Below are 108196 nucleotides of genomic sequence, written 5' to 3'. Positions count from 1 at the left end.
TATGCGATCGTCGGCAGCGTCAGATGTGTATAAGAGACAGCTCGAGCACGCCGACTGTGCGCTTCTGAGCGCCCAGTGGGTACCCGCGCTCAGCGGCGCCGCGGGATGATCACCGGTTGGCCGGTCTCGGGGTGGTCCCAGATCTCGACGGGGTGGTCGTAGGTCTCCGATAGTCGGTCCGCGGTCATCACCTCGCGCACCGAGCCGACGGCCAGCAGGTGGCCTTCCTTCATCAGGGCCACGCGGTCGGCGTAGGCGGCGGCGAGTGAAAGGTCGTGGACCACAAGCAGAATGGCGGCGCCGTTGTCGCGGTGGCTGCGCAAGATGTCGAGGACGCCCTCTTGATGGTGGATGTCGAGGGCCGCGGTCGGTTCGTCGAGGAGCATGATCGGGGTCGATTGTGCGAGTGCACGACCCAGCGAGACGCGCGCCTGCTGGCCTCCGGAGAGCTGTCCGAATGGGCGCTCGGCGATGTCGTCGAGATGGCACAGGCGCATCGACTCGGCGATGATCCGCGGTGAGTCGGCGGCCTGCGGAGTACGCAGCCACGGGTACCGACCCATTTCGACGACCTCCGCGACCGTGAACGGAGTATCCGGACGATTCTGCTGGGTCACCAGCGAGCGTGCCCGCGCCAGATCCCGTGCGTGCATTCCGGCGATGTCGACGCCGCCGACCGTCACACGGCCCGCCTGTGGAGTTCGCAGACCCGCCATCACCGACAGCAGCGTCGACTTACCGCATCCGTTGGGTCCGACCAGTACGACGAGCTCGCCCGGTGCGACCTCCAGCGTGACGTCGCGGACCACGGTTCGCCCGCCGAGTTCGACGTCGATGTGCTCGCCGCGCAGCCCGGCCGGTGTCGGGGTGTCAGCGCTCACCAGCCGGCTCCGGCATTTCGACTGCGCCGCAGAAGCAGGAAGAAGACGGGCCCGCCGACGATCGAGGTGAACAGGCCGAGCGGCAGGCTCGCGGGAGGCATGACGGTCCGGGCCGCGAGGTCGGCGGCGGCGAGGACCAGTGCGCCGCCGATGACGCTGGTGGGCAACAGGATCGAATGTCGGGGTCCGACGATCAGCCGCATGAGGTGCGGCACGATCAGTCCGACGAACATCACGATGCCGGTGAACGCGACGGCGGCCGCCGTGAGGATGGCAACCAGGACGATGACCTGCCGACGCACCACCTCGACGTTCACGCCGAGCGACGCGGCCTGCACCTCGCCGAGAGCGAGTAGATCGAGCTTGTGCACCAACAGAAACGACGCCGCAACGGCCGCCACGACGAGTGGCAGCGCGACCCACACCGGCCCCCAACCGATGCCCTCGAGTGAGCCGAGTTGCCAGAACACGATCTGCTCGCGGGCCGTCGTCGACGCGATGAACGTGAGGTAGGCGATGATGCCCAGGGCGAAAGCGTTGACGGCGATCCCGGTGAGCACCAACATGATCGGCGACGACGAGCCGTCGCGCAGCGAGAGTACGTACACCGCTGCGGAGGTGGCGAGCGCGAAGACGAACGCGACAGCGGCGAGTGCCCACCCGTTCACGCCGACGCCTCCGACGACGATCATCAGTGCCGCGCCGACGGCGGCTCCCGACGACACTCCGACGACGCCGGGTTCGGCGAGTGGGTTTGCCAGGACGCCCTGCATGAGGCACCCGCCTGCACCGAGCGCGGCACCGACGATGAGGCCCATGACAATTCGGGGGAAGCGAACGTTCCACAGTGTGTACTCACCGATGTCGGCCGGAAGCGGTCCGATCGACAGGTGAAGGTGGTGTGCGAGGCTGCCGAGGACTTCGACGGGTGACACGCTGACCTGCCCGACGGCCGCCGAGGTGATCACCACCAGAACGGTCAACACCAGGAGCGCCACGATGACGACGACGCCGGATGCGCGGCCGCCGTGGGTGGTGAGATGTCGCGATCGCGATGGTGAGCGCTGCACGGTCATACGTAGATGGCCCGGGCTAGTGCGCCGAGCACCTTCCCGGTGTCGGGTCCGAACGAGAGCATCTCGGTTTCGTCCATCTGCACCACACGACGCGCTTTGCCCGCGCTGGTCTGCGAGACACCGGGGAGCGCGAGGACGCCGTCGAGCCCGCCGACCGACTCGGCGCCCTGGGTCATCACGAGGATCACATCGGGGTTCGCGGTGAGCAGGGCCTCGGTGGTGACCTGGGTGAACCCGGGCTTGAGCCCCGACGCGGTTCCGGCGTCGGTGCCGCCGAGCGCTGCGATCAGATCATCGGCCCCCGATCGCGGTCCGGACATCAGCACCAGCCGTGGGCCGCGGATGTAGAGGAACGCCATGCGCGGATTGCCCGACGGATTGGGCACGGCTGCTCGGGCGTCGGCGATCTCCTTCTCGGTCTGCGCGACGAGTTGCTCACCGGCCTGCCGAACACCGAGGGCGGCGGCGACGTCGCGGATGAGGGCGGGAGTGGTGGCAATCGTTCGGGTGGAGGTGAACGCGACAACCGGGATACCGGAGTTACGAATCTGATCGACGGCGCCGGGCGGTGTCGTGTCCTCGTCGACGAGCACCACCGTGGGGTTCAGCGCGAGAACCGCCTCGGCGCTGAGCGTGTGTCCGTTGGTCGTGACGAGGGGGAGTTTCGACGCTGACGGGAACGTCGTCGACGTGTCGCGGCCGACCACCCGCGATCCGAGACCGAGCGAGAACACGGTGTTGGCAAGCGTTCCGTTGCGATCGATCGCGATGATGCGGCTGGTGTCGGCGACCGTAACCGTGCCGTGTCCGACGGAGTCGACAGTCGTCGGCAGCGTGATCGCCGGGGTCGTGGTGACCGGCACGACGTCGGGGTCGGGAAGCGTCGCCGTCGACGGTCCGTTGCGCAGATGTGCGGTCGCGGCAACCGAACTGCTCGTCGACTGTTGGATGGGTGCGGTGCTACATCCCGCGACAAGCGCGACCAGCGCTCCCAGCAACACCGCGAGCACCCGTGAAGACCTCAATCGCCCGCGACCTCCCGCTTTCCCCGACATGTCATTCGTGCCACCTGGGGCAATGCGTCGGCTTAGTCTCACCTTAGTCGTCGCATCGACTGGGGCGTCCGACGGATCTGGCTCTCGACCAGCTCTGGCCGTAGCAGATTGCTACACTGGGTAGAGGTTCGTGGTCAGGACGAGACTTCGAGGTCAGGAGGAGACATGGCGAACGTCGCCGACAAGGTAACTCGTTTCTCGTCGGAGCTCGTCGACGCCGCGGCGTCGGAGGGTCGACGCGAACAGCGCTCTGCGCGACAGCAACTCGAGCACTGGGTGCGGGTCGGTCGTGAGGTGTCCGACCAGCGGCAGGTCGCCCGCCGTCGAGTCGAGGCCGCACTCGCCGGACGGCTCCCGCTCGGCGATCTGTCGATCGAGGAGGGGGCGGTGTTCAACGCGGAGATCGCCGCATCGCTCGAGGAGTCGCTCGCCACCGGCAATCACGTCGCCGATCGTGCGGCTCGCGGTCTCGCGACGGTCGCACTCGACGACCAGGGCCGCGTCGTGAAGCATCTGCCTGACGGTACGCAGATCGTTCTGTGAAGCGGCTCGACCTCGTCGTCGGGCCGAACGGTGCTGGTAAGACGACGTTCGTCGAGCAGCGCCTCGCGCCGCTCCTACCGGGCAGCGTGTTCGTCAATGCCGACGTGATCGCCCGCGAGCGCTGGCCCGACGCCCCCGAGGCGCACTCCTATGAGGCAGCCCGGATCGCCTCGACGATCCGCGAGACGCTGATCGAGCAGGGCGAGTCGTTCGTCGCCGAGACCGTCTTCTCTCATCCGTCGAAGCTGCACCTGATCACCCGTGCGCGACGATCGGGCTACGTCGTGGTCCTCCACGTCGTACTCGTTCCCGTCGATCTGTCGGTGGCACGTGTCGCCGAACGGGTCGTCGAAGGCGGGCATTTCGTGCCGGAGGACAAGATCCGCGGCAGGTATACGCGGCTGTGGGCTCTGGTGTCTGCCGCGATCGGCATGGTCGATCACGCGACCGTGTACGACAACTCGGCTCCCGACATCACGCGGATCGTCGCGCGCTTCGTCGACGGCGACCACGCGGGCACCGCGCAGTGGCCGTCGTGGGCGCCCCACGAACTGGTCGAGATCACGGAGCCTAGTCTGGAGGTATGACCGTGCGCACTGCTCTTCGACCAGGAAAGCCGACACCCCTCCGTCAGGTGCCCGACTCCATCGAGCGTCCCGAATATGTGTGGAAGCCGACCGTCAACGAGGGCCACGAGCCGTGGGTGCAGAGCCACGAGGTCATCGAGAAGGTTCGTGTGGCGTCGAAGATCGCCGCCAACGCGCTCGCCGAGGCGGGCAAGGCTGTGGCCCCCGGTGTCACGACCGACGAACTCGACCGAATTGCACACGAGTACATGATCGACCACGGTGCATACCCATCGACGTTGGGCTACAAAGACTTTCCCAAGTCGTGCTGCACATCTCTCAACGAGGTCATCTGTCACGGCATCCCCGATTCGACGGTCATCGAAGACGGCGACATCGTGAACATCGACGTGACCGCGTACATCGACGGCGCGCACGGCGACACCAATGCGACGTTCCTGGCGGGCGATGTCTCGCAGGAGGTGCGGGATCTGGTGGAGCGCACCAGAATCGCCACCGAGCGAGCGATCAAGGCGGTCAAGCCCGGTCGCGAGCTCAACGTCATCGGACGGGTGATCGAGGCCTACGCCAACAGGTTCGGCTACATCGTCGTTCGTGATTTCACCGGACACGGGATCGGCGAGACGTTCCACAACGGGCTCGTCGTGCTGCACTACGACCAGCCCAACGTCGACACCGTGATCGAACCCGGCATGGTGTTCACGATCGAACCGATGATCAACCTCGGCGGCCTGCCGTGGGAGATGTGGGACGACGGCTGGACCGTCGTCACCGCAGACAAGAAGTGGACCGCACAGTTCGAGCACACGCTCGTCGTCACCGACGACGGCGCCGAGGTTCTGACGATTCCCGACGCGTAGTGTTTCGCCCGGATCAGGCGATGGCGCTTGTGATGGTGTGAGGAGTCGAGACGTGGGCCAGCCCCCATGCGGTCAACCGCAATACGGTCCACCGCAGGATGGTCAACCGCAATACGGTCAACCGCAATACGGCCAAACCCCATACGGCCAGCCGCAATACGGCCATCGCCAGTTCGGTCAAACCCCGTACGGCCAGCCGCAACACAGCCAACCCCAGTTCGGTCATCCCCAGAACGCTCAAACCCCCTTCGGCGCGACCGTTGCGGGCTATCCCGGGTACCCCGGCCAGCCCGGCAATCCGTACGCCCCGCAGCAGGGCGGCACTCCGCCCGGGCCGCAGCGTCGGACGGGGAAGGGATGGTGGATCGCGGCCGGCGCGGTTGCGGTGATCGTCGTGGTGATGATCGTTGCTGTGGTTTTGGTATTCACACTCGGCGGCGAGCGCGGGAAGCCGATGCCGACGGCCACAGCCGCCGCGTTGCTCCTACCTCAGTCCGATTTCCCCGCTGCGGGAGGCACTTTCGCCGATTCGAATGGCGAGTCAGGCGAGAAGGACAAAACCGACTACTCGCTCACCGTGGACAAGCCGGAATGCAAACGATTGGCCTACGGTAGTTCCGCCAGTGGCGACGGTGCCGCGCGGATGCAGACACTCGGCGATCTCGCGTCAGGGTCGTTGGCCAGCTACTCGGCATCAGTCGAGAAGTCTGCGGATCCCCAGTTGACGTCCGACCTCGAGCAACTCATGAGCACCTGCGAGACCTTCACGGCGACGGTGACGGGCTTCGGTACCAGCACGGAAGTCCACATCAACGTCACACCACTGACGATCTCCGGCATCAACGGTTCCTACCATGCGATGACCATCACAAGCTCGGCCGACGATGTTCAGTCCACACTCAAGTTTGCTTCGGCGATGGTGATCGGCGTCGAGCGCGGTGTGGTGTTCATCGAGCAGTACGACGTGTTCGACACCTCCACCGCGTCGACAACGAGTTCGGAAACCACCGGAAACCTCGCGACGATGTTCAACAAGCAGCGCTCGATCATCGCCGACGCCCACTGACTGCGTGTGGGACGCTGGTGTGCGCCGATCAGGCGCTGCGCGCCCCGCCTTCGACGTGGATGGTCTCCCCGGAGACGAATCCTGCGGTGAGCAACCATTCGGCGGCGTCGACGATGTCGTCGACGGTGCCGACGCGCCCGGCGAGATTGCCTCCCGCGACGCCGTCGAAGAACGCGCTTCGGTCGGCGTCGGGCATCGCGTCCCAGGTTCCGGAGTCGATGATTCCGGGCGAGATCGCGTTCACGCGAATGGGTTTCAGTTCATTGGCCAGATGGCTGACCGCGAACGAGACCGCTCCGTTCGTGATGCCCATGACCGAGTAGCCCGGCGCGGGCTTCCATGCGGCAACACCGGAGAACAGGGTGATCGATCCGCTCGGCGGTATCTGCGGCGCAAAATGCTTGGCCAGTAACATCGGTCCGATCACTTTGGCGTCGAACGCCCTGGCCGTCGCATCGTGATCGAGTTCGGCGACGGGCACATTGTGATGTGCCGCTGCGGTACTCACGATGTGGTCGACGGCCCCGAGTTCGGCGGCGGCTGCGGCGATCGACTGTTCGTCGGTGACGTCCAACGCGATCCCGCGTGCGTCGCGCAGCTCTGCAGCCGCCTTCTCGGCGGAATCGATGTCACGCGCGCCGATGATCACCGACGCTCCGGCGGCGTCGGCTCGGCGTGCGATCGCCAGACCGAGGTTCTTGGCACCGCCGACGACGAGGACGGTGGTTCCGGACAGTTGTGCGCTCATGGCGTGGTCCCTTCAGATCGGTAAGCTGAACACCGACAACGGTATGGATTTGATACCGGTATCTTCAACGAAATCGTCGACGACCAGCGCAGATCGAGGCGTCTAGCGGTGCCGGGAGCGCGAACTGCGGTGAGAGGAAAGAGATGGCCAAGGCGTACGACGTGATGGCGGCGACGTGTCCGAGTCGGGTTGTGCTGCACCGGATCGGGGCGCGGTGGACGGTGTTCGTCATCACCGCGCTCTCCGACGGCCCGATGCGCTTCAGTGCGCTCAAGGCGCATATCGAGGGCATCACCCCGAAGGTGCTGACGGAGACGCTGCGGGCCCTGCACTACGACGGACTCGTCGACCGCCTCGACCTCGGTGGCCAGCCGCCGCACGTGGAGTACCAACTCACCGATCTCGGACGGTCATTGTTGGTGCCGCTGGCCGCGGTGCGGGCGTGGGCGGAGGATCACGTGCCCGACGTCGAGGACGCGCATCGACGCTTCGACGACGGCGATCTCGCTCCGACGCGTGCCGATGGAGCACCCCGATAGGGTGAGCCGGTGACGGAGTTACGCGGAGCGCTTCTCGTCGGGGGTACGAGTTCTGACGCGGGTAAGAGCCTCGTCGTCGCCGGATTGTGTCGGGCGCTCGTGCGCGAGGGTGTGCGGGTCGCGCCGTTCAAGGCGCAGAACATGTCCAACAATTCGGTCGTCACGCTCGATGGCGGTGAGATCGGTCGTGCGCAGGCGTTACAGGCCACAGCGTGCGGACTCGCACCGTCGACACGATTCAACCCGGTGCTGCTGAAGCCCGGCAGCGACCGACGTTCGCACGTCGTGGTCCGCGGCAGGCCCGCGGGCGATGTGGGTGCACGGGACTACCTCACGAGACGGGCGGAGCTGCGCGAGGTGGTCGCCGACGAACTCGCCTCTCTGCGTGCAGAATTCGACGTCGTCATCTGCGAAGGCGCAGGATCGGTCGCCGAGATCAACCTCCGCGCCTCCGACATCGCCAACATGGGTTTGGCGCGATCGGCAGACCTTCCGGTGATCCTCGTCTCCGATATCGACCGCGGTGGATCGCTCGCGCACCTGTTCGGCACCACCGCGATCCTTGATCCCGACGACCAGGCGTTGGTCGCCGGGTACGTCATCAACAAGTTCCGCGGCGACCAGACGATCCTCGACCCCGGCCTGCACACCCTCGGCGCGCTGACCGGTCGCCCGACCCTCGGCGTGCTCCCGTATGTCGACGACCTGTGGATCGACGCGGAGGACTCGCTGGCCGCGCCGGTGGGGCGCCGTGTCGGCCCGCCAGAAGCTGCCGGTGCGTTCAGAACAGGCAAGGGCGCGTCCGAGCGGCTGTCGGTGGCAGCCATCCGGTTGCCACGTATCTCGAACTCCACCGACGTCGAGGCACTCGCCTGCGAGCCGGGTGTCGATGTCACCTGGGTCGCCGACCCGGCGTCGGTACGCGCCGCAGACCTGGTCGTCGTGCCGGGAACCCGTGCAACCGTGGCCGATCTCGCGTGGCTTCGTGAACGCGGCCTCGACGTCGCGTTGACTGAACGCGCGGCGCGGCACGGCGCGATCCTCGGTATCTGCGGTGGCTTCCAGATGTTGGGCAGACGGATCGTCGACTCGGTCGAATCCTCTGGTGGGGCCGTTGTCGACGGTCTCGGTCTGCTCGACGTCGACGTGCGATTCGAGCCGGAGAAGGTGCTGCGCACGACGACCGGCGTCGTCGACGGCGTCGAGGTCACCGGGTACGAGATCCACCACGGTAGGGTCGTCGACTCGTCGGAAGCGTCGTGGATAGACGACGACGAGCAGGGTCCGGAGGGTGCCCGCCGGGACGCGATAAGGGGCACGCACTGGCACGGACTGCTGGCGTCGAACGAGTTCAGGCGCCACTACCTGCGTGAGGTCGCTGCCGTCGCGGGTAAACACTTTGAACCGGCAGGTGACACCGACATCGCCGCGATCCGGGGCAGGCAACTCGATCTGATGGCAGACCTGGTGACAGCACACCTCGACATGGCCGCGATCTGCGACATCATCGGCAGCGGCGCACCGCGACGGGCGCCGACGATAGCCCACTACCTGGGCGAGAACCGGTGAGTGGTTGCCGACGCATCGGTGAGTAGTGAGATTTGCAACCTGTGACCCGGCTCAACCCGCTGATTCAGCGGCGATCCCGCCGCTAGGGTTGGTGGAGTGGAAACTGAGCGGCGCGAGATCACAGTCGGCGACCTGACCTTCGACGTTCGCGTCGGCGGTCCTGACCGCGGCCCCTGGGTGCTGCTGTTGCACGGGTTCCCGGTGAACAGCTCCTGCTACGACGACGTCGCCGACCGCCTGCACGAGTCCGGTCTGCGCACCATCCAGGTCGACCAGCGCGGCTACAGCCCGGGGGCGCGTCCCGAGGGGGTCGAGGCCTACCGGCTCGAGGCACTCGTCGACGACGCACTCGGCGTACTCGATGCGCTCGACGTGCCGTACGCGATTCTCGTCGGTCACGACTGGGGTGGAATCGTCGCCTGGCACCTCGCAGGTAAGCACCCCGACCGGTTCACCGGCCTGGTCGTGGCGAGCACGGGCCATCCGTCGGCGATGCGTGATGCGATCAAAGACCCGGACGCCGTCGACGATCAGCGCGAGAAGTCGGCGTACATCAAGGATTTCATCGCCGAGGGTGCCGAGGAGATGCTCCTGGCGCGTGACGGGGTGCTGCTGCGTCGCGCAGGTGTGACGGCCGAAGAACTGGCACCGCTGCTCGAACCGGGGGCGCTCACGGCGGGACTCAACTGGTATCGCGCCAATTTCACCGGCGACGTCGCCGCGACGCTCTCGTGCCCGCCGATCGAGATCCCCACCACCTTGGTGTGGAGCGACGGCGACACCGCCCTCGGCCGGGCGCAGGCGCAGGGGAGTGGCCGCTACGTCTACGGCGACTACCGGTTCTGTGAACTGCCCGGCATCGACCACTGGATTCCGCAGAAGGCCGCGAAGGAGTTGGCCAGCGAGATCGCGCTGCGCTCGGCGGTGTTCTGACAAACCTCGCTGCGCTCGGTGGTGTTCTGACAAACCTCGCTGCGCTCGGTGGTGTTCTGACAAACCTCGCTGCGCTCGGTGGTGTTCTGACGAGATTTTCTCGCCTCAGAACTCCAAGCCGAGCAGCGCGTTCTCCAGAACCTCCGGCATGGCCGGGTGAATCCAGTACTGACCGCGCGCCATCTCTTCGACGCCGAGGCCGAAGCTCATCGCCTGGATCGCAGGCTGGATGAGCGTCGGCGCCTGTGGGCCGATGATGTGGACTCCGAGCAAGCGGTGGGTCGCGCGGTCGGCGATGACCTTGCATGCGCTGGTCGTGTCCTCCATCGCCCAGCCGTATGCGACGTCGCCGAACTCCTGCACCTTGACCGCGATGTTGTGGCCGCCGTCGCGTGCTTCGAACTCGGTCATGCCCACCGCCGCAACCTGCGGGTGGGTGAACACAGCCGCGGGCACCACGTCGTGCTGGAAGGTGTCGAGATCTGGTGCGTCCCAACCCTTGAGCAGATTGGTGGCCACCACGCGTTCCTCGTGATTGGCCACATGCTTGAGCTGGAACGGCGAACTCACGTCGCCGAGTGCCCACACCCCACGCGCACCGGTACGACCGTGCGAATCCACGTCGACCCGACCGTCGTCGGTCAGGTCGAGGCCGATCGTCTCGATGCCGAGTCGGTCTCCGTTGGATACTCGCCCGGTCGCCACGAGAAGGACGTCGGCTTCGACGATCTCGTCGTCGCCGAGGGTGAGTCGGACCCCGCCGTCTGCAAGATTCTCGGCCGAGACCAGGTCGCGCTCGAGCCGAACGTCCCACTTGGCGCTCGCGATGTCGGTGAACCGTGTCGACAGCTCGGCGTCGAGTTTGCGGAGCAGCCTCGGACCGCGCGCCAGGATCGTGACCTGTGTGCCGAGCGAGCCGAAGACGTGCGCGAATTCGGCTGCGATGTAACCACTTCCGAGGATGATCATGCGTCGCGGAAGGTCGGGGAGTCGCATCACGTCGTTGTTCGTGTGGTAGGTGACGCCCGACTCGGTGATGCCCGCCGGTATCACCGGACGTGAACCCGCCGCGATCACCACCTCGCGGGCGAGTACCAACGCGTCGGCGGTCACGAGTCGGTACAGCCCGTCGTCGTCGCGGCCGTCGAATTCGACGTGCGAGTCGTACACGGTGATGTTGTCGCATTCGAGTTCGCGGTACTGCAGCCCGCCGGTCGAGATGGGATCGATCCGCCCGAACACCCTGTCGCGAATCGCCGGCCAGTCGACGCCCTCGACCCGGGAATGAACGCCGAAACGGTCACCGTCGGAGGCGATGTCGGCGATCTCTGCGGGGTAGACGAACATCTTCGTCGGGATGCACCCGACATTGAGGCAGGTGCCGCCGTAGATGCCCTCCTCGAAGATGGCAATCTGCTTCTCGGCGAAGCGGTCGTCGGGAATCGAGTTACCGCTTCCGCTCCCGATGATGGCGAGATCGACTGTCTGCGTGGCTGATCGGGTGTCGTGTGATGCGGTCACGATGCGCTCCTCGCGGGAGAGGGGTCGACGATGGTGTCGAGCCACCGATCGACCTCGGTGTAGGCCTGTGTGCGCGCCGACTCGACGGACAGAAACACGTCGTGGCGTGCACCGGCGATGGGGGCGATCGTGACGTGACCGCCGAGGCTGCCGCTCCACTGCGCGATCTGCGTGACGTCGAGAACGACGTCGGCCGCATCGACGGCGGGTGAATACTTCTTGGCGAACTTCGTTGCGTCCGAGCGCAATACGAGCGTCGGCACTCCGACGTCGATGCCGTGATGAAGGTGGCGTTGACCCGAGCGGACCGCGTTGAGGAATCCGAACGTGACAGGGAAGCCGCCGAGTGGCTTCTTCGTGAGGTCGTATGCCCACTCTCCGTGGGAGTCGACATGCAGGCTCTCTCCGTACGCCGCCGAGAGTTCGCGGGTGAGTGTCTCGAACGGCCGCACGGCTGCAAGGGTTTTGATGAGCATTGTCACCGGGTAGGTGCGCAGCACGGGCTTGCCCTGCAGGTCGAGCCACGGACTGTTGAGCAGCTGCCCGGACACGCGTGCGTGGCGCTCGGGCGATGTGGCGCGGAGCCGATCGAGCCACAGCGGGGTGATCAACCCGCCTGTCGAGTGCGCGGCGACCAGGACCGGCGTGTCAGGGGTGAAGTCGTCGGCGATGGCGTCGAGTGCGAGTCCGAGCTCGAGGTCGTAGGCCGCGAGGTCGCGGACGAAATGCGGAGTCTGCCCGTCGAGCAGGGACCGTCCACATTTGCGTAGATCCAGCGCGTAGAACGCGTACCCGCGGTCGTGGAAGTGATCGGCGAGGGGCTCGTGAAAGAAGTAGTCGGTGAATCCGTGGACGTAGAGGACGGCGCCCTTGGTTGCGGCCGCCGGGGCGGTCGGCTTGCGAACCAGGGTCGCGGTGATGGAACCCTCGCCGTCCGGGTCGGGACCGAGGTCAAACGTCCGCACCTCGTAGTGGTCGAGGAAACCGTCGGGTTGCCAACCGGAATCGCGGTCAGCGGAATCGTCTTGCACCGAGGAGGTCGACTGCCGAGCGGCCGACTCTGGGGACACAGTCACGATTTCCACTGTAAAGGCGCGTGCGACGCGCGCACGCAAGTGTCATCCGGCCCACACTTGGCGGAGGCGATTCGGGCGCACACACACTCATGGGGAACAATGGTCGACGTGGACGAGGATTCGTCCTCCGCAACACAAGACAGTGTTGTCGAGTGGAGTCTGAAGTGGGGTCCGAGTTGTCTGAATCGGTGATCAAGACGGACGTTGCGCTCGTGGGCGCCGGCATCATGAGTGCCACCCTCGGTGCGCTGCTGCGGCAGGTGCAGCCTGACTGGACGATCAGCCTCTTCGAACGGCTCGATGCCGCGGCCGGAGAGAGCAGTGACCCGTGGAACAACGCGGGCACCGGCCACTCGGCGTTGTGCGAGCTCAACTACACCCCGAAGACCGCAGACGGTGGCGTCGACATCACCAAGGCGATCGCCATCAACGAGCAGTTCCAGGTCTCTCGACAGTTCTGGGCCTACGCGGTCGACAACGACATCATCTCCCGCCCTTCGGAGTTCATCAATCCGATTCCGCACGTGAGCTTCACTCACGGCGACGCGGGCGTCGACTACCTCCGCAAGCGCTACGACGCGCTCTCGAAGGAGGTTCTCTTCGAGGGCATGGAGTACATCACCGATCCGGGCGAGTTCAGCGCGCGACTCCCACTGATGTCGCAGGGTCGTGACTTCTCCGATCCGGTCGCGTTGAACTGGTTCACCGAGGGCACCGACGTCGACTTCGGTTCGCTCACCCAGAAGCTCCTCAACTTTGTGGGCAAGGGTGGCGACATCTACTTCGGTCACTCCGTGACCAACCTGAGCAAGCAGTCCGACGGAAGCTGGATCGTCAAGGTACGCAACGTCCGTACCGGCGAGAAGTGGACCGTGCACGCCAAGTTCGTGTTCGTCGGCGCGGGCGGCGGTGCGCTGCACCTGCTCCAGAAGTCCGGCATCAAGGAAGCCAAGGGCTTCGGCGGCTTCCCGGTCTCGGGCGAGTTCTTCCGCTGCAACAATCCCGAGCTCATCGAAGAGCACCACGCCAAGGTGTACGGCCAGGCTGCCGTCGGCGCGCCGCCGATGTCGGTGCCGCACCTCGACACCCGTGTCATCAACCATCGCCAGGGTCTGCTGTTCGGGCCGTACGCCGGATGGTCGCCGAAGTTCCTCAAGAGCGGCAAGATGACGGACCTGCTGAGCACCGTCAAGCCCGGCAACGTGCTGCCGATGCTCTCGATCGCACCGCAGGAATTCGGTCTGCTCAAGTACCTCATCGGCGAGCTCGCCGCGAGCTCCGCCGACCGCGTCGACACCCTGCGGGAGTTCGTGCCCCGCGCCATCGGCGACGACTGGGAGCTGATCACCGCAGGTCAGCGCGTGCAGGTTATCCGTAAGAACAAAGATGGTGTCGGCGGAAAGCTCGAGTTCGGCACGGCAGTCGTCGCTGCCGGAGACGGCACGCTCGCTGGTTTGCTCGGCGCGTCGCCCGGTGCGTCGACGGCGGTTCCGGCGATGCTCTCGGTGCTCGAGCAGTGCTTCCCGGCCGACTTCGAGCGCTGGACGCCGAAGCTCACCGAGATGATCCCGTCGTTCGGCAAGAAGCTCTCCGACAACGCCGACCTGTTCCACCAGGTCTGGGATTGGACCAGCAACAGTCTCGAACTGCGTCGCAATACCGTCGATGCTCCGGCCGACGCCGACGTCGAGCCCGCGCCGGCAGGCTGAGTTGTGACGTGCGTGCTGTCGGTGTGATAGTCACGACACCATGACCTCTGGGCAGCTTCATCGCAGTTACACGGCCGACCTCGACGTCGAGACGCTGTACAACATCCTGCGATTGCGCGTCGACGTCTTCGTCGTCGAGCAGTCCTGTCCGTACCCGGAGCTCGACGGTCGGGATCTCGAACCCGCCACCCGCCAGCTCTGGGTGTCCGACGACGAGGGGCGTGTGGTCGCGACGTTGCGGCTCCTGGAGGATTCCGGGGCGCCCGGTGACGGCGAGCTGTATCGGATCGGGCGCGTGTGCACCGACCGTTCTCGCAGAGGCGAGGGCATGACCGCGCGTCTCATCGAGACAGCGCTCGCCGAGGTCGGTGAGCATCCGTGCCGTATCGAGGCGCAGAGCTATCTCATCGACATGTACGCGAAGTTCGGTTTCGTCGTCGACAGCGAGGAGTACCTGGAGGACGGCATCCCGCACGTCTCGATGATCCGGCATGCCAGAAACGTGCGCTCATGAGCGGCAGGCACGCTGTCGCCGCTCCGGCGAGCACCGCCGCCATACCCGCCCGGTATCCGTTCAGCGCGGTCGTCGGGCAGGAGCGGCTGAAGTTGGCGTTGATCCTGTGTGCGGTGTCGCCGGGTATCGGTGGTGTGCTGATCCGCGGCGAGAAGGGGACAGCGAAATCGACCATCGTGCGCGGACTCGGACCACTGATCGCACATGAGGGCTCGGCACACGAGGGTGTCAGCGCGTCGTCGGCGGGCAGGGTCGTCGAACTCCCCATCGGTGCCACCGAGGATCGCGTCGTCGGCTCGTTGGATCTGACGGCCGTACTGCGCGACGGCGAGGCCGTGTTCACGCCTGGCCTGCTTGCCCGTGCCGACGGGGGAGTGCTCTACATCGACGAGGTCAACCTTCTGGCCGACCACCTCGTCGACGTGCTGCTCGACGCCGCGGCCAGCGGACGGGTGACCATCGAACGCGACGGCGTCTCACATACCCAGGCGGCCGACTTCGTACTCGTCGGAACGATGAATCCCGAAGAGGGAGAACTGCGTCCGCAACTGCTCGACCGATTCGGGCTGGCCGTCGACGTCACCGCGGCGCGTGAGGTCGACGAGCGTGTCGAGGTCGTTCGACGCCGGATGGACTTCGACGCCGACCCCGATCGCTTCGTCGAACGGTACGCCGACGACGAGCGGGTACTCTCCGACCGGATCGCCGCCGCGCGCGGGTCCGTGGGGAGCGTCGAGATCAGCGAACGAGAACTACGACGCATCGCAGGCATCTGCGCACACCTCGACGTCGACGGCCTACGCGGCGACATCGTCGTCGCGCGCACCGCGGCCGCACACGCGGCACTGCGCGGGGCCACGTCGGTGACCGAGGAGGATGTGCGCGTCGGCGTCGAACTCGCTCTGCCGCATCGTCGTCGACGAGATCCCTTCGACGAGTCGGGCATGTCCGAGCAGCAACTCGACGACGCGCTGTCGGCAGGCGACGACGCCGCGGGTCCACCGGACGAGCCGGAGCCCGACCCGGATGGGCCCGACGGTGCTCCCGCGCCCGAGCGGCGCGAGGAGTTCGACGGGTCCCCCGCTGACTCAGATCCCGCTGGCCCACAACAGGATTCCAGTGACGAGCCGGTCGAGCAGGAAGTGTCCGGGCAGTCGCAGCAGCCGCCGCGCGGCCAGATGTTCGGCACCGCGGCGTCGAGCTCCGGTGTGCGCATGCGTCGCCTGCGGGCCGACGGCGTCGGCGATGGCGATCCGGGTAAGCGCTCACGCGCACGGAGTCGTCGTGGACACACCGTGTCCGACACCGACTTCGCGCACGGTGGGCCCATTCATCTCTTCGGGACAGTGCTGCGCGCCGCAGGTCGCTCGGTGGCCACCTCCGAGGTATCGACGATGCCCGAGAGGTTATCGGTCGCACCGGTCGATCTTCGTGGGGCACAACGCATCGGGCAGGAGGGCAATCTGGTGGTGTTCGTCGTCGACCTGAGCGGGTCGATGACGGCACGCAGGCGACTGGCCGCCGTGAGCCGCCTATGCGTTGACCTGCTGCGCGATTCGTACACCCGGCGCGATCGGGTCGCGGTGATCGTGGCGCGCGGATCGCGTGCAGAACTTGCCGTGCCGCCGACGAAATCCGTCGATATCGCTGTGCGACGGCTCGCCGACATCAGAACCGGTGGCCGAACCCCGTTGGCGGAAGGGCTGATCGAGGCACAGCGTGTCATCGAGCGTGCCCGCCGTGCCGAGCCCCGACGTCGACCGCTGCTCGTGGTGCTGACCGACGGCAGGGCCACCGCGGGACCCGACGCTGCGGGGCGCGCATCCGTTGCGGCGCAGCGAATTCGGCGCGACGGTATCGACAGTGTCGTCGTCGATTGTGAGCAGGGCGTGGTCCGGCTCGGACTCGCCGCGGATCTTGCCGTGCGCCTCGGAGCGCAGATGATGCGGATGGACGACCTGTCGGTGGCGGCGTTGTCGGTTCCCGTGACCGACCGGCGCCCGTCGCGCGCGTCGGCCGCCTGATCCGAATCCGCGCGAGAGTAGGAGAGTTACTGTGCCCCAGGGTGTTCCGCAGACGGTCCCCGACGATGGGTTGACCACGCGGCAGCGTCGACAACAGCCGGTACTCGCCGTGCACACCGGTGACGGCAAAGGAAAGTCGACGGCGGCGTTCGGGATGGCCATGCGCGCATGGAACGCCGGCCTGCGGGTGGCGGTCTTTCAGTTCGTCAAGAGCGCCAAATGGCGTGTGGGAGAAGAGTCGGCGATGGCCGCGCTCGGCGAGATCCACAACGAACAGGGCATCGGCGGGCCCGTCGAATGGCACAAGATGGGGCAGGGCTGGTCGTGGCTGCGCGCCAATGCCGACGTCGCCGACGACCACGCCGCGGCTGCACGGTCCGGTTGGGACGAGATCGCCCGTCGTCTCGCCGAGGAGCAGCACGATTTCTACGTGCTCGACGAGTTCACCTACCCCCTCGACTGGGGATGGATCGACACCGACGAGGTGGTGCGCACACTCGTCGACCGACCCGGTCGCCAACACGTGGTGATCACCGGACGTCGTGCTCCCGCCGCGCTGGTCGACGCCGCCGACCTGGTGACCGAGATGCGCAAGGTCGCACACCCGATGGATGCTGGACGCAAGGGCCAGAAGGGAATCGAGTGGTGAGCCGCGTGGCGAGGGCGACATGACGTCGATCCCCGCAGTGGTCGTGGCCGCGCCATCGTCGGGTAGCGGTAAGACCACCGTGAGTACCGGGTTGATCGGCGCGCTACGCAGGGCGGGGCGTCGCGTCGCGCCGTTCAAGGTCGGCCCCGACTACATCGATCCCGGCTATCACGCGGTCGCCGCGGGACGTGTCGGTCGCAACCTCGATCCCAACCTGGTCGGAGCCGACCTGATCGGGCCCCTGTTCGCGGCCGGAGTTGCCGACGCCGACATCGCGGTCATCGAGGGAGTCATGGGACTCTTCGACGGCAGGATCACCGCCGACGATGCCGCCGAGATGGACCCGATCGGTATGGGATCGACCGCGCATGTCGCCACACTGCTGAACGCACCGGTCGTTCTCGTCGTAGACGCCGCGGGTCACAGTCAGTCGCTAGCCGCACTGCTCCACGGCTTCGTCGGCTACGAGCCGTCGGTGCGGATCGCAGGTGTCGTGCTCAACCGGGTGGGCTCCCCGCGACACGAGGCGGTGCTGCGACAGGCGTGTGCGCGAGTCGGGATGCCCGTCCTCGGGGTCTTGCGTCGGGACTCGCGCCTTCAGGTGCCCTCTCGCCACCTGGGGCTGATCCCCGCCGCGGAGAGGTCGGTCGAGGCCGTCGAAGCTGTCGACGCGATGTCGGAGATGGTCGGCGCAGCACTGGATCTCGAGGCGATCGTCGCGCTCGCGGAATCGGGAGGCGCCACGCTGTCGGAGCCGTGGTCGGCGGTCGACGCCATCGCAGACGCGGGAGGGGGCGCGCAATGCGCAGGTCACCACTCTGGCAATCCCGTCGTCGCGATCGCTGCGGGTGCCGCGTTCACCTTCGGGTACGCCGAGCACGCGGAGCTGTTACGCGCGGCAGGCGCCGAGGTCGTCGAGTTCGATCCGCTCATCGACCGATTGCCCGAGCGCACAGCAGGACTCGTCGTCGGAGGTGGATTCCCCGAGGAACACGCAGACAAACTGGCGGCCAATCATGAACTGCGAGAAGACATCGCGGCGCTGAACCGCGCAGGCGGACCCATTCACGGTGAGTGCGCGGGTCTGCTGTACCTCACGCGGGAACTCGACGGGTATCCGATGACCGGCGTCATCGATGCGGTCGGCCGATTCGGCCCCTCGCTCACCCTCGGATATCGCGACGCCGTGGCGGTGTCGGATTCGGCGCTCTACCGGGCGGGTGAACGGGTCACCGGTCACGAATTCCACCGCAGCGTCGTCGAACTCGACGCGGGTTCGCCTGCGTGGGCGTGGCGTGACCATCACGGCGCGCCGGGTGTGCACGGCGTGGCGACGTCGAATGTCCACGCGTCGTATCTGCACGTCCACCCGGCGGCGGTGCCGGCGTCCATCGCGCGGTTTGTGCACGCCTGCGAGTCGAAGGAGATGTGATGGCGGGGAGCAAGGTTGCGCAGGTGCTCGAGATCCTGCGCGAACACGGCGTCAACGATCCGGCGATCCTGCGTGATCTGCTCGAGGCCGTGCTCGTTGTCGGGCAAGGACTTGATCTCGACGAAGCCCTCCAGCGGATCGTCGAGGTCGCCGTCGGAGTCGTCGACGCTCGCTACGGCGCGTTGGGTGTGCGCGGTCCCGACGGAGGGTTGTCGGAGTTCGTGTACACGGGGATCACTCCGGAAGAGCGGTCGGTGATGGGGTCGCTGCCGGTCGGCAAGGGCGTGCTCGGGGTCCTGATCAACGACCCCAACATCCTGCGCATCCCGGATCTGGCGAAACACCCTGCGTCGGTGGGCTTTCCGCCGAACCATCCGCCGATGACGACGTTCCTCGGTGCTCCGATCATCATCCGCGGCTCCAACTTCGGCCGCATCTACCTGACCGAGAAGCGTGGCGCCGACGAGTTCTCGGCGCTCGACGAGGCGCTGATCGCGGTGCTCGCGGTAGCCGCCGGAATCGCCGTGGACAATGCGCAGTTGTTCGAGAGCTCACGCACGAGGCAGCGGTGGATGCAGGTGCTGGTGCGTCGTGGCTCCGAGCCGCTCTCGGGAATTGCGTTGGAGGACACGCTGTCTCGGATGTGTACAGATGTGGCGGACCTGGTCGGTGCCACGGACGTCCTCATCCTGAGCGACGAGACCGACAGCGGCGACGACATCGTGCTCAGCGGTCACACCGGCGGCCCGCTCAAGATCGATCCCGCGGACTTCTCGGCGCCGGCGGGGACGGGGATGTCGATCGTGCCGATAGCCGATCTCTCGCCCGCTCTCGGCCGACGCGGCGCCCGCTGGGCGACGGTGCAGCCGCTGGCGCGCGCCTCGGGGGCGTTCGGATGGATCGTGATCACGCATGCCGACGAGCCGGTGTGGGAGCCCGAGGAGGCGTCGGGTCTCGCCGGAGTCTCCGAAGTAGCGTCGTTGGCGATGGTGTACGCGGAGCAACAGCAGGTCGCGCGCGACCTCGAGGTGCTCTCCGACCGCCACAGAATCGCCCGCGACCTGCATGACCACGTCATCCAGCGACTGTTCGCGATCGGTATGTCGATACAGACCATGCTCGCGGCAGGTGGCACCGGTTCGGTGGGACGATTCGACGACGCCGCGCGTGCCGAGCGGCTCGAACAGGTGATGACCGACCTCGACCGCACAATCGCGCAGATCCGCACCTCGATCTTCGACCTGCAGACCGTCTCCGGACACCACGACACCGCGACGTTGCGGCGTCGTGTCCTCGACATCGTGTCCGAACTCTCGGTCCACGCGCCGATCGCGCCGAGTGTGCAATTCGACGGCCCCGTCGACACGGTTGTCCCCGACACGCTGGGGCCACACATCGATGCCGTGCTGCGCGAGGGACTGTCGAATGCGCTGCGCCACGCACACGCCGAGCACATCTCGGTGTCGGTGAGTGCCGACGACGTGCTGTCGGTGGAGATCACCGACGACGGGGTGGGCATCGGTACCGACGTCACCTATCGGGGCCTGGAGAACCTCACGCGCCGCGCAGAGGAATGCGACGGAACCTTCACCGTCGTCACCAATCCTCGTGTGGCACCGGGCCGTTCGTCGGGGACGACGCTGACCTGGTCGGTGCCGCTCGCCTAGTGGCTCAGGCCTTGCCGTCGCGGATCTTGGTCGCCATCACCGCGACCTGGGTGCGTCGTTGCATGTCGAGCTTGGCGAGGATACGTGAGACGTAGTTCTTGATCGTCTTCTCCGCCAAGAACATTCGCTGCGCGATCTGACGGTTCGTCAGCCCGTCGCCGATGAGGTTGAACACCTCGCGCTCCTGATGGGTGAGTTCTGCGAGAGGGTCGGACGGCTTGTTCTTCCCGTCGCGCAGCTTGGCGAGCAGTGCTGCGGTCGAACGGTCGTCGAGCAGGGAGCCGCCCCGTCCGACGGTGCGCACCGCCGCGATCAGGTTATGGCCGAGGATCTGCTTGAGCACGAAGCCGGATGCACCCGCGAGGACCGCGGCGAGCAGTGCGTCGTCGTCGGCGTAACTGGTGAGCATGAGGCAGCGGATCTCGGGTTCGGCGGCACGCACATCGCGGCACAATTCGACGCCGTTGCCGTCGGGGAGCCGGACGTCGAGGACCGCGACATCGGGTTTGGCGGCGAGAATGCCGACGCGACCCTCGCCGACCGATGCGGCCTCGCCGACCACCTCGATGTCGTCGGCGGTGCTGAGCAGGTCACGCAGACCTCGACGCACCAACTCGTGGTCGTCGACGAGAAAGACGCGAACGCTCGACGCGTCCGGCGAGGGAGGAACCGATGCCGTGGGATCTGACGCTGCGGGAGCCGGCTGACCTTCGGAATGCATGCACCGAAATTACCGCAGGTCGCACTCGAGCACGCGACGTCGGTCCCCATCCACTCGGGACTTTGGTCTCACTCACGCCCCCTGCGTCACACGCGAGAGTGGGTATCTGTCGGGGGAGGTCGGTGGTCGGGCCGAGCGCAATCCGACGACGCACCGCCACGCGCGGCGTCGACGACGAGACGAGGAGAGACAGTGACGAGCCTCATCGGGCCAGCAACCAGCGACACCGGAATGACCGGATCGGATCTGCTGCGGGAGTTGCTTCCCGTGTGCGAGACCGAGGTCGAGCGGCACATGAAGATGACCAAGGACTGGCATCCACACGACTACGTGCCCTGGGACGAGGGGCGCAACTTCGCTGCTCTCGGCGGCGTCGACTGGGATCCGGAGCAGTCGCAGCTCTCCGATGTCGCGAAGGCTGCGATGATCACCAATCTGCTGACCGAGGACAACCTGCCGTCGTATCACCGGGTGATCGCGGAGAACTTCTCCCTGGACGACGCCTGGGGTTTCTGGGTGGGGCGCTGGACCGCCGAGGAGATGCGCCACTCGACGGTGATGCGCGACTACCTCGTCGTGACCCGCGGCGTCGACCCGGTGGAACTCGAAGAGACCCGCATGGCGCACATGACATCGGGATTCAATCCGCTTCCCGAGGACGACGGTCAGCGTGACCACAGCTTCGACATGCTGTTCGCGGTGAGCTACGTCAGCTTCCAGGAACTCGCGACGCGCGTGAGCCACCGCAACACGGGCAAGGCATGCGGCGACCCCATCGCCGACCGCATGCTGCAGCGGGTGGCCGCCGACGAAAACCTGCACATGCTCTTCTACCGCAACGTCGTTGCCGGCGCCCTCGACCTGGTTCCGGATCAGGCGATGTGCGCGATCTACAGCATCGTGTCGAATTTCCAGATGCCCGGCGCGACGATGCCCAACTTCCGACGCAATGCGGTGTTGATCGCCAAGGGTGGCATCTACGATCTGCCGCAACACCTTTCGGAAGTCGTCATGCCGGTGCTGCGCAAGTGGCGGATCTTCGAGCGCGACGACTTCGGCCCGCTGGGTGAGATGTACCGGGAGAAGCTGGCCGACTATCTCGAAGAGATGAACGTCAAGGTCGAGAAGTTCGAGCGCGCCCGCGAACGCGCACTCGAGCGCGAGGCCAAGAAGGCGAGGGCAGGGGCGTGACCGTGATCGACAACAGGCTGGCACTGGCGATCTCGCCTGCGGACGATGCCGGGGCACGGGACTGCGACGGATGTTGCGGCGCGTGCGAGCGTGAGACTCCGGAGCAGCGCGACGTCCCCGAGGGCTTCGACGAAGCGATCATGATGGCCGAGGCCGCCACGTTGCACAACCCGACCCGTTGGAATGAGATCCGCACCCACGCAACGGATTCCGCTGCAGGGGAGTACTGTTCGTCGATCCTCCTCGGTGCGTTGCTGCAGTCCGCGGCACACCGACTCGGGGTGCCCGCCGCGGACGTGTGGTCCTACGTCCGGCGCGTCGGTGAGCTGCCTTTGTAAGGTCGGCGGGTTCTGCACTGTGAGCAGATCCGACGATCAGGGCGTGGCGATCACGAAGAGCGGCGCCATCCCCCTCCGAGCGCTCGTCCGGCGGGCAGTACGGTCGCTGGTGTGAGCTCCCCACTGATCAAAGGGTCCAAGACAGCGCTGGCAGATCGCACCTATCGGATCCGCATCCGCAGCAGCGGGCCGACGATCGACGTATCGGCGGTGCTGCTGGGCGCCAACGGCCGGGTCCGTACTGATGACGATTTCGTCTTCTTCAACAATCCGCAGGCTCCGGGCGTGCGTCTGGTGTCCGACGATGAGATCGACGTCGACCTCGGTGCCGTGGCGGCTGACGTCGACCGCATCGTCATCGTGGGCAGCACCGAAGCCCAGGGCACAACGTTCGGCCAGAGCGGCCAGTTCAGCGCGGCGGTTACATCGGCGTCGCAAGACCTCTCCTTCATGCCCGGTGCGCTCACCAGCGAGACCGTGGTGCAGATCGCGGCCTTCTACCGCCGTGGGACGGACTGGAAACTCGACGCCATCGGCCAAGGTTACGACCGCGGGCTGGCCGCACTGGCCACCGAGTTCGGGATCTCCGTCGATGAGCCCGTCGGAGGCACGGCGAGTCCCACAACAGCACCGAGCGTCCCAGCCGCTGCGAATGCCCCGTCCGCACCCGCGCCCACTCCGCAGCCGCCCGCCGCGCCGGCCATCAACATGACGAAAGTGTCGGTGTCGCTGACCAAGGACAGCGCGGACAAGACCGCGCGCATCGACCTGCGTAAGAGCAAGGGCGATCCGAACTGGGTGCTGACCGTGGGTCTCGAATGGGATGGCCGCGGCGCGACATATGACCGCAAGGGACATGTGAAGCGTTACGGCACAGGCGATCTGGACGTCTACTTCTTCTGTCGCAATGAGGAGACCAACGAGTTCGTCGTCATCAGTGGCGAAGCCGGACACCAGGGCGACCTCGGCGTGTGGCCGTTCATGCATCACCTCGGCGACAGCCTCGGTCCCGGGGCAGGCAACAAGCCTGCCACCGAACAGGTTCGGGTGCGCCCGACGGAGAATGGCGATTTGCTGGTCAACGTCTATCAGAGCGTCGACAACGGAACCGGTGCCATCGACGAGTTCGGCAGGCCCCGCGTCGCGATCCGGTACGGGCGTGCCGGTCACGACGGTCTGCCCGGACCCGACGCCGACGAAATCCTTGTCTACGTCGGCAACAGTGCCGATTCCTACTGGGCCACCGTTGCCCATATCGACGTGCTCGACGGAGTTCTCACCGTCGACGGCGAAACCCGTTACAGCGCACACAAGAGCGAAGCCATGCCCGGACTCAGCAGCACCGGTGCGTGGGTGCAAGAGCCATCGGGCGGACCCGTCGGCCGGAGCAAAGCCAAAAACCACGGGCAGGGTCTGACCCTGTACAGCGGACTCTGTCAGAAGTAGACGGTATTCACCTGACCGGCAGAGCCGGGATTCGCCTGACCGGCAGAGCCGAGTCCACCTGACCGGCCAAGCGGTCAACGCATCGGTAGGATCGGCATCCATGTCAGTCGATGCGTCCGCAGGCCATGGTGGCGTCAACGATAAAGACAGTGGCGTCAACGATAGAGACAACGGTGGCGACAACGTCCACTATCTCGCCGGGCTCGATCTGCACGGCCGCAAGGTGGTTGTCGTCGGCGGTGGGTCGGTTGCGCAGCGTCGACTCCCGAATCTGGTGGCCGCCGGCGCACAGGTCGAGGTTGTGGCGCTTGACCCGACGCCCGCCGTCGAGTCGTTTCCCGGGGTCGTCGTGCACAAACGTGCTTACGTCGACGGCGATCTCGACGGAGCCTGGTACGCGATGGCGTGTACCGACGATCCCGACGTGAATGCAGCCGTGGTCGCGGAGGCGGAGCGTCGGCACACGTTCTGTGTGCGGGCCGACGAAGCGCGGTGGGGAAGTGCTGTCACCCCGGCCTCCGGTCGCCACCGCGACGTGCAGTTCGGGGTACTGGCCGGTGGCGATCACCGGCTGTCGGCGGCGTTGCGCGCCGCGATCTCGCGGGCACTGGCCGACGGCTCACTCGACGTCGACGAGCAACCGCACCCGCCGGGCGTCGCGCTCGTCGGTGGTGGCCCTGGCGACCCCGACCTGATCACCGTGCGCGGACTCAAACTGCTGATGGCTGCCGACGTCGTCGTCGCGGATCGGTTGGCGCCGCCGGAGCTCTTGGCCTCGCTCGGTCCGCAAGTGGAGATCATCGACGCCGCGAAGGTGCCCTACGGGCGGGCGATGAAGCAGGAGGCCATCAACGACGTCCTCACCTCGAAGGCGAAAGAGGGCAAGTTCGTCGTGCGATTCAAGGGCGGCGACCCGTATGTCTACGGTCGCGGCTTCGAAGAGTTGCAGGCGTGCGTGGCCGCGGGCGTGCCGGTGACCGTGGTCCCCGGCATCACCAGCCCGATCTCCGTGCCGAGTTCCGCAGGCATCCCCGTGACCCATCGAGGTGTGACCCACGAGGTGGTGATCGCCTCTGGGCACGTCCGGCCCGGGCACCCCGATTCGCTGATCGACTGGTCGGTGCTCGCACAGCTACGCGGAACGCTGGTGCTGATGATGGCTGTCGAACGAGTCGACGTCTTCGCCGACGCGCTCCTGGCAGGCGGCAAGCCCGGCGACACCCCCGTCGCGATGATCGAGAACGGATCACTGCCGACCCAACGCCTCATCCGCACCGACCTCTCCCATGCAGGCGAGACCGCCTCGCGCGAAGGGCTCAAGCCCCCCGCGATCGTCGTGATCGGCGACGTCGCGGGATTCGACGATGCGGATGCCGTTGCGGCGTTCGGTGATCTCGACGGAGCTCGATCAGCGGCCGGAGGCGAGGCTCGATCAGCGGGGGACGGAGCTCGATAGGCGGCAGGCGTCGAGAGGGCGCCGCATCCAGTCGAGTGGGCGTCGCATCCCGTCGAGTGGGCGTCGCATCCCGTCGAGTGGGCGCCGCATCCAGTCGAGAGGGCGTCGCATCCCGTCGAGTGGGCGTCGCATCCCGTCGAGTGGGCGCAGCATCCCGTCGAGTGGGCGTCGCATCCCGTCGAGTGGGCGCAGCATCCCGTCGAGTGGGCGTTGTCACCCGCCGTACAGCGGCTATCCGCCAACGAGAATTGGCACATACGCGCAGGGGCGCGGTAGCGTCGAATCCTATGTCGTCACCTGGGCAAGCACACCGGCTGGATTTCGCGGCCGGGGCGTCGGACACCGACAATCAGTACCGGCCGGTGTTCGGGCTCGCGATCCTCGTGCTGTCGGGAATGCAGTTGCTGATGGTGCTCGACGGAACGGTCGCCGCGCTGGCGCTGCCGAAGATCCGTGAGTCGCTGCAACTCTCGGAGTCGGGTGCGAACTGGATTATCAGCAGCTACGTCCTCGCATTCGGCGGGTTGATGCTCCTCGGTGGCCGACTCGGTGACACGTTCGGACGCAAGCGCATGTTCGTGATCGGCGTCGCAGCCTTCACCCTGACCTCACTGCTGTGTGGCCTGGCCTGGGATGAAACGAGTCTCATCGTCGGACGCGCCCTGCAGGGTGCCTCGGCAGCCGTCGCTGCGCCGACCGCGATGGCTCTGGTAGCCACGACGTTCGCGCCCGGTAAACCACGCAGTCAGGCGTTCGCGATCTACGCGGCGATGACCGGTATCGGTTCTGTCGCGGGTCTGATCCTCGGTGGTGTGCTGACCCAGCTCTCGTGGCGTCTCGTCTTCCTGATCAACGTCCCGATCGGACTGCTCGTCGCGGTCGGAGCCTACTTTGTCTTGCGCGAATCCCAGGGCGTGCGACTCTCTCTCGACCTACCGGGAGCCGTGCTCGCGACGTTGGGATGCTCACTGCTGGTGCTCGCGGTGAACGAGGGTCCCAACGGTTGGGGCCGTCCGATCGACATCGCCTCGTTCATCCTCGGTGGTCTCGCTCTCGTGGCGTTCGTCATAGTCGAGCGTCGTGCGAGTAACCCGATCCTGCCGTTCGTTCTCTTCGACAACACCAGTCGTGTCGCCGCTTTGGTCGCCATCTTCTTCGCCAGCATGATCATGATGTGTATGGCGGTCTTCATCTCGCTCTACCTGCAGGGAATCCTGAAGTACACCCCTGTTCAGAGTGGTCTCGCGGTGGTGCCGTTCGCGTTCGGACTCGGTATCGCCGCGGCGATCGCGTCGAAGCTCGCGCTGCATGTCCAGCCGCGGTGGCTGGTGCTGTGCGGTGGAGCGATCATCCTGGCCGGCTGCGTCTACGCGGCGTCGATCGCGCCGAAGGCTCCGGCGTACTTCCCGAGCATCCTCATCCCTGTCGTGGTGATCGGTGTGGGTGTCGGTTTCGCTGTCATCCCGCTGACCCTGTCGGTTGTCGCGGGCGTCGGGCCGAACGAGATCGGGCCGCTCACCGCGCTCGCGCAGGTCGCACAGAACCTCGGCGGTGCAATCGGGTTGGTCGCGGTCGGAGCGCTCGTGACGTCTCGCGCCCTGTCGCTCGGCGGCACCACCGCGCCCGTGGAGTCGATGAACAAGGCGCAACTCGCCGCGCAGGCCAACGGCTACGGACTGGCGTTCGCCTGTTGCGCGGGCATCGCGGTGATCGCCGCGATCGTCGTATTGTTCATGCGGTTCACGCCGGAGCAGGTTGCCGAGGGGCAGGCCGCGCAAGAAGCCGCCGACGCCGGGCTCGACTCCGACATCGCGCAGAACACCCACGACCACTGATCCGGTCTCAGGTGGAGTCCCAGAGACGCTGGTAGAAACTCATCCGCTCCTCGTCGAAGTCGACGCCGTACGACTCGACGAGCGGTCGTTCCCACCCGGGCCCGTAGACCCCGACCGAGCGCTGCGACGCTGATTTCGGGACGTTCGAGCCACGGCGTGAACACCGCCGAATCCCCCGGCGCTGCGGCCGTCAGCATCCACTCCGCGCTATCGTCGTATCCGGCGTCGAGCACGGTGGGACACGCGACGAACCGCGCCGCCCACGAGAGTCGGTGAGCTTCGGCGCGCAGGGAGACCTCGTCTGTCGGTGGCTGCCATTTCAGGTAGCGGGCGGACGGACCGTCGCCGAGTCGATAGGTGACGCCACCGACATCGTTGAGCCAGACCGGGGTGATCGGGTCGCCCGCCGGAACGCGAGAAGACGACGTCGGGAAATTCGTGCGCGGGGACGGCAGAGGTCATCGGGTGCGCGTCAGTCGGTCAAGACGACGATCTCGTCGGGTCGGGGGATCTCGACGCACTGCCCGGCGTCGGACAGCACGGCGGCGAGGGCGTTGATGTCGCGGACGTTTCGGCGCGTCCGTACCAGTTCGCGGGCCATCAGACCCTTGTAGTGCTTGTTGAAGTGGCTCACCACTTTTCGGGACCCGTCGGGCGCCTCCGTCATCACCGTGGCAGTCACCGCGCCCGAGATGGGCCCCAGCTGCTGGTAGATCCCCGAGCGCAGGTCGACGACGAAATCGTCCACCGCGTCGAGCGTGTTCGAGAGAGCAGGCTTCCACGCCGAGGTGAGCGTGCCGAAGCCGGGCAGCGTGGATCCACCCGAGAGGCGGTAGGCGGGTATCCGATCGCCGGCCCGGATGACCCCGAACAGCGCCGACCCGATCGCGAGGCGGTCTGCCGCTTTCGCTTTGCCCGCGCGGGTCAGCGATCGGTGGTCGAGGGCGTCGTAAAGCACGCCGGTGTAGCGCTCGATCGCAGGGCGCGTCGGGGAGAGCCAGAGGTCGGCGTTGCTGTCGACCTCGGCGAGCTGTGTCTTGCCGAGCCCGAGTGCCTTCACGCTCGCGTCGAGATCGCTCGCGAGGTCGACGACGGCGTCGGCGATCTGTTTGCGCACGGGATTGAGTTCGGTGAACGACAGTGTGTCGAGGTCGAGTGGGGCGCCGGAACCCCCGTCGGACTTGGTTTCCGAGGGCGGGAGGATGACGAGCACGTCGAACACTGTATCCGGCCACGTGGACGGGACCGAAAAGCGCGTGCGGTGGCCGACTAGACTGATCGACCGTGATCACACGGATGTCGACGCTGTTCCTGCGTACGCTGCGCGATGACCCGGCAGACGCCGAGGTTCCCAGCCACAAGCTGCTTGTTCGCGCTGGATATGTTCGGCGTGTCGCGCCGGGCGTGTACAGCTGGCTCCCCCTGGGGCTTCGGGTTCTCAGGGCGGTCGAGAACATCGTGCGCGAGGAGATGAACTCGATCGGCGCGCAGGAGATCCTGCTGCCCGCGCTGTTGCCGCGTGAACCGTACGAGACGACTGCCCGCTGGACCGAGTACGGCGACAACCTCTTTCGTGTGAAGGACCGCAAGGGCACCGACATGCTCCTCGGTCCGACGCACGAGGAGATCTTCGCGCAGCTGGTCAAGAGCGAGTACTCGTCGTACAAGGATCTGCCGGTCATCCTGTATCAGATCCAGACCAAGTACCGCGACGAGGAACGTCCGCGCGCAGGCATCCTGCGTGGACGCGAGTTCGTGATGAAGGACTCGTACTCTTTCGACCTCGACGACGACGGACTCAAGGCCTCCTACATCGCGCACCGTGACGCCTACCAGCGCATCTTCGCGCGCCTCGCGGTGCGATACGTCATCGTCGCCGCGACGTCCGGCGCGATGGGCGGCAGTGCCTCGGAGGAGTTCCTCGCCGAGAGCGAGGTCGGCGAGGACACGTTCGTGCGTTGCCTGGAGTCGGGCTATGCGGCCAACGTCGAGGCCGTCGTCACGCCTGCACCCGAACCGATTCCGTTCGACGGACTCGCGGAGGCGCAGGTTCACGAGACCCCTGACACCACCACCATCGAGACGCTCGTCGCGTGGGCCAACGACGCCCTCGACGGGACGTTCGACGCCGCGGACACACTCAAGAACGTCATGGTCAAGGTTCGCGAACCCGGAGGCGAGTGGGAGTTGCTCGGCATCGGGGTGCCGGGCAACCGGGAGGTCGACGTCAAGCGGCTCGAGGCGTCGTTGGAGCCCGCAGAAGTCGAGCTGCTGACCGAAGCCGACTTCGCGGCCAACTCGTTCCTGGTGAAGGGCTACATCGGACCGAAAGCCTTGCAGGAGAACGGCGTCCGCTATCTCGTCGATCCGCGCGTCGTCGACGGCACGGCGTGGATCACCGGTGCCGACCAGCCCAACCGGCACGTCGTCGGACTCGTTGCCGGGCGCGACTTCACGGCGGACGGGACCATCGAGGCGGCCGAAATCCTCGACGGCGACCTCTCTCCGGACGGCAAGGGACCGCTGGTGGCCGCGAAGGGCATCGAGATCGGTCACATCTTCCAGCTGGGCCAGAAGTACACCAACGCCTTCGAGGTGGATGTACTCGGCGAAAGCGGAAAGCCGGTCCGCCTCACCATGGGGTCCTACGGTGTCGGCGTGTCGCGGCTTGTCGCGGTGATTGCTGAACAGCAGCACGACGACAAGGGGCTGCGCTGGCCCGCAGAGGTCGCGCCCTACGACGTGCACCTGGTGATCGCCAACAAGGACGAGGCCGCGATCGGCGGCGCGACGTCGCTGGCCGAGGAACTCGACGCCGAGGGCCTCGACGTCCTGCTCGACGACCGCAAGTCGTCGCCCGGCGTGAAGTTCAAGGACGCCGAACTGCTCGGCATGCCCACCGTGGTCGTGGTGGGCCGCGGCTACGCCAACGGCGTCGTCGAGGTCCGCGATCGCTTCACCGGCGAGAGCGCCGAGGTACCGGTCGACAACGCAGTGTCGGCGATCGTCGCCGCGGTGCGCGGGTAGCTTCCGGCGGCCGGTCCGGCAACCCGGGTTGACCGGGCTGTCGGGCTACGCGGACTACCGGACTATTGCGGCTGTCCCGGGAATGGGACGGTCACCGGACTCTCGCGCAATGCTGCACGCCAGGTGGCCGCGCGCTGCGCGCAGTCGGTGAGCTGGTCGACGGCCAGGCGGCGCGCCGATTCGGAGTCGGCGCGCTCGAGCGTCGAGCGATATGCCGTGGCGCAGTCATTCTCGGCCGCCAGCGCGGCACGGGCAGCACTCGTCGGGTCAGTGACCTGCACGGGCAGCGTGTACCCGGCGGCCATATCGGGTGGAGTCGCGCCTGCCGCCGTGATGGCAGCGTTGAGTGCGTCGCGTGCCGCGCGGTGGGCGGCGATGTAGTCGGCGACAGTGCCGCGTCGAGTCGCGGAGACAAAAGCTGTCGTGACCCCGTACGTGAAGATCGCGGCATTCTCGGCCTGCGTCGCCGTGGCCAAAGCGTCGGTTGTTGCGGTCATGCGAGCTGCACCTCCACGAGTGTGGCGACCGAGGCGCTGACCGACCCGGCCAGCCCTGCCGAGTAGCCCTTCAGTGAGATCGCGGCGTCGTGTGCTGCACGCGTCGACGCACGGAGCGACGAGCACAGCTCGTCGAGCGTTCCCGCTGTCGACGACGACCCCGGTGTGGACGTCTCGGACGCCCCCGCACCGGTGGAGCCGGGCGTCGCGGAGGCCGACGGCGCTGCAGACAACTGGCTCGCGGTGTCGGAGTCGAGGCGTTGGACCTCCTGCGATAGCGCGGTCGCGTGGGCGTCACGCTGGTCGGCGATCACTCCGAGCGCTGCGCTGTAAGTCGGAAGACGTGGTGCGAGCGAACGAGCTGCCGCAGCGTCGGAGCGGGCAGCCTTGGCCAGGGGGAGCAGGGCGGTGGCGGTGATCTCATTCGGCGTCGGGCCGCTGTCACACGCGCTCGACGCGCCGATCACGAGTGCTCCGGCGCCGATCGCGAGGCTGCCTCGTAAGACGGTGCGACGATTCACGGCGTCGAGTACATCGGGGGCTGCTGGCTTCACCCGACACATGATGCCAGTCCGGCACACCCGTGGTGCGGGCCGCACGGACCACAGGAGGTCCGACGGTCTGCCCGGTGATCGCCAGTAGCCTGCCGGGTCCGGGACCGGTCGCAAGGTGGTCGGGAGAGGGTCGCGGATCGACTAGAATAGGGTGCCGTCGCATGCGGCAGACCAATTGCCGCGACAGCTGACCGACGACAATGAACGCACCTGAAGACCGCAACTGAAAGCACTGCGCGGCAAGCGAAGACGAGGAGTGAGGAGAGCAATGAGCATCGATACGCGACAACTCCGCACGCTCGTCGACACCTTTGTCGCCGACCGCGGATTCGACGTCGAAGACGTCGTGATCACCAACGGTGCAGACGGCGACGCGGTCGTCGTGACCGTCGATCGGGATGGGGGAGGTTCGCTCGACGAGCTCGCCGACCTCAGTCGCGAGCTGTCCGACGCGCTCGACGCCGATCCCGCCTACGCCGACATCGACACACTCGAGGTCACCTCACCCGGCGTCGACAGGCCGCTCACCACCGAACGGCAGTGGCGTCGTGCCACCGGACGCAAGGTGCTCATCGATCTCGCCGGCGACGACGGTCCGACCCGTGTCGCAGGCAGGGTCGGACCGCTCCACGACGGCCAGGTCGACATCGTGAGCAACGACCGCGGCCGTTTCCGAGTCCGCACCGTCGAACTCGACGCCGTCACACGTGCTGTGGTCGACGTCGACTTCTCGCGGCCGGGAGTCGCCGAGCTGCGATTGTGCGGCCTCGACGACGCGCAGATCGCGCAACGTCGCGACACCGTCAACTCGTAGCGACCGACCATAGAACTCAACCAACAGCCGAAAATTCCATAGCAGCCGACAAGTGAATAGGAGCGCCCCATGAACATCGACATCAATGCACTGCGCATGATCGAGGCCGACAAGGGAATCTCGATCGACACGGTCATCACCGCCATCGAAACCGCATTGCTCACCGCATACCGCCACACCGACGGATTCGCGCCGCACGCGCGCATCGACGTCAATCGCAAGAGCGGGGCGGTCAGGGTGATGGCGCAGGAGGTCGACGAGGACGGCACCGTCGTCCACGAATACGACGACACCCCCGAGGGTTTCGGCCGTATCGCGGCCACCACCGCCCGTCAGGTCATCCTGCAGCGTCTGCGTGACGCGGAGAACGAGAAGAACTTCGGCGATTTCGTCACCCACGAGGGCGAGATCGTTGGTGGCGTTGTGCAACAGGACGCCCGCGCCAACGCACGCGGCATGATCGTCGTGCAGATCGGTAGCGACGCCAACAGCGCGGAGGGAATCATCCCGCCCGCCGAGCAGGTGCCCGGCGAGAGCTACAAACACGGCGACCGCATCAAGTGCTACGTCGTCGGCGTCTCGCGTGGTCCGCGTGGACCACAGATCACGCTGTCGCGTACCCATCCGAACCTGGTGCGCAAGCTCTTCGCACTCGAGGTACCCGAGATCGAGGACGGCTCGGTCGAGATCGTCGCAGTCGCGCGTGAGGCGGGCCACCGCTCCAAGATCGCCGTGCACACCGGTGTCAGCGGACTCAACGCCAAGGGCGCGTGCATCGGACCGATGGGTCAGCGCGTACGCAACGTGATGAGTGAGTTGTCCGGCGAGAAGATCGACATCATCGACTACGACACCGATCCCGCTGTGTTCGTCGGGAACGCACTGTCGCCTGCGAAGGTCGTCTCGGTGGAGGTGGTCGACGCGGCACAGAAGGCAGCGCGCGTCGTCGTACCCGACTATCAGCTCTCGCTCGCGATCGGTAAGGAAGGTCAGAACGCACGACTGGCCGCTCGTCTGACGGGGTGGCGAATCGACATCCGCTCCGACGCCGACGACGCTCCCAGCGCACCCGCCGGCCAGTCGGGCGGGCCGGGAGCCGGACGGGCGTGATGAGGTCCGGTTGTCCAGTTCGGTACTCGGCGCGCTAGACTGATCGATGGTCACGCGAATGCGGCCGGCCGCCCCCTGTGGAGTTACTTCCGATGGTGGTGACCGGTCCGGTCGGCGGAACGATTCTTCGCAGAGTCATTCTCCGCAAGGTCCGATCCGTATGTGTCTGGGATGTCGGCAGCGAGCCGGTATCGCAGAGCTGGTCCGTGTCGTCGCCCCTACAGGTGCGAGCGGCCCGAGGATCGTTGTCGACATCGCGAAGACCATGCCTGGGCGAGGTGCGTGGCTGCATCCGGTGGCGGACTGTGTGTCCGCCGCGGTTCGACGCAACGCGTTTGCCCGGGCGCTGAGGAGTCCGGGACTGGTCGTAGACCAGTCCGACCTCAAAGAAGTGCTGTTCACCCGCTCGGGAGATGGCACGGACGAGAGCGGCCCTAACGGGCCAGAACAGGTAGCAGAAGACATGAGCACACCGTGAAGTCACCACGATGAGCACGTATCGGACGTAATCCGAGGCCGTGGCGGGCAAGCCGCTCGGCCTCCAAGTGAGGAGAGCAGTGGCAGGCAAAGCCCGCGTGCATGAACTGGCCAAGGAACTTGGCGTAACGAGCAAGCAAGTGCTCGAACGTCTCAAAGAACAGGGCGAGTTCGTCAAATCCGCGTCGTCGACCGTTGAGGCCCCCGTGGCCCGCCGACTTCGCGAATCCTTCCCCGCAGATAACGGGGGAGCAGCCAAGAACGACTCCACGAAGTCGGCAGCACCCAAGCCTGGTGCCGCGGCTCGTGACAACTCTGCTGCGCCCAAGCCCGGCGCAGCTCGCCCCGGCCCCAAGCCGGCGGCTCCGAAACCTGCACCCGCACCGACGCCTGCTGCCGCGCAGTCGGCACCGGCTCCTGCGCCTGCAGCCACCCCGGCACCTGCTGCGCCCACTCCGGCGCCGGCACAGAAGTCGACGCCCGCGGCAGCTCAGGCTTCCGCACCTGCGCCGACGAGTCCACGTCCCGGGCCAAAGCCCGGACCGCGTGCGCCTCGCGTCGGAAACAATCCGTATTCGTCTGCACCCGCACCAGCTCCGCGTCCGGCGGCACCACGTCCCGGACCCGGCCAGGGCGGACCCCGCCCCGGTGGTGGGCGTCCCACGCAGGGCCGACCCGGCCAGGGTGCAGGGCGTCCCGGTCCCGGCAGTGCAGGCGCACGTCCCGCACCGGGTCAGGGCGGACCTCGCCCGAATCCGGGCAACATGCCCCCTCGGCCCAACCCGGGTGCCATGCCCAGTCGTGCAGCACGTCCCGACGCGGGCCGACCGGGCCGCGGCGGTGGACCAGGCGGTCGCAGTGGCGGCGGTGGCGGAGGCTATCGCGGTGGCGGCGGAGGCGCGCCAGGCGGAGCACCGGGAGGTCCTCCCGGAGGTTTCCGCGGACGTCCCGGTGGCGGCGGTCGCGGTCGTGGCGGCGCAGCCGGTGCGTTCGGACGTCCGGGTGGTGCACCCCGTAAGGGACGCAAGTCCAAGCGTCAGAAGCGGCAAGAATACGACTCGATGCAGGCTCCGGCCGTCGGTGGCGTCAGGCTGCCACGCGGCAACGGTGAGACCATTCGTCTCGCCCGCGGCGCTTCGCTGTCCGACTTCGCCGACAAGATCGACGCCAACCCGGCATCGCTGGTCCAGGCGCTGTTCAACCTCGGCGAGATGGTCACGGCGACCGAGTCGGTCAACGACGAGACGCTGGAGCTGCTCGGCTCCGAGATGAACTACAACGTCCAGGTAGTCAGCCCGGAGGACGAAGATCGCGAACTCCTCGAGAGCTTCGATCTCTCCTACGGTGAGGACGAGGGCGGCGAAGAGGATCTCGAACAGCGTCCGCCGGTGGTCACCGTCATGGGTCACGTCGACCACGGCAAGACCCGCCTGCTCGACACCATCCGTAAGGAGAATGTGCGCGAGGGCGAGGCCGGTGGCATCACCCAGCACATCGGTGCCTACCAGGTGAACACGCACCTCAACGGCGACGATCGACTGATCACGTTCATCGACACCCCTGGTCACGAGGCGTTCACCGCCATGCGTGCCCGCGGTGCCAAGTCGACCGACATCGCGATCCTCGTGGTCGCCGCCGACGACGGCGTCATGCCGCAGACGGTGGAGGCCGTGAACCACGCGCAGGCAGCAGACGTGCCGATCGTGGTCGCGGTCAACAAGATCGACAAGGAAGGCGCCGATCCGTCGAAGATCCGCGGCCAGCTCACCGAGTACGGGCTGATCCCCGAGGAGTACGGCGGCGACACGATGTTCGTCGACATCTCGGCCAAGCAGGGCACCAACATCGAGCAGTTGCTTGAAGCTGTGCTGCTGACCGCCGACGCGTCGCTCGATCTGCGTGCCAACCCCGACATGGACGCTCAGGGTGTCGCCATCGAAGCGCACCTCGATCGTGGTCGCGGACCTGTGGCGACCGTGCTGGTTCAGCGCGGAACGCTGCGTGTCGGCGACTCCGTGGTGGCAGGCGACGCCTACGGTCGTGTGCGACGCATGGTCGACGAGCACGGCGACGACGTCAACGAGGCCCTGCCTTCGCGACCCGTCCAGGTCATCGGCTTCACGTCGGTGCCGGGTGCAGGTGACAACCTGCTCGTCGTCGAAGAAGATCGCACCGCCCGGCAGATCGCCGACCGGCGCAACGCGCGCAAGCGCAACGCGCTGGCCGCACGTAGCCGCAAGCGGATCAGCCTCGAGGACCTCGATTCGGCGCTGAAGGAAACCAGCCAGCTGAACCTGATCCTCAAGGGCGACAACGCAGGTACCGTCGAGGCGCTCGAAGAGGCGCTGCTCGGTATCGACATGGGCGACGAGGTGTCGCTGCGCGTCATCGACCGTGGTGTCGGTGGCGTGACGGAGACCAACGTCAACCTCGCTGCGGCGTCGGATGCGATCATCATCGGCTTCAACGTCCGTGCGGAGGGCAAGGCCACAGAGCTCGCCAACCGCGAGGGCGTCGACATCCGGTACTACTCGGTGATCTACCAGGCCATCGACGAGATCGAGAGCGCGCTCAAGGGCATGCTCAAGCCGATCTACGAAGAGGTGGAGCTCGGCCGCGCCGAGATCCGCGCCATCTTCAAGAGCTCGAAGGTCGGCAACATCGCCGGTTGCCTGGTGCAGTCCGGTCTCATCCGCCGTAACGCCAAGGCTCGTCTGCTTCGCGACAACGTCGTGGTTGCCGAGAATCTCACGATCTCGTCGCTGCGACGCGAGAAGGACGACGTCACCGAGGTTCGCGAAGGCTACGAATGTGGTCTCACGCTGACGTACAGCGACATCAAGGTCGACGACGTCATCGAGAGCTACGAGTTGCAGGAGAAGCCGCGCGACTGACGCGCGGATCGTCGAACACGCTCCCCTTCCGGGGTCTGAGGGCACTTGGTGCCCGACGGCCCCGGAAGGGGAGTACGTTCCTCACTCACAGTGCTTCGATTCTGGAGGAAGGACACCCCATGGCTGACCCGGCACGGGCACAGCGAATGGCCAAGCGGATCTCGTCGATCGTGGCGTCGTCGATCGCCCACGACATCAAGGACCCGCGGCTGGCCCACGTCACGATCACCGATACCAAGGTGACCAACGACCTGCACGACGCGACGGTCTTCTACACCGTCATGGGCGAATCGATCGATGCCGAACCCGACTACGAGGCCGCTGCCGCGGGACTCGCCAAGGCGACCGGGATTCTCCGCTCGAAGGTCGGCGCCGGAACAGGCGTGCGCTTCACCCCGACATTGAGTTTTGTCCTCGACACCGTTCCCGACGCCGCGCGCCACATGGAAGAACTCGTGGCGCGCGCACGCGCCAATGACGAACTCGTCGCGCGCCAGGCGAAACAAGCGCAACCTGCCGGTGACGCAGACCCGTATCGAAGCAAGGACGAAGACGGCGAGGACGGTTCACGCGAGTGACCACTGCCTCCCCTGCGGCGATCGCAGATGTCCTCGGCGGGGCATCGGCGGTGACAATCCTCTGCCACGTCCGACCCGACGCCGACACCATCGGTAGCGGACTCGCGCTGGGACTCGCGTTGACGACACGAGGCCTCGACGTCGAGGTCTCCTATCCCGGTCCCGAGAGCCTGCCCGCGGCCCTTCGTGACCTGCCAGGGGTGCGGGGGCTACTCGTCGAACCGGACGCACTCAAGGGGCACGACGTGACCGTGTCGGTCGACGCCGCCGGACCTGATCGGCTCGGCGATTTGGCCGCGGTCTTCGAGGGCGCGGTCACGTCGGTCGTCGTCGACCATCACATGTCCAACGGGGGTTTCGGTGACCTCGACTTTGTCGACCCCGACGCCGACTGCACCGCCGTACTCGTCCTGCGACTCATCGACGAACTCGACGTTCCGCTGAACGCCGACATCGCGACGTGTCTGTACGCGGGTCTCGCGACAGATACCGGATCGTTCAAATGGGCGCGCCCCGACTCGTTTCGGGTCGCGGCGCGACTACTCGACAGCGGAGTCGACGGTCGACGGTGGAGTCGGGCGCTGTTCGACACCCATCCCTTCTCGTGGCTGTCGATGGTGGCCGGGGTTCTGGCGTCGGCGACATTCATCCCGAAAGCAGCCGACGGTGCGGGACTCGTCTACGCCGTCGTCGATCACGACGCGATGGTCGGCATGAGCTGGGAAGAGTCCGAAAGCATCATCGACATCGTGCGAACCACGGCAGGCGCCGAGATCGCGGCGGTGTTCAAGGAGATCGAACCGGCGAGTTGGACGGTCTCGTTGCGGTCGAAGGCATCGGTCGATCTGGTTCCGATCGCGCGCGCACTCGGCGGCGGCGGTCATCGACACGCCTCCGGGTACAGCGATATCGGGAGTGCCCAGGAGGTCGTCGACCGGCTGGTGGGGTTGCTCTGACCGAGCCCGCCCGACAGGCCGACGCCCAGGCGATCGCCCCGGACACGGGGATACGCCGCATCGCGGTGTTGTCGGTGTCGGCTCTTGCGGTGCTGACCGCGCCGCCGCTGTATCTCCTCCTCGACCTCGCCGTTGTCGGGCGCCTCGGCGGCGACGAATTGGCCGCGCTCGGCGTCGGTGCTCTGGTGCTCTCGGTGATCAGTACCCAGCTCACCTTTCTCTCGTACGGGACAACCGCGCGTTCGGCTCGACGCTTCGGTGCGGGCGACCGCGCGGGCGCGGTGGGAGAGGGCGTGCAGGCGACGTGGATCGCGCTCGGCGTCGGTGGTGTGATCGTCGCCGTGATCTATCCGCTGGCACCGTGGGTGATGCGACTCATGGTCGGCACGTCAGGTCCGGATGCGAGTCACGTTGCGGCGGAAGCAACTTCGTGGTTGCGAATCGCATGCTTCGGCGTGCCACTCATTCTCGTGTCGATGGCGGGCAACGGCTGGATGCGTGGTGTCCAGGAGACCCGACGACCGGTCGTGTACGTCGTGGTCGGATTGTCGGTCGGGGCAGTGCTGTTGGTGGGGTTGGTCCACGGGCTGTGGTTCTTCCCGCGGCTCGGCTTGCAGGGCAGCGCAATTGCCAACGTCGTCGGACAATCGATCACCGGTCTATTGTTCGCGACGCGACTCCTGCGCGAAGTGCTCCCCGATGGTGGGCGCCGCGCGTTGCGTCCTCGGTGGGCGGTGATCCGAGCCCAACTCGTGATGGCGCGCGACCTCGTGGCGCGCAGCCTCTCGTTCCAGGTGTGCTTTCTGTCGGCGGCTGCCGTCGCGGCCCGCTTCGGGGTGGCCGCCGTTGCTGCTCATCAGCTGACACTTCAACTGTGGGAGTTCATGTCACTGTTCCTGGACTCGGTGGCCATCGCGGCTCAAGCGTTGGTCGGTGCCGCGCTCGGGGCGGGTGCGGTCACAGCGGCCCAGAACGTGGCTCGCAGGGTGACTGTCGTGTCGGTGGTGGCTGCGTCGGCAATGGCAGGGGTCTTCGCCATCGGCGCCGGCGTGCTGCCGAGACTGTTCACGAGCGATGCCAGGGTGCTCGACGCGATCAGCACGCCCTGGTGGTTCTTCGTCGCCATGCTGCCGATTGCGGGAGTCGTATTCGCGCTCGACGGTGTGCTCCTGGGCAGCGGCGACGCCGCATACTTACGGTCTGCGACGTTGGTGGCCGCGCTCGTCGGATTCTTACCGCTGATCTGGCTGTCCCTGGCGTTCGACTGGGGATTGGCCGGCATCTGGACGGGCCTTGTGGTGTTCATGGTGATTCGCATGCTGACCGTCGTGTGGCGGATTCGGTCAGGCCGGTGGCAGCGGGTCGGACACGAGCGCGGTTGATCGACGGCACCAATGTCGATGGCTCGCGCGGCGTCCACTCAGTAGCCGGGCTGTGGGTACGCAGGTCGCGGTCTGCTCTGAGTGCGTCCGCGTCGGATGGCCAGGCCGATTCCGTCGCAGGCCCACACACTGAGGATGCCGAGCACACAAAAGCCTATGAATACGACGCCGTCGAGAAGCGACGCAGTTATGTACGACTTCGGATAGTGGATTGCCTGCTCGATCCATCCCCCCGCCGCGCTGAGCGCGAGCGCCGGGATGATGCCGATCAACGCGAAGGCAGTTCTTCTGCGTGCGAGTGACCACCCCACCACGACGCCAAGAATGACGAGTCCGTTATTGGCGCTGTACCACCATTCGAATTCGGCGTAGGTCCAGCCCGAGTAGAGGCGTGGGCCGGAGATAGCCCACAGTGCGTCGAGTACACGTTGCAATCCCAGGAGCACCAAGGCGGCGCCGGGACCGAGGATTCGTTGCGGAGTGGATCGGGCCCACACGGCGAGGACGCCCATGTATAGCAGGGCTGCCAACGTCCAGACGCTGAATCTCCACCAATCGTGCAACCCGAACTCACTCAGAGCGATTTGGAGCGCGCAGCTCACAACAAAGAAGAATCCGCCGATCGCTGCGCTGACCAGGGCTTGTGCCCACCACGGGCCGCGGTCGCCGAGAGGTGTGCGGGCGGGGCGGCGTGGCGGGTACATCGGGTACGGGGGCTGGTAGGAATGACCAGGTGGTTGTGCAATAGGCGGCTGGGGTTGGCTCGGATACACGTGCGCATCCTGACACAAGGTGGAACGCAACATCGAGTGGGTCACCGGTGATTCATTCGGTTGAAAACAGTGGCGCCGCGGCCATCTGGCACGATGGATCCTCGTGGCTACACTCTGGGCGATCAGCGATCTTCACGTCGCGCACCGCGGCAACGAGAGCATCGTCGACCAGATTCGACCGTCGGCTCCCGACGACTGGCTGATCGTCGCGGGCGACGTGTCCGAACGTACCGACGACATCATCGACACCCTGCGTCGACTCAAGGCTCGATTCGACACGGTGATCTGGGTGCCGGGCAACCACGAGCTCTACACCACCGCCAAGGACCCGCTGCAGATCTTCGGTGTCGCGCGCTACGACTACCTCGTCCAGGCGTGCCGCGACATCGGGGTGGTCACGCCGGAAGACATCTACCCGCTGTTCGACGCGGGCGATGGCAGCGAACCCGTCCGCGTCGTGCCGATGTTTCTGCTCTACGACTACACGTTCCGCCCGGAGGGCACCTCGACGGCGCTGCAGGCGCTCGCTGTCGCACGGGAACGCAACGTGGTGGCGACAGACGAGTTCTTGCTGTCCGCCGAGCCGTACCCGACCCGGGACGCGTGGGGGAGGGCGCGCATCGAGTCGACGCGCAAGCGTCTCGAGGCACTCGACCCGGCAGAGAAGACCATCCTGATCAATCACTGGCCGCTGCGGCGCGAACCGACCGACGCGCTGTTCTACCCCGAATTCGCACTGTGGTGCGGCAGTGAACTCACCGCCGACTGGCACACGCGGTTCAACGCCACATGCAGCGTCTACGGACATCTGCACATCCCGCGCACCACCTGGTACGACGACGTGCGGTTCGAGGAGGTGTCGGTCGGATACCCGCGCGAGTGGAAGCGACGCGGCCTACCCGAACCGCTGCTACGTCAGATCGCACCCGATCCCGGTGTGCGCGAACAGGATCTACCCGATCACGGCGCGCGCTTCAACCTGCCGCCGGATTACGCCGAGCGTGCCCGCGAGTTCGCCGAACGCGTGGCGCAGCGTCGAGCACAGCGAAGCTCGGGTCAGACGAGCTCAGGTCAGGAGGGCGACAAGTGATCGAACGACTCCTCCCACCTGGCGTCGCCTCCGCCGAATCCTTCGGCGACCCACCGGGTCTCGAGCCGATGCCCGCCGAGGAATCGCTGATCTCGCGCGCCGTCGAGAAGCGTCGTCGTGAATTCATCACGGCGCGTCACTGCGCCCGTCAGGCGCTCGGACAGCTCGGGATCGAGCCGACGCCGATCATGCGCGGCGACAAGGGAATGCCGTTGTGGCCGAACCAGATCGTGGGCAGCCTGACGCACTGCGACGGATATCGTGCCGCCATCGTCGCGTACGCGATGGGCGTCAGGACACTGGGAATCGACGCCGAGCCGCACGACGTGCTGCCCGACGGCGTGCTCGAGCACACCAGCATTCCTGCCGAACGTGACGTCATCGCACAGCGGCCGTCGGGGCTGCACTGGGATCGACTTCTGTTCTGCGCCAAGGAGACAACCTACAAGGCATGGTTTCCGCTGACCCAACGCTGGCTCGGCTTCGAGGATGCCCACATCACGTTCGAGCAGACCGCGGAGAATATGGGGACCTTCCGCTCCCGAATCCTGATCGACGGCTCGGTCATCGACGGGGGAACACCGATCACCGAGTTCTCCGGGCGCTGGCTGGTCGACGACGGCTACATCACCACGACGATCGTGATGAGCTGACGTGGCCGACTCATCGATCGAGAACGCCGGATTGGTCATCGTCGACAAGAATGAGGGCATCACGAGTCACGACGTCGTCTCTCGTTGCCGAAAGCTGTTCAACACCAGACGAGTTGGCCATGCGGGCACACTCGACCCGATGGCGACCGGAGTGCTCGTGGTCGGCGTCGAGCGGGCGACAAAACTGCTCGGATTGCTCGCACTGACCACCAAGTCGTACACCGCGACCATCCGCCTGGGCGCCGCAACCGACAGCGACGACCGTATGGGCGAGGTCATCTCGAGCGCCGACGCGTCGTCGATCACCGACGAGCAGATCGCGGCAACGGTCGCGACACTCACCGGCGACATCGAGCAGGTGCCTGCCAAGGTCAGCGCGATCAAGGTCGACGGCAGGCGCGCGCACGCGCTGGCACGGACCGGCGAGGAGTTCGAGCTCGCCGCGAGGCCGGTCACCGTCTCGCGATTCGACGTGTTGGCTCGACGCGACGAGGGGGAGTTCGTCGACCTCGACGTCGTCGTCGACTGTTCCGCAGGAACCTACATCCGCTCTCTCGCACGCGATCTCGGCGCGGCACTCGGAGTCGGGGGACACCTGACCGCGCTGCGTCGAACCGCGGTCGGCCCGTTCACATTGGAACACGCACGGACCCTCGAGCAGTTGGCTGAGCGTCCCGAGCTCAGTCTCACGATCGACGAGGCCGCCCTGATCTCCTTCCCGCACCGCGATATCGACGACGACGAGGCCGAATCCATTAGTCAGGGACGGTGGTTGACGCCGATCGGGCGCAAGGGCATCTACGTGGTTGTCGACCCCGCCGGGCAGGCCATCGCGCTGGTGCAGGAAAAGGGGCGTCGGGCGAGTTCTGTGATGGTCGTGCGGCCGGCAACGCTGCGATAGCGACGCGTGGCTTGACGCGCTCCTGACAGTGCGTCGTGTTCAGTGCTCGGCGACGAGGAAGATCGCGCGAGCGGCGATGTCGCCGAGCACGATCGGCTCGGCGCCGTCGATCGAGATCGAGATCGTGCCGGCGAACGGGCGTTTCTCGGAGACGTGGACCACGCAGTCCAGAGCGACTCCGAGTTGGTCGAAGTAGCGGAGCACCTCGGGATCGGTATCGGAGATTCGTGCGATTCTGCCGCCCTCACCCGTGTCGAGATCGGCGAGTGAGAACGCCTCCGGTGCGGGTATCGAGCCGTCGACACGCGGGATGGGGTCGCCGTGCGGGTCGCGGTCCGGATGACCGAGTTTCGTGTCGAGGCGCGCCATGAAGCGGTCGGACATCGCGTGCTCGAGGACCTCGGCCTCGTCGTGCACCTCATCCCACCCGTAGCCGAGTTCGCGGACGAGGAATGTCTCGATCAAACGGTGGCGTCGCACCATCAGCACCGCGGCCGCCCGACCCTCGTCGGTGAGGGTGACTGCGCCGTACCGCTCGTGTGAGACGAGGCCCTGATCGGCGAGTTTGCGGATGGCCTCCGACGCCGTCGACGCCGATACGCCCATCTTGTCGGCGAGCATCTTGGTGGTCACCTTGACCTCGGCCCACTCCTGGCTGGTCCAGATGACCTTGAGGTAGTCCTGGGTGACCGTCGACAACTCGGCCACGGACGTATCGGGACCGGCAGCTCGGGTTTGAGGCATGAAACGAGCTTAGCCCCGCCTACCTACGCCGAAGCTCCGTGGCCGACCCAACCCGGCGCCATCGCGGCATGGACAACTGTCATTGGTGTGGTGGCATGCCGCGATTCACTGTGTGGACGTGCGTGATTCACGATGCGCGTTCGGATCGGCATCGGGCGGGCGCGGGTGCTGGTTCACCGGCGTCGGTCGCCGTAGGCTTGTCGGCGTGTTGCGATGGCGAGGTCTGGACGAGGTGCCCGCGGATTGGGGCAGGTGTGTGGTCACCATCGGTGTGTTCGACGGCGTCCACCGGGGGCACGCGCAGTTGATCCACGCCGCGACCTCCGCGGCGGCCGAGCGTGGCATCCCGTCGGTGTTGATGACGTTCGACCCGCACCCCGCCGAGGTGGTCCGCCCCGGAACGCACCCACCACAGTTGACGACGCTGACTCGTCGGGCCGAGTTGGCCGAGGAGTTGGGAATCGACGTCTTCTGCGTGATGCCGTTCACCCCCGAGCTGGCGTCGCGTTCTCCGAAGGACTTCGCGCACAACGTTCTCGTCGAGAGCCTGCATGCCGCCGAAGTGGTGGTCGGTGCCAATTTCACCTTCGGGAAGAAGGCCGCGGGCAACGTCGAGAAGCTCACAGAGCTCGGTCAGCGCTTCGGGTTCGAGGTGCAGGCCATCTCGCTGTTCGGCGAGCACGCGGTGACCTACTCGTCGACCTACATCCGCTCGTGCGTTGCTGCGGGCGACGTCGAGCGCGCGGCAGAAGCCCTCGGACGGCCCCACCGCGTCGAGGGAGTGGTGGTTCGCGGTGACGGACGTGGACGCGAATTGGGTTATCCCACAGCCAATGTCGCACCGCCGATGTACGCGGCCATTCCGGCTGACGGGGTGTACGCCGCGTGGTTCACGGTTCTTGGACCCGGACCGGTTGTGGGCCAGGTGATTCCGGGGGAGAGCTACCAGGCGGCTGTGTCGGTGGGTACCAACCCGACGTTCTCCGGGCGTACGCGGACTGTCGAGGCATTCGTCCTCGACACCACGGCCGACCTCTACGGTCAGCACGTCGCCGTCGACTTCGTCGACAGAATCCGCGGCATGGAGAACTTCGACAGCATCGACGATCTGCTGACCGCGATGAGCGGAGACGTCGACAAGACCCGAGGCATTCTCGCCGCGACCCAGAGCGGCTCGTAGGACCCAGGGCGCTTTGGCGCGATTTGGGCTGGGACCTGCGCGGTTGGTAGCCTGACATGTCGGTGCCGCTGCAGTCCGCGGTGGCGCACCGAATCAGCGTTGACGATCCCGGGTGGGATTGCCGCTGGTCACAGATGACGCGGGACTGAAACAACAGGAGTATCTCCATGGCATTGACTGCCGAGCAGAAGAAAGAAATCCTCACCGAGTACGGCCTCCACGAGACCGACACCGGCTCGCCCGAGGCTCAGGTCGCGCTGCTGACCAAGCGCATCACCGACCTCACCGAGCACCTCAAGGAGCACAAGCACGATCACCACAGCCGTCGTGGTCTGCTGCTGCTCGTCGGCCGTCGTCGCCGCCTGCTCAAGTACGTCGCCAAGGTCGACATCGCACGCTACCGCTCGCTGATCGAGCGCCTCGGCCTGCGTCGCTGAGCGACCCCGAGCTGCGGTCGCTGAGCGACCCCGAGCTGCGGTCGCTGAGCGACCCCGAGCTGCGGTCGCTGAGCGACCCTGGGTTCCGTCGCTGAGCGACACACGAACTGAACGGACCGGTCATCTCCCACGTGGAGGTGGCCGGTTCGTCGTTTCCCGGCCTCGTCGTTTCCTGGTCTCAGGGGCAGCGATGATAGGCTGATAAGCGGAACGTTGCAGATTTGTGTGCTCACACACATGTCGCAGAGTCAGATCGGTCCTCGGTAGTGGCCGCCGGAATCGCCAGATGATTCCGGCCGCTTCGATCGAAGGCCGTCTGAGCACCCACGGGTCGCACTAGGGCGGCCCTGGCATGCAGTGGCCATTTCGCGCGATGTTCTGGGCCGGTAGTGGCGCTACGCGCGCCCCGGTGCGCGAGTTCATTCGCGCAGTTCATCGGGAGCGCACGTCAGTCTGTCGCTCCTGGTCCCAATCCGCATATTCGGGTCGCTATGGGCGGCCACCACCACGGTCGCGTCGAATGCGACCGGCACGAAGGGATTCATAGCCCACATGACAGATGTCACCACCACTGAGGTCGTCGAGGAGTTCGACGACGCGATCACCGAGGCAACGGCCGTCATCGACAACGGCAGCTTCGGCACCCGCACCATCCGGTTCGAGACCGGACGTCTCGCCCTGCAGGCAGCCGGTTCGGTAACCGCCTACCTCGATGACGAGACCATGCTGCTGTCGACGACAGCGGCGTCGAAGCATCCCAAGGAGCACTTCGACTTCTTCCCCCTCACCGTCGACGTCGAAGAGCGTATGTACGCCGCGGGACGCATTCCCGGGTCGTTCTTCCGCCGTGAGGGCCGTCCGTCGACCGATGCCATCCTGACCTGCCGTCTGATCGACCGTCCGCTTCGTCCGTCGTTCGTCGACGGCCTGCGCAACGAGATCCAGGTCGTCGTCACCGTCCTGAGCCTCGACCCCAAGGATCTGTACGACGTCGTCGCGATCAACGCGGCATCGGCGTCGACCCAGCTCGCGGGCCTGCCGTTCTCCGGTCCTGTCGGTGGCGTGCGTGTCGCGCTCATCCCGACCGAGGAGAACAAGGCCGGCCAGTGGGTGGCGTTCCCGACCGTCGAGCAGCTCGAAGGCGCAGTCTTCGACATGGTCGTCGCCGGCCGCATCGTCGGAGAAGGCGATGACGCCGACGTCGCGATCATGATGGTCGAGGCCGAGGCAACCGACAACGTCATCGACATCGTGGCAGGCGGCGCGCAGGCGCCGACCGAGGCCATCGTCGCCGAGGGCCTCGAGGCTGCCAAGCCGTTCATCGCTCGTCTCTGTGAGGCGCAGAAGTCGCTCGCAGCGGCCGCTGCCAAGGAGACCGCTGAGTTCCCGCTCTTCCCGGCCTACGAGTCCGAGGTCTACGACGCCGTCTCGGCTGCTGCCACCGAGCGTCTCTCGCAGATCCTCACCATCCCGGGCAAGCAGGAGCGCGACGAGAAGACCGACGAACTCAAGGCCGACATCCTCGCCTCGCTCGGCGAGCAGTTCGAGGGTCGTGAGAAGGAGATCGGTGCGGCATACCGCTCGGTCACCAAGAAGCTCGTGCGTCAGCGCATCCTGACCGACCACTTCCGTATCGACGGTCGTGGCATCACCGATATCCGGTCGCTCTCGGCCGAGGTCGCCGTGATCCCGCGCGCCCACGGTTCGGCACTGTTCGAGCGCGGCGAGACCCAGATCCTCGGTGTCACCACACTCGACATGGTCAAGATGGCGCAGCAGATCGACTCGCTCGGACCCGAGACGTCGAAGCGCTACATGCACCACTACAACTTCCCGCCGTACTCGACCGGTGAGACCGGTCGCGTCGGATCGCCCAAGCGTCGCGAGATCGGCCACGGCGCGCTCGCCGAGCGTGCCCTCGTGCCGGTGATCCCGAGCGTCGAGGACTTCCCGTACGCGATTCGTCAGGTGTCGGAAGCGTTGAGCTCCAACGGTTCCACCTCGATGGGTTCGGTCTGTGCGTCGACCATGTCGCTGCTCAATGCCGGTGTGCCGCTGCGCGCTCCGGTCGCGGGTATCGCGATGGGCCTCGTGTCCGACACTGTCGACGGCGAGACCCGCTACGTCGCGCTCACCGACATCCTCGGTGCCGAAGATGCCTTCGGCGACATGGACTTCAAAGTCGCGGGCACCAAGGACTTCGTCACGGCGCTTCAGCTCGACACCAAGCTCGACGGCATCCCGTCGAAGGTGCTGGCCGGCGCATTGAGCCAGGCCAAGGACGCGCGCCTGACCATCCTTGACGTCATGGCCGAGGCCATCGACGAGCCCGACGAGATGAGCCCGTACGCCCCGCGGATCACCACCATCAAGATCCCGATGGACAAGATCGGCGAGCTGATCGGCCCCAAGGGCAAGACGATCAACGGCATCACCGAGGACACCGGCGCCAACATCTCGATCGAGGACGACGGCACCGTGTTCATCGGTGCTGCCGACGGCGTCTCGGCGCAGGCCGCGATCGACAAGGTCAACGCTATCGCCAACCCGCAGCTGCCCAAGGTGGGCGAGCGCTTCCTTGGCACCGCGGTGAAGACCACCGCCTTCGGCGCGTTCGTGTCGCTGCTGCCGGGCCGCGACGGTCTGGTGCACATCAGCAAGCTCGGTAAGGGCAAGCGCATCAACAAGGTTGAGGATGTCGTGAAGGTCGGCGACAAGCTTCAGGTCGAGATCGCCGACATCGACGAGCGCGGCAAGATCAGCCTCGTCCCGGTCGACGACAGCGACAAGTCCGGCAGCGATGCGGAGCAGTCCGAAGACAAGGCTTCGGCAGACGCCTGATCTGCTGACGCCGCGGCGCTCGCCGCGAGAACTCGACGGCCCGTCGTCCACAATGGAGTGGACGACGGGCCGCCGTCGTCGGTGACGACATGGTGACGAGGATGTTCGGTGAGGGGAGTGGCGATGGCGGAAGATGAGCGGGGCGGTGAGGCTGCCGGAGTCGTCGCGGACAAGCTCACCGTCGCACACCGGCGTGAGCCCGCCGGATCGGTCGACCACACCGTCGAGAGCCTCATCCGCTCAGCCCCGGTTGTCGGCACGGCCGACATGTCGGTGCGGGAAGCGGCGCAACTGATGACCGAGCGCAATCGCGACCACGTGCTGATCCCGTTGCGCGACGGCGGTTTCGGAGTGCTCACCGACGCGATCCTCCGTGAGCGAGTTGTCGCGGCGGGCGCATCGCTCGATACCCCGGTGACCGCGCTGACGCAGCGTCGCGCAACCGTGGTCGCGCCGCACGTCGCGGCCACCGACGCGCTCACCACGATCCTTGAGAACGACCTGACGGCACTGCCCGTCGTCGACGCAGGCGGAGTGGTGCACGGCGTTGTCGCGCCGTCGGACTTCGTGGCGGCACCCGGAGGGCCGAGTGTTGCTCTGCGCGAGCAGATCTCACGTGCGCGCGACGTCGTCGAATTGCAGGAGCGTGCGTCTCGGGTGCCGTACCTGATCGCCGACCTGGTCCGTCGCGAGCAACCAGCACACTCGGTTACCACGATGGCGTCTCTTGTCGTCGATGCAGTGGTCCGTCGTGCACTCGAACTCGTCCTGGCCTCACATCCGGAGTTGGACCCGACCAAGTTGACGTGGATGTCGTTGGGCAGCAACGCTCGTCGGGAGACCGTGTTGAGTTCCGACATCGACTCGGCCGTCTCGTTCTCCGACGACGTCAGCGACGAGCAGGTGCAGGCTTATCGGGTGGCCTTCGGAGAGGTCGACGCTGTGCTCCGCGGAGCGGGCATGGCCGTCGATGACAACGGCGCGATCGCCTCGATGCCGTTGTTCTCGCGCACTCACGCGCGGTGGCGCGCTGCCGCGGAACGGTGGCTCGCCGAGCCGTTGGAGAACAAGGGCATGATTCTCACGTCGTTGTTGATCGACGCCCGCCCCATCTGGGGCGATGAAGGGCTCCCGGCGGTCGGCGAGGTGTTCGCCGACCTTCGACGACACCGAGGAACGCTGAATCTCCTGCTGGCAGAAGCTCTTGCCACCAGAGCGAAGATGCGGTCGATGCGCGATGTTCTGACTCGTCGCGGCGATGACTTCGACATCAAGCAACATGCGATCGGTCCCCTGGTGAACTTCGCCCGCTGGGCGGCGTTGTCGGTGGGGTCGCCGCAACTCGACACACGCGGTCGGTTACGCGCCGCGTCGGGAACCGAGTTGTTGTCCGACGACCAGGCCGACACCTTGATCGAGGTCTTCGAGATCTTGCAGCGAATCCGCCTCAATTACCAAGTCGCACAGTTTGATCGGGGTGAGGAGGTGAGTGACGTGCTGGACATGAAACGGTTGTCTCCGCTCGACCGCAGCATGGTCGCGCAGGCCGTACGCGAGATCGCCGGGGTGCAGCGCCGGGCCGCCAACCGCGCGCACTATCTGCCGGTAGGTTCGGCGTAATGAATTCTGTGAGAAGGGGTCGCGCGCGGTGTGTTTGATTCTGTTCGCCGTCGACGCCGCCCCGGGATACGAGTTTCTCCTGGCCGCCAATCGTGACGAGATCTACTCGCGACCGACCGACGGCATTCACCGGTGGGCCGACGCCCCGATCATCGGTGGTCGTGATCTGACGGCCGGCGGCACGTGGATGGGTGTGTCGACGACGTCGCCACGACGCATGGCGGCGGTGACGAATGTGCGCATCGGCGAGCCGAAAGTGCTGCCGGACAAACGATCACGCGGCGACCTGCCCGTCGACTTCCTCGTCGGTGAGGCCACCCCGCGGGAAGCGGCGGAGCATCTTTTGCGACACGCCGACGAATACGCGCCGGTCAACCTGCTGGTGGCCGACGGCGTCGACGTCTGGTGGGCGACGAATGCGCCCGTGCCCGAGGCGAGGGCCGTGGCGCCCGGCTGGCACGGATTGTCGAATGGCGTGCTCGACAGCGACTGGCCCAAGGTGACCGATGGTGTTCGACGGTTCCAGCACGTCGCGGCCGAGCCGGGCGCGCTGCCGGACGACTACCTTGCGATGCTCGACGATCGGCGCCTGGCCGACCCCGCGCGACTGCCGGACACGGGCATCGACCCCGAGCGTGAACACGAGCTCTCAGCGATGTTCGTCGACATGGACGGCTACGGCACCCGCGCCTCGTCGGTGCTGCGCATGGGACGCGACGGCCGCGGCGACCTGACCGAACGTCGTTTCCACGAGGGAAAGGCCGCCGCGACCACGGTGCTGTCCTGGTGATCTCCGCAGTGACTGGTCGCCGCCGGCTGGTTTCCGCTATCGACACGGGTCGTCGTGCTGCACCCCGAGTGTGCGCATCGCAGCCGCCGTCCGGTTATGTTGCTCAGGTGATTCGCGCTGCAGTCGACGTTCTACCCATTGCACTCGGCCTACTGATGGCGTCGGCGCCAATGGTGATGGTCAGCATGGCGCTGGTGATCAGACGGTCGGTGGGGGCTGGTTGGAGCTTTCTGCTCGGTTGGATTCTCGGGCTCGTAATCGTCTGCGGGGTGGTGGTCGCTGTCGCCGACCTGGTGTCCCTCGCCGGTGAGACGGGGACCGTCGGCGGCGTGGTCGGCGTCGTTGTGGGCGTCATCCTCCTCGGCCTCGGCGTGTGGAAGTGGTATGGCGAGTGGCGGAACCCGAACAAGGGCGACGTGCCGTCGTGGTACGAGTCGATCGAGCGTATGCGCGGGTCAACGGTCTTTGCCTTCGGTATCGGTATGGCGGCGCTGAACCCCAAAACCTCTTCCTCGCTGTCGCGGCCAGTGTCGCCGTCGCCGAGGCGACGGACAACATCGGCGCTCAGGCCGTCGGAATCGTCGTGTTCGTCGTCGTCGGCAGTATCGGAGTGGCCGCACCCACCGTGGCAACGCAGTTGGCAGGGGACCGCGCGGGAGCGACGCTGGCGCGGGTCGACGAGGTGATCACGCGGTACAACGCAGTGATCGTCGGTGCCGTGCTCATCATCCTGGGCGCCGTCGTGACGACCAACGGGATCGATGCCCTGCTCGCGTCCTGAGTTGCAGGCACGCACGACAACCGCCGGGCCCGAGGCGATCTCGGGTCCGGCGGTTTCGCGATGGAGGTCGTGGTCAGCTGGTGGCGAACGGATTCTGCTCGGCGGGGATGTCGAGCGCTGCGCCGACCTCGGCATTGAACAACGTGCCCGCGTGGGTGCTCAGGCCGCCTGCGAGTGCGGCATTGTCTGCCAAGGCCTTCTCCCAGCCCTTGTCGGCGAGCTGCAGCACGTAGGGGAGCGTGGCACCGGTGAGTGCCTGCGTCGACGTACGGGCAACGGTGCCGGGCATATTCGCGACGCAGTAGAACACGGTGTCATGCACGGTGAAGGTCGGGTCGTCGTGGGTGGTGGGACGCGAATCCTCGAAGCAGCCGCCCTGATCGATGGCGATGTCGACGAGCACCGCGCCCGACTTCATCTGCGCGACAAGGCTGTTGGGGACGAGCACAGGCGCCTTCGCGCCGGGGACGAGGACCGCGCCGATCACCAGGTCGGCCTGCTTGACCGCGTCGGCGAGTGCCAGCGACGTCGAGTAGCGGGTGTGGACGCGGCCGCCGAAGCGTGCGTCGACCGCGCGCAGTTTGGCGATGTCGAGGTCGAAGACGGTGACCTGTGCGCCCATGCCCATGGCGATGGTCGCGGCGTTGACGCCGCTGACGCCGGCACCGATGACGACGACGTCGGCGGGCTCGGTACCGGGGACGCCGCCCATCAGCACGCCGCGGCCGCCTTCGGAACGCATGAGGTGGTAGGCGCCCACCTGAGGAGCGAGTCGGCCTGCGACCTCGCTCATCGGGGCGAGCAGGGGAAGCGAACCGTCGGCGGCGCGGACCGTCTCGTAGGCGATCGACGTGGTGCCAGACGCGAGCAGCGCGTCGGTGCACGGGCGGCTGGCCGCAAGGTGCAGGTAGGTGAAGATCGTCTGGCCCTCGCGCATGAGTCCGTATTCGGCCTCGATGGGCTCTTTGACCTTGAGGAGCAGGTCGGCCTGCTCCCAGACCGCGGCGGCGGTGTCGAGGATCTGTGCGCCGGCGGCCTTGAAGTCGGTGTCGTCGATGGCGGAACCGAGGCCTGCACCTGCCTCGATGATCACGTCGTGGCCGCGTTTGGTCAGCTCGGCGACGCCTGCAGGCGTGATGGCGACGCGGTATTCGTTGTTCTTGATTTCGGTGGGGATGCCGATACGCATCGGGTGCTCCTCGGAAGTGTTGGGGTGTGGTCATGTGCTGCGCGGCGGAGGCGCTGCTCTGCGCTGAACACCTTCAAGCGTGAAGGAACGTCGAATGGTGCACAATATTGATGAGGAAAGTTCTGTAGATTGCGGTTCAAGGTGAAGAATCGTCAGATCGAGGAGTTGTGATGGCCGCCACGCCGAAGGATGTTCGGGCAGTCGAGCTCGACGCGACCGATCGTGAACTACTGCGCGTCCTGCAACTCGATGCGCGTATCCCCAACAGTGAGCTTGCGGCACGAGTGGGGATCGCGGCGTCGACAGCACACGGACGCCTCCGACGGCTCGTCGACGCCGGTGTGATCCGCGGATTCTTCGCCGACGTCGATCCGGCCGCGGTCGGACGGCCATTGCGGGCAATGGTCGCCGTGAGCTTGCAGTCGGATGCGCGTGGGCAGATCCGCCAGTTCGTCGGCGAGATCGCACAGCGAGATGAAGTGATCGACGTCTTCTTTCTCGCGGGTGCCGACGACTACCTGCTGCACGTCGCGACCGCCGACACCGAGGCATTGCGCACGTTCGTCGAGATGCTCAATGCCAGACGCGAAGTCGCAGGTACCACGACGTCGCTGGTCTTCGACCACCAGCGCGGCGATGCGCCGATCTACTGAGGGTCGGCACGAAAGTGCCGCCCACTAGACTCGGACAGGAATGTTCGACCGAGCACGCGAGGAGAGGGAGCACCGATGAGTGACGAGATCAGAGTGGGCGTGTTCGGCAGTGGGGGCAAGGTCGGGCAGGCCATGGTCGACGCTGTCGAGGCCGCCGAGGATCTCGTCTTCACCACGGGCGTCGACAAGGGCGACGATCCCGCTGCCTTCGTCGACACGGACACCTCCGTCGTCATCGACTTCACGCATCCGAGCGTGGTCATGGACAACCTGAAGTTCTTGATAGAGAACGGAATTCACGCGGTCGTCGGTACGACCGGGTTCACCGCGGAACGTCTTGCGCAGGTGCGCGAGTGGTTGTCCGATGCGCCGGGCGTCGGAGTGCTGATCGCACCCAACTTTGCGATCGGAGCCGTCCTGTCGATGCGTTTCGCGCAGCAGGCGGCGCGCTTCTTCGACTCCGTTGAGGTCATCGAGCTGCACCATCCGCATAAGGCCGACGCGCCGTCCGGCACCGCGTATCGCACGGCGGCGCTGATCGCTGAGTCGCGTGCCCAGGCGGGCGTCGGGCCGAGCCCCGATGCCACGACCGAGGAACTCCCCGGCGCGCGGGGAGCAGTTGTCGACGGCGTGCGCGTGCACTCCGTCCGACTCGCCGGTCTCGTCGCGCACCAGGAGGTCCTCCTCGGTACACAGGGCGAGACACTGACCATCCGTCACGACTCGATCGATCGCAGTTCGTTCGCGCCGGGCGTGCTACTCGGCGTTCGCCAGATCGGCACCCGCCCGGGCCTGACCGTCGGACTCGACGAACTGATGGACCTGTAACTGCCGATGTCTGCCGAGCCGAACAAGAAGCACAAGAAGGATCCGACGCAGCGCGACGCCCGCCCGATCGTGTGGATGATCGGGTTTCTCGTTGTCGCCATGATCGTCTACTTCGTGCTGCTCGGCAGGACCGGTGTGCAACTCATCGCGCACGGCGGCGTCGTGGCGGTGGGGCTCGGCATCGGTGTGTTGATCCTGCCGTTCCTCGGTGCGTGGCTGATCTGGTCGACGCTGCGTGCGGGTATCGAACATCAGAAACTGGCGCGGATCATGGCGCAGGAGGGGCGTGAACTCAACGTCTCCGACCTGCCGCGTCGAGCGTCGGGTCGCATCGAACGCGAGGCCGCGGACGAACTCTTCGCACAGGTCAAGCAGGAGTGGGAAGCGAACCCCTCCGATTGGCACAACACGTATCGGATCGCGCGCGCCTACGACTACGCGGGAGATCGCTCCCGAGCCAGAGAGATGATGAAGCGTGCTGTGGCCCAGTTCCATGGACGTGACGAGCGGCCCAGCACATGAGTGACGCTGTCCGTGCGCTGCTGGATGCGGAGCAGCTCTGGGTTGACGCGCTCGCGCAGGTCGGTCCGGCTGCGCTCGATCGCCGCAGTGGCGCCGATGGCTGGACCAACCGCGACCTCATCAATCACGTCACCGGCGGTGGCCATCGATACGCGATGCTGCTCGCGGGTGCGAGTGCCGGCGATGTCGAGACGACCAGGGACTCCGACTACATCGTCGACGATCCGGTTGGTGAGTTCTGGTGCTACGAAACCATGCTGCGCGAGTCCGCAGCGGCCGCTGACCTCAGCGCTGCCGTGGATCATCGGGCCGGGCAGCGCTCGGGTGACGACCTGCTGATCATGCGCGCCATGGATCTCGCGCTGCACACCCACGACCTCTGCGTCGGTATCGGAATCAGGTGGGAGCCGTCGGACGATCTCGTCGAGTACCTTCTCAGCGACGCGTCGCCTCTCATTGAAGAACTCAGGGGCTTGGGCCTTTTCGGCGCTGCTCTCGAGTGCGCCGACACCGACTCGGCGAGCGCGGCCGATCGGCTCCTGGCGTTTTCCGGACGGGCACGATGACCTCGGGGAGCAGATCATGAGTCGCCTGCTGATCATCCATCACACGCCGTCGCCGCATTGCCAGGCGATGTTCGAGGCGGTGGTGTCCGGCGCGACCGACCCCGAGATCGAGGGGGTCGACGTCGTGCGCCGGGCCGCGCTGTCGGTATCGACGAGCGACTTCCTCGACGCCGACGGCTACGTCCTTGGCAGCCCGGCGAACCTCGGGTCGATCTCGGGCGCACTCAAGCACGCCTTCGACTGCTCCTACTACCAGATCCTCGACTCGACGCGCGGTCGCCCGTTCGGCCTCTACCTTCACGGCAACGAGGGAACGGAAGGCGCGGTGAACGCTGTCGACCGGATCACCGCGGGGCTTGGTTGGGAGAAGGCCGCGGAGTACGTGATCGCGTCGAACAAGCCGGACAAGGCGGTCCTCGAGGCGTGCTGGGAGTTGGGCGCGACCGTGGCCGCGGGTCTCTCGGACTAGGCTCCCCGGGCAGATCGACATCACAGACGCGGCTCGAATTGGCAAACGCGGCCGGTACACCAGCCGCGTCTGCCGACTCGAGCCGCGTGTGGAACGTCGAGTTTCGACAAGCGGCACCACCGCCCAGTTTGTGCCGACTTTGCCGTGATCTACGACGAATCTGCGCAACTGCTGGAAGACTTGCGCAGTCAATCGTCGGTGAGTGCGGAGGGCGTCAATCGTGAGAGGTTCAGGCTCGTCGTGGCAGGCAGTGGCTTCGTGGCAGGCAGTGGCTTCGTGACGGGAGTACCGGCGTGATCGCCACCGCCGTTGGAGATGTGTTGCCGATCGCGGTGACGGTCGCGATCAGTCCGGTCGCGATCATCTCGGGTGTCGTGCTCCTGTTGTCCGAACACGGCCGCGCCAAAGCGGTTCTCTTTGCTGTGGGGTGGATCATCAGTCTGCTCGTCGTGACGGGCATCGCGGTCGCGGTGACGGACGTGGCAGAAGAGGATTCACCCGCCGCCACGGATGACGGAGTCAAGATCTTCACCCTGATTCTCGGGGTGATCTTCCTTGGACTCGCAGTGGTTGCCTGGCGAAAGCGACCCGCACCAGGTGAGCCGGCGAGCGAAGCGAAACTGCTGGCCAGGGTGACGGCGATGTCGGGGCTGTCGGTGTTGGGGCTCGGACTCATCGAGGCGGTGGCAATCGTGAAGAACGTGCCACTCAGTTTCGGCGCGGGGGCGCGCATAGCCGAGGACACCGGGAACCGGTCAGAGGCGTGGATAGTGCTGGTGATCTTTGTCCTCATCGCCAGTCTCGGCATCCTGCTTCCGCTGCTCATTGCGATAGTGGGAGGTCACCGGCTCGATCCGGCGCTGAACAACTTCAGGGAGTGGCTCGAGGCAAACATCTCGCCGATCACCATCATTACGTGTCTCGTCGTCGGCGTGTACTTCATCGGCAAAGGTCTCGCAGTGTTCTCATGAGGGCGGTTCTCACGAGGGCTGGTCATTCCGCGGACTGGTCATTCCGTGGGTTGCGCTTCGTCGACGGTGTCGGTCAGTTCGGCGATGATCTGCGCCTGCCGGACCAGGAACAAACGTTCGTCGAGCTTCTTGCGACGCATCCAGGTGGTGACCTCGGTATTGCACTTGCTGGCGTTGCACGAGCGGCAGCACGGCACCACGTTGCTCAGGGTGTAGCGACCACCACGGGAGATCGCCAACATGCAATCGCGTTGTAGCGCAACACCATCGGCGTGGCAGTACGCGCATCCGCCCCACGCCTCCTGAAGTGCTTCCCACTGGAGTGGAGTCAGGTCGTGTGACTTCGACGCGACTCGTGACCTGCGACGTCGTGCGTAGCGGTTGGCGCGGGTACGCGGGCGGGGAGGCACGCGTCGAGCCTAGTCTGTTGTCACCACACATCACACGAGCCACACGCAACCCACAAGGGGTGTCGCAGGGGCAGGGGGCAGGTGCGGCGGCCCTAGACTGGCAGTCGTGAGTACGGCCATCCGCGACCTCAGCTCGACAGAGACGATTCCGACGCCATATGAAGACCTGCTGCGTCTGGTGATGGACACCGGCACGCCCAAGGCCGATCGCACCGGGACCGGAACGCGCAGTCTGTTCGGGCATCAGCTCCGCTACGACCTCGCTCAGGGTTTCCCACTGATCACCACCAAGAAGGTGCATCTGAAGTCGATCATCTACGAATTGCTGTGGTTTCTGCGCGGCGACTCGAACGTGCGATGGCTTCAGGACAGGGGCGTGACGATCTGGGACGAGTGGGCCGACGAGAACGGCGAACTCGGCCCTGTCTACGGCGTCCAATGGAGAAGCTGGCCGACGCCGTCGGGCGAGCACATCGACCAGATTTCCGCGGCGCTCGAGATGCTCAAGACCAATCCCGACTCGCGACGCAACATCGTGTCCGCGTGGAACGTGGGGGAGATCCCTCAGATGGCGCTACCGCCGTGTCACGCGTTCTTCCAGTTCTATGTGGCCGACGGCAAGCTGTCGTGTCAGCTCTATCAGCGCAGTGCTGATCTGTTCCTCGGAGTGCCGTTCAACATCGCGTCGTACGCGTTGCTCACGCACATGATGGCGCAGCAAGCTGGTCTCGACGTCGGGGAGTTCGTCTGGACCGGCGGCGACTGCCACATCTACGACAACCACGTCGACCAGGTCAACCGGCAACTCTCGCGTGAGCCGTATCCGTATCCGACGCTTCGGCTGACTCCGCGCGAGTCGATCTTCGACTACGAGTTCGACGACGTCGAGATCGTCGACTATCAGTCACACCCAGGCATCAAGGCGCCGGTCGCGGTCTGATTCGAGAAGTCTCCGTTCGTGTCCTCCGAACGGAGGGTTTCTTGCGGCCTGATTTTCAGTACCGATGGTATCGAAGTGTGATGTGTGTTACATCATGACGTGCCGAGCGGAGATCTGATGGGCCTAACCGCACTCTGCCGGTCTCGTTGATCGGGCGCACCGTGCGACCAACGGGCTGACTATCGAAGTCGGGTCGGGAGCGGTAGGCCCGATCGGTTGGTAACTACATATGGGATCGATTCTGCGTGTCTGCGCCGCGACGGCGTCGGCGATCGGTGGCGTCATCGGAGCTGTCTGGGCGGCTGCCGCCATGACGGTGGCGAACGCGGCGACCGTCACGGCACTCATCATGGGTGGTACCTGGAATCCGTTGGTGGACTTCGGTCCTCAAGCGCAAACCGACGAGTTCGTCGACACCTATCTCAATCTCATCGCGTCGAACTACCTCGCGCAGGCCAGTGGTGTGAACGCGGCCGACCTCAACAAGGTCGCCGTGTACACGCCGGAGGAGTTCGCGCCGTTCACCGCGGGCGACCTGAGTTCGATCGTTCGGTCGCGCTCGGAGTGGCGAATCTGAGCGCCTGCATATCGGGTGCCACTGCGTGTCCGCGCAATCTCTCGTTCGGCACGCCCGCAGCGGGCGATCAGCTCGTCGTGTTCGGATACTCGCAGAGCACCAGGATCGCGGCGATCACCAAGCGATCGCTGATCGACTACTACTCGAGCGTCGGCTGGGCGTCGGCCCCCGACGTCTCTTTCGTTCTGGCCGCAGACGTGAACAGGCCCAACGGGGGAATCCTCGCGAGGTTCGCTGGATTGTCGATTCCGTTCCTCGGCATCAGCATGGACGGCGCGGCGCCGACAAACAGTTGCGTCGACGGCCAATGCTATTTCCGCACAACCGATATCAGCTTCCAGTACGACGGCTTCTCGGACTTCCCGTCACACCCTCTCAACGTGATCGCCGACCTGAACGCGGTTCTCGGCATCGCCTATCAGCACGGCCTCTATCCATTTGAATCACCGTTGGGCGCACCGGGAACCGTCGATCAGGGCGAGTACGGCGACACGCACTACTACATGATTCCGGCAGAGGTCCTGCCGATCCTCGTTCCACTGGTGGGCGTGCTACCCGCGACGTGGATCACCGCACTGGACATGCCACTGCGGACCATCATCGAGATGGGTTACAACCGAGAGCTCAGCCCCGGGGAACCGCTTGCGGCGCAGTGGTTCCGGTTCTCGCCGGTGCGTGACGCCATCACCGTCGCGATCGCGCTTGCGACAGGGATCGACGACGCCGTCGCGCAGAAGACCGGAGATCCGTCCAACCGGCCGCTCGGCACAACGGCAATCAGCGGACCGTTCGGGGTGCCGGAGTTCAGCTTCCGTGACTGGTTCGACGCCGCCCAGCCCGGCAGTTCAGCGGGTTCCTCGCGCGGTTTGAGCGTCGAGTTGTCGGCGACTTCTGCCGCCGCTGACACACCGACGGCTCCCGCCGTGGCCGGGGCGCGATCCGCGGTGGTGAACGATCCGATCTCGACGCCGTCCGGTCAGCGCGGAACAGATGCGATGGCGCCGCAGGGCGTCGAATCCGGCGGGGCGTCGGCGAAGGCGACACCACCGACTGATCAGTCGGATTCGGACCCATCCGCAGCCTCGACGACGCCCCCGCAGGTGACGAAGCCCAATGCCCAACCGCAGGTGCACCCGGAGGGCGAAGCGAAACGCCCCGCGACGGTAGGTGACCCGGCAGGCGGTGGCAGTCGACCGGGCGACGACGCGCCGGGTGCCGCCGCCACGGGAACGACACAGTCTGGTGGTGTCACGGATGCCGGGAACAGTGCAGGACAGGATGATTCGACGAAGGGTGACCGGGACGGGTCCGCGCTGGGAGAGCCTGTCGGACCCCGGCGGTAGTCTCTGTCCATGGCCACTGGCATCACACTCATCTGGGCGCAGGATCGTGTCGGCGCCATCGGGCGTCAGAACACGATCCCGTGGCGCGTCCCCGAGGACATGCGCCGGTTCCGCGAACTGACAGGCACCGACCCGGTCGTGATGGGACGAAAGACGTGGGAGTCGCTGCCCGAGCGATTCCGCCCGCTGCCGGAACGTCGCAACGTCGTGGTCACCCGGAACATTGAGTACGTCGCGCCAGGGGCAGAGATCGCGGGCTCGCTGCGCGAAGCGCTGGATCGGATCGTCGGCGCCGTCACGGTGATGGGTGGCGGCGCGATCTACGAGGCCGCGATGGAACACGCCACGCGCTTGCACGTCACCGAGATCGATCTGCTTGTCGAGGGAGCCGACGCGTTTGCGCCCGAGATCGACCCGCACGGATGGGAGGTCGCGGAGGCCACGTCGTGGGAGACGTCGTCTGGCGGGCTTCGCTATCGCTTCGTCGACTACTCGCGTCACCGCACGGCGTCGGATGTGCGTCGAGGAGCTTGATCATCTCCGCGATGGCACCTCCCGAGCTCTCGGCCGCGCAGGCGGCCCGAATCGCCCTCACCGCACAGGGATTCGGTCCTCGACCTTCCGCGGGAACCGTCACGCGCAGACAGGTCTCGCGGATCGTCGAACGCACGCGACTGATCCAGATGGATTCGGTGAACATCGCGGTGCGAGCGCACTATCTGCCGTTGTTCTCGCGGCTCGGCTCCTACGACCGAACCCTGCTCGACCGCGCCGCGTGGCATCCCGGGCGGGCCACTCGGATGCTCGTCGAATATTGGGCGCACGAGGCCGCACTGATCCCGGTCGACGACTGGCCGTTGTTCGGCTGGCGGATGGAGGAGTATCGGGACGGACGGTATCTCCACACGCGAGAACTCATGCGCGACAACCGGGTTCTCGCGGCGGACATTCGGGCGCTCATCGGCGAGATCGGGCCGTCGACGCCGCGTCTGATCGAGAGTCATCTCGGGATCGAGCGCGAACCCAGCGCACCCGGCGGCTGGTGGAACCGCGGCGATGTGAAGCATCTGTGTGAGGCGATGTTCGCCTCCGGTGAGTTGTCGGCTGTGCGAGACGCGAACTTCGGACGCCACTACGACCTCACCGAGCGCGTCGTCGGCGAGGTCGCGCAGCGTCGCATCGACAGGGTCGATGCGCACAGGCAGTTGGTGACGAATGCTGCTGCGGCGCTTGGCGTCGCGACAGTCGCCGACCTCGCCGACTACTACCGGCTCAAGCCTGCCGAGGTTCGCGATGTCGTCGCTGAGTTGGTGGAAGACGCAGCGCTGCAACAGGTGTCGGTGCGTGGCTGGAAAGACGCCGCGTTTATGCACGCCGACACCGTGATTCCGCGTCGCATCGCCGCTGCGGACGGGCGGTCGACGCTGCTCTCGCCCTTTGATCCGCTGGTCTTCTTTCGTCCGCGCGCCGAACGGCTCTTCGGTTTCCGGTATCGCATCGAGATCTACGTCCCCGAGCACAAGCGCGTACACGGCTACTACGTGCATCCCTATCTACTCGGCGACGAGATCGTCGCCCGCGTCGATCTCAAGGCCGACCGCGCCGCGGGTGTGCTTCGGGTGCCTGCGGCTCACCTCGAGGAGGGGCGTGACGCAGGCATGGTCGCCGAGCGTCTCGCGACCGACCTCGCGACGACCGCGCAGTGGCTCGGACTCGACGGCGTCGAGGTCGGTTCCCGTGGCGATCTGGCTGCCACGTTGGCTCATGCCACCGTCGGGGCTTCGGCATGACATGCTGTTTCCGGCTTTGAGTCAATCCAGCAGGCATTCACCACATCGAAGAGTTCACGAGAGGTACCGATGACGGTCACGCACGACGGGCGCACCTACCAACTGGTCATGTTCGACCTCGACGACACCCTGGCACCGTCGAAGAGCCCCATGGACGACTCCATGGTCGAGGTCTTCGGCCGACTACTCGACCGCAGCATAGCGTGCATCATCTCGGGCGGTAATTTCGATCAGTTCCAGGTGCAGGTGCTCGACCGACTCGGCGACGACGTGAATCGTGCGAACCTGCATCTGATGCCCACGAACGGCACGCAGTACGTGCGGTGGGACGGCTCCGAATGGAAGACCGTGTACGCCGAGTACCTCACCGACGACGAGAAGCAGCGCACCCTGACGACGCTCGAGACCGGCGCGAAAGAACTCGGCCTGTGGGAAACCGAGACGTGGGGGCCGGTACTGGAGGATCGGGGCAGCCAGATCACGTTCAGCGCGTTGGGGCAGGCTGCTCCCGTCGACGCGAAGAAGGCATGGGATCCCGACGGCCGTAAGAAGGAGTCGCTGCGCGCGTACGCGGCCGAACGTCTTCCCGACCTCGAGGTCCGCAGCGGCGGATCGACGTCTGTGGACGTGACCCGCAAGGGCATCGACAAGTCCTACGGTGCGCGCCGACTGATGGAGATCCTCGACCTCACCGTCGACGACATCCTCTTCTACGGTGACCGGCTCGACGAGGGCGGCAACGACCGGCCGGTGATGGAGCTGGGCATCACGTCGATCAGCGTGACCGACTGGCATGACACGCTCGCCAAGCTCACCGCGCTCCTCGACGAGTGAGCAGAGTCGGCGTGCTCACCGTTCGGTGACGTGTGGCCGATGCTCGGCGAACCCGACGATCTCCTCGATCTGCGTGGCCAGCGACACGAGTAGCAACTCGCTGTTCGCCGGTCCGACAAGCTGAGCGCTCTGCGGCAGGCCCGACCGATCCACTCCGATGGGTACGGCCGCCGCAGGGTTGCCCAGTACGTTCCAGGCTGCCGTGTACGACGCGGTCTCCCCGGCTGCGCGCAGAAGGCCCACGAAACCGCGTCGGTCGAGCTGTCCGGCCTTGACGGCCGTGGTGAGGGTGGTCGGCGTCAGCAGGACGTCGTAGTCGTCGAAGATCTGTGCAAGGAGCGTCTCGGCGATCCGCTCCGCACGTCGTTCTGCCCACCCGGCGCCCGCGTGGAGGACACGTCCGACGCGGGCGATGCGTCGAGTGTTGCGCTCGAGCCTGTCCGGATGTTCCACGCGCGCAGCCTCTTCGGAGACGCCCGACGCGGTTTGCACCAAGAAGACCCCCGACAGCAGTGGGTAGTCGGGATCGGATTCGACGACGTCGTGGCCGGCCTCGCGCAGGCGGTCGGCCAGCGCGCGTATCGCGGCGGCCGACTCATCGTCGACCATGCCCGCCCGCATCGGATTGCGAAACGACAGTCGGATTCGCAGGCGGCCGGGCGGCGTGGCCGCGGCGTCGACGAAGGAGCCGGGGAGCGCGGCGGCATGAAACCTGTCGGTCGACGTCGCGCCGGAGATCACGTCGTAGATGAGTGCGCTGTCGGCGACGGTGCGGGTCAACGGACCCAGGGTGCCCAGGGCTCGCCACAGGTCGGGGTTGGGTGCCGTACTGACCCGCCCTCGCTGCGGTTTGAGTCCGAACAGACCGCACCAGCTCGAAGGGAGACGGATCGACCCACCGCCGTCGCCGCCGATCCCTGCGGCCACCATCCCCGACGCGACCGCTGCCGCGGTGCCTCCGCTCGAGCCGGCGGGGGATCGGTCGAGGTCCCACGGGTTCCGTGTCCAGCCGTGCGCCGCCGTTTCGGTGAAGGGCCAGATGCCGAATTCGGGCATCCGTGTCTTGCCGATGATCACAGCGCCCGCATCGCGCAGACGCGTGACCACCTCCGAATCGGCCCGTGCCGGCGTCGTCACCGACGCCCCACCAAATGCCGTGGGCACACCGCGCACGTCGTTCTCGTCCTTGATCGCGATCGGTACCCCGTGCAGCGGGCCGGCAGGGGCGCCGTCGCGTAGTGCGGCGTCGAGTCGATCGGCTTCGGCTCGCGCCTCGTCGTGCAGGACGGTGGAGAACGCGTTGAGCGTGGGGTCGAGGCGAGCGATCTCGGCCAAGCTGTGCTCGACGAGTTCGCGAGAGGTGACCTGGCCGTCGACGACCCAGGAGCGCTGGCTGTGAACAGAACTGAAGTGCAGATCGGGCATGCCACCCATCGTCCCCCGTCGGGCACCGGGGCGGGTGCTGAAACTCCGCAGGTGTTGCCGAGAGCTCCCTCGGACGACGGGGTGCTCGGGTCGTGAAGGTCGCGCTGATGGACAATCATGGATGCCCACTAGGTGAGAGGAGGCGGCATGTCGGACATGGTCCCGTTGAAGGTGCAGATGGTCGCCGCGACCACGTTCAACCCGCCCGAGGACGTCCCGTGGAGCACCGACGCCGACGGCGGCGAGGCGCTCGTCGAGTTCGCGGGCCGCGCTTGCTATCAGAGCTGGGACAAGCCCAATCCCCGAACCGCGACGAACGCCGGTTACCTGCGGCACATCCTCGAGGTCGGTCACCTGTCGCTACTCGAGCACGCGAACGTGACCTTCTACATCACCGGGATCTCGCGGTCGTGCACGCACGAACTGATTCGGCATCGTCACTTCTCGTACTCGCAGCTCTCGCAGCGGTTCGTCCCCGAACACGACTCGAACGTGGTCGCACCACCGGCAATCGAGGGCGACGCGCACCTCGAGGCGTTGTTCGCCGAAGCCACCGACGCGAGTCGCAAGGCGTACGGCGAACTACTCGACGCCCTGGAGGCGAAATTCGCTGACGTGCCCAACGCGATCCTGCGCCGCAAGCAGGCACGGCAAGCCGCGCGGTCGGTGCTGCCCAACGCGACCGAAACCAAGATCGTCGTCACCGGCAACTACCGCGCGTGGCGACACTTCGTCGGCATGCGCGCCACCGAACACGCCGACGTCGAGATCCGCCAGCTCGCCGTCGAATGCCTGCGTCAACTCATGGATGTCGCGCCGACCGTGTTCGGCGACTTCGAGATCGGCACGCTCGCCGACGGCACCGAGGTCGCCACATCGCCGTTCGTGCTCGAAGGCTGAGCAGCGGGACCCGCGTGGAGTTGTGCGGGGCTTAATCGGCGTGGCCCGCTCGCTCACGCTCCCGGCGCCACGGCGCTGATGTGGCCCGCTCGCTCCCGCTCCCGGCGCCACGGTAGCCTTGACCACCATGAACGCAGGAGCGCAGCAGCTGCACACGCACCCCTTCGGGACCAACGTGGTGGCAATGGTGACCCCCTTCCGCGCCGACGGCTCGCTCGATCTCGACAAGGCCGCTGAACTGGCAGATCACTTGGTGTCCAAGGGATGCGACGGACTCGTCGTCTCCGGGACGACCGGCGAGTCTCCGACAACCACGCCGCAGGAGAAGCTCGACCTGCTGCGCGTCGTACTCTCGGCAGTCGGCGACCGCGCCCGCATCACGCAGGGCGCGGGAAGCTACGACACCGCGGAGAGCATCCGATTCGCGCAGGCCTCCGAGCAGGCCGGTGCGCACGCGCTTCTCGTCGTCACCCCCTACTACTCCAAGCCGCCGCAGGCAGGGTTGCTGGCACACTTCCGGGCCGTCGCCGATTCGACGTCGCTTCCGGTCCTGCTCTACGACATTCCGCCGCGCTCTGTGGTCCCGATCGCCAACGAGACACTCATCGCGCTCGCCGAGCACCCGCGCATCAAGGGCGTCAAGGACGCCAAGGGAGATCTGCACTCGGCGGCAGGCATCATCGCCACGACCGGCCTCGAGTACCTCTCCGGCGAGGACGCACTGAACCTGCCGTGGCTCTCGGTGGGGGCGACCGGATTTGTCAGCGTGATCGGACACCTCGTGCCTGATCGCCTGCGAGACATGCAGATCGCCGTCGAGAAGGGCGATCTCGTCGCAGCACGCGCGATCAACACGTCGATCCTGCCGCTGGTCAATGCGATGGGTCGCCTCGGTGGGGTGACCATGGTCAAGGCGTCGCTGCGTGTTCTGGGCTTCGACGTCGGAGATCCGCGTTTGCCGCAGGTGCCCGCGACGGGCCCGCAGATCGAAGCGCTGATCACCGACCTGCGTGCGGCGGGGGTGCTCGCCTGATGGCAACCCAACGTCGACGCAGCGCCTCACGCCAAGCGGGACCTCCCACGCCTGCCGCCGAACGTCCGGTGCAGGCACCCGAGCAGAAGCAGGCACCAGCCCAGGAAGTTCCTGCCAAGCAAGCGCCTGCCCAGCAAACTCCCGCGCAGGAAGCTCCTGCCCAGCAAGCCGCCCGGCGTGAGACCCGCGGGCAGGATGCGCCCGCGCAGAAGCAAGCCCCGGCGCAGCAGGGTTCCAAGCCGTCCGGCGAACAGAACCAGGGGCGCGGTCGGCGTCGCGGCAGGCACGAGCGTCGTGACGATGCACAAGCCTCGGGTGGCGGCAAGCAGTCGGGGGCTCAAGGACAGGCCGGTCGTCGTGAGTCGATCCCCGTAGACCCGGCGGTCGACCGGCTCGGTACCCCGCGCAAGCTGCCACGTGGCGGACTCCGTGTGGTCGCGCTGGGCGGGATCGGCGAAATCGGCCGCAACATGACTGTTTTCGAGTACAACGGGCGGCTGCTGATCGTCGACGCGGGAGTCCTGTTCCCCGAGGACGCGCAGCCCGGCGTCGACCTCATCCTCCCCGATTTTCGCTATATCGAGGATCGCATCGACGACGTCGAGGCGGTCGTCCTCACCCACGGGCATGAGGATCACATCGGCGCAGTACCGTTCCTGCTGCGTTTGCGGAGCGATATCCCGGTCGTCGGCGCGAAATTCACTCTCGCGCTCGTCGACGCGAAGTGCAAGGAACATCGCCTGCGGCCCAAGCTCGTCGAGGTGCGTGAGGGTGATCGGCTCGATTACGGGCCGTTCGACCTCGAGTTCTTCGCGGTCAACCACTCGATCCCGGATGCGCTCGCGGTGGCGATTCGCACGCCCGCGGGTCTGGTGTTGCACACCGGCGACATCAAGCTCGACCAGCTCCCACTCGACAACCGCCTCACCGACCTCGCAGGCTTCAGTCGTCTCGGCGACGAGGGCGTCGACCTCTTCCTGGTCGACTCCACGAACGCCGAGGTCCCCGGGTTCGTGACGCCGGAACGCGAGATCGGCTCGGTTCTCGACCAGGTCATCGGCAAGGCCAAGCAGCGCGTGATCGTCGCATCGTTCGCCAGCCACGTGCACCGCATCCAACAGATCATCGACGTCGCGCACGCCCACAACAGGCGCGTGACCTTCGTCGGGCGGTCCATGGTGCGCAACATGCAGATCGCCCAGGATCTGGGATACCTGCACGTGCCCGACGGCGTCGTCGTCGACATGGATACCGCCGCGACGCTCCCGGATCACCGGCTGGTGCTGATCTCCACCGGTTCGCAGGGCGAGCCGCTCTCGGCGTTGTCGCGGATGGCTCGTGGCGAACATCGTCAGATCAACATCCGCGCCGACGACCTCGTCGTGCTGGCATCGTCGTTGATCCCGGGCAACGAGAACTCGGTGTTCGCCGTCGTCAACGGGCTCGCCAAGCGAGGCGCGACCGTGATCACGCAGCAGAACGCCAAGGTCCACGTCTCCGGACATGCCTCGGCCGGCGAGCTGCTCTACCTCTACAACGCCGTGCGGCCCACCAACGCCATGCCGGTGCACGGGGAATGGCGTCATCTACGCGCCAACGCGGCTCTCGCGGTGGCGACAGGTGTGCACCCCGATCGCGTGATGCTCGCCGAGGACGGCGTCGTCGTCGACCTCGTCGACGGTAAGGCGCAGATCGTGGGACGGGTGCCCGTCGGCCACGTCTACGTCGACGGCCTGTCGGTTGGCGACGTGGGGGAGTCGACGCTGTCCGAACGTCTCGTCCTCGGGGAGGGCGGGTTCATCGCGATCACGGTCGCGATCGACGCCACCACCGGTCGTGCTGTCAGTCCGCCCGAGGTCGCCGGACGCGGCTTCTCCGACGATCCGGAAGCGCTCAAAGAGGCTGCGAACCTGGTCGACCAGGCGCTCGATTCGCTTGCGGCAGAAGGGGTTACCGACGCGCATCGGATCGCCCAGACGATTCGACGGGTGGTCGGACGATGGGTTGCCGACACGTATCGTCGACGCCCGATGATCGTGCCGACGGTGCTCGCGGTCGGTTCGTAACGGGCTGTGGTTGGTCTCACGTCTCGACGTGAGGCGCCAGTCGATATGCTCACTGCGGCCCGCGGTTTCGCGGGTGGGCGACGGGGCGCGGTGTCTCGTTGTGCGGTGACATGACGCCCCGAAAGGCCAGCCCCGAAGTGACTTCGAATACGTGTAGCGATGCCCGGTCTCGTGCCACAGCCGCAGCCAGAAAAATCACGATCGCCGCGACCGTGCTGAGCACCACGCTGATCCCACTCGGGGTTGCGACAGCAGCGCAGGCGCACGCCGCTCCCGCCGCGATCACCGCGCACGCCGCTCCCGCGCCGCTGGCCATCTCGGTGCCCGGTGTCCAGAACGCCCGCACCTTTGCCAATTACACGACGATCAGCGGAATGCGCATCTCCGACAAGGTGATTCGCAGCGCCAATCTTGCTTCCCTCACTCCCGCAGGCGTCGGTGTGCTCGAGCGACACCAACTGCGCTCGATCATCGATCTGCGCACTCAGCTCGAGTCCACTGTGCAGCCCGACAAAGCGGTTCCCGGTGCCACGCGCCACAATTTCGACGTCCTCGGTGCGGTCCCGGTGTCGTACCTCGTCGATCTGCCGAGCGCCTACCGCGCCTTCGTGACCGATTCGCACGCGCGCGAGGCATTCCGCGCGTCGCTGCTCGACATCAAGAACACCGTCGGCGCAGGCGGATCGGTGCTGTTCCATTGCAGCGCGGGCAAGGATCGTACGGGGTGGCTCGCGGCGGTCCTGCTCACCGTTCTCGGTGTCGATCGGCAGGTCGTCGACGCCGACTTCCTCGCCAGCAACACATTCCGCCACGCATCGCCCAACGATCCGCTCAACGGCGTGAACATCGGCCTGCTGAACACCGCGTTTGCTGCCGCAGACAAGACCTACGGCAGCTTCGAGAACTACGTCCACAAGGGACTGCGGCTTTCCGATTCGGATATCGCGGGACTGAAGAAGGCATTGCTGCTGCCATCGATCTGAATCGCGACGCCGTCCGGCCTGGCTAGGGTGGAGTGGTGACACTTGCACAGTCGGAACGGGCGGCGTTGGCCGCGACGCTGCGGACCGTCGGACCAGACGCGCCCACGCTGTGTGGCGACTGGGATACCCGCGACCTCGCGGCACACCTGGTGATCCGCGAGCGTCGGCCCGACGCAGCGCTCGGAATCGTCGTCAGTCCGTTGGCCGGGCACACCGAGAAGGTCCAGGCGCACACCGCTGCCCAGCCGTGGCCCGACCTCGTCGAGGAGGTCGCCGACGGTCCGCCGTGGTATTCGATGTTCCGCCTTGTCGACAGGTGGGCCAATCTCGCTGAGATGTTCATCCACCACGAGGACGTGTTGCGCGGTGGCGCTGATCCGGACGGACCGTGGACTCCCCGCGAGCTGAGTGCTGACATGACGCAGGCACTGCGTACCCCGCTGAAGGGTATGGGGAAGCTCACGCTGCGGTCGATGCCTGCCCAGGTCACGCTCGCGACACCGGACGGCGAGAACCTGCTGGTCGTGGGGTCAGGTGAACCGGTTATGGCCACCGGGACCGTCGGCGAATTACTTTTGTTCGCCTACGGCCGTGCGCCCGTCGCGATCACCTGGTCTGGCGACCCCGACGCGATCGCGGCGGTCTTGGCAACCACCCGCTCCGTATGAACTTCCCAGTATGAATTTCCCAGTGTGAATCTCCCCGTCTGAATCCCGCTGATTCTTCCGTTGAGCTGCGCGTTCGTACGTCGGCGTCGTAGCGCGTGATCCGGGCAACGGTTACGAATTCGACACACAGTCGTGTTGCCTGTGTTGTGCATGTGACTCAGGTGATGGGTGACCACTAGTCTGTCCGTATGGCTTCGAAGGCAGGCACGAGTTCGGCCGCGGCCGCGTCACGCGCAAGCGGTGGACAGCGCGCAGCGGCGGGACGGGGTGCAACGGGGGGACGGACAGGCCGTCAGCAGAGCACGGGCGGGCGGCGACAGACTGCGTCGTCGGGAAGTAGGTCGTCGGGAAGTCGCTCGTCAGGATCGCGCGCCAGCACCACCGGGCGTACACGCACAGCGTCGTCGACGTCGGCGCGCAAGCAGGGTTCGGGACGCAAGCAGACTTCGGGCAGTCAACAGCAGGTCCGCAAGCAGCAGTCCGCCGACATCAGTCGACGCTCCGCAGGCCCTGTGGTCGGTAGGGGAGTCGGCCGTGGTCTCGGCGGTGCGTGGTCGCTGCTCGCGAGGGGGGTCGGTTCGGTCGCACGGGCGGGCACCGGGCACTCCACGGCAGCGCCGGTTGTCGACGGGGATTTCGCAGACGGGGATTTCACAGACGGGGACTTCAGGGATGGGGACTTCAGAGACGGGGATGTCACCGACGACGGCTATCTGACCTCCGATGACGTCTCCGGTTTCGAGGGCCGTCGCGACCGGCACCCATCCGGTGCGCAGGGACATTCGCATCGGCGCGACGGGACGGGGCTGGCGTTGCTCGCCCTGGCACTGCTCGTCTCTGTCGGAGTGTGGCTCGGGGCGGCCGGTCCGGTCGGCGCGTTCATCGATGCTCTGGTGCGGGCCGTCGTCGGTACCGCTGCACTGTTGGTACCGGTCGCCCTCGTCGCAGGCGCGATCGTGCTGATGCGGCGGGGTCCAAACCCCGAGAAGCGCGCGCGGTACATCGGCGGCACATTGCTCATCGTGTTGCCGCTGCTGGGTCTGATGCACCTGGTGGCCGGGGCGCCCGAGGACCTTCCCGGCCGGTCACATGCGGGCGGATTCGTCGGATACGTGGTCGGAACGCCGCTCACCGCGGGTGTCACGGCGTGGGTGTCGGTGCCGATCCTGGTGCTGTGCATCGCTTTCGGTGTCCTGATTCTCTCCGGCCGCACGATCCGCGAGGTCGTCGACGCTGCCGCGGGCTGGCTCGGACTGGGCGGCGGGCGCATCGACGACGATCTCCCGTGGGACGACGACGCAGAGTACGGCGACGCCGAGTACGAGGACGATGCGGCCTATGACGATGACGCCGTCGATGCTGACGACGACTTCGCCACCGGCGGATGGTCTCGTTCGGCATCGGGTCTCCGGTCCGACGACCCGTACGAGAACTACCCGCCCGACGACGATTCGACGGTGCGTCCGCGGCGGCGCACTGCGCGCTCGGATCGGCGTAGCGCACCCATCGCGGTGCCGACACCGACCGTCGACGTGGCAGACGTCCCGACCGACAACTTCGACGACATGCTGACCGAACCCGTCGTCGACGAGGTCACCGAGCAGATCGCGCGGCCGGCTACCGGGACGACCCGCAAGCGCGCAGGCGAGGTTGCCAAGTCGCGCAGTCGCGAGACGTCTGCGCCCACACGGCCCGCAGCATCGGAGCCTGCCGTCGACACCGCCGTCGACTCGGATGCCCTTGTGCTCGCCGATGTCGAAGGCGACTACCGCCTGCCGCCGGCCACGTTGCTCGTCGACGGTGACCCGCCCAAGCGCGGTAGCCAGACCAACGACGACATGATCGATCGCATCACCGGGGTGCTCGAGCAGTTCAAGATCGACGCGGCGGTCACCGGGTACACCCGCGGACCGACCGTCACGCGATACGAGGTGGAGCTCGGTCCCGGTGTGAAGGTTGAGAAGATCACCGCGCTGCAGCGCAACATCGCCTACGCGGTGGCCACCGACAACGTTCGGTTGCTCGCACCTATCCCGGGTAAATCCGCGGTCGGTATCGAGGTGCCCAACTCCGATCGGGAGATGGTGCGCCTGGCAGACGTCCTCAAGGCGCCGTCGACCCGCAAGGACTCGCATCCGCTGGTGATCGGCCTGGGTAAGGACATCGAGGGCGATTTCGTGAGCGCCAACCTCGCGAAGATGCCGCATCTGCTGGTCGCTGGTTCGACGGGTTCGGGTAAGTCGAGCTTCGTGAACTCGATGCTCGTGTCGCTGCTGACGCGCGCGACGCCGGAGCAGGTGCGGATGATCCTCATCGACCCGAAGATGGTGGAACTCACGCCGTACGAGGGCATTCCGCACCTGATCACGCCGATCATCACGCAGCCCAAGAAGGCTGCTGCTGCGCTCGCGTGGCTCGTCGAGGAGATGGAGCAGCGCTATCAGGACATGAAGGCGTCGCGGGTGCGCCACATCGACGACTTCAACAGCAAGGTGGCCTCGGGGGAGATCACGACGCCTCTCGGTTCCGAACGCGTCTACAAGCCGTATCCGTACATCCTTGCCATCGTCGACGAGCTCGCCGACCTGATGATGACCGCCCCACGCGACGTCGAGGATGCGATCGTCCGCATCACACAGAAGGCACGTGCTGCCGGTATCCACCTCGTGTTGGCGACCCAGCGACCCTCCGTCGACGTCGTCACCGGTCTGATCAAGACCAACGTGCCGTCGCGATTGGCGTTCGCGACGTCGTCGTTGACCGACTCCCGCGTCATCCTCGATCAGCCCGGCGCCGAGAAGCTCATCGGCATGGGCGACGGACTGTTCCTTCCGATGGGCGCGAACAAGCCTGTCCGTATGCAGGGAGCGTTCATCACCGACGAGGAGATCGCGGCCGTCGTCGACTATGCACGTGAGCAGGCCGATCCCGAGTACACCGAGGGCGTGACGACAGCCAAGGCCGGCGATAAGAAGGACATCGACGGCGATATCGGCAACGATCTCGACGATCTGCTGCAGGCCATCGAACTCGTCGTGTCGAGCCAGTTCGGCTCGACGTCGATGTTGCAGCGCAAGCTGCGCGTCGGGTTCGCCAAGGCAGGGCGACTGATGGACCTCATGGAGACGCGTGGTGTCGTGGGTCCGAGCGAGGGGTCGAAGGCGCGCGAGGTGCTCGTGAAACCGGACGATCTCGCAGGGGTCATCGCGTCGATCACCGGTGGTGGCGACACGGGGAGCAGCGACGAATGACGCGTTTCGGGCATAGCGGACGAACGGGATATACCTCGGCTTCATTCAACTGTTAAAGTGGTCGGCAGATCGAAGAGGGGAGTATCCCCAACCTCGCAGTCTGTCCGTCAATACGGTCGGGAGGTCGACGATGCAGATCATCGCGCGACACCCCCGGCCCGGACAACTGGTCCGGATTCATCGCTGCACAGTACGAGGCGGCGCCGGGCGGGAGAGACCTCTGGCATCGCAACCGTTTTGTGCTGCGCGCTGGAGGTAGATCTTTCGTGAATGTTTCACCTACCGTCTGGGCGATCACCTGTGTGGTGATCCTCGGCCTCTTCGTCTTCGACTTCTTCGCCCACGTGCGTGTTCCACACGCGCCGTCGCTCCGCGAATCCGGAATGTGGTCGGCAATCTACATCTCGATCGCCGTCGTCTTCGGTTTCTTCGTCTGGTGGCAATGGGGCGGAACCTACGGCGGTGAGTACTTCGCCGGCTACGTCACCGAGAAGGCGCTGTCCGTCGACAACCTCTTCGTGTTCGTGATCATCATGAGCAAGTTCGCGGTGCCACGCGAGTTCCAACAGAAGGTACTGCTTCTCGGCATCGTGATGGCGCTGGTGATGCGTGGCGCGTTCATCGCCGTCGGCGCCGCCGCGATCAACGCCTATAGCTGGGTGTTCTACCTCTTCGGCGCCTTCCTCATCTTCACGGCGATCAAGCTGCTCCGCGAGAGCGACGACCCCGTCGAGCACGAGGAGGAGCGCGAGACGAGGCTCGAGCGTTTCCTCAAGAAGCGTTTGCGCACCAGCGACGAGTACGACGGCGACAAGCTCTTCACCAGGATCAACGGCAAGCGGTGGGCCACGCCGATGCTGCTCGTCCTGATCGTCATCGGTTTCACCGACGTCTTGTTCGCGCTCGACTCGATTCCCGCGATCTACGGCCTCACACAGGAGCCGTACCTCGTGTTCACGGCCAATGCGTTCGCGTTGATGGGCCTTCGCCAGCTCTACTTCCTGCTCGGCGGGCTACTCGACCGGCTGGTGTTCCTGTCCTACGGTCTCTCGTTCATCCTCGGCTTCATCGGCGTGAAGCTGGTGCTGCACGCGCTCCACGAGAACACGCTGCCGTTTATCAACGGCGGCGAGCACGTAGCGGTACCGGAGATCTCGACGGTGCTGTCGTTGTCGGTTATCCTCGCGACACTCGTGATCACCACGGTGGCGAGCCTGCTCTGGTCGAAGCACAAGGGTGCGTCATCGAGTGAACCGGCGGTCCGACACGACGAGTAGCGTCGTCGACCTGCCCGGGTGTGCGGCGGCTCCTACGAGCTACCTGCGAGCTAGTCGGTGAAGGGGCCGTACACCTGGGTCCACTCGACGACCCGTACGCCGTCAATGGCCTGGTGCGCGTTGAACGGATCGTTGGCGATGAACACCTCGGCCTCGTCGAGGTCGGTGCCCCGTACGAGGATCAACGCGCCCGAGCCGTCGGGGTAGGGGCCGGTCATCAGCACGTTGCCTGCTTTGAACTCCTCGGCCAACCACTCGCGGTGCAATGCCCGGTGCTCGTCTCGCACGGCGGCTTTGGCCGGGCCGTAGGTGTAGTGGACTGCGAAGATCGCCACGATGTCGCTCCTGGTGTGTGGTTGGTCAAGGTGTTTGCCCGGGTCAGGGCGTAGGTTCGGTAGAACTCTTGTCGAGATGGGCGAGCATGCGGGTGTTGCCGAGGGTGTTCGGCTTGACGTAGCTGAGGTCGAGGAACTCGGCGACGCCGGTGTCGTACGAGCGGCACATCTCTTCGTACACCTCGCGGGTGACAGGCGTGCCCTGGATCTCGCGGAACCCGTGCCTTCCGAAGAAGGCGGTCTCAAAGGTCAGCACGAACACTCGGGACAGTTGGAGTTCCCGCGCAACCGACATGAGCTGACCCACCAGCAGGTGCCCGATCCCGCGGCCGGCGAAGCGCGTGTCGACCGCGACGGTACGTACCTCGCCCAGATCGGCCCAGAGAACGTGTAGCGCACCGCAACCCACGACGATGTCGTCGAGCTCGGCGACCCAGAACTCCTGGACTGACTCGTACAGCGTGACGAGGTTCTTCTCGAGCAGGATTCTGCCCGCGTAGAGGTCGATGAGCTCCTTGATGCGGGGCACGTCGGACGTGCGGGCGCGTCGAATGAGGGGCACCGTTTCCTGTTCGGCAGTGGGCACGGCATATGAGCCTAGTCGCGACAGATACGCTGGAGGGGTGCGGACTCCCGATCACATCGCCGACCCGGTCGACCCGGTGCCGGTGGTCAACATCGCCAATGCGCTGACGGTGTTCCGCATCGTGCTGGTTCCCGTGTTCATCGCAGTGCTCTTCATCGACGGCGGGCACAACGCGGTGTGGCGGGTCGTCGCCGCCGTCATCTTCGCGGGTGCTGCATTCACCGACAGAGTCGACGGCAGGCTGGCCCGCGAACGCGGACTCGTGACCGACTTCGGGAAGATGGCGGATCCGATCGCCGACAAGGCGCTGATCGGTGCGGCGCTCATCGGTCTGTCGATCCTGGGTGATCTGAGCTGGTGGGTGACCGGCATCATCCTGGTCCGCGAGTTGTGGGTGACGCTCCTGCGCTTCTGGGTGATTCGATACGCGGTGATCCCGGCGAGCCGCGGCGGCAAGCTGAAAACGTTGCTGCAGTCGGTCGGTATCGGGCTCCTGGTGCTCCCGTTGCACGGTCCGTGGCACACGATCGCGATGGTGATCATGTGGGCCGCCGTCGCTGTGACCGTGGTGACGGGCGTCGACTACACCTGGCAGGCGCTACGCGTGCGCGTCCGGGCAGCTCGGTCGGACTCGACGACCGGTTCGCTACGCAAGGCCCCCGGGTCCCGCAAGACTTCTGACTCCCTTCCGCCTTCGCCGCACCGCCATTCCGACACCGTGTGATGGGTACGCGCCACTAGTCGACGTCGCGCGCAGTTGCGACGCGCGGACGAACGGCGTACGGCGACTGTCGGAACTTTGGACTAGTGTCGTGCAGACACACGGGGGACGGTGTGCGAAAGTTCGGGAACGTATCGGCTGTCTCCGGCGTTGAAGCCGAACGGACACAAGAGACAGACACACGACACAGACCACGACACAGACACCGAGAGGAGACTCGATGGCGATGCTCTTGCGCGAAGCGCTAGGCGACAGCTTGCGCCGGGTGCGTACCCAGCAAGGCCGAACGCTGCGCGAAGTATCCACGAATGCACGGGTCAGTCTGGGATATCTGTCCGAGGTGGAACGCGGCCAGAAAGAGGCGTCGAGCGAACTGCTCGCCTCGATCTGTGATGCTCTCGACGTCGAGATCGCCGACCTGCTTCTCGACGTCGGCACGGCCATGCGACCTGAAACAGCCGACGCCGATGCGATGGCATTGGCGGGCGAATCGGGTCTCGGTTCACCGAAGGTCGTCATCCCATCGCCCGACACTCACCGGACCACTGCGCTTGCCGCTGCCTGACAAGTGCCAATCTGTCGGTGGGTAGGCGCTAGATTGGTCTCAGTACATCGACAGACCCCGCTGCATCGACAAGACCGGCCGAGTCGTTGAGACCGCTGAATCGATAAGACCTGTCGGACCGAGGTTCGACGACGCTGAATGGAGTTGACGAAGAGCATGGCGAATCCGTTCGTGAAGCTGTGGCGCTACCTGATGGCAGCAGGCAACGCGAAGATCGACGAGAACGCCGATCCGAAGATCCAGATCCAGCAGGCGATCGAAGACGCGCAGCGTCAGCACCAAGCGCTGTCCCAGCAGGCGGCCGCCGTCATCGGCAATCAGCGTCAGCTCGAGATGAAGCTCAATCGGCAGCTAGAGGAGATCGAGAAGCTGCAGGCGAATACCCGTCAGGCGCTGACTCTTTCTGATCAGGCGACAGCCGCGGGCGACACGCAGAAGGCCCAGGAGTACACGAACGCTGCCGAGGCGTTCGCCGCGCAGCTCGTCACCGCGGAGCAGAGCGTCGAAGATCTGAAGGCTCTTCACGATCAGTCGTTGCAGGCCGCCGAGCAGGCCAAGCACGCTGTCGAACGCAACGCGATGATTCTGCAGCAGAAGCTTGCCGAGCGGTCGAAGCTCCTCAGCCAGCTCGAGCAGGCCAAGATGCAGGAGCAGGTGTCGGCCTCGCTCAACCAGATGAGCGAACTGTCGGTACCCGGAAACACCCCGAACCTCGATCAGGTGCGCGACAAGATCGAACGCCGCTACGCCAACGCACTGGGCTCAGCCGAACTGGCCAAGAACAGCGTTCAGGGTCGCATGCAGGAAGTGCAGCAGGCCAGCGTTCAGATGGCAGGCCACTCTCGCCTCGAGCAGATCAGGGCCAGCATGAACGGCGGAGCACTACCGTCCGGTGGTACGGCGGCGCAGCCGGCTCAGAACGCGGCCCCTGCCCAGCAGCCGACGCAGCCCGCGACCGAGCCCCCCACCAGCAACTGACGGGTACACCGCCCCGCGTCGGGATCGTTGCCGGACCAGACGCCGGGCACGCTTTTCCGGCGTTCGCACTCGCCGAGCGCTGCCGCGACATCGGTTGGCATTCGACCGTATTCACCGGCACGCAGTGGTACGCCGCGGCCGGTAGTCGGGGCATCGACATCGCAGAGCTCCCGGAACTGCGCCCGGACGATGCCGACGATGACCTCGACGCCGGGGAGAAGCTGAGCGGGCGAGCAGCCCGCATGGCAGTCCGTCTCGCGCCGGTGCTGGCGAGTCGACGTATCGACCTGGTGGTCTCGGACGTCATCACCGTTGCCGGATCGTGGGCCGCAGAGCTGACCGGGTTACCGTTCGTCGAACTGTCGCCGCACCCGCTGTACGCGCCGTCGAAGGGGCTGCCGCCGGTCGGGGCAGGTATGGCGCCCGGCCGCGGATTCCGTGGCCGGTTGCGCGATATAGCGATGCGTGCCGCGAGCAATCGGTCCGTCGCTCTCGGCGTGCGTCAGCGCGCCGCAGCGCGCAGCGGCATCGGTCTTGCGGATCGGGTACCGTCGCCTGCCGCCCGACTGATCGCGACCCTTCCCGCCATGGAGGTCTGGCGACCGGATTGGCCGCGCGACACCCATCTCGTCGGTCCGCTGCTCTGGGAGCCGACCGCTCAGATCTTCGAACGGCCCTCGGGAGAAGGGCCGCTGGTCGTAGTCGCGCCGTCGACCGCGGTCACCGGTTGTCAGGATCTGCTCGACGAGACACTCGGCGCACTCGGCGCGATAGCGTCACGGACCCCGATACGGGCCGTGATCTCGTCACTGGACCCGCCTGCACAGGACACACTCGCGCGTGCAGGCGCGGCGTCGGTGAGCTTCGGACTCGGTCGTCAGGACGAGTTGCTTGCCGATGCTGACCTGGTGGTGTGCGGGGGTGGCCACGGAATGCTCGCGAAGTCGTTGTTGGCCGGAGTCCCCGTCGTCGTCGTTCCCGGCGGCGGTGACCAGTGGGAACTTGCGAATCGGGTGAGCAGGCAGGGCAGTGGTGTGCTTGTTCGGCCCGCCGACTCGGCGTCGATTGCGGAAGCGATCGAGGCGGTACTGCGCGATCCTGGCCACGCCGCTGCTGCTGCGGCGGCACGACGGTCGGCGACCGCGGTGACCGACCCGATCGACGTGCTACGCGGTGTGCTCGCGTCGGCGGGAACGTAGGCTGGCCGAGTGCGTCTCACGGAGTTCACGGAGCTGATGACAACCCAGTTCGGGGTGTCGTCGGCCGATGCGATCCTGGCCGATCACGTGCTCATCGAGTTCGGTGGCCGGACCGGGGCTCAAGCCATCGAAGAGGGCGTTGATCCCCGTGACGTCTGGGTGGCGATCTGCCGCGACTTCGATGTTCCGCGCTCGCGGTGGTGACACCCACGCGGTGAGTTCGGGGCCGAAGAGTCACGCAGTCCAGTCGATGCGGTCGGCCATGTCGAGCAGGCGCTGTCTGCGGACCTCTCCGGTGGCCCCGATCCAGGCGATCAAGCCGTAGACGTGGGCACGAAAGTTGCTGTGCCCGTGATGGTTCTGCGCATGTGCACCGGTCAGCGCAGCGTTGTGTAGCAGCGCCCGCAGGGCGTCGTAGTCGTGTCGCGATACCCGGGGACGGTCGTTGACGACAAGTCCTGCCAGCCGCTGCTGCTGATGGCGATGCATCACGCGGGTCTTCGAGGTGTTGACCGCGAAACCGCAGTCGTCGACGATGCGCGTAACCGTCCACAGTGCACGCGCGGAGTCGAGGTCGTCGCCGGAGACCGCGAGGTCGTCGCCGTATCGGGTGTAGCGCAGGCCGTTGGCGCTGGCATAGCCTGCGATACGTCGATCCACCTGTGCGAGAGCGAGATTCGCGAGATGCGGTGACGTCGGAGCGCCCTGGGGGAGATGGCGTCGACGGAGCAGGCTCGCATGCGCATAGTCGATTCCCGAGAGTTGGTCGGCGGGTGTCGACGTCGTGCACAGTTCGGCGAGAAGACGTGCGATGTGCAGTGGATAGCCGACGTCGTCGAAGATCCGACGGACCCGGCCCACCCCTATCGATTCGAAGCAGTGCAACAAGTCGACGCGCAGCACCGTCGTACGGTCGCTGTGCGGCCACGCGAAGGCGGCAGGTGAGGAGCCCGGCTCGAATCCGCGCGCGGCCGGGTGAGCGGGGATTCGGCCGACGAGCCTGTGCAGGAGCCGACGCTGTGTCTCACGCATCCGGGGCTTGGGTGCCTCGATGACGCGGACCCCGGATCGCTTTTCGCGGCGGAACACCCGATAGTGCCGCAGCCGCGGGTTCGCGGTACGCAACCAGGTACCGCGATCGGCGAACCATTCGAGTTCGGGCACCGTGAAGTCCAGCCATACGGCGAACTGTTCGACGTCGGACAGCGAGGGTAGGTCGTTGGCGAGTGACGGCGCTGGTGGCGGACCGGGAAGTTCGACGACGCGCGTGGCAGGCGGATCGGGCACCGTCCACGGAATTAGCGCCAGCCGAAAGATCTCACCGGTGTGCGCGGGCTCGTCCGGTGCGAGAGCGAAGGCCTGCTGTGCGACGTCGACGCAGATCTCCGCGGGTAGCTCGATGCCGGCGGCTCGAACGACCGCGGGCCACGTCCAGTCGACGATCCTGTCGGCGATGGCCGCTGCGAGGACACTGACCTGATCGGCGGTGAACGGCGGTTGCGGTCGGGTCATCGTGATCGGGCAGCCGTGACTGGAGCGGAGGGCGTGACGGGGGCGGATGGACGGCCGGGGTGACCACGAGCCGAGTACTCGTCGCCGGCTGGCACGCGCAGCGTGCGGAGCGGCGTCGGACGCAGGAACCAACTGTGATGTGTACCCAGGGGTTGCCCCTGGGACGGATCTCTCGATCCACTCTCACCCCGGCCGCCCACGTCGACGACCCTAGTTGTTTCTTCGACGAAAGATTGTCAATGCGATATTTCGGCCGAACGTCGCTGCTGTCGGATGGAGGCGCCACTGGGTGGTGGCGAATCGACCTTCGCCCGCGTGTCACACTTGCCGTCGAACACGTGTTCGCGCAATGCTGTATTCAGTGGAACCACAGCGACCCCGGATGCGTCAGAGATTCTGCCAGACCGGTTTTTGCCAGACCCGGACTCGCCAGATCCGGTTTTGTCAGACCTACCGACTAGCGTCCAACGCAACATGAAACGAACAACGGCCTCGAAGACAGCACGTTCAGCGCGTAGCACGCAGGACGGCACAGACAAACCTCAACCATCCCGAACAAGGAGAGATTCCATGGCTGCAGCTCCCCAAGACCGCGAGAAGGCTCTCGACCTCGCGCTGGCCCAGATCGACAAGAACTTCGGCAAGGGCTCGGTGATGCGCCTCGGTGAGGAGAGCAGGCAGCCGATCGAGGTGATTCCGACCGGTTCCATCGCACTCGACGTCGCGCTCGGTATCGGCGGTCTGCCTCGTGGTCGTGTCGTCGAGATCTACGGCCCGGAGTCGTCGGGTAAGACCACCGTCGCACTCCACGCGGTGGCCAACGCCCAGGCTGCGGGTGGTATCGCCGCATTCATCGACGCAGAGCACGCCCTCGATCCCGACTATGCGGCCAAGCTCGGTGTCGACACCGATGCACTGTTGGTCTCCCAGCCCGACACCGGTGAGCAGGCTCTGGAGATCGCCGACATGCTGATCCGTTCCGGCGCGCTCGACATCTTGGTCATCGACTCGGTGGCCGCGCTGGTGCCTCGCGCCGAGATCGAGGGCGAGATGGGCGACAGCCACGTCGGTCTGCAGGCACGCCTGATGAGCCAGGCGCTGCGCAAGATGACGTCGGCGTTGAGCAGTTCCAAGACCACCGCGATCTTCATCAACCAGCTCCGCGAGAAGATCGGCGTGATGTTCGGGTCACCCGAGACCACCACGGGCGGCAAGGCGCTGAAGTTCTACTCGTCGGTGCGACTCGACGTACGTCGTATCGAAACCCTCAAGGACGGCACCGACGCCGTGGGTAACCGCACTCGCGTCAAGGTGGTCAAGAACAAGGTCGCACCGCCCTTCAAGCAGGCCGAGTTCGACATCCTCTACGGCCAGGGCATCTCCAAGGAGGGCTCACTCATCGACATGGGTGTGGCCGAGGGGTTCATCCGCAAGTCCGGCTCGTGGTTCACCTACGAGGGCGACCAGCTCGGCCAGGGCAAGGAGAACGCCCGAAAGTTCTTGTTGGAGAACACCGACATCCGCGACGAGGTCGAGAAGAAGATCAAGGAGAAGCTGGGTATCGGTGCGGTCGTCGACGCCGACGACATCGCACCCGCGCCGGTGGAATTCTGATCTGCGCGCATCGCCGATGAGTTCACCCCATGACCCCGGGGAGCCGAGTGAGTCCACGACGGAACGGAAAGGTCCGTCCGCGTGGGATGTTGCACTCCGGCTCCTCGGGGTTCGTGCACGTAGCCGTTCCGAGATGGCCCAGCGTCTGACGCGCCGAGGATTCGACGCCGACACCGTCGACGAGGTGATCACTCGGCTCGACGCCCACAAGCTGCTCGACGACGAGGAGTTCGCCGCCGAGTGGGTGCAGTCACGCCACGCCTACTCGGGGCGAGGCCGCGTCGCGTTGCGGCACGAACTCGCCGCCAAGGGAGTCGACGTCGCGATCGTGCAGCGAGCGCTCGATGAGATCGACCCCGAGGACGAACGCGCCGCGGCTCGCAACCTGGTCGACCGGAAGCTCACGCCGACTGTGACCGAGCAGCTTGTCCGCGCCGCCGAGGACAACGACAGATCAGTGCGCGACAAGCACTTTCGACGCCTGGTCGGCATGCTCGTCCGACGCGGCTACCCGCAGGCCACGGCGATCGACGTCGTCGGCGGGGCGATCGACGAGATCACCTCCGCCGACTGACGTCAGGCCCGTGGCTTGGGCGAGGGCATCGGTATGTTCTCCATGGCCGCCTGGTCGACCTGATCGGCGTGGGGCACGTCGTCGGTGTTACCGCCGCGACCCTGCCGCAGTCTCCGCTCGATGTACGTCGCCAACGACGACAGCGCGAAGTTGATGATGATCAGGATGATGGCGATCACGATGAGAACCGGGATGTAGTTGCCGTACCGGGCCGCCGACAGCTGTGCCATGTGAATGATCTCGGAGTATCCGATGACATAGCCGAGCGCGGTGTCCTTGAGGGCAACGACCATCTGCGAAATGATCGCGGGCATCATCGCCGTGACGGCCTGCGGGAGCAGAACCGACAGCATCATCTGTGTCTTGCGCATGCCGAGCGCCTTGGCTGCCTCGGTCTGCCCGGTGGGCAGCGACTTGATGCCCGAGCGCAGGATCTCGGCCATCACCGAGCCGTTGTAGAGCGTCAAGCCGCAGACCACAGCCGCGAAGGCCAACTGTGACGACGGCACCACTCCGTATTGGGCGAAGAAGAACCACAGGAACAGCATCAGGATCAGCACGGGAATCGCGCGGAACACCTCGACCAGCACGGTGCACAGCCCGCGTACCCAGGCGTGATCCGACAGCCGTCCGATGCCCAGGATGGAACCGAGTATCAGTGCGAGCACAATCGAGAGCGCTGCCGCGGCAAGGGTGCGCCACAGACCGGGGAAGATGTATCCGGTCCAGGTGCTCCACGTGACGAATGGCTTCCACTTCTCGGCGGTGAACTGGTCGTTGCCCGCGAACACCGCGATCACGTACGCGAAGATCGCAACGAGGATTGCGATGAAGACAACGGCCACGATCGCGTTGCGGACGCGCGCCCGGGGGCCGGGAGCGTCGTAGAGGACGGTTGCCTTGTCGCTCATCGCTTGACCGCCCATCGCTTTGCGAGCCAACCGAAGACGGCGCCCTCGCTGAGCGTGATGATCATGAATCCGACAGCGATCACCGCGAAGATGACCAGTAGTTGGTCGGCAAACGACTCGATCTCCGTTTTCATCAGTGCCGCGGCTTCGGCGACGCCGATCACCGAGGCGATAGTGGTGTTCTTGGTCAGTGCGATGAGCACGCTGCCCATCGGGCCGATCGTCGCTCGAGTTGCCTGCGGGAGCACGATGATGCCGAACACCTGGGTGAAGGAGAGTCCGAGCGATCGCGCGGCTTCGGCCTGCCCCAGTGGAACGGTGTTGAAACCCGCGCGCAGCGTCTCACAGACGAATGTCGACGTATAGATGATGAACGCGAGGACAGCGAGCCAGAAGTTGTTGGTCTTGATGGTCGACGAGAACGTCAGGCCGAGATTCTGATACAGCCCGATCGCCGCGAACAGCACGATCAGGGTCAGTGGTGTGTTGCGCACGATATTGACGTACGTCGTACCGAAGCCACGCATCACGGGCACGGGGGAGACCCGCATACCGGCCAGGATGGTGCCCCAGATCAGGGAACCGATCGCCGACCAGAACGTCAATTGGATCGTCACCCAGAACGCGGGCCACAACTGCGGCCCCATATCTTCCCAGAGTTCACTCACGACTGGTCACCTCCTCACTTCAGGCCCGCTGGGCACGGTGTGGACTTCGATTCGAGGAATGCGAGGTCTCCGGGCTTCGGCGTGAACGCGAACTTTGATCCGGGCTTATCCGCGCGCTGCTGGATCTCGTTGACGTAGTCGTCGCCGAGGCTCTTGCGCAGTGCGCTGATCCACGGTGACGGACCGTTGTCGGCGCTCGGCTTCAGCATGGAGTCGAGGGCTTCGTTCACCTTGGTGACCGACTCCGAGTCGCCCTTTGCCAAACCGATCCCGTAGCGCTCAGTGGAGAACGGGGTCCCCGCCGCCTTCAGAGCCTTCTTGACGCATGCGTCCTTGAGGTAGGTCATCTCCACCAGACGGAATTCGCCCTTCCAGAAGTTGGAGTAGCCCGCGAGGATCGATTCGTCGGTGGTCAGTGCGTCGACCTTGCCCCGACGTAGCGCCTCGACGCACGCGGAGTACGAATCATATTCCTGCAGTTCGATATTGGGCAGTTGTGCCTTGACGTTCTGTGCCGACGTCGAGCCGGTGACCGAGCACAGTTTCTTGCCCTTGCCGAGATCGGGGAGATTCTGGATCGACTCGTCGGACTTGCGCACCATCAGCCCCTGATACGTGATCAGGTAGGGGCCACCGAAGTCGACCTTCTTCGCGCGGTTCTCGTTGATCGAGTACGTGGCGGCGATCATGTCGACCTCACCGTGCTCGATCATGGCCTCGCGTCGAGCCGACGGAGTCTCGCGCCACGAGATCTTCGGGTGGGCCACTCCGAGCGAGTCGGCGATGTGATTGACGACGTAGGTGGAGACGGCCGGGTCGAAACCGCTCATGGACTTGTCCGGGTTGTAGATTCCCAGCCCCGGCTGGTCGAACTTGGTGCCGAGCACGACCTCTCCGCTGCGGATCGAGTCGAGCAGGTTCTTCGGCTCGGTGCTCCCACAGCCGGCGAGTAGCGAGACAAAGAGCGCACACACGGGGAGAAATACCGCGAGTGCGATGGTTCGGCGGCCAGGCCGTTTCCGTAGGGCAGTGGTGTCTACAGGCGGGTGCCCGGAGGCATGCCGACGCGTCGTCGGCGACGTGTCGGTCATGTCAGTGGCCCAGGATCTTGCCGAGGAAGTCCCTCGCGCGTTCGGACTGCGGACTGTCGAAGAAGCTGTCCGGATCGGTGTCCTCGACGATCGCGCCGTCGGCCATGAAGATCACTCGGTCGGCAGCCTTGCGGGCGAAGCCCATCTCGTGGGTGACCACGAGCATGGTCATGCCCTCCTTGGCCAGCGAGACCATCACGTCGAGCACCTCGTTGACCATCTCTGGGTCGAGAGCCGACGTCGGCTCGTCGAACAACATCACCTTCGGGTCCATGGCGAGTGCGCGTGCGATCGCGACGCGCTGTTGCTGGCCGCCGGAGAGTTGCGCGGGGTACTTGTCCTTCTGACTGGCGATGCCGACGCGTTCGAGGAGTTCGAGTGCGCGCTTCTCGGCGTCGGCCTTGCTCTTCTTGCGGACCTTGGTCGGCGCGAGTGTGACGTTCTGCAGAATTGTCTTGTGCGCGAACAGGTTGAACGACTGGAAGACCATTCCGACGTCGGCGCGCAGAGTGGCCAGGTCGCGGCCTTCCTCGGGGAGTGGCCGTCCCTCGACGAAGATCTCACCGGAGTCGATGGGTTCGAGCCGGTTGATCGTGCGGCACAGCGTCGACTTGCCCGAGCCGGATGGGCCGAGCACCACGACCACTTGTCCGGCGGGGACCTCGAGGTCGATGTCCTTGAGGACGTGCAGCTCGCCGAAGTGCTTTTGCACGTTCTTGAGCACGATCATCTTGGTTCCGGATGCGGGAGCCGGGGTCGCGGGTCCGACCGCCGAACCCCCTGTCGGTGAATCGGTCATAACCGTCGACACTAATGCCGGGAACCCTCACAGGCGCGGTGAATGAGAACCTCGGCGTTGCGCGTGTGGTGACCGTGACGGCGATTTGCACCGGCACCGTACCCTGGATCCAGTGAGTACGGAGTTGTCGGAGCGGCATGAGCTGCCGCAATCGGGGCGCAGCTATCAGGTGCGTACCTATGGCTGCCAGATGAACGTGCATGATTCCGAGCGCATCGCGGGTCTTCTCGAAGATGCCGGTTACGTGCGCGCCGACGAGGACGGCGATGCCGATCTCGTCGTGTTCAACACATGCGCGATCCGTGAGAACGCCGACAACAAGCTGTACGGCAACCTGTCGCACCTCGCGCCGGTGAAGACACGACGACCCGGCATGCAGATCGCGGTCGGCGGATGTCTCGCGCAGAAGGACAAGGACACGGTGTTGCGCAAGGCGCCGTGGGTCGACGTCGTCTTCGGTACGCACAACATCGGTTCGCTGCCCGCACTGCTCGACCGCGCCCGACACAACGAGGAGGCGCAGGTCGAGATCCTCGATTCACTCGAAGCCTTCCCGTCGACGTTGCCGGCCAAACGTGACTCGGCCTACTCCGGGTGGGTGTCGGTGTCCGTCGGATGCAACAACACCTGCACCTTCTGCATCGTTCCGTCGTTGCGCGGCAAAGAGGTTGATCGACGCCCTGGCGACGTACTCGCCGAGGTGAAGGCGCTCGTCGATCAGGGCGTGCTCGAGGTGACGTTGCTCGGACAGAACGTCAACGCCTACGGCATGTCGTTCGCCGATCCCGAACTGCCCCGAAATCGCGGCGCGTTCGCCGATCTGCTGCGCGCCTGCGGCGACATCGACGGCCTTGAACGCGTCCGATTCACCTCGCCGCATCCGGCAGAGTTCACCGACGACGTCATCGACGCGATGGCGCAGACACCCAACGTCTGCCCGCAGCTGCACATGCCGCTGCAGTCGGGGTCGGATCGCATTCTGCGGGCCATGCGACGCAGCTATCGCACGACCAAGTTCCTCGGCATCCTCGACAAGGTGCGCGACGCGATGCCGCACGCCGCGATCACCACCGACATCATCGTCGGATTTCCCGGTGAGACCGAAGAGGACTTCGCCGCAACGCTCGACGTGGTCGAGCGTGCGCGGTTCTCGAGCGCGTTCACCTTCCAGTACTCGCCTCGACCGGGCACACCCGCGGCAACCATGTCCGACCAGGTGCCGCCGGAGGTGGTCAGTGAGCGCTACCAGCGACTGATCGCGCTGCAAGAGCGCATCTGTCTCACCGAGAACCGGAACCTCATCGGCACCGAGGTCGAGCTGCTGGTCGCGGCGGACTCCGGGCGCAAATCCGCTGACACGGGGCGGCTGACGGGCCGTGCGCGCGACGGGCGACTGGTGCACTTCCGTGCCGGCGACGCGGCTGCCGCGGTCCGGCCCGGCGACGTCGTGGTCACCACCGTCACCGACGCCGCGCCGCATCACCTCATCGCCGACGGGGCCATCGCGTCGCATCGCAGAACCCGTGCAGGCGACGCACACGAACTCAACGCCACCCCGACGACGGCGCCGGTCGGCGTCGGACTCGGTATGCCGGGGGTGGGACCGTCGCCGATGCCTGCGGCCGTCTCCACCGGGTGTTCTTCGGGCGCCTGCGGTTCATGAACCATCGGTGTGACCCGCCGGGCATCCGTGATCTGCCGGGCGCCGTGAACTGCCGAACCACATGAACTGCCAAGCACCCAGCGAGCGACGAGAGATGAGAGGCGCGAGATGAGCGACGAGCCGCGCGAGGACGACACCGACGACCGGATGCCGACGGCCCAACGGGCCACTGGTGGCATACCCGCGGAAGACGCCGCAAGCGGCAGGACCGCACAGGGCGCCGGAAATGACGACGCCGAGTTCGCACAGTACGCAGACGATCTCCGTAAGGCCGAACGTAAGGTCGCGGGCGAGATCGATCCGGGTGCCCGCGCGGTCGTGGTCGCTGTCGCGGTGCTCGTGGCGATGGGGTCGCTGCTACTGCCGCACACCGGTTCGGCGAACGGATTCGACGTGCTGACGTCGTCCGCGGCTGCCGCGACTGAACGTGTCGCGGTGGTCTCGAAGGTGTTCGTCTGGTTCCTGGTGGTGTTCGGAATCTTCGGGTCGATGCTCGCGCTGGTCACCCGACGATGGGTGATCGCGTGGATTGCGTTGTGCGGGTGCGCGATCGGCTGCGTGGCGGGCATGCTCGCGTGGTGGTCGCGGAACACCCCTGGCGTCGGGGGAGTGGCACCGCCGTCGGGTGTCGGCGCGGGGCTTGTCATCGGCTGGCTGGCCCTGCTCGTGCTCACGTTCCACTGGTCGCGCGTCGTGTGGGCCCGCAGCACTTACCACCTCGCGCTCGAAGAGGAGCGTCGTCGGGAAGCGGTGGCACGCGAAGAGGCCGCACGCAAACTGCAGCAGCGCCCCGGCGAGCACTGAAAGTCCGAGCGGGCTCTGCCCCGCTAGCGGTCGGCGATGGCGCTCTGTGCGGCCTGCGCCCATTCGCGCCACTGTGCTGCCTGCTCGCGCAGTTTCTCCGCGTCCCGGTTCTTGCCGCGCTCGGCAGCTTTGGCCGCTTGGTCCTCGAGTTGTGCTGCGCGGTCGGCGAATTGCGCGGCGCGCGCGAGCGCCTCGGGGTCGGTGCGCTGCCACTGAGCATCCTCGGCGTCGCGAATCCGTTTCTCCAACGCGCGCGCACGGCCCTCGAGGCTGTGCATCTGTTCGCGCGGCACCTTGCCGATCTCATCCCACTTCTCCCGGAACGTCCGGAACTCGCGGCGCGCACCGTCGAGGTCGGATGAGGGATCGATGGATTTCTCCGCGGCGTCGAGCAGCGCGATCTTCGCAGTCGCGTTCGCGCTGAACTCGGCGTCGCGCTCGGACGATGCCGCATTTCGGGCGGCGAAGAAGACGTCCTGGGCGGCTTTGAACCGTTGCCACAGTGCCTCGTCGGCGTCGCGCGGTGCCCGTCCGGATGCCTTCCATTCGGCGAGGAGTTCGCGGAAGGCGCCCGCGGTCGGACCCCAATCGGTCGACGACGACAACGCCTCGGCCCGTGCGATCAGCTCCTCTTTACGAGCCTTGGCACCCGCGCGTTCGCGATCGAGATCGGCGAAGTGGGCGCCGCGTCGACGATTGAACGCGTCGCGCGCCTTCGAGTACCGCTTCCACAGCGCGTCGTCGGTCTTACGGTCGATGCCCTTGATGGTCTTCCACTCGTCGAGGATCGCGCGCAGTCGATCGCCTGCGGTCTTCCACTGGGTGGATTCGGCTCCGATGGCCTCGGCCTCGGTGGCGAGCTCCTCTTTGCGCGCGATCGCGGCTGCGCGGGCCTGTTCGCGCTCGGCCTTCAGCGAGTCGGCGACGTCGTCGGCGCTTCCGACGATGACGGTCAGCCGCTGTTCGATGGCCGAGACATCGCCGATGACGCTGGCCTCGGGGAGGGTGTCGAGGAGGTGTTTGGCCGCTGCCTGTGACTTGCGCGGATCGCCGGTGCGTGCGGCGAGGCGCTCTTCGAGTATCTCCACCTCGGTCTCGAGGTCGGAGTATCGACGCGCGAAATGGGCGAGGCCCTCGTCGATGGTGCCCGCTTGCCACGACCCGATCTCACGCTCGCCGTTCGGGGTGATGAGCCAGACGACGCCCTGCTCATCGATACGCCCGAACTCGCGGGGATCGAACGATGCGTGTTTGGCGACGACGACCGCAGGAACGGGGGTCGGTGCCTGCGCGGCAGGCTTCGGTCCGGGACCGGGTCGAGGGCCGGGTTTGGGACCCGGCTTCGGCGGGCCTGGCCGGGGGCCGGGGGTGGACCCGGATGCGGGTGTGGCCGGTCCGCTGGTGTCTTCGCTCGTCATGGTGTGGTCCCCTCACAGCGTCAGTGGTGCCGCGCGTCACGGCTGCCTTTCACATAGTCCTGAGCGGTTGACGCCAGGACTTCACCTATTCAAGCAGGTCAGGGTTCTCGATGTGCGGCCTGCGCGACATCGCTGACACGAGGGCGGGTGTGTCGGTGCTCCCGGCGGCGTCGGGCATGACGTCGGCTAGCGTCGACGGTGTGCTGGCATGCGTTGTTTTCGTCCCGAGCGCACCGCTGTTGGTTCCCGAACTCGCGGGTCCGGACGCGGTGGACACCCTCGAGGCCCGTTCTGCTGTCCGCGATGCGGGCGTGCTGCTCGCCCGACACGCCACGCGCTGGGTGGCGGTGGGGGCCGACGACTTCATCGCCCCTGTGAGATCCGACGACTACATCGCCCCTGTGAGATCCGGCGACGACGCCGCCGCGGGTGATCCCCTGGCGTCACGGTCAATTCCGACGGTGGGCGGTTTCGGCAGGTTCGGCGTCGACGTGCCGGTCTCCCTGGAACGCGTGGGCGGTGAGCGACCCCCCGGACGCCTGCCACTGTCGATGTTGATCGCCGGGTGGCTACGCGGACAGGTCGACGCCGAGTCGGTGCGTCCGGTCGTCGTCGACCCCGACGTACGGCCCGAAGTCGCCTGCGAGCTCGGGAGAGCACTGTCGGCCGAGATCTCCTCCGATCCCGAGCCGATCGGGGTACTGGTCGTGGCCGACGGCGCGACGGCACTCACCCCGAAGGCGCCCGGTGGCGGCCGACGTGACAGCGCCGTCGAACTCCAGCAGCGCATCGTCGACGGAATCGCGGCAGCGGATGTCGACGTACTTCGCGGACTCGACGTTGCCACGTGCGATGCCGAGGGAGTGGCCGGGCGGGCGGCATGGCAGGTCGTCGCTGGGCTCGTCGGCGACAGCCCGATGACTGCCAAGGTGCTCTACTCCGACGCCCCGTTCGGTGTCGGCTACGTCGTCGCGGCGTGGACGCCAGGGGACACGCCGTGAGTGTCGGGCCAAGGAATGTCGGGCCAAGGAGTGTCGGAGCCGTGGACGTGACCCCGATCGCCGTCGTCGGTCCGACCGCCACCGGGAAATCCGACCTCGCGCTCGACCTCGCGGAACGACTCGACGGCGACATCGTCAACATCGACGCCATGCAGCAGTACCGCGGCATGGACATCGGCACGGCCAAGCTGCCCCCACGGGAGCGGCGAGGCATCGCCCACCATCAACTCGACGTGCTCGACGTCACCGAGACGGCCACCGTCGCGCGCTATCAGGAAGCCGCGTCGGCCGACATCGACTCGCTGCTCGCCGCCGGCCGCACGCCGGTGATCGTCGGCGGCTCGATGATGTACATCCAAGGTCTGCTCGACAACTGGCGGTTCCCGGCAACCGACCCCGCGGTGCGCGCACGGTACGAGGCGATGCTCGACGAGATCGGTGTCGTGGCGCTGCATCGACATCTCGCATCCGTCGACCCGGCTGCGGCGGCGTCGATCCTCGCTACCGATGCACGACGCATCGTGCGCGCGCTCGAGGTGGTCGAACTGACCGGGGAGCCATTCGCGGCGTCGGCGCCGAAGATCGGTGAACCACGTTGGGGGACAAAGATTCTCGCACTGGACCGCGACACCGCAGAACTGGACGAACGCATCGCGCTGCGGACTCGGCTGATGTTCGCGAACCGGCTCGTCGACGAGGTGCACGGGCTCGTCGACGCAGGTCTGCGCGAGGGCGTCACTGCTCGTCGAGCCATCGGATACGCGCAGACACTTGCCGCGCTGGACGGCGAGTACGACCTTGCGACAGCAGAAGAACTGACCTTCATCGGCACCCGCAGGTACGTCCGCAGGCAGCGTTCGTGGTTCCGCCGCGATCACCGCATTCACTGGCTCGACGCCGCGACTCCCGCCCTCCTCGACGCCACGCTCGCCGCGGCGGAGGTCTGAGGACGACCCGCACGTAGTCTGGACGGGTGACGACGATCAGCGAGGCAGTGACCTACGTCAAGGGGCACGGCACCCAGAACGACTTCGTCGTGCTCACCGACCCGGCGGTCGAACTCGACCTGACCACCGACTTCGTGGCGGCGGTCTGCGATCGTCAACGCGGTATCGGCGCAGACGGCATGCTCCGCGTCGCGCGGGCGGTGGCCCTGGTGCGCGCGGGCGTCCTCGATGAGCTGCCCGACGGCGTCGAGCCCGACGACTGGTTCATGGACTATCGCAACGCCGACGGCTCCATCGCCGAGATGTGTGGCAACGGAGTCCGCGTCTTCGCCCACTACCTGCGGGCCACCGGGCTGACCGAGTCCGACGAGTTCACGGTGGGTTCGCGCGCAGGCGGACGTCCCGTGGTGGTGCACTCGTTCGACGACCTCTGCGCCGACGTCAGTGTGCGGATGGGTCGGGTGTTGCTCGGCGAGGACGCGACCGTGCGGATCGGCGACGACCTCTACCCGGGTGTCGCGGTCGACGTCGGCAACCCACACCTGGCGTGCGTGGTGCCCGACATGTCGACGTCCGACCTCGCCGCGATCGACTTCTCGACCGGCGTCGTCCTACCCGACGGCGTCTTTCCGCACGGCGCCAACGTCGAACTGCTGACCTCCCCCGAGGACGGACCGCGTGGTGGTCTGCACGCCACGATGCGTGTCTTCGAGCGCGGTGTCGGAGAGACCAGGAGTTGCGGAACGGGGCTGGTCGCGGCGGCAGCAGCGGGCCTGCAGACCCTCGGCCGCGACGCGGGCGAGATGGTCATCGACGTGCCAGGCGGAAGGGTGACGGTCACGGTTGCCGACGGTCACGCGACGCTGCGAGGACCGTCCGCACTGGTGGCCGACGGCCGATTCCGGGCAGGTTGGTATCGCGTCGACTGACGTGCCGCGGGCACGCTGCATGGCGGCTCGGCAGATATCCACGTGCTCGACGGGCCGTCGGCGTGTCACCATGGATGGTGTATGACCGAAACATCACCACAGGTACATGACCTGCACGACACCCGTCCCGTCGACGCGAACGCACCCGCGATCGACCTTTCCCGCGATCTGATCGATCCCGACGATCTCGTCGACCCCGCAGATTTCGGCGATCACGACGATTCCCGCGACCGTGCCCACACGCCGACGACCGGCGAGCTCGCGCTCTCCGATCGCGCCTCGCTGCAGCGCGTCGCGGGGCTTTCGACAGAGCTCACCGACGTCACCGAGGTCGAATACCGACAACTGCGCCTCGAGCGCGTGGTGCTCGTCGGCGTCTGGACCGAGGGCACCGCGGCCGCAGCGAAGGCGAACATGGAGGAGCTGGCAGCGCTCGCAGAGACCGCGGGTTCCGTGGTTCTCGAAGCGGTGATCCAGCGACGATCCTCACCCGACCCCGCGACCTTCATCGGTTCGGGCAAGGCCCAGGAGTTGCGCGACGTCGTCGCCGACACCGGCGCCGACACCGTCATCTGCGACGGCGAGTTGACGCCAGCGCAGTTGACCGCGTTGGAGAAGGTCGTCAAGGTCAAGGTGATCGACCGGACGGCCCTCATCCTCGACATCTTCGCCCAGCATGCGAGTTCGCGTGAGGGCAAGGCGCAGGTGGCCCTCGCGCAGATGGAGTACATGCTCCCGCGTCTGCGTGGTTGGGGTGAATCGATGTCCCGTCAGGCCGGTGGCCGCGCGGGTAGCAACGGCGGCGTCGGCCTGCGCGGACCGGGTGAGACGAAGATCGAGACCGATCGCCGGCGCATCCGCGAGCGAATGGCCAAGCTGCGCCGCGAGATTCGCGAAATGCGCACGGCCCGCACCACGAAGCGGTCCGCACGACTGCGGGGTGCTGTGCCGCGCATCGCCGTCGCGGGATACACGAACGCGGGTAAGTCGAGTCTGGTCAACGCGATGACGGGTTCTGGTGTGCTCGTGCAGGATGCGCTGTTCGCGACCCTCGATCCGACGACGCGCCGTGCGACTCTCGAGGACGGTCGCGAACTGGTCTTCACCGACACCGTCGGCTTCGTCCGCCACCTCCCCACGCAACTCGTCGAGGCATTCCGGTCGACGCTGGAGGAGGTCGTCGACGCTGATCTCGTACTGCACGTCGTCGACGGCAGCGACCCGTTCCCCGCGGAACAGATCACGGCGGTCCGACGGGTCATCAACGACGTCGTGGCAGAAGAGGGAGTCGCGCCGCCTCCGGAGTTGTTGGTGATCAACAAGATCGATGCCATCGATGCGTCCAGGCTCACCGAATTGCGCGGCATGCTCGGCGCGGGCGGTAGTACGCACGGACCCAACTCAGCGGGCGTCGTGTACGTCTCGGCGCGCACCGGTGAGGGACTGCCTGAGCTGTTCGAGGCGGTCCGTGAGTTCGTGGGTCGCGACGACGTGGAGCTCACCGTCGACATCCCGTTCACGCGAGGCGACCTGGTGTCACGGATTCACCGCGAGGGCGAGGTACTCGCCACAGACCACAGCACCGAGGGCACCCGGATGCGTGTCCGTGTGCCCTCGGCGCTGGCGGGAGAACTGGCCTCGTTGGCCCAGTAGCAGGCCTACTCGGCGTCGAGGTCGGCGGCGACGAGCTTCGCGATGGCGTCGAGCGTTGCCTGATCGTCGGATTCGACGACGACCGCGGTGCCCTTCTCGGCGCCGAGCGTCATGATCAGCAATGCCGATCCCGCGTCGACCGGTTCGCCTCCGACGACCGAGATCGTCACGGGTGTGCCGGCGTCGGCGACTGCCTCGGCGATGATCGTTGCGGGTCGCGCGTGCAATCCGACGGCTGATCCGACCTCGACGGTGGTGCTTGGCATGGGTTGCTCCTTTGCAGATGGGTTATGTCGGGACGTGAGATCTCAGGCGGGGATGGTCTCCAGCTCGGGTGCCGAAGTCTGTCGGCTCGACGAGCGACCGAACTGCTTGGCCGCGACGACGCACACCGTGCCGAGGACCGTACCCGCCGCAAGCGCTGCGAGGAAGAGCAGCCAGTGGTTCATCGTGAAGAAGACGAAGATGCCGCCGTGCGGAGCGCGCTGCGTGACCCCGAAGGCCATGATCAGTGCACCGGCGAGTGCGCCGCCCGCCATCATCGACGGAATCACGCGCACCGGGTCTTTTGCGGCGAACGGGATTGCACCCTCGGAGATGAATGCGGCGCCGAGGAACCAAGCGGCCTTACCGTTTTCACGCTCGGGCTCGGTGAACAGTCCGGGGCGGATGACGGTGGCGAGTGCCATCGCGAGCGGCGGAACCATGCCTGCGCACATGACCGCTGCCATGATTTCGAGCTGGGGTGTGTCGCCGATGGCGAGGCCGGTGGTGGCGAAGAGGTACGCGGCCTTGTTGACCGGTCCGCCGAGGTCGAAGCACATCATGAGTCCGAGGACCACGCCGAGGACGATCTTGGAGCTGCCGCTCATGCTGTTGAGACCGTCGGTGAGCTGGGTGGTGACCCAGGCGAGCGGCTTGCCGAGCAACATGAACATCAGACCGCCGACAATCAGACTCCCGAACAGCGGGATGATGATGACCGGCTGTAGCCCGCGTGCCCACTGCGGCAACGGAAGTCGCGAGATCGCCAGGCACACGGCGCCCGCGATGAGGCCGCCGATCAGACCACCGATGAAGCTCGCGCCCACGGCAACCGAGACCAGGCCTGCGACGAAGCCGGGTGCGATACCGGGACGGTCGGCTATCGCGAACGAGATGTAACCCGCGAGGACAGGTACCAGCATGCTCATGGCGAGCGCGCCGATCGCGAAACTGACACCGCCGAGGTACTGGCCGAGACCGCCAGCGGGCAGATCCCAGAGGCTGTTGTGCAGCGCGATGTAGGCGCCGTCGGACAGCGTCTTGGATGAATCGAGTGTCTTGTTGGCGATCTGGTACCCGGCGAGCAGGAAGCCCAACGCGATCAGCAGTCCGCCTGCCGCGACGAACGGGATCATGTAGCTGACACCGGTCATGAGTGCCTGTTGGATCTTTTTGCCGAATGACAGGCTCGACGCCGATCCCTCCGCTGCACCGGCACCGTCGTCCGCCGACCCGTCGACGCGTGCGGCATGCGGACTACGCGACGCCTCCACAGCCTCTGCGATCATCTTGTCGGGTTCGTTGATCGCGCGCTTGACCCCGGACTCGATGACCGGCTTTCCGCTGAAGCGACTCTTGCCCTTCACACCGACGTCGGTGGCGAAGATGACGGCGTCGGCGCCTGCGATGACGTCGGGGGTGAACGGCGTGGTGCCCGACGAGCCCTGCGGCTCGACATGGAAGTCGACGCCTGCCCGCTCCGCGGCGTACTTGAGCGCGTCCGCTGCCATGTAGGTGTGTGCGATGCCGGTGGGGCACGCGGTGATCGCGACGATCGAGGGGCGCTTCTGCGAATCGGAACCCCCTAGTGTCTTCGCGGTCTTCGTGCCTGCTGCCGGGACTGCGGCAGCGGCGGCCGCGCCCGCAGCAGGCGCGGCGGATGTCGACGTGGAGCCTGCCGGCGCAGGGTTGATGGCTTCATCCACCAGTTCGACGACGCGCTCGTCACTCGGCGCCTCGCGGAGGGCGGCGACGAAGTCGGGACGCACGAGCGCTCGCGCGAGCGAGCTCAGCAGCTTCATGTGGTCGGAGGCAGCGCCCTCGGGTGCCGCGATGAGGAACACCAGGTCGGCCGGGCCGTCGGGTGCGCCGAAGTCGACCTTGTTCGACAGCCGCGCGAAGGCAAGGCTGGCGGTGGTGACCGATGCGGCGCGTGCGTGAGGAATCGCGATCCCACCGGGTAGCCCGGTTGCCGACTTCGCCTCGCGGGCCAGTGCGGCGCGGCTCAGTTCGGACGGATCGGTCGTGCGCCCGGCCTCGCCGAGATTCTCGGCGAGATAGGTGATGACGGCGGCGGGATCACTGCCTGCGTCGACATCGAGATGCACCGTCGCTGCGGTGATGATGTTGTCGGACATGGGTTTTCCTTCGATTTCTGTGTGGTCCGGAGAGCGAGTGTTCCGGTTCTGGTCGGTGAGCGTCGTGGCGATTCGTGTACAGGAACTGGAGGCTGTGGGGGTCACGTGATCGGGGCGGCTCCTGAGAGTTCGACGACATCGACCGAGTCGACGTCGACCTGTGCCGGAAGTGGCGGCTGCGTCCCTGCCAGCCCGGCGGCCGCCGAGCCGTAGGCGACTGCCGTGCGGAGACGATCGGGTTCGGAGGCGCCCGCCGTGTACGCGATGAGGTACCCGGCCAGCGATGCGTCGCCTGCTCCGACGGTGCTGCGCGGCACGATCGGCGGGGGAGTGGCCAGCCAGCTACCCTCAGCGGTCGTGAGTACCGCACCCGCCGCACCGAGGGTCGCGAGTACCGCTCCCTGCGTGGTGGCGATCAGCGTTCGCGATGCCGTCACGACCGGCAGGTAGTCGCCCGAGGCGACGGCAGCGGCCAGTTCGGCAGGGTCGATACCACTGACCTCGGCGAGTTCTTCGTCGTTGGGTTTGATCAGGTCGACGGGACCCGACATCGCCGCGCCCAGGGGTGCGCCCGACGTGTCGATCGCCACGCGGCGTCCGCTGTCGACGAGGCGGTCGGAGATGCGGCGATACCAGTCGTCGGGAACTCCCGGCGGAATCGAGCCACACAGCGCCACCCACGACGCGTCCTCGGCGCCCTCGAGTACGAGCGCTGTCAGTTCGTCGAGTTCTGCAGGCGTGAGGGTGTGACCGGGCGCATTGATCTTCGTGGTCGTCCCGTCGTTCTCGGCCACCGTGATATTGGTTCGGATCTGACCGTCGATGTCGACCGTGCGGTACGGCAGTGCGACGGCGTCGAGGGCCGTGAGCAGCGGGTCGTCGGCGTGCGCGGGTAGTACCGCGACGGTGGGGATGCCGGCTTCCGCGACGACGCGGGACACGTTGACGCCCTTGCCGCCGGGCTCGACCCGGGTGGAGGTACTGCGTTGCACCTCGCCCCGCATCAACGGTCCTGTGATCTCCAGGGTGCGGTCGAGACTCGGGTTGGCTGTGACTGTGAGGATCATGCGATCACGACCTCGATGCCGTGTGCCGAGAGCGCCGCCGAGAACTCGGGGTCGATGCCGTCGTCGGTGATCAGGACGTCCACCTCGTCGAGCGGAGCGAACGAGCTGAAGTCCTCGCGACCCATCTTCGACGAGTCGGCCAGCACCACGACGCGCTGCGCGGCAGCCACGATGGCCGACTTGACCGAGGCTTCTTCCGCGTCGGGGGTGGACAGGCCGTGGCCCTCACTGATCCCATTCGTGCCGACGAAGGCAACAGATGCCCGCATCTTTCCGAGTGCTGCGACGGTCTCGGCGCCGACCGCAGCCTGCGTGAGCCCACGGACCCGACCGCCGACCATGAGCAGGGTGGCCCGTTCGTGTGCGGTGAGGGCCTGCCCGAGCTGGAGGCTCGTCGAGATCACCGTGAGCCTGCGATCGGCGGGCAGCAGCTTGGCGGCCTGGTAGGTAGTGGTTCCGGCATCGAAGATGACCGATCCACCGTCCGAGGGCAGAAACCGAATCGCAGCGCGGGCGATCGCTGCCTTCTCTGCGGTGTGGGAGGACTCGCGTTGGGCGAGTCCCAGCTCGTTGACTACCTCGACCGTCCCGGCCTTGACTGCTCCGCCGTGGACGCGCTGCACGCTACCGCTGCGCTCGAGCACTGCGAGGTCGCGGCGCACGGTTTCACTCGTCACGTCGAACCTGTCGGCGAGAGCTGTCACGGATGCGCGACCGTGCGCGCGCACCTGATCGGCTATTGCTCGCTGTCGCTCTTCGGCGTACACCTGTCGACTCCGATCTGTGGTGTGTGGCTCACCTTCCGGCGAACCATCTGTGGGGTCTGTGTTCTGTGGATCTGGCTTCTGCGGATCTGTGTTCTGTCGGATCTGTGTTCTGTGGATCACCGCGTGATTGGTTCTGTGTGGGATTCGATGTTGATATATCTGTGTTTACGCCCGTGTGTGTTGACAAGTCAAGCGTTTCGAGTAACTTTGATCACAGAAATTCACGACGCCGGGTATTCCTCACAGATCACCGCACCCGGCCGATCGACCCGGAAGGCAGCAGACGCAATGGAGAATCACCTGGTAACGGAGAATCGGGTCACCATGAACGGTCAGGGAGAGTTGACGGGAACACCCGTCGTCGCGGGGTTTGCCTACGGGCCGGTGTTGTGGCCGGGTGGGCGCGTCGAGTACGACGAGACGTCACTCGGCACTGATCGCGTCCTCGCCGAGGGCGAGCGGGACACGGAGTCGGAACGTCTCGTCGCCGCCGCGGCAGTCGTCGCGGGCAGACTGCGTGATCGCGCATCACACGCGTCGGGAGCTGCGGCCGAGGTTCTTGCCGCGACCGCCGGGTTGGCCGAGGATCGGGGATGGATCGGTGCGGCAAAGTCCCGTGTCGCGAAGGGGGCGTCGGCACCTGCTGCCGCAGTCGCGGCCACGGCGCAGTTCTCCGAGATGTTCGCCAAACTCGGCGGGTTGATGGCAGAGCGGATCACCGACCTCAACGACGTGCGTGACCGGGTGGTCGCCGAGTTGCTCGGCCGGCCGGAGCCGGGAATTCCGACGCCGAGCCAACCGTCGATCCTCTTCGCGGACGACCTCGCTCCCGCGGATACCGCGGGGCTCGATCCCGCTGTGATCGTCGGGCTGGCCACGCGTCTCGGCGGACCGACCAGTCATACCGCCATCATCGCGCGTCAATTGGGCATCCCGTGCGTGGTCGCCGTGGCTCGATTGAGTGAGATCACCAGCGGCACAATGGTTTTGCTCGACGGCGGTGCGGGGTCGATCACCGTCGAACCGGAGGAGTCCGAGGCGCGCGAACTCGTCGAGCGCAGTGTTGCGGAGGCAGCGCTTGTTGCTGCGTGGCGTGGCCCTGGCCGGACTGCTGACGGCACCGACGTCGCCATCCTGGCGAATGTCGCCGATGGTGTGTCGGCGCGTCGCGCGGCCGATGCGCCGGTCGAGGGGATCGGGCTGTTCCGCACCGAGTTGGCATTTCTCGACCGGGCAGAGGAACCCGATGTCGACGAGCAGACACGTCTGTACCGCGACGTGTTCGAGGCGTTCGCGGGCCAAAAAGTCGTCATCAGAACGCTCGACGCCGGCTCGGACAAGCCGCTGGCCTTCATCGAGCACCCGGACGAGGCGAACCCCGCACTCGGCGTGCGCGGTAACAGAATCGGCGATGACCACCCCGAAATCGTGCGAACTCAACTCGACGCGATCGCGCGCGCGGCAGAAGCATCCGGCACGACGCCGTGGGTCATGGCACCGATGATCGCCACGGCCGCAGAGGCTGCACAGTTCGCCGATCTCGTCCGTCAGCGTGGTCTGACGGCCGGCGTGATGATCGAGATCCCTGCAGCGGCAATTCTGGCGCCGGCGATCCTGGCCGAGGTCGACTTCGTGTCGATCGGAACCAACGACCTCACGCAGTACACGATGGCCGCCGACCGGATGTCGGCAGAACTTGCCGAACTGACCGACCCGTGGCAACCCGCGGTGCTCGCACTCATCTCGCAGGTCGCGACCGCCGGCGCCCAGCAGGGCAAACCCGTCGGCGTCTGTGGTGAGGCCGCGGCCGACCCGTCGCTCGCGTGTGTGCTCGTCGGACTGGGAGTCACCTCGCTGTCGGCGGCTCCGGCGGCGACAGCAGCAGTCGGGGCGAAGCTGTCGACGGTGACCATGGAGCAGTGCCGAGCCGCGGCCGCTGCCGCGCTTGCCACCTCGAGTCCGGCACTCGCCCGACGTGCCGCAGCCGAAAAACTCGACCACTGATACAGACCCCGCTGGTCAATGACCTGCGGGGCCCGGTTCAGCGCATCACACCCGGCGCATGACCGTCACGACCTTGCCGAGGATGGCGGCGTCGTCGCCGGGGATCGGATCGAAGAGCGGGTTGTGCGGCATCAGCCAGACGTGGCCGTCTTTGCGTTTGAAGGTCTTCACCGTCGCCTCGCCGTCGATCATCGCTGCGACGATGTCGCCGTTGTCGGCGACATTCTGCTGACGTACGACAACCCAGTCGCCGTCGCAGATCGCGGCGTCGATCATCGATTCGCCGACGACGCGCAGCAGGAACAACGAGCCCTCACCGACGAGCTCACGCGGGAGCGGGAAGACGTCTTCGACCGCCTCCTCCGCGAGAATCGGACCGCCCGCCGCGATACGGCCGAGTACCGGAACGAACGTGGGGGTCGGGAGATCTCCGTTGATGGCATCGGAGTGATGTGCATCGGGAGCCTCGGAGACGTTGACCGCTCGCGGACGGTTGGCGTCGCGCTTCAGCAGGCCCTTGCGCTCGAGAGTGCGCAACTGGTGTGCCACTGATGAGGTGGACGTGAGGCCGACGGCGTCGCCGATCTCTCGGATGCTCGGCGGATATCCACGCTCGCGTACCGACTTTCGGATCACATCGAGGACGCCACGCTGGCGATCGGTGAGTGTTGCCTCGGCGACGGCCGGATGGATCGGTGTCTCCTCGCCGCCTCCGCTCTTCTTGCCTTCGACGCTGCGACCGTTGCCCTTGGGCGACGTCGGGCTGCGTCGTGACTTCTCTGTCATCGGTTCCGTCCTTCCTGATGTTGATGCGGCTGCTGTTGTGAACCGGCTGCTGTTGTGGAGCAGGTGGTGGGGTGCGTCTTTCATCCATCGTCTGGCGCCGACAGTAGCGGAGGCCACTGACAACATCAAACATTTGTTCGACGTGTCGCAGGACTTTGTCGGACCCCTCTGGTAGAACTCGAACATCAGTGCATCGAACGCTTGATCGACCATTGGAGGTAGCGATGACCAGCTTGATGACCAACCCGGTGACCCGCACGATTCCCAGCCCGTCGAGTGCATCCGCGGCAACACCGCCGACCACCCGATCTGCAACGCCCCGACCTGCGTCGACGACGCGTTCTCGAGTTCACCGCGCCACGGTGGTCAGTGGACGCGCATCGTCGAATGCCGTGCGTAGCGAAGAGCTGCGTGTGGCGGGACATGTTCGAACAAGTGAGGTCCGACGGGCCGGCGCGGACGTCTCGCCGCAGCGCCGACGTCGGATTGCGTTCGATCACGGCACCTCTACACGTCCGGCAGGCACGCGATGCGCCGGTGGCGTCGGCGAGATGGTGGCTGCCCGTCGCCGGCGCGCAGCGGTCTTGGCGGTGCTCGCCGGAGTCGGGTTGGCGCTGACCGTGTGGGTCGTCGGGACCGTCGGTGCCGACTACCAGCGGGCGAGCATGCCGTCGTCGACCTCCACGCAGGTGGTCCACGTGCGTTCCGGTGAATCGCTGAGCTCGATCGCGGCGCGGGTCGCGCCCGATATGCCGCGTCAGACCGTCATCGACGAGATCATTGACCTCAACGATCTGCCGTCGAGCGGGCTGCGCGTTGGCCAACCGCTGGTCACACCCGCGTACCGCTGAGCGCTGGCGGTATTCTCGATGTCACAGGGTCCAGTCGGAAACCGACACGGTCACCGCTGCGGTCTCGCTTCCGCCGGTCGTCAGACGATCGGACCAAGCCAGATCGACGGAGCCGCTGCGTCCCGAGATTCGCACGAGGACTACATGCGCTGCCCGTTTTGCAAGAACGAAGACACCAAGGTCGTCGATTCGCGTGTCGCCGATGAGGGGCAGGCGATCCGCCGACGTCGCGCGTGCAGCGAATGTGGGCGACGTTTCTCCACGGTTGAGAGTGCTGTTCTGGCAGTCGTGAAGCGCAACGGAGTGACCGAGCCGTTCAGCAGAGAAAAGGTGATGCGCGGGGTGCGCCGCGCGTGCCAGGGACGTCACGTGAACGAAGACGATCTCGCACAGTTGGCTCAGCAGGTCGAAGACGCGGTGAGATCGTCGGGTTCCGCTGAGATCCCCAGCAACGAGGTCGGTCTGGCCATTCTCGGCCCGCTGCGCGACCTCGACGAGGTGGCATATCTACGTTTCGCCTCGGTCTATCGCTCATTCGATTCGCTCGAAGACTTCCAGCGTGAGATCGACGACCTCCAGGGCAACCTCACCGGTTCCCACGAAGGCGCAGACGACCTCGACACCCCGCCCACAGCCGACTCAGCGACCAGTCCAGCGCGTCCGGTCTCAACCGAGTCGGTCAAGAGCTCGTAGCGCCCGCTTCTCCGAAATGGGATAGGCGGTCCCGAGCTTCTGGGCGAAGAGGCTGACCCGAAGTTCCTCGACAATCCACTGCGCTTCCTCGCTGACGGCGTCTCGGCGCGATTCGGGAAGCTGAGTCAGGCGCTGGTTCCAGCGCTCGGTGACCCTGTCGATGGCGGCCATTCCATCGCGGTCGCGAGTGGCTGCGGCAGGGAGTTGCTCGAGACGCTGCCGTGCGGCGGTCAGGTATCGCGGAACGTGCTGCAGGTGTTCGCGTGCCGTGGCCAGGACGAATCCGTCGAAGACCAGATTGCTGAACTGTTCGGCGACGTCGTCGCATGCTGTTTGACCTGAATGGCGGTCGATCTCGGCACGTAGGGGAGCCACCTCGCGCAAGACCTCGACGGCGAGTGCGAAGTACTCCGGCGCCGCCGCTGAGATGCGCGGTCGCAGTGTCGAGACGAGCTCGTCGAAGGCCGACGGCGTGCGGATCGAGCCCAGATCGACTGTTGCGGGAGCGATGTCGCGAATCGCCCTGCGGGTGCAGTCGGAATACAGCGCGTCGGGCGATGCGTAGGGACTCTGACTCAGTGCCAGTCGATCGGCCGGGTCGAGCCCGGCGCTGATCTTGCGTGAGAGTGGCGCGATCGCGTGGTCGAGCAGTTCGATGACGGCACCGTGCAGTTGCGTACGGCGTTGTGCGTCCGACGTCGCGAGCGTCCGTGCCACCCCACGGTTGCGCTCTCCGTCGACAACCTCGAGTGACGGATAGCGTGTGATCTGTTGTCCGGCAACGGTATCGACGCTCGACTCGGCAAGTGTTCCGATTCCGTCGGCCGTCCACGTCGTGTACACCCGACGCGGCGTCGGCGCGGGCGCGTCGCCCTCGACGCGTCGACGGAGGTCGGCGAGGGACTTGCCGGTGGCGACCGACTCCTCTCGCTCGTCGATCACGACGAAGTTCATCCGAAGGTAGGCGGGGAGTCGCTCGGGAGCGAAGTCGTCGGCCGCAATCGTCTGCCCGGTGATCGTCGCCAGTTCACGCGCGAGGCCGGTGGTGAGTGGCTCTCGGCGTGGGGTGAGGCGAGACAGCGCGAGATCGGCGAATCGCCCGGCAGGGGCCATCGTTTTGCGGATGGTCTTGGGAAGTGTCTTGATCAACTCGGTGGCGAGTTCGCTGCGCATTCCCGGGACCAGCCAGTCAAAACCAGCAGGGCGCACGTGCCGCAGCAGTGGACGCGGAATGAGTACGGACACACCGTCATCGGGCGCGCCGGGCTCGAACCGGTAGCGCAGACGGTAGCGGGTATCGCCCTGTTGCCACTCGCCGGGATAGTCGGCATCGGCGACGTGGACGTCGGCGGCGACGTCTTCCGGGGTGAGGTCGAGCAGCGCCTGGTCGGCTCGGCGCGCCTTCTTCCACCACGTGTCGAAGTGGCGTGCCGAGGTGACCTCGGCGCCGATGCGATGGTCGTAAAAGTCGAACAGTTGGTCTTCGGTGATCACCACGTCGCGGCGTCGGGCACGGTGTTCGACTTCGGCGGCGTCGGACAGCAGCGCCCGATTGCGTTCGAAGAACGGATGATTCGTCTTCCAATCGCCTTCGACGAGGGCGTGCCGGATGAACATGTCGCGCGCCGCCGCGGGGTCGATGGGGCCGTAGTCGACGCGGCGTCGGGCCACCAACGGGACGCCGTAGAGCGTCGCACGTTCGTATGCCATCGTCGCACCGCGCTTCGACGACCAGTGCGGCTCGCTGTATGTGCGTTTGACCAGGTCGCCTGCGAGTCGTTCGGCCCACAGCGGGTCGATTCCCGCGACGGTGTGCGCGAAAAGTCGTGACGTTTCCAGGATCTCGGCGGCCATCAGGAACGCGGGCGGCTTCTTGGAGAGTGACGAGCCGGGGAAGATCATCAGGGTCGTGTTGCGTGCGCCGGTGTACTCCCGACCCTCGGCGTTTCGCGCGGCGATGTTGCTCAGGAGCCCGGACAGTATCGCCTGGTGGATCGCATCGGTGTGGTGCGACGCCTCGGCCTCGCCGGAAGTCTTCGACGCCCCAGACTCTTTCGACGCCCCAGACTCTTTCGACGCCCCAGACTCTTTTGACGCCCCAGACTCTTTCGATGTTCCGGCGTCGTTCGTCGACCAGCCGAGATCGTCGACGATGCGCCGTAGCTGTCGGTGCAGATCCTGCCATTCGCGGATGCGGAGGTAGTGGAGGAACTCGCGCTCGCAGGTGCGGCGGAACTGGTTGCCGGACAGTTCCTGTCGTTTCTCCTGGAGGTAGCGCCACAGTGCGAGGTAGCCCATGAAGTCGGACCCTGGCACGACGAACCGCTTGTGCGCGGCGTCGGCAGCCTCGCGATGATCGCCGGGCCGCTCACGGACGTCGGGAATCGACAGTGCGGCGGCAATGACCAGAACGTCGGCGAGACAACCGGATTCGTGTGCGGCGATCAGCATGCGCGCGACCCTCGGCTCGACCGGGATGCGCGACATCGTGCGTCCGACAGGTGTCAATCGCGGTGTGGTGTCGGTCTTGTCGGTCGTCGTGATCGCACCGAGCTCGGTGAGAACTCCGATGCCGTCGCGGATTCCGCGCGCGTCGGGAGGTTGGACGAAGGGGAAGTCGGCGATGTCGCCGAGCCGCAGCGACGCCATCTGCAGGATGACCGAGGCGAGGTCGGTGCGGAGGATCTCGGGGTCGGTGAAGGCGGGGCGGGCGTCGAAGTCGGCCTCGCTGTACAGGCGGATGCAGATGCCGGGGGCGACTCGCCCGCACCGTCCGGCGCGCTGGCGGGCGCTCGCCTGCGAGATCGGTTCGACCGGAAGTCGATGGATCTTGGTGCGCGCCGAGTATCGCGAGATGCGTGCGGTGCCCGTGTCGATGACGTAGCGGATGCCCGGGACGGTCAGCGATGTCTCGGCGACGTTGGTGGACAACACGATTCGATTGCCACGTGACGGTGTGAACACCTTCTGTTGTTCGGCGATCGACAAACGTGCGTACAGCGGAACCACCTCGGCACCCGCCGCGACGCGGCGGGACAGCGAGTCCGCCGCCTCACGGATGTCACGTTCGGTGGGCAGAAACACCAGGATGTCGCCACCGGCGTTGCTGCGCCCCCACAACTCGTCGATGGCGGCGTCGATGCCCTGGATCTGGTCGAGGTCGGCGTGCTCGCCGCCACCGCGTTCGTCACCGGTGTCGGGGCCGTCGGAGGAGACGAGCGGGCGGTAGCGGACGTCGACGGGGTACGCCCGCCCCGACACCTCGAGGACGGGGACCTCGGCGTCGGGTGTCGTGAAATGCCGCGCAAATCTGTCGGGTTCGATCGTCGCCGACGTGATGATGAGCTTGAGGTCGGGGCGACGAGGGAGCAGTCGGTGCAGGTAGCCGAGGATGAAATCGATGTTGAGGCTTCGTTCGTGCGCCTCGTCGATGATCAGCGTGTCGTAGGCGCGCAGCATCGGATCGGTGGCGATCTCGCGGAGCAGGATGCCGTCGGTCATCACCTTGACGAGAGTGTCGGCGCCGGAGCGGTCCGAGAACCTCACCGAGTACCCCACGGCATCGCCGATCTCGGTGTTCGTCTCGTCGGCGATACGCCGTGCCACGGAACTCGCGGCGATACGCCTCGGCTGGGTGTGACCGATGGCGCCGCGCACGCCTCGGCCGAGCTCCAGGCAGATCTTGGGAAGCTGGGTGGTCTTGCCCGATCCGGTTTCGCCCGCGATCACCACGACCTGGTGAGCGGAGATCGCGGCGGCGATCTCTTCGCGGGCCTCCGAGACCGGCAGTTCCGGTGGGAACTCGAGCACCGGAACGGATGCTCGACGACGCTCGATGCGTCGTGAGGCGGCGTCGATGTCGCGCGAGAGTGCCGCCACCGCATCGGCGTTCGACGACGCACCGAGCTTGTCGACGCGGCGTCGGAGGCGGTGTTGGTCGACGATCGTCAAGTCGGTGAGTCGACGTCGAAGCGAGCGTTGATCCGTCGAAGAAGGCTGCGTCGCCGCGGCGGTGGAGTCGCCGGGCTGTGATTCGGGGGAGACGGACATGATCTTTCAAGGATATGTGTCGATACATGGTGGGACGCAGTCCGACCTCTCGCCGGTGAACGTACTGACGACCCTGAGTGCCCTGACCGCGATGCCGCCGGGCATCATTGACCCCATGTCAGGTTCACTGTGGCACGGATTCGCCGATATGGGGTCGGTCAGCGCAAGCGGCCCATTTGTGATCACGCGGGGTGAGGGCACCCGCGTGTGGGACCGCGATGGCAACGAGTATCTCGACGCCACCGCCGGTCTGTGGTTCACCAACATCGGTCACGGGCGCACCGAGGTCGCGCAGGCGGTGGCCGATCAGCTCTCGACGCTCGCGCACTACTCGGGATTCGGCGATCTCACCGCAGACGTCACCGACGCGCTCGCCGACCGGCTTGCGACCATCGCGCCGGTTCCCGAGAGCAAGATCTTCTTCACCTCCGGCGGAAGCGACTCGATCGACACCGCTGCGAAACTCGCGCGGCGTTACTGGGTGGAGGTCGGCAAGCCGGAGAAGACGATCATCGTCGGTCGGACCAAGGCCTACCACGGCATGCATGTCGCGGGCACCTCGCTCGCAGGCATCCCCGGTAACCACGACGGCTACGGCACCCTGATGCCCGACGCGCAGACCGTCGAGTGGGACGACGCCAAAAGCCTGCTCGGTCTGATCGAACGCGTCGGCGCCGACAAGGTCGCCGCGTTCTTCTGCGAGCCGATCATCGGTGCGGGCGGCATCTACCTTCCGCCCGATGGTTATCTGGCCGAGGTCCGACAGATCTGCCGTGACAATGACGTGCTGTTCGTCGCCGACGAAGTGGTGACCGGCTTCGGCCGTATCGGCGGCGAGAGCTGGTTCGCGTCAACGCGCTTCGACCTCCAACCCGACATGATGACCACGGCCAAGGGCTTGACATCGGGATATGTCCCGATGGGTGCGGTGTTCATCGCGCCGCGTGTCGCCGAACCCTTCTACGCCGGTGGTGTTTGGTGGCGTCACGGCTACACCTACGGCGGCCACGCGGGAGCCGCGGCAGCCGCGATGGCCAACCTCGACATCATCGAGCGGGAGGGCCTCCTAGCCGAGGCGGCGAGGCTCGAGGGCGACCTGGCAGACAAGCTCGCCCCGCTCGCCGACCTCGCCGCGGTCTCCGAGGTGCGCACCGGACTGGGTGCTGTGACGGCCGTCCAACTCGCCGACCCGGCGCAGGCGCCCGCAGCGGTCGGTGCCCTGCGTAAGCACGGCGTGAGCACTCGCGCCGCAGGCCAGGGCGCGCTGCAGGTGTCGCCATCGTTCGTGATGACGACAGCGGAGGTCGGCGAGCTGGCCGACCGTATCGGCGCAGCGCTGGGCTGAGTCGATTGACGCCGGCCCGGTCAAAGCTGGGCT

100 protein-coding genes and 1 pseudogene are annotated in these 108196 nt (G+C 66.2%); 71 read left to right on the top strand and 30 right to left on the bottom strand.

Annotation, left to right across the window (positions count from 1 at the left end):
• Positions 1-89: 89 nt before the first annotated feature.
• From A5785_RS13155 to A5785_RS13145, 3 genes are read right to left on the bottom strand one after another with little or no spacing between them, the layout of a single operon-like run.
• Positions 90-884 carry a heme ABC transporter ATP-binding protein gene (locus tag A5785_RS13155; protein ID WP_064866855.1) on the bottom strand — a complete coding sequence of 265 codons (795 nt, stop codon included), beginning with the start codon at positions 882-884 and terminating at the stop codon, positions 90-92.
• Positions 878-1957: a FecCD family ABC transporter permease gene (locus A5785_RS13150; RefSeq protein ID WP_064866841.1), complete on the bottom strand. Its 1080-nt coding sequence runs from the start codon at positions 1955-1957 to the stop codon at positions 878-880. The genes A5785_RS13155 and A5785_RS13150 overlap by 7 nt, the downstream gene beginning before the upstream one ends.
• On the bottom strand, positions 1954-2967 hold the full coding sequence (locus A5785_RS13145; protein ID WP_442902848.1) for a heme/hemin ABC transporter substrate-binding protein: 1014 nt from the start codon (positions 2965-2967) through the stop codon (positions 1954-1956). Before A5785_RS13145 ends, A5785_RS13150 begins: the two co-directional genes overlap by 4 nt.
• A 210-nt stretch (positions 2968-3177) precedes the next feature.
• Here A5785_RS13145 and A5785_RS13140 point away from each other — a divergent pair, with 210 nt between their 5' ends.
• Genes A5785_RS13140 through A5785_RS13120 form a run of 4 tightly spaced genes read left to right on the top strand, consistent with a single transcriptional unit; the run spans position 3178 to position 6068 of the window.
• Positions 3178-3555, top strand: a complete 378-nt coding sequence (locus tag A5785_RS13140) for a TA system antitoxin ParD family protein (protein ID WP_005204930.1) — start codon at positions 3178-3180, stop codon at positions 3553-3555.
• Positions 3552-4142: a zeta toxin family protein gene (locus A5785_RS13135; RefSeq protein WP_005204928.1), complete on the top strand. Its 591-nt coding sequence runs from the start codon at positions 3552-3554 to the stop codon at positions 4140-4142. Before A5785_RS13140 ends, A5785_RS13135 begins: the two co-directional genes overlap by 4 nt.
• Positions 4139-5002 (top strand): type I methionyl aminopeptidase, encoded by an 864-nt coding sequence (gene map, locus A5785_RS13130; RefSeq protein ID WP_064866837.1) that lies wholly within the window; start codon positions 4139-4141, stop codon positions 5000-5002. Before A5785_RS13135 ends, map begins: the two co-directional genes overlap by 4 nt.
• A 52-nt stretch (positions 5003-5054) precedes the next feature.
• Complete coding sequence (locus tag A5785_RS13120) at positions 5055-6068, top strand: hypothetical protein (RefSeq protein WP_156528044.1); 1014 nt, start codon at positions 5055-5057, stop codon at positions 6066-6068.
• 28 nt (positions 6069-6096) lie between these two features.
• On the opposite strand, the gene A5785_RS13115 is transcribed toward A5785_RS13120, so the two are convergent.
• A complete protein-coding gene (locus tag A5785_RS13115; RefSeq protein ID WP_005204923.1) occupies positions 6097-6816 on the bottom strand; it encodes an SDR family oxidoreductase in 720 nt (239 codons plus the stop codon).
• A gap of 143 nt (positions 6817-6959) precedes the next feature.
• Here A5785_RS13115 and A5785_RS13110 point away from each other — a divergent pair, with 143 nt between their 5' ends.
• From A5785_RS13110 to A5785_RS13100, 3 genes are all read left to right on the top strand, one after another.
• Complete coding sequence (locus A5785_RS13110; RefSeq protein ID WP_049697106.1) at positions 6960-7355, top strand: winged helix-turn-helix transcriptional regulator; 396 nt, start codon at positions 6960-6962, stop codon at positions 7353-7355.
• Positions 7356-7364: 9 nt separating this feature from the next.
• Positions 7365-8924: a cobyric acid synthase gene (locus tag A5785_RS13105; RefSeq protein WP_064866831.1), complete on the top strand. Its 1560-nt coding sequence runs from the start codon at positions 7365-7367 to the stop codon at positions 8922-8924.
• A gap of 96 nt (positions 8925-9020) precedes the next feature.
• Entirely contained in the window at positions 9021-9857 is an 837-nt protein-coding gene (locus A5785_RS13100; protein WP_005204920.1) for an alpha/beta fold hydrolase, read from the top strand.
• A gap of 105 nt (positions 9858-9962) precedes the next feature.
• Here A5785_RS13100 and A5785_RS13095 read toward each other — a convergent pair whose 3' ends face one another.
• Complete coding sequence (locus A5785_RS13095; RefSeq protein ID WP_005204918.1) at positions 9963-11378, bottom strand: mycothione reductase; 1416 nt, start codon at positions 11376-11378, stop codon at positions 9963-9965.
• Positions 11375-12448, bottom strand: coding sequence for an alpha/beta hydrolase (locus A5785_RS13090; RefSeq protein WP_442902847.1), 1074 nt, complete (start codon positions 12446-12448; stop codon positions 11375-11377). Before A5785_RS13090 ends, A5785_RS13095 begins: the two co-directional genes overlap by 4 nt.
• 182 nt (positions 12449-12630) lie before the next feature.
• Between A5785_RS13090 and mqo the strand changes: the two genes are divergently transcribed.
• Genes mqo through A5785_RS13060 form a run of 6 tightly spaced genes read left to right on the top strand, consistent with a single transcriptional unit; the run spans position 12631 to position 20449 of the window.
• Entirely contained in the window at positions 12631-14163 is a 1533-nt protein-coding gene (mqo, locus tag A5785_RS13085; protein ID WP_039855196.1) for a malate dehydrogenase (quinone), read from the top strand.
• A gap of 40 nt (positions 14164-14203) precedes the next feature.
• Positions 14204-14677: a GNAT family N-acetyltransferase gene (locus A5785_RS13080; RefSeq protein ID WP_064866827.1), complete on the top strand. Its 474-nt coding sequence runs from the start codon at positions 14204-14206 to the stop codon at positions 14675-14677.
• Positions 14674-16701 (top strand): VWA domain-containing protein, encoded by a 2028-nt coding sequence (locus tag A5785_RS13075; protein ID WP_005204910.1) that lies wholly within the window; start codon positions 14674-14676, stop codon positions 16699-16701. The genes A5785_RS13080 and A5785_RS13075 overlap by 4 nt, the downstream gene beginning before the upstream one ends.
• 31 nt (positions 16702-16732) lie before the next feature.
• Complete coding sequence (gene cobO, locus A5785_RS13070) at positions 16733-17350, top strand: cob(I)yrinic acid a,c-diamide adenosyltransferase (RefSeq protein ID WP_005204908.1); 618 nt, start codon at positions 16733-16735, stop codon at positions 17348-17350.
• 19 nt (positions 17351-17369) lie between these two features.
• Positions 17370-18782: a cobyrinate a,c-diamide synthase gene (locus tag A5785_RS13065; RefSeq protein ID WP_005204906.1), complete on the top strand. Its 1413-nt coding sequence runs from the start codon at positions 17370-17372 to the stop codon at positions 18780-18782.
• The gene (locus tag A5785_RS13060) at positions 18782-20449 is read left to right on the top strand and encodes a GAF domain-containing sensor histidine kinase (RefSeq protein WP_005204904.1); all 1668 of its coding nucleotides are present in this window, start codon (positions 18782-18784) and stop codon (positions 20447-20449) included. The genes A5785_RS13065 and A5785_RS13060 overlap by 1 nt, the downstream gene beginning before the upstream one ends.
• A 4-nt stretch (positions 20450-20453) precedes the next feature.
• On the opposite strand, the gene A5785_RS13055 is transcribed toward A5785_RS13060, so the two are convergent.
• Positions 20454-21170 carry a response regulator gene (locus A5785_RS13055; protein ID WP_005204902.1) on the bottom strand — a complete coding sequence of 239 codons (717 nt, stop codon included), beginning with the start codon at positions 21168-21170 and terminating at the stop codon, positions 20454-20456.
• Positions 21171-21362: 192 nt separating this feature from the next.
• Here A5785_RS13055 and A5785_RS13050 point away from each other — a divergent pair, with 192 nt between their 5' ends.
• The 4 genes from A5785_RS13050 to cobA all read left to right on the top strand — a co-directional run bounded on the left by A5785_RS13050 (position 21363) and on the right by cobA (position 25601).
• Positions 21363-22361 (top strand): acyl-ACP desaturase, encoded by a 999-nt coding sequence (locus A5785_RS13050; RefSeq protein ID WP_064864085.1) that lies wholly within the window; start codon positions 21363-21365, stop codon positions 22359-22361.
• A complete protein-coding gene (locus A5785_RS13045) occupies positions 22358-22699 on the top strand; it encodes a hypothetical protein (protein WP_005204898.1) in 342 nt (113 codons plus the stop codon). The genes A5785_RS13050 and A5785_RS13045 overlap by 4 nt, the downstream gene beginning before the upstream one ends.
• A gap of 111 nt (positions 22700-22810) precedes the next feature.
• Positions 22811-24145 carry a TerD family protein gene (locus A5785_RS13040; RefSeq protein ID WP_005204895.1) on the top strand — a complete coding sequence of 445 codons (1335 nt, stop codon included), beginning with the start codon at positions 22811-22813 and terminating at the stop codon, positions 24143-24145.
• A 100-nt stretch (positions 24146-24245) separates the two neighbouring features.
• A complete protein-coding gene (cobA, locus tag A5785_RS13035; protein WP_231894534.1) occupies positions 24246-25601 on the top strand; it encodes a uroporphyrinogen-III C-methyltransferase in 1356 nt (451 codons plus the stop codon).
• Here the strand turns inward: cobA and A5785_RS13030 are convergent.
• The gene (locus A5785_RS13030) at positions 25578-25796 is read right to left on the bottom strand and encodes a hypothetical protein (RefSeq protein ID WP_064866825.1); all 219 of its coding nucleotides are present in this window, start codon (positions 25794-25796) and stop codon (positions 25578-25580) included. The two genes, cobA and A5785_RS13030, sit on opposite strands and share 24 nt — an antisense overlap.
• 92 nt (positions 25797-25888) lie before the next feature.
• Here A5785_RS13030 and A5785_RS13025 point away from each other — a divergent pair, with 92 nt between their 5' ends.
• Complete coding sequence (locus tag A5785_RS13025; RefSeq protein ID WP_064866823.1) at positions 25889-27436, top strand: MFS transporter; 1548 nt, start codon at positions 25889-25891, stop codon at positions 27434-27436.
• A 472-nt stretch (positions 27437-27908) separates the two neighbouring features.
• Here the strand turns inward: A5785_RS13025 and yaaA are convergent, their stop codons facing one another.
• The gene (gene yaaA, locus A5785_RS13020; RefSeq protein WP_039855077.1) at positions 27909-28649 is read right to left on the bottom strand and encodes a peroxide stress protein YaaA; all 741 of its coding nucleotides are present in this window, start codon (positions 28647-28649) and stop codon (positions 27909-27911) included.
• Positions 28650-28732: 83 nt separating this feature from the next.
• Here yaaA and A5785_RS13015 point away from each other — a divergent pair, with 83 nt between their 5' ends.
• The gene (locus tag A5785_RS13015; protein WP_064862110.1) at positions 28733-30463 is read left to right on the top strand and encodes a proline--tRNA ligase; all 1731 of its coding nucleotides are present in this window, start codon (positions 28733-28735) and stop codon (positions 30461-30463) included.
• Between the two features lie 62 nt (positions 30464-30525).
• Here A5785_RS13015 and A5785_RS13010 read toward each other — a convergent pair whose 3' ends face one another.
• A complete protein-coding gene (locus tag A5785_RS13010) occupies positions 30526-30960 on the bottom strand; it encodes a ferritin-like domain-containing protein (RefSeq protein WP_005204438.1) in 435 nt (144 codons plus the stop codon).
• Entirely contained in the window at positions 30957-31523 is a 567-nt protein-coding gene (locus A5785_RS13005; RefSeq protein WP_051993769.1) for a hypothetical protein, read from the bottom strand. Before A5785_RS13005 ends, A5785_RS13010 begins: the two co-directional genes overlap by 4 nt.
• Positions 31524-31782: 259 nt before the next feature.
• On the opposite strand from A5785_RS13005, the gene rimP reads away from it, so the two are divergent.
• The 7 genes from rimP (at position 31783) to A5785_RS12970 (ending at position 39725) form a co-directional block, all read left to right on the top strand.
• Complete coding sequence (rimP, locus tag A5785_RS13000) at positions 31783-32328, top strand: ribosome maturation factor RimP (RefSeq protein WP_005204442.1); 546 nt, start codon at positions 31783-31785, stop codon at positions 32326-32328.
• 69 nt (positions 32329-32397) lie between these two features.
• Positions 32398-33438, top strand: a complete 1041-nt coding sequence (gene nusA / locus A5785_RS12995; RefSeq protein WP_005204444.1) for a transcription termination factor NusA — start codon at positions 32398-32400, stop codon at positions 33436-33438.
• A gap of 160 nt (positions 33439-33598) precedes the next feature.
• On the top strand, positions 33599-33916 hold the full coding sequence (locus tag A5785_RS22935) for a YlxR family protein (protein ID WP_005204446.1): 318 nt from the start codon (positions 33599-33601) through the stop codon (positions 33914-33916).
• Between the two features lie 79 nt (positions 33917-33995).
• The gene (infB, locus tag A5785_RS12985) at positions 33996-36809 is read left to right on the top strand and encodes a translation initiation factor IF-2 (protein WP_039855059.1); all 2814 of its coding nucleotides are present in this window, start codon (positions 33996-33998) and stop codon (positions 36807-36809) included.
• A 119-nt stretch (positions 36810-36928) separates the two neighbouring features.
• On the top strand, positions 36929-37387 hold the full coding sequence (gene rbfA, locus A5785_RS12980) for a 30S ribosome-binding factor RbfA (RefSeq protein ID WP_064866821.1): 459 nt from the start codon (positions 36929-36931) through the stop codon (positions 37385-37387).
• Positions 37384-38343, top strand: coding sequence for a DHH family phosphoesterase (locus A5785_RS12975; protein WP_064866820.1), 960 nt, complete (start codon positions 37384-37386; stop codon positions 38341-38343). Before rbfA ends, A5785_RS12975 begins: the two co-directional genes overlap by 4 nt.
• The gene (locus A5785_RS12970; RefSeq protein ID WP_051993773.1) at positions 38340-39725 is read left to right on the top strand and encodes an MATE family efflux transporter; all 1386 of its coding nucleotides are present in this window, start codon (positions 38340-38342) and stop codon (positions 39723-39725) included. Before A5785_RS12975 ends, A5785_RS12970 begins: the two co-directional genes overlap by 4 nt.
• Positions 39726-39763: 38 nt before the next feature.
• Here A5785_RS12970 and A5785_RS12965 read toward each other — a convergent pair whose 3' ends face one another.
• Positions 39764-40255, bottom strand: coding sequence for a hypothetical protein (locus tag A5785_RS12965; RefSeq protein WP_141630825.1), 492 nt, complete (start codon positions 40253-40255; stop codon positions 39764-39766).
• Between the two features lie 346 nt (positions 40256-40601).
• Here A5785_RS12965 and A5785_RS12960 point away from each other — a divergent pair, with 346 nt between their 5' ends.
• The 3 genes from A5785_RS12960 to truB are packed head-to-tail and all read left to right on the top strand — an operon-like array spanning position 40602 to position 43142.
• On the top strand, positions 40602-41588 hold the full coding sequence (locus A5785_RS12960; protein ID WP_005204458.1) for a metallophosphoesterase family protein: 987 nt from the start codon (positions 40602-40604) through the stop codon (positions 41586-41588).
• Complete coding sequence (locus A5785_RS12955) at positions 41585-42241, top strand: 4'-phosphopantetheinyl transferase family protein (protein ID WP_005204461.1); 657 nt, start codon at positions 41585-41587, stop codon at positions 42239-42241. Before A5785_RS12960 ends, A5785_RS12955 begins: the two co-directional genes overlap by 4 nt.
• A 1-nt stretch (position 42242) precedes the next feature.
• Positions 42243-43142, top strand: a complete 900-nt coding sequence (gene truB, locus A5785_RS12950; protein ID WP_005204463.1) for a tRNA pseudouridine(55) synthase TruB — start codon at positions 42243-42245, stop codon at positions 43140-43142.
• Between the two features lie 39 nt (positions 43143-43181).
• On the opposite strand, the gene A5785_RS12945 is transcribed toward truB, so the two are convergent.
• Complete coding sequence (locus A5785_RS12945; protein WP_005204465.1) at positions 43182-43886, bottom strand: metal-dependent transcriptional regulator; 705 nt, start codon at positions 43884-43886, stop codon at positions 43182-43184.
• 205 nt (positions 43887-44091) lie between these two features.
• Here A5785_RS12945 and A5785_RS12940 point away from each other — a divergent pair, with 205 nt between their 5' ends.
• The 6 genes and pseudogenes from A5785_RS12940 (at position 44092) to A5785_RS24050 (ending at position 51535) form a co-directional block, all read left to right on the top strand.
• Positions 44092-45066 (top strand): bifunctional riboflavin kinase/FAD synthetase, encoded by a 975-nt coding sequence (locus A5785_RS12940; RefSeq protein ID WP_039855079.1) that lies wholly within the window; start codon positions 44092-44094, stop codon positions 45064-45066.
• 167 nt (positions 45067-45233) lie between these two features.
• Positions 45234-45503: a 30S ribosomal protein S15 gene (rpsO, locus tag A5785_RS12935; protein ID WP_005204469.1), complete on the top strand. Its 270-nt coding sequence runs from the start codon at positions 45234-45236 to the stop codon at positions 45501-45503.
• 552 nt (positions 45504-46055) lie between these two features.
• Positions 46056-48344, top strand: a complete 2289-nt coding sequence (locus tag A5785_RS12930; protein ID WP_005204471.1) for a polyribonucleotide nucleotidyltransferase — start codon at positions 46056-46058, stop codon at positions 48342-48344.
• Positions 48345-48467: 123 nt separating this feature from the next.
• Complete coding sequence (locus tag A5785_RS12925; protein ID WP_064866817.1) at positions 48468-49964, top strand: putative nucleotidyltransferase substrate binding domain-containing protein; 1497 nt, start codon at positions 48468-48470, stop codon at positions 49962-49964.
• Positions 49965-49992: 28 nt separating this feature from the next.
• A complete protein-coding gene (locus A5785_RS12920) occupies positions 49993-50754 on the top strand; it encodes an NRDE family protein (protein WP_005204474.1) in 762 nt (253 codons plus the stop codon).
• 155 nt (positions 50755-50909) lie between these two features.
• Positions 50910-51535 (top strand): annotated as a pseudogene (locus tag A5785_RS24050) (GAP family protein).
• A gap of 73 nt (positions 51536-51608) precedes the next feature.
• Here A5785_RS24050 and ald read toward each other — a convergent pair.
• On the bottom strand, positions 51609-52724 hold the full coding sequence (ald, locus tag A5785_RS12910) for an alanine dehydrogenase (protein WP_005204479.1): 1116 nt from the start codon (positions 52722-52724) through the stop codon (positions 51609-51611).
• 170 nt (positions 52725-52894) lie between these two features.
• Between ald and A5785_RS12905 the strand changes: the two genes are divergently transcribed.
• The 6 genes from A5785_RS12905 to A5785_RS12880 all read left to right on the top strand — a co-directional run bounded on the left by A5785_RS12905 (position 52895) and on the right by A5785_RS12880 (position 56733).
• The gene (locus A5785_RS12905; RefSeq protein WP_005204483.1) at positions 52895-53377 is read left to right on the top strand and encodes an Lrp/AsnC family transcriptional regulator; all 483 of its coding nucleotides are present in this window, start codon (positions 52895-52897) and stop codon (positions 53375-53377) included.
• Positions 53378-53452: 75 nt separating this feature from the next.
• The gene (gene dapB / locus A5785_RS12900; protein ID WP_005204484.1) at positions 53453-54205 is read left to right on the top strand and encodes a 4-hydroxy-tetrahydrodipicolinate reductase; all 753 of its coding nucleotides are present in this window, start codon (positions 53453-53455) and stop codon (positions 54203-54205) included.
• Between the two features lie 6 nt (positions 54206-54211).
• Positions 54212-54727, top strand: coding sequence for a hypothetical protein (locus A5785_RS12895; protein ID WP_005204486.1), 516 nt, complete (start codon positions 54212-54214; stop codon positions 54725-54727).
• On the top strand, positions 54724-55293 hold the full coding sequence (locus tag A5785_RS12890; protein ID WP_064866813.1) for a maleylpyruvate isomerase N-terminal domain-containing protein: 570 nt from the start codon (positions 54724-54726) through the stop codon (positions 55291-55293). The genes A5785_RS12895 and A5785_RS12890 overlap by 4 nt, the downstream gene beginning before the upstream one ends.
• Before the next feature lie 16 nt (positions 55294-55309).
• Positions 55310-55762, top strand: coding sequence for a flavodoxin family protein (locus A5785_RS12885; RefSeq protein ID WP_005204489.1), 453 nt, complete (start codon positions 55310-55312; stop codon positions 55760-55762).
• Positions 55763-56055: 293 nt separating this feature from the next.
• Entirely contained in the window at positions 56056-56733 is a 678-nt protein-coding gene (locus A5785_RS12880; RefSeq protein WP_005204491.1) for a GAP family protein, read from the top strand.
• A 38-nt stretch (positions 56734-56771) separates the two neighbouring features.
• On the opposite strand, the gene A5785_RS12875 is transcribed toward A5785_RS12880, so the two are convergent.
• Positions 56772-57143 (bottom strand): HNH endonuclease, encoded by a 372-nt coding sequence (locus A5785_RS12875; RefSeq protein WP_039855063.1) that lies wholly within the window; start codon positions 57141-57143, stop codon positions 56772-56774.
• Positions 57144-57249: 106 nt separating this feature from the next.
• Here A5785_RS12875 and A5785_RS12870 point away from each other — a divergent pair, with 106 nt between their 5' ends.
• The 6 genes from A5785_RS12870 (at position 57250) to A5785_RS12850 (ending at position 62627) form a co-directional block, all read left to right on the top strand.
• Positions 57250-58083, top strand: a complete 834-nt coding sequence (locus tag A5785_RS12870; RefSeq protein ID WP_005204498.1) for a thymidylate synthase — start codon at positions 57250-57252, stop codon at positions 58081-58083.
• A 229-nt stretch (positions 58084-58312) separates the two neighbouring features.
• Positions 58313-58660: a hypothetical protein gene (locus tag A5785_RS23725; RefSeq protein WP_231894179.1), complete on the top strand. Its 348-nt coding sequence runs from the start codon at positions 58313-58315 to the stop codon at positions 58658-58660.
• A complete protein-coding gene (locus A5785_RS12865; protein WP_231895470.1) occupies positions 58648-60003 on the top strand; it encodes a PE-PPE domain-containing protein in 1356 nt (451 codons plus the stop codon). Before A5785_RS23725 ends, A5785_RS12865 begins: the two co-directional genes overlap by 13 nt.
• 9 nt (positions 60004-60012) lie before the next feature.
• Positions 60013-60537, top strand: coding sequence for a dihydrofolate reductase (locus A5785_RS12860; protein WP_064866811.1), 525 nt, complete (start codon positions 60013-60015; stop codon positions 60535-60537).
• A gap of 11 nt (positions 60538-60548) precedes the next feature.
• A complete protein-coding gene (locus A5785_RS12855; RefSeq protein WP_039855082.1) occupies positions 60549-61793 on the top strand; it encodes a winged helix-turn-helix domain-containing protein in 1245 nt (414 codons plus the stop codon).
• Positions 61794-61862: 69 nt separating this feature from the next.
• Positions 61863-62627 carry an HAD-IIB family hydrolase gene (locus tag A5785_RS12850; protein ID WP_005204507.1) on the top strand — a complete coding sequence of 255 codons (765 nt, stop codon included), beginning with the start codon at positions 61863-61865 and terminating at the stop codon, positions 62625-62627.
• 15 nt (positions 62628-62642) lie between these two features.
• Here A5785_RS12850 and A5785_RS12845 read toward each other — a convergent pair whose 3' ends face one another.
• The gene (locus A5785_RS12845) at positions 62643-64052 is read right to left on the bottom strand and encodes an amidase (protein ID WP_039855064.1); all 1410 of its coding nucleotides are present in this window, start codon (positions 64050-64052) and stop codon (positions 62643-62645) included.
• 147 nt (positions 64053-64199) lie between these two features.
• On the opposite strand from A5785_RS12845, the gene thyX reads away from it, so the two are divergent.
• From thyX to A5785_RS12805, 7 genes are all read left to right on the top strand, one after another.
• The gene (gene thyX, locus A5785_RS12840; RefSeq protein ID WP_005204511.1) at positions 64200-64952 is read left to right on the top strand and encodes an FAD-dependent thymidylate synthase; all 753 of its coding nucleotides are present in this window, start codon (positions 64200-64202) and stop codon (positions 64950-64952) included.
• Positions 64953-65079: 127 nt separating this feature from the next.
• Positions 65080-65985 carry a 4-hydroxy-tetrahydrodipicolinate synthase gene (gene dapA, locus A5785_RS12835; protein ID WP_005204512.1) on the top strand — a complete coding sequence of 302 codons (906 nt, stop codon included), beginning with the start codon at positions 65080-65082 and terminating at the stop codon, positions 65983-65985.
• Positions 65985-68051, top strand: coding sequence for a ribonuclease J (locus tag A5785_RS12825; RefSeq protein WP_082946570.1), 2067 nt, complete (start codon positions 65985-65987; stop codon positions 68049-68051). The genes dapA and A5785_RS12825 overlap by 1 nt, the downstream gene beginning before the upstream one ends.
• A 212-nt stretch (positions 68052-68263) precedes the next feature.
• Positions 68264-69034: a tyrosine-protein phosphatase gene (locus tag A5785_RS12820; RefSeq protein WP_064866807.1), complete on the top strand. Its 771-nt coding sequence runs from the start codon at positions 68264-68266 to the stop codon at positions 69032-69034.
• 35 nt (positions 69035-69069) lie between these two features.
• Positions 69070-69702 (top strand): TIGR03085 family metal-binding protein, encoded by a 633-nt coding sequence (locus A5785_RS12815; protein ID WP_039855085.1) that lies wholly within the window; start codon positions 69070-69072, stop codon positions 69700-69702.
• A gap of 188 nt (positions 69703-69890) precedes the next feature.
• Positions 69891-72953: an FtsK/SpoIIIE family DNA translocase gene (locus tag A5785_RS12810; protein WP_231895469.1), complete on the top strand. Its 3063-nt coding sequence runs from the start codon at positions 69891-69893 to the stop codon at positions 72951-72953.
• Between the two features lie 266 nt (positions 72954-73219).
• Positions 73220-74230 (top strand): TerC family protein, encoded by a 1011-nt coding sequence (locus A5785_RS12805; RefSeq protein WP_005204527.1) that lies wholly within the window; start codon positions 73220-73222, stop codon positions 74228-74230.
• A 50-nt stretch (positions 74231-74280) separates the two neighbouring features.
• On the opposite strand, the gene A5785_RS12800 is transcribed toward A5785_RS12805, so the two are convergent.
• Both A5785_RS12800 and A5785_RS12795 read right to left on the bottom strand, forming a co-directional pair.
• Positions 74281-74565: a YciI family protein gene (locus A5785_RS12800; protein WP_064861474.1), complete on the bottom strand. Its 285-nt coding sequence runs from the start codon at positions 74563-74565 to the stop codon at positions 74281-74283.
• Between the two features lie 43 nt (positions 74566-74608).
• Positions 74609-75151, bottom strand: a complete 543-nt coding sequence (locus A5785_RS12795; protein ID WP_064861475.1) for an amino-acid N-acetyltransferase — start codon at positions 75149-75151, stop codon at positions 74609-74611.
• Positions 75152-75188: 37 nt separating this feature from the next.
• On the opposite strand from A5785_RS12795, the gene pgsA reads away from it, so the two are divergent.
• From pgsA to A5785_RS12770, 5 genes are all read left to right on the top strand, one after another.
• The gene (gene pgsA / locus A5785_RS12790; protein WP_064861476.1) at positions 75189-75875 is read left to right on the top strand and encodes a CDP-diacylglycerol--glycerol-3-phosphate 3-phosphatidyltransferase; all 687 of its coding nucleotides are present in this window, start codon (positions 75189-75191) and stop codon (positions 75873-75875) included.
• Between the two features lie 217 nt (positions 75876-76092).
• Positions 76093-76437, top strand: a complete 345-nt coding sequence (locus A5785_RS12785; RefSeq protein ID WP_005204535.1) for a helix-turn-helix domain-containing protein — start codon at positions 76093-76095, stop codon at positions 76435-76437.
• Positions 76438-76593: 156 nt separating this feature from the next.
• Positions 76594-77415: a PspA/IM30 family protein gene (locus A5785_RS12780; protein ID WP_049697476.1), complete on the top strand. Its 822-nt coding sequence runs from the start codon at positions 76594-76596 to the stop codon at positions 77413-77415.
• Positions 77416-77657: 242 nt separating this feature from the next.
• Positions 77658-78614 (top strand): nucleotide disphospho-sugar-binding domain-containing protein, encoded by a 957-nt coding sequence (locus A5785_RS12775; protein ID WP_156528042.1) that lies wholly within the window; start codon positions 77658-77660, stop codon positions 78612-78614.
• A 9-nt stretch (positions 78615-78623) separates the two neighbouring features.
• Positions 78624-78818, top strand: a complete 195-nt coding sequence (locus A5785_RS12770) for a DUF3046 domain-containing protein (RefSeq protein ID WP_005204540.1) — start codon at positions 78624-78626, stop codon at positions 78816-78818.
• 30 nt (positions 78819-78848) lie between these two features.
• Here A5785_RS12770 and A5785_RS12765 read toward each other — a convergent pair whose 3' ends face one another.
• The gene (locus tag A5785_RS12765; protein WP_064866801.1) at positions 78849-80126 is read right to left on the bottom strand and encodes a reverse transcriptase family protein; all 1278 of its coding nucleotides are present in this window, start codon (positions 80124-80126) and stop codon (positions 78849-78851) included.
• 570 nt (positions 80127-80696) lie between these two features.
• On the opposite strand from A5785_RS12765, the gene recA reads away from it, so the two are divergent.
• Both recA and A5785_RS12755 read left to right on the top strand, forming a co-directional pair.
• Positions 80697-81740: a recombinase RecA gene (gene recA / locus A5785_RS12760; RefSeq protein ID WP_005204544.1), complete on the top strand. Its 1044-nt coding sequence runs from the start codon at positions 80697-80699 to the stop codon at positions 81738-81740.
• Between the two features lie 16 nt (positions 81741-81756).
• Positions 81757-82314, top strand: a complete 558-nt coding sequence (locus tag A5785_RS12755) for a regulatory protein RecX (protein ID WP_064862992.1) — start codon at positions 81757-81759, stop codon at positions 82312-82314.
• Positions 82315-82316: 2 nt separating this feature from the next.
• Here A5785_RS12755 and A5785_RS12750 read toward each other — a convergent pair whose 3' ends face one another.
• The 4 genes from A5785_RS12750 to A5785_RS12735 all read right to left on the bottom strand — a co-directional run bounded on the left by A5785_RS12750 (position 82317) and on the right by A5785_RS12735 (position 85714).
• Positions 82317-83225, bottom strand: a complete 909-nt coding sequence (locus A5785_RS12750) for an amino acid ABC transporter permease (protein ID WP_064866799.1) — start codon at positions 83223-83225, stop codon at positions 82317-82319.
• Positions 83222-83893: an amino acid ABC transporter permease gene (locus A5785_RS12745; RefSeq protein WP_064866797.1), complete on the bottom strand. Its 672-nt coding sequence runs from the start codon at positions 83891-83893 to the stop codon at positions 83222-83224. Before A5785_RS12745 ends, A5785_RS12750 begins: the two co-directional genes overlap by 4 nt.
• Before the next feature lie 14 nt (positions 83894-83907).
• Positions 83908-84867: a glutamate ABC transporter substrate-binding protein gene (locus A5785_RS12740; RefSeq protein ID WP_197500824.1), complete on the bottom strand. Its 960-nt coding sequence runs from the start codon at positions 84865-84867 to the stop codon at positions 83908-83910.
• Positions 84868-84985: 118 nt separating this feature from the next.
• A complete protein-coding gene (locus A5785_RS12735) occupies positions 84986-85714 on the bottom strand; it encodes an amino acid ABC transporter ATP-binding protein (RefSeq protein ID WP_064866854.1) in 729 nt (242 codons plus the stop codon).
• A gap of 181 nt (positions 85715-85895) precedes the next feature.
• Between A5785_RS12735 and miaB the strand changes: the two genes are divergently transcribed.
• On the top strand, positions 85896-87446 hold the full coding sequence (miaB, locus tag A5785_RS12730; protein WP_231895468.1) for a tRNA (N6-isopentenyl adenosine(37)-C2)-methylthiotransferase MiaB: 1551 nt from the start codon (positions 85896-85898) through the stop codon (positions 87444-87446).
• Between the two features lie 108 nt (positions 87447-87554).
• The gene (locus tag A5785_RS12725; protein WP_197500823.1) at positions 87555-88250 is read left to right on the top strand and encodes an Rv2732c family membrane protein; all 696 of its coding nucleotides are present in this window, start codon (positions 87555-87557) and stop codon (positions 88248-88250) included.
• A gap of 23 nt (positions 88251-88273) precedes the next feature.
• Here A5785_RS12725 and A5785_RS12720 read toward each other — a convergent pair whose 3' ends face one another.
• Positions 88274-89668, bottom strand: a complete 1395-nt coding sequence (locus tag A5785_RS12720) for a DUF349 domain-containing protein (protein ID WP_064866795.1) — start codon at positions 89666-89668, stop codon at positions 88274-88276.
• 110 nt (positions 89669-89778) lie between these two features.
• On the opposite strand from A5785_RS12720, the gene A5785_RS12715 reads away from it, so the two are divergent.
• The 4 genes from A5785_RS12715 to hflX all read left to right on the top strand — a co-directional run bounded on the left by A5785_RS12715 (position 89779) and on the right by hflX (position 94198).
• A complete protein-coding gene (locus A5785_RS12715) occupies positions 89779-90669 on the top strand; it encodes a hypothetical protein (protein WP_331710864.1) in 891 nt (296 codons plus the stop codon).
• Positions 90670-90710: 41 nt separating this feature from the next.
• Complete coding sequence (gene miaA, locus A5785_RS12710) at positions 90711-91616, top strand: tRNA (adenosine(37)-N6)-dimethylallyltransferase MiaA (protein WP_005204563.1); 906 nt, start codon at positions 90711-90713, stop codon at positions 91614-91616.
• Between the two features lie 26 nt (positions 91617-91642).
• Positions 91643-92545 carry a diaminopimelate epimerase gene (gene dapF / locus A5785_RS12705; protein WP_005204564.1) on the top strand — a complete coding sequence of 301 codons (903 nt, stop codon included), beginning with the start codon at positions 91643-91645 and terminating at the stop codon, positions 92543-92545.
• A gap of 81 nt (positions 92546-92626) precedes the next feature.
• Positions 92627-94198, top strand: coding sequence for a GTPase HflX (gene hflX, locus A5785_RS12700; RefSeq protein ID WP_005204565.1), 1572 nt, complete (start codon positions 92627-92629; stop codon positions 94196-94198).
• Positions 94199-94203: 5 nt separating this feature from the next.
• On the opposite strand, the gene A5785_RS12695 is transcribed toward hflX, so the two are convergent.
• From A5785_RS12695 to A5785_RS12680, 4 genes are all read right to left on the bottom strand, one after another.
• Positions 94204-94464, bottom strand: coding sequence for an HPr family phosphocarrier protein (locus A5785_RS12695; RefSeq protein WP_005204573.1), 261 nt, complete (start codon positions 94462-94464; stop codon positions 94204-94206).
• A gap of 42 nt (positions 94465-94506) precedes the next feature.
• The gene (locus tag A5785_RS12690; protein WP_064862954.1) at positions 94507-96600 is read right to left on the bottom strand and encodes a PTS fructose transporter subunit IIABC; all 2094 of its coding nucleotides are present in this window, start codon (positions 96598-96600) and stop codon (positions 94507-94509) included.
• A gap of 101 nt (positions 96601-96701) precedes the next feature.
• Entirely contained in the window at positions 96702-97667 is a 966-nt protein-coding gene (locus A5785_RS12685) for a 1-phosphofructokinase family hexose kinase (RefSeq protein WP_064866793.1), read from the bottom strand.
• Positions 97664-98434 (bottom strand): DeoR/GlpR family DNA-binding transcription regulator, encoded by a 771-nt coding sequence (locus A5785_RS12680; protein WP_064866791.1) that lies wholly within the window; start codon positions 98432-98434, stop codon positions 97664-97666. Before A5785_RS12680 ends, A5785_RS12685 begins: the two co-directional genes overlap by 4 nt.
• Positions 98435-98722: 288 nt before the next feature.
• On the opposite strand from A5785_RS12680, the gene ptsP reads away from it, so the two are divergent.
• Complete coding sequence (gene ptsP, locus A5785_RS12675) at positions 98723-100438, top strand: phosphoenolpyruvate--protein phosphotransferase (protein WP_082946569.1); 1716 nt, start codon at positions 98723-98725, stop codon at positions 100436-100438.
• A gap of 45 nt (positions 100439-100483) precedes the next feature.
• Here ptsP and lexA read toward each other — a convergent pair whose 3' ends face one another.
• Complete coding sequence (gene lexA / locus A5785_RS12670) at positions 100484-101224, bottom strand: transcriptional repressor LexA (RefSeq protein ID WP_005204583.1); 741 nt, start codon at positions 101222-101224, stop codon at positions 100484-100486.
• A 224-nt stretch (positions 101225-101448) separates the two neighbouring features.
• Between lexA and A5785_RS23720 the strand changes: the two genes are divergently transcribed.
• Both A5785_RS23720 and nrdR read left to right on the top strand, forming a co-directional pair.
• The gene (locus tag A5785_RS23720) at positions 101449-102075 is read left to right on the top strand and encodes a LysM peptidoglycan-binding domain-containing protein (protein ID WP_231894498.1); all 627 of its coding nucleotides are present in this window, start codon (positions 101449-101451) and stop codon (positions 102073-102075) included.
• Between the two features lie 144 nt (positions 102076-102219).
• Positions 102220-102768, top strand: coding sequence for a transcriptional regulator NrdR (gene nrdR / locus A5785_RS12660; protein WP_064866789.1), 549 nt, complete (start codon positions 102220-102222; stop codon positions 102766-102768).
• Here nrdR and hrpA read toward each other — a convergent pair.
• A complete protein-coding gene (gene hrpA / locus A5785_RS12655; protein WP_064866787.1) occupies positions 102742-106818 on the bottom strand; it encodes an ATP-dependent RNA helicase HrpA in 4077 nt (1358 codons plus the stop codon). The genes nrdR and hrpA overlap by 27 nt on opposite strands.
• Positions 106819-106933: 115 nt before the next feature.
• On the opposite strand from hrpA, the gene A5785_RS12650 reads away from it, so the two are divergent.
• Entirely contained in the window at positions 106934-108163 is a 1230-nt protein-coding gene (locus A5785_RS12650) for an aminotransferase family protein (protein WP_064866843.1), read from the top strand.
• Positions 108164-108196: the final 33 nt, after the last annotated feature.

The organism is Gordonia sp. 852002-50395_SCH5434458, assembly GCF_001665905.1.
Lineage (GTDB): Bacteria > Actinomycetota > Actinomycetes > Mycobacteriales > Mycobacteriaceae > Gordonia > Gordonia jacobaea.
Note: the sequence above shows the minus strand (reverse complement) of the source record. Positions and strands in the feature narration are given on the sequence as shown.

Coding starts and splice junctions, on each gene's coding strand:
- A5785_RS13150 (WP_064866841.1), bottom strand. CDS start 1,957: ATGACCGTGCAGCGCTCACCATCGCGATCGCGACATCTCACCACCCAC.
- A5785_RS13140 (WP_005204930.1), top strand. CDS start 3,178: ATGGCGAACGTCGCCGACAAGGTAACTCGTTTCTCGTCGGAGCTCGTC.
- map (WP_064866837.1), top strand. CDS start 4,139: ATGACCGTGCGCACTGCTCTTCGACCAGGAAAGCCGACACCCCTCCGT.
- A5785_RS13115 (WP_005204923.1), bottom strand. CDS start 6,816: ATGAGCGCACAACTGTCCGGAACCACCGTCCTCGTCGTCGGCGGTGCC.
- A5785_RS13110 (WP_049697106.1), top strand. CDS start 6,960: ATGGCCAAGGCGTACGACGTGATGGCGGCGACGTGTCCGAGTCGGGTT.
- A5785_RS13080 (WP_064866827.1), top strand. CDS start 14,204: ATGACCTCTGGGCAGCTTCATCGCAGTTACACGGCCGACCTCGACGTC.
- A5785_RS13075 (WP_005204910.1), top strand. CDS start 14,674: ATGAGCGGCAGGCACGCTGTCGCCGCTCCGGCGAGCACCGCCGCCATA.
- A5785_RS13065 (WP_005204906.1), top strand. CDS start 17,370: ATGACGTCGATCCCCGCAGTGGTCGTGGCCGCGCCATCGTCGGGTAGC.
- A5785_RS13060 (WP_005204904.1), top strand. CDS start 18,782: ATGGCGGGGAGCAAGGTTGCGCAGGTGCTCGAGATCCTGCGCGAACAC.
- A5785_RS13055 (WP_005204902.1), bottom strand. CDS start 21,170: ATGCATTCCGAAGGTCAGCCGGCTCCCGCAGCGTCAGATCCCACGGCA.
- cobA (WP_231894534.1), top strand. CDS start 24,246: ATGTCAGTCGATGCGTCCGCAGGCCATGGTGGCGTCAACGATAAAGAC.
- A5785_RS13030 (WP_064866825.1), bottom strand. CDS start 25,796: ATGCTGCGCCCACTCGACGGGATGCGACGCCCACTCGACGGGATGCTG.
- A5785_RS13025 (WP_064866823.1), top strand. CDS start 25,889: ATGTCGTCACCTGGGCAAGCACACCGGCTGGATTTCGCGGCCGGGGCG.
- A5785_RS13015 (WP_064862110.1), top strand. CDS start 28,733: ATGTCGACGCTGTTCCTGCGTACGCTGCGCGATGACCCGGCAGACGCC.
- A5785_RS13010 (WP_005204438.1), bottom strand. CDS start 30,960: ATGACCGCAACAACCGACGCTTTGGCCACGGCGACGCAGGCCGAGAAT.
- A5785_RS13005 (WP_051993769.1), bottom strand. CDS start 31,523: ATGTGTCGGGTGAAGCCAGCAGCCCCCGATGTACTCGACGCCGTGAAT.
- rimP (WP_005204442.1), top strand. CDS start 31,783: ATGAGCATCGATACGCGACAACTCCGCACGCTCGTCGACACCTTTGTC.
- nusA (WP_005204444.1), top strand. CDS start 32,398: ATGAACATCGACATCAATGCACTGCGCATGATCGAGGCCGACAAGGGA.
- A5785_RS22935 (WP_005204446.1), top strand. CDS start 33,599: ATGTGTCTGGGATGTCGGCAGCGAGCCGGTATCGCAGAGCTGGTCCGT.
- rbfA (WP_064866821.1), top strand. CDS start 36,929: ATGGCTGACCCGGCACGGGCACAGCGAATGGCCAAGCGGATCTCGTCG.
- A5785_RS12945 (WP_005204465.1), bottom strand. CDS start 43,886: ATGCCTCAAACCCGAGCTGCCGGTCCCGATACGTCCGTGGCCGAGTTG.
- rpsO (WP_005204469.1), top strand. CDS start 45,234: ATGGCATTGACTGCCGAGCAGAAGAAAGAAATCCTCACCGAGTACGGC.
- A5785_RS12930 (WP_005204471.1), top strand. CDS start 46,056: ATGACAGATGTCACCACCACTGAGGTCGTCGAGGAGTTCGACGACGCG.
- A5785_RS12925 (WP_064866817.1), top strand. CDS start 48,468: ATGGCGGAAGATGAGCGGGGCGGTGAGGCTGCCGGAGTCGTCGCGGAC.
- ald (WP_005204479.1), bottom strand. CDS start 52,724: ATGCGTATCGGCATCCCCACCGAAATCAAGAACAACGAATACCGCGTC.
- A5785_RS12905 (WP_005204483.1), top strand. CDS start 52,895: ATGGCCGCCACGCCGAAGGATGTTCGGGCAGTCGAGCTCGACGCGACC.
- dapB (WP_005204484.1), top strand. CDS start 53,453: ATGAGTGACGAGATCAGAGTGGGCGTGTTCGGCAGTGGGGGCAAGGTC.
- A5785_RS12895 (WP_005204486.1), top strand. CDS start 54,212: ATGTCTGCCGAGCCGAACAAGAAGCACAAGAAGGATCCGACGCAGCGC.
- A5785_RS12890 (WP_064866813.1), top strand. CDS start 54,724: ATGAGTGACGCTGTCCGTGCGCTGCTGGATGCGGAGCAGCTCTGGGTT.
- A5785_RS12885 (WP_005204489.1), top strand. CDS start 55,310: ATGAGTCGCCTGCTGATCATCCATCACACGCCGTCGCCGCATTGCCAG.
- A5785_RS23725 (WP_231894179.1), top strand. CDS start 58,313: ATGGGATCGATTCTGCGTGTCTGCGCCGCGACGGCGTCGGCGATCGGT.
- A5785_RS12860 (WP_064866811.1), top strand. CDS start 60,013: ATGGCCACTGGCATCACACTCATCTGGGCGCAGGATCGTGTCGGCGCC.
- A5785_RS12855 (WP_039855082.1), top strand. CDS start 60,549: ATGGCACCTCCCGAGCTCTCGGCCGCGCAGGCGGCCCGAATCGCCCTC.
- A5785_RS12850 (WP_005204507.1), top strand. CDS start 61,863: ATGACGGTCACGCACGACGGGCGCACCTACCAACTGGTCATGTTCGAC.
- A5785_RS12845 (WP_039855064.1), bottom strand. CDS start 64,052: ATGCCCGATCTGCACTTCAGTTCTGTTCACAGCCAGCGCTCCTGGGTC.
- thyX (WP_005204511.1), top strand. CDS start 64,200: ATGTCGGACATGGTCCCGTTGAAGGTGCAGATGGTCGCCGCGACCACG.
- dapA (WP_005204512.1), top strand. CDS start 65,080: ATGAACGCAGGAGCGCAGCAGCTGCACACGCACCCCTTCGGGACCAAC.
- A5785_RS12825 (WP_082946570.1), top strand. CDS start 65,985: ATGGCAACCCAACGTCGACGCAGCGCCTCACGCCAAGCGGGACCTCCC.
- A5785_RS12810 (WP_231895469.1), top strand. CDS start 69,891: ATGGCTTCGAAGGCAGGCACGAGTTCGGCCGCGGCCGCGTCACGCGCA.
- A5785_RS12785 (WP_005204535.1), top strand. CDS start 76,093: ATGGCGATGCTCTTGCGCGAAGCGCTAGGCGACAGCTTGCGCCGGGTG.
- A5785_RS12780 (WP_049697476.1), top strand. CDS start 76,594: ATGGCGAATCCGTTCGTGAAGCTGTGGCGCTACCTGATGGCAGCAGGC.
- A5785_RS12775 (WP_156528042.1), top strand. CDS start 77,658: ATGGCAGTCCGTCTCGCGCCGGTGCTGGCGAGTCGACGTATCGACCTG.
- A5785_RS12765 (WP_064866801.1), bottom strand. CDS start 80,126: ATGACCCGACCGCAACCGCCGTTCACCGCCGATCAGGTCAGTGTCCTC.
- recA (WP_005204544.1), top strand. CDS start 80,697: ATGGCTGCAGCTCCCCAAGACCGCGAGAAGGCTCTCGACCTCGCGCTG.
- A5785_RS12755 (WP_064862992.1), top strand. CDS start 81,757: ATGAGTTCACCCCATGACCCCGGGGAGCCGAGTGAGTCCACGACGGAA.
- A5785_RS12750 (WP_064866799.1), bottom strand. CDS start 83,225: ATGAGCGACAAGGCAACCGTCCTCTACGACGCTCCCGGCCCCCGGGCG.
- A5785_RS12735 (WP_064866854.1), bottom strand. CDS start 85,714: ATGATCGTGCTCAAGAACGTGCAAAAGCACTTCGGCGAGCTGCACGTC.
- A5785_RS12725 (WP_197500823.1), top strand. CDS start 87,555: ATGAGCGACGAGCCGCGCGAGGACGACACCGACGACCGGATGCCGACG.
- A5785_RS12720 (WP_064866795.1), bottom strand. CDS start 89,668: ATGACGAGCGAAGACACCAGCGGACCGGCCACACCCGCATCCGGGTCC.
- A5785_RS12715 (WP_331710864.1), top strand. CDS start 89,779: ATGTGCGGCCTGCGCGACATCGCTGACACGAGGGCGGGTGTGTCGGTG.
- hflX (WP_005204565.1), top strand. CDS start 92,627: ATGACCGAAACATCACCACAGGTACATGACCTGCACGACACCCGTCCC.
- A5785_RS12695 (WP_005204573.1), bottom strand. CDS start 94,464: ATGCCAAGCACCACCGTCGAGGTCGGATCAGCCGTCGGATTGCACGCG.
- A5785_RS12690 (WP_064862954.1), bottom strand. CDS start 96,600: ATGTCCGACAACATCATCACCGCAGCGACGGTGCATCTCGATGTCGAC.
- A5785_RS12685 (WP_064866793.1), bottom strand. CDS start 97,667: ATGATCCTCACAGTCACAGCCAACCCGAGTCTCGACCGCACCCTGGAG.
- ptsP (WP_082946569.1), top strand. CDS start 98,723: ATGGAGAATCACCTGGTAACGGAGAATCGGGTCACCATGAACGGTCAG.
- lexA (WP_005204583.1), bottom strand. CDS start 101,224: ATGACAGAGAAGTCACGACGCAGCCCGACGTCGCCCAAGGGCAACGGT.
- A5785_RS23720 (WP_231894498.1), top strand. CDS start 101,449: ATGACCAGCTTGATGACCAACCCGGTGACCCGCACGATTCCCAGCCCG.
- nrdR (WP_064866789.1), top strand. CDS start 102,220: ATGCGCTGCCCGTTTTGCAAGAACGAAGACACCAAGGTCGTCGATTCG.
- hrpA (WP_064866787.1), bottom strand. CDS start 106,818: ATGTCCGTCTCCCCCGAATCACAGCCCGGCGACTCCACCGCCGCGGCG.
- A5785_RS12650 (WP_064866843.1), top strand. CDS start 106,934: ATGTCAGGTTCACTGTGGCACGGATTCGCCGATATGGGGTCGGTCAGC.